We start from the raw sequence: 115,343 nt of genomic DNA on the forward strand, positions 1-115,343 counted from the left end.
CAAGAAGTGTCGTTCGTTTGCTGGAAGGGTTTTTCGTTACGCCGTCGCCACAACCCGCTGCACGGCCGATCCGACAAGTATGCTCAAGGGCGCTCTCGTCACTCCCCGTGCCAAGCACTATGCAGCGATCCTTGAACCCAAGGAGCTGGGTGGCCTGCTCCGAGCGATCGATGACTACACTGGCTACCCGGTCACGAGACTCGCTCTCCAAATCGCGCCACATGTTTTCGTCCGCCCCGGCGAACTGCGTCATGCCGAATGGCGCGAGATCGATCTTGTAGAGGGAATTTGGAAAATCCCGGCAGGCAAGATGAAAGCGCGCAGGGCGCATGCGGTACCGCTATCCAAGCAAGTGATCAGCTTGCTAACCGATCTCGCCGAAATGCTTGATCACAAGGGCTATGTGTTCCCTTCCGCGCGCAGTTTCACAAGGCCGATGAGTGAAAACGCCCTCAATGCGGCTTTCCGCCGAATGGGCTTCTCAAAAGAAGAAGTGACAGCGCACGGGCTGCGCGCAACAGCCTCCACTTTCCTCAATGAATCCGGGCTCTGGAACCCCGATGCGATCGAGCGAGCTCTGGCGCATGGCGACAGCAATGCAGTGCGAGGGGCATACCATCGCGGTAAGCACTGGGAAGAGCGGGTCCGGATGGCGCAATGGTGGAGCGATCACCTCGACCAGCTTCGCTTGGGCGGGAATGTGGTTGATATCCAAAGATCGGTCGCCGCATAGGTTTGATCTCAAATAGCAGTGGTTGTTGAAGGCAATCGCGCGCCACCAGAATAAATGGCGGTCAGAAAGCCCAGTCAGCTTTCCTCAGGGCGGCCATGGCTTCCTCCTTGTTTGCGATCACGATGTGTTGGCTCCTCGGCGGCTTGGTCTCAGGATCGTCCAAAAGGCCGAGGCGTTTTAGGACGTAGAATAACATCGCATAGCGGACGTCGAGACCAGCGATGCCATTTATCATGCCGTAGTCACGCTCGACGATCGATCTCTGGGCAGCACCCAGTAGGGGATGTGGAGAGATCTGCAGCCTGAACCGCTCTTGCCAAAGTTCATCCTGGTCGCCCCATAACCCACCGTCACCAGGGGTCCGCGACCCGAGAATGCGCGGCAGGAGGAAGTCCTTAAACTTATCTGTTTCGTGGCAATAAGCTCGTGTGTGCCACCTGAGCCCGTCAAATCCAAATGCATGGGGGGTTATTCGCCGCCATACCGGTTCTGGCCTTTCACGGCTCATCGACTGATATCGGACCTCAAGGGAGCCGCGCACTCGATTGGCATCAAGAACCGCATGTAGGCAACCCGCGTCCATCTCGCGCGCTGGTGTCAGGACGATGTCCACCTCTGGTGGCGAGCCGATCCAGGAATCTTCAGGTTCGACTAAGCCCTCGGCGAGCGAGCGGAGTCGCAGAAGATAATCCGATGGCCCGCCCTGTAAAAACACCGGTTTGAAATCATGGCTCGCAACGTAGCGCTTTCCGCGCGGGTCGTAGGTAGCATTGTCGGGCGCGCGTCTCTGATATTCAGTCAGGTCGTTCGATGCCTGCGGCTCCGACACCTTGAACACTCTCCGTAAATCGGATCGACGGACACCGCCCTCCCACGCCAGCTGAAATTCGACGAATTCGAGCCGGCGCTCAGCTCCCCACCCCAGTTTTTTGGAAGGTTCGGTCATGGCAGCTCCAATGGGTATGAAAAATAGATGGACATAGAAAGTTAATCCGTATAAATAATATGCCCTATCGCGAATCATGTCAATCGCCAGCCCGAGACGACCGGGTCAACAGGGAGTTTGTCGACATGGCCCTCTATGATGCCGAGTTGCGGCGCTACGATTCCAACGTGCTGCGGCTGCCCGCCGACAAGCGTACTGAATACCACCAGCAGGTCGATCGTCTGATCACGAACCTGTGCGCAAACATCCGGAACAAGACCGACATCAAGATCACCAAGGTCGTGAAAGCGGGGTCGTTCGCCAAGTTCACCATCCTGCGCCGCACGAAGGTGGACCCGGTCGATGTCGACGTTGTCTTTTACATCGAAGGCAAGGACGTCGATGCAGAGACCCTCGAAAGCTTGAGCGAGCAGATCCACGATCTGCTGATCGAGCAGTATCCCAACAAGTCGGTCGAGCATTTCGAGATCCAGCGCAAGGCAGCAACCGTGCGGTTCGTAGGCAGTGGTCTCAGCGTCGACATCGTGCCCGTCGTCGCGAACGAGTCTCGTGAAGGCTACGGTTGGCAATTCGATATCCACGATGGTTCGCGGATGGAAACGTGCGCCCCGTGCCAGATCCAGTTCGTGCGGGATCGCAAGGCCGTTGACAAGGACTACCGGACCCTCGTCCGCCTCGCGAAGAAGTGGCGCAACCACTCGGAACTCAAGCCGCTCAAGTCCTTTGCAATCGAGCTCATCCTTGCCTTCTTACTCGACAAGAACGGTCCCGGCGGGAGCATCGAGCGCAAGTTCTGCGACTTCCTCCTCTACATCGCTCAGAGCGGTCTCAAGGAGAGGATCTCATTCCCCGAGAACAGCGTGTTCTTCTCCAGCTTCGACGATCCCGTCGTCATCATCGACCCGGTCTGCAGCTCGAACAATGTCGCAAGCCGCATCAGCGAGACCGAGCGGCAGCAGATTGTCGCCGCCGCAACCGAAGCCTGGGAAGCCGCTCACTTCGCCTCGGTCGAGAACGAGCCGGAACACTGGAAGGATATCTTCGGTCCCCGCTTCAGCACGGAGGATGTGTGATGAGCACCGCTACCCGGACCGCGACCTACACCGAAGTCGACGTTGCCAACGTCGTGCGCCGGGTCAAAGCCGATCTTTTCATGATCGCTGACAGCACTGGCGCGATCACGCGCGACAAAGGGCTTGCTACAGGCTCATCGGGCTGGCTAGGCATAGGAGCCATCTCGCGCAAGGCATCCGCTTTGGCTCGCCGGATCGCCTCAAGGGTCTCCGACCTTGCACCGATCGCGCTGAGGAATAATTCGAGCGTGTCCGTATCTCGGTACATCTCGCTGGGGCTGACATCCGCAGCGCCTTGGTGCGCCCACTTGTTTCTAACCGACTGGAGCTCCTTCAGCCAGGAACGTGCTTCTCGGGGCAAGGTTAGGCTAGCACTAAGATCGAACCAGTTCTGATCTAAGATCCGCAAGAGAGCTGCAAAATCGAAGTCCGAGATCTGAGTGAAGTTTTTTTCGCGGGCGATCCGCTGTTGCTGGAAGGTCAGCCGATCAAGAACGTGCTTTGACCACCAATCCGGTGAAATTTTGGGCAGGCAATCCCCAAGAAACTTGGCAACATCTGCCGATGCGGCTCGCAAAAGTGAGATCATTCATTGCCCTCCTTGCGTCCGCACCGACGCCCGACGAACCATTGCTATCAGTCGAGCGCAGAATTTCATCATCAAAATCGGATGCTAGCGGCAAGTTCGTCCCGCTAGACCGAGAATTCCGGTTATGCCTTGAATCAATCGTATAAAGTTTGAACGGTAAGTGCGAACCTGGACGGAGGACCACTTGGCGGGCATTCTGATTAAGATGGATAGGCAAGGGGTCGGACTGTGAAGGGTGTCTTCGAGATCAGTGGCGATTCTCGGTACGACGACGAGATCACCGAGCGCTACCATTTTCCGAGCAATTACCTTCCTGTTGCTCGGAATTTGGCCGGCGATTGGATCGTGTACCGTGAAACCCGTATCGCCGGCGGAAGGATGGCGTACATCGCTGCGGCCATGGTGGAGCGGATCGATCCCGATCCCGTTGACCCAAGCCACTACTACGCCAGGGTGCGCGACTATCTCGAATTCGACCAGCCAGTTCCTTACCGCGATTGCGATGGCCGCTTTGCCGAGCGTTTCCTGCGCGAGATGGCGAGACCCGGCGATGCCGGACGCACGATGCGGGGCAAATCGGTTCGCGCGCTCGACAACGCTGACTTCGTCGCGATCGTCAATGCAGGTCTGGCCGAGACCCTCGATCCGGACAACCGGATCAGACTTGAGCTCGATACCTTTCGGATCGACGTGGAGACCAGCCTACTACTGGGTGATCAGTTTGCCCAACGGCGGGTTGAGCAGATGCTGGTCAATCGCAAGATCCGCGATGCCAACTTCCGAAACCACGTCCTCGACGCCTATGAAAACACGTGTGCCGTGACAGGTCTCAGGATCGTCAACGGGGGCGGTAAAGCCGAGGCCCAGGCCGCGCATATCTGGTCGGTTGCGGATGGCGGGCCGGACATTGTCCAGAACGGGGTGGCACTATCGGCGACCGCACACTGGCTGTTCGATCGGCATCTGATCAGCTTTGATGACAATCTTTGCCTGCTTGTCTCACACAACAAAGTGCCGTCGGAATACCTCCAACTGTTCCCCCCGGCCGGGCAGCAGATTCGCCTGCCACGCGATTCAGGTCTTCATCCACGCCCTGATTTTGTCGCACGGCACAGGGAGCGGTTCGCAGGGGCTCTCGCTCACTAAGTCGGTCAGACAGTCCGGCCGAACCAGATTACGCGGCCGACGACATGAACAGTAGCGCGATCGACATCGGTCCAACTCGGGTAAGACGCATTGTCACTCGAAATGGTGATGTGGCGGCCGCCTGGCTGCATGGTCACACGCTTCACGACGAGCGCATCGTCGATCCGCAGGACATAGATGCCATCGCGTAGCCGCGCGCCATGATCAGAGGCATCGACCAAAACCTCGTCGTCGTCCCTGAGCGTCGGTTCCATCGATTCCCCATCAACGTGGATGATCGAGAGGCTTGCGCTCTTGGCCCGCGTCAGTCTGCCAAGCCAGCGTTCGTCGAACCCAAACCTGGTATGTGCTGCCTCGCTTTCAGCAATCGCGCCAAAACCCGCCGAAGCGTCGACATCGAGTACCGGGATCTCGACCAGGCCATCCTTCACCTGGGGCGGCGGGCCGCCGAGCAGTTGCTCGTCCACGCCAAAGAACCGCGCAAGGAGACGACGGTCTTCGTCATCCAGCTTACGCGGAGAGCCGCGCTTGATGAATTGCTGGATATACGCGGGGTTGCGATTGAGCAGCCGCGAAACCGCGGAATACCCAACGTGTCGCTGCCGGATCAGGCGATCCAGCTCTTCTCTGACATTTTCCATCCGTGTCGCCTTTCGAGGGGCGGTCCAGGCAGATTGTAGGATTTCATCCTAGACTCGATGGAGTCTTCCTAATAAGAACATATCAAGAACACAAGCTGATTCTGAGTCGAGGTAGATCATGAAGCTGCTGGATCGCATCGAGTTGCATCTCAGGGAAACGCACATTTCCGCCACCCGCTTTGGCAGGCGTGCGGTGGGAGATCCGCGCTTCGTGCTGGACTTGCGGATGGGGCGGCGGCCACGGCGGCGAACCCTTGAGAGGGTAGAGACTTATTTGAATAGCCACCATCAATCGAATTAGAACGATCCTCACCGGGATGCATCTTCAAATTTAGTTCTCACGGCTATTTGGGGATATTTCGTGGATCGGGGCGAGTTCAATTGGACCACTCAGTTTGGCTCGATGCCTGCCATCACGCCGGTTGCCATTCAAACGTTGTTCGGCGATTGTGCTCGATAAGATGAATACCGAAGCGGATACCTGTCGAAAGTACATTGTTCCCAAGTTGCAATCCGCAGGCTGGGACGAATCGCCGTGCGCGATTCAAGAGCAACGGACCTTTACGGACGGTCGGGTTCTCTTCGTCGGTGGAGTGCCACGACGAGGGACACGCAAGCGTGCGGATTACATCCTGCGCTATCGGCCTGACTACCCGATCGCTGTGATCGAAGCGAAGGCAGGCTATCGCTCAGCTCATGACGGCGTTCAGCAAGCGAAGGAATATGCCGAAGTGCTGGGCGTCAGGTTTGCATATGCAAGCAACGGTCGGGACATAATCGAAATCGACCTGGCTCTCGGGACTGAGGTTCAGCGTACCGACTTCCCGACCCCGGGCGAACTTTGGTCTCGCGTCGAGACCCGCTTGGAAATCTCAGGCGATCGTGCCTCTAAGCTGTTGTCAGCGAGTTTTCCTGATCCCGAACGACCGCTGCGCTACTACCAGGAGATTGCAGTCAATCGTGCGATGGAAGCGATCCTGGGCGGGCAACGCCGTGCTTTGCTCAATCTTTGCACCGGCGCCGGAAAGACCGCGGTTGCATTCCAGCTCTGCTGGCGCCTGTGGTCAGCCGGATGGAACAAGCGCGGCGACCATCGCAAGCCCAAAGTCCTTTTCCTTGCCGACCGGAATATCCTAGTCGACGATCCCAAGGATAAGACTTTCGCTCCGTTTGGCGATGCGCGCTGGAAGCTGGGTGCGAACGCGATCAGCCATGGCCGCGACATCTACTTCTCAACCTATCAGGCCATCGCGCGCGACGAGAACCGTCCCGGCCTCTACAAGGAGTTCGCACCTGACTTCTTCGACCTCATCATAATCGATGAGTGTCATCGGGGAAGTGCGCGTTCGGACAGTTCCTGGCGTGAGATCCTGGAATGGTTCGAGCCAGCCTATCAGCTTGGAATGACGGCCACGCCTCTGCGGGAAGAGAGCCGGGACACCTATGCCTATTTCCAGAAGCCTCTGTACACCTACTCCCTGGCACAAGGGATCGAGGACGGCTTTCTCGCGCCCTACCGGGTTCACCGCATCGTCACCGATCTCGATGCCGTCGGATGGCGTCCATCTGCCGGGGAACTGGATCGTTACGGGCGGGAGATTCCGGACGAGGAATACCAGACAAAGGACTTCGAGCGCCTTATCGCACTGCGGTCCCGGACCGAGGCCATCGCCCGTCACCTGACCGATTTCCTCAAGAACACAGACCGCTTTGCCAAGACCATCGTGTTCTGTGTCGATCAGGATCATGCCAGCGAGATGCGGCAGGCGCTGATCAATCTGAATTCCGACATGGTTGCCAAGTATCCAGATTACGTAACGCGGGTGACGTCCGATGAGGGCGACATTGGCAAGGGCAAGCTTGGCACGTTTCAGGATGTGGAGTCCGAAACGCCGGTCATCCTCACTACATCGCAGTTGCTGACCACGGGGGTCGATGCGCCTACCTGCAAGAATGTGGCCCTGGCGCGCGTCGTCGGCTCGATGGCGGAATTCAAGCAGATCATCGGACGTGGAACTCGGCTTCGCGAGGACTACGGGAAGCTCTGGTTCAACATCCTGGATTACACCGGCACCGCGACCGAAAAGTTTGCGGACCCGGCCTTCGACGGTGATCCTGCAGCCGAAATCACGACTGAAATCGATGCCGATGGCGAAGTCGTGGCTACAGATGAGGAACAGATCGAAACTGCATCGGACGACTTCGAAGCCGATGCGGGTACGACGGTACTGCCGCCGGATGAACCCGACGCCCTGCCGCGAAAGCTCTACGTTGATGGCGGCGAAGTCGAAGTCGTCGCCCATCTGGTCTATGATCTCGATTCCGATGGGAAGCGGCTGACCTGTCGCAAGCTCACCGACTGGACCGGGGAGAAAGTTCGGACGCTGTTTCCCACGCCAGCGGCCTTTCGTGCCGAGTGGGCCATTCAGGACAAGCGCAGCGCGATCATCGATGCCTTGGCCGAACGCGGGATCGATCTAGTCGCGCTTCAGGTTGATGCGGGCAGGCCAGAGGACGATCCGTTCGACCTTCTTTGTCACCTCGCCTGGAATGCACCGCTTACCACGCGGACAGAGCGCGCCCAACGGCTGCGCGCCCGTGATCCGGACCTGTTTCAGCGGTATGGCGATGAAGCGAGGGTTGTGATTGACGCCTTGCTTGAAAAGTATGCCGCCACCGGGCCTGACCAGCTATCCTTGCCTCAGGCGCTCAAGGTTCAGCCCATTTCCGACTTCGGCAATCCCAGCGAGATCGCGCGCCTGTTCGGCGGCCCCCAGGCGATGCGTGAAGCGGTGGCGGAACTGACCGAAGCTCTCTATGCGGCCTGATAATCGATAAGGATGACCATGGCCCGCGCCCCGAAAAATACTGCCCCTCAGACCACGGCCCAGCGCCTCGATTCCATCGTGAAGTCCGCCCGCAAGATCATGCGGAAAGACAAGGGGCTGAATGGCGATCTCGATAGGCTGCCCGTCCTTACCTGGATCATGTTCCTCAAGTTCCTCGATGACCTGGAGCGTATGCATCAGGACGAAGCGGAACTGGCGGGCAGCGCGTTCAGGTCGGCAATCGAACCACCCTATCGGTGGCGGGATTGGGCAGCGGACAAGGACGGCATCACCGGGCCGGACTTGCTGACCTTCATTACCGCCGAAAAGGCCACGTTGCCGGATGGCAGCGAAGGCCCGGGCCTGTTTGCCTACCTGCGAGGGCTGCGCGGCACCAATGGCGGGCGCGACCGCCGCGATGTGATCGCTACCGTGTTTCGCGGCGTCACCAACCGCATGGAGAGCGGCTATCTCCTGCGCGACGTGATCAACTTGATCAATGCCATCCACTTCGACAGCTCTGAGGAAATGCACACCCTCGGGCGGCTGTACGAGACGCTACTGCGGGAAATGCGGGATGCCGCAGGCGACAGCGGCGAGTTCTACACGCCGCGCGCCGTTGTTCGCTTCATGGTCGAAAGGATCAACCCGACCATCGGCGAGACTGTGCTTGATCCGGCCTGTGGCACCGGCGGCTTCCTTACCGAAGCCTTTTCACACATGGCGCTTCAGGCGGACACTGTGGAACGGCGTGAGCAGCTTCAATCGGGTAGCCTCGCGGGCATAGAGGCCAAATCTCTGCCCTTCCTGCTGGCGCAGATGAACTTGCTGCTGCACGGACTGGAGTCACCGGAGATCGATCCTGGCAATGCGCTGCGATTCCGCCTGACCGAAATCGGTGAGCGCGAACGGGTGAACGTGATCCTCACCAATCCGCCATTTGGCGGTGAGGAAGAAGCTGGAATCCTTTCCAACTTCCCCGATGATCGCCGCACGGCGGAAACCACTCAGTTGTTCTTGCAGCTGATCATGCGGCGGTTGAAGCGCAAAGGCCAAGGCCGTGCCGCTGTCGTCGTGCCGCACGGCACGCTGTTCGGCACCGGCGTAGCCGCGCGGATCAAGGCAGACCTGCTGGAAAAGTTCAACCTTCACACTATCGTGCGCCTGCCCGAGGGCGTCTTCGCGCCTTACACCGACATCGCGGCGAACCTCCTGTTCTTCGACACGAGCGGCCCGACCGGGCAGATTGCCTACTGGGAACAGCCCGCGCCGGAAGGACGCCGTAAGTATTCAAAGACCGCGCCCCTGCAGTCCGCCGATCTGGCAGACTTGAGCACTTGGTGGGACACGCGCGGCGACGATCCGCGTGCATGGACAGTCGATGGTCCTGCCCTTATCGAGCGCGATGCCGGCGGGCAGGTCGTAGCGGTAAATCTCGACATCAAGAATCCCAATGCCACGGCAGCCGAGGATCACCGCACTCCATCCGAGATTCTGGCGGCAAGTTTGGACTGTGAGCGCGCCGTAGTCGGCATTCTCGAAGAAATGCAGCAGCTTGTCGTTGAGTGGACCCGCTGATGACCGAAGCTCAGGATACCGCGCTTGGGGAAATTGCCACGCTAACTTGGCGAGGCGAAGTGCCGCAACCAGATCAAACCTATCGGCTGGTCGGCGTCCGTTGGTGGGGTGGCGGCGCTTACGAATACAAGCGCATTCAAGGTGCTGATACTCAAGCTCCACAGCTTTTCCGCGTTGAACCCGGCGACTTGGTGATCAACAAGATTTGGGCACGGCATGGCAGCATCGCCATTGTCGATGAGACGCTTGCCGGTGCCCACGGGTCAGCCGAGTTTCCAACCTTCACGCTTGACACTGATCGCGTCAATCCGCGGTTCGTGCACTGGTTCAGCAAGTCCAAGTTGGCTTGGATGCAATGTGAAGCATTGTCGCAGGGTACGAGTGGAAAGAACCGAGTTAAGCCAGAGCGGTTTTTGACCATCCGCATTCCGCTCCCCTCCTTGGAAGTCCAGCGCAAGCTCACAGCTCGGTTTGATAGCGCCGCGATCGCCGTTTCGGCACGAGGAAGCCAAGCTGCCAAAGTGGCATCGGAAGTTGAGGCAACCTTGCGAGCCGCCTTTGCCCGGATTATCGCTGATGCACCGCGCGTGGCCATGGGTGAAATCGCGCCGCTGGTTCGTCGCCCGGTCGTGATCGATCCGGATGCATCCTATCCAGAACTTGGCGTTCGCTCTTTCGGCAAGGGCCTATTCACCAAGCCTGACCTCGTGGGGGAGGAACTGACCTGGCAATCGCTCTACCGGATCGAAGAAGGTGATCTGGTTTTCAGTAATATCAAGGCATGGGAAGGCGCGTTCGCTGTTGCCGAGCGCGAACACCACGGCAAGCACGGTTCCCATCGGTATTTGACCTGCGTGCCTGATTCTGACCGGGCGACCGCCCACTTCCTTTGGCATTATCTGCAATCCAATGAAGGCATCTATCAGGTCGGGCAAGCATCGGCAGGCAGCGCCGACCGCAACCGAACCTTGGCAACCAAACGGCTGCAAGCCATCAAGGTGCCGGTGCCATCGCTCGATGCCCAACTCTGGTTTGACAGCCTCCAGGCCAAGGCCCGCGCCGCCAAGGCCGCTCAGGCAGAGGCGACGGCGCACCTCGACCAATTGCTACCGGCGATGCTCAACGAGGTGTTCGGCTAGGTCCCTTCCCAAGGATGGGAGCTGAAGCTTGCTAAAGGACAAGCTTCAGTGGCTGAATAAATCAGTATGCTATATTGCGTTTAGTGAGTTCCCTACCCGATGTTCAACCGGTTGCAGGGTTGCACATCCGCATCCGGAGCGGACTCCGTGGCAGCAACCTGTAGGAGTACGTCATTGCAGATCAAAGATAGGGTCCTGCGCTTTAGTGCAACCGACTTGGTCAGCCACCTCAATTGCCGGCATTTGAGCGCTCTCGAACACGCTGTCGCCAAAGGCGACTTGGAAAGGCCCAAGTTCTTTGACCCCTTGCTTGAAGCTTTGTGGGAGCGTGGGGCCAAGCACGAGCAAGGATACGTGGACCACCTGTCATCGCTCGGGCTGAATGTCGTCCAAATCGACGGTGTTGAAGTCACGGACGAAGCCGTCGCTGCGACAGCTGACGCCATGAACGCTGGGGTCGAAGTGATCGTTCAAGGTGCTCTGCGCTCCGGAGTGTGGGTGGGACGAGCCGACATTCTGCGGAAAGTTGATACGCCGAGTGATCTGGGTGCCTGGTCATATGAAGCAGCCGACACCAAGCTTGCCCGGGAGACCAAAGGCGGCACCGTCCTTCAGCTGTGCCTCTATTCCGAGCTGATCGCCAAAATCCAAGGAGTCATGCCTGAGTTCGCGCATGTCGTTCCGCCTTGGACTGAGTTCGTACCCGAGCGTTATCGCATTGCCGACTTTGGCGCCTACTACCGGCAGGTTAAAGCTGGAATGTCGGCTAGTTTCGCTGCTGGCGGCCCCCAGGGCACATACCCGGACCCGGCGGCGCATTGCGATATCTGTGTGTGGAGCGCTCAATGTTCCAAGCAACGACGCGATGATGATCATCTGTGTCTGGTTGCCGGCATTTCGAGCATGCAGATCGCCCAGCTAAAGGACCATGGCGTTACGACTGCTACGACATTGGCGGAGCTGCCTTTACCGCTGCCCTGGAAGCCGGAGCGCGGTTCGAAAGAATCGCTGGCGCGGGTCCGCGAACAGGCTCGAATCCAGATCGAGACCCGCGATGCAGGTGAGCTGCGCTATGAAATGCTGGCTCCGGTGGCGGGTTTCGGCCTCAATTGTCTGCCTGAACCCTCGGAAGGCGACATCTATCTCGATTTCGAAGGCGATTCCTTCGTTGGCGAACACGGCCTCGAATATCTCTTGGGCTTTCACTTCTTCGAGGACGGCGAGATCCGATATCGCGGCCTTTGGGCATTCGATCGTGCGGCCGAGAAGTCTGCGTTCGAGACCTTCATCGATTTCGTCCTCGAACAGCTCGAGGCCCACCCCGGCCTCCATGTCTATCACTACGGCGGTTACGAGACTGGCGCGCTCAAACGCCTGATGGGGCGCTATGGTACGCGCGAAGATGAACTCGATCGGCTGCTGCGGGGTCAGGTCTTTGTCGACCTGCTGAGCGTCGTTCGTCATTCGCTGCGGGCCGGCGTCGAGAGCTACTCCATCAAGAGGCTCGAGCCGCTCTTCGGGTATGTGCGCGATGCAAGCCTGCCCGATGCCAATCTGGCCCTCAATCGTCTGCAAGTGAGCCTTGAACTAAACGATGCCAACGGGATCCTGCCGCAAGACAAGGATACTGTTGAAGCCTATAACCGGGACGATTGTGTCTCGACCCGCGTCTTGCGCGACTGGCTCGAAGGCGAGCGGGCCAAGCTCATCGCACAGGGCACCGAGATCACAAGACCGGAGCCGGCAGATAGCGCACCAAGCGAGAACTTGGCCGAATGGCTCGAAATCATCGGACCGCTTATCGAGCAGTTGGTTGCCGATGTCCCGGTTGATCCTGCTGAAAGAAGCAGCGAACAGCATGCGTGCTGGCTACTCGCCAATCTCCTCGAATGGCACCGCCGCGAAGAAAAGGCGACCTGGTGGGAGCTCTTCCGTCTCCGCGATCTTTCAGCAGACGAGCTGCTCGATGAGCGCGCGGGTCTGGCGGGACTGACTTTTATCGAGACTGTGGGCGGAACAGCGAAATGTCCGATCGATCGATACAGTTTCCCTGCCCAGGAAGCCGATATCCGGCCTGAGAAGAGCGTAAAAGCACCCGGCGGGCAGAGCCTCGGCACTGTCGAGGACATCTCAAGAGAGAACCGGACCATCGACATCAAGAAGACGTCGGCCATGGCGGGCGAGCATCCTGAAGCATTGTTCATCCACGAGTTCGTATCCTCCAAGCCGATGCAGGAGTCGCTCGTTCGCCTCGCGACTTACGTTTGTGAAAACGGCATGACCGGCGGCGACTCCTATGGCGCGGCGCGCGACATGCTGATGCGCGTTGCCCCGCGGGTCGGCGAAGATGCCGCATTGCGCCTGGACGGCGAGAAGCCACTGGACGCTGGTGTTCGGATAGCTCCGCTCATCGCCTCCGGCGTGCTGCCAATTCAGGGGCCTCCTGGCACGGGCAAGACCCACACCGGCGGTCACATGATCTGCGAACTGGTCAAGCAGGGCAAGAAGGTCGGCATAGTCGCCAATGGTCACGAAGTGATCCGCAACCTGCTTAACAAGACCATCGAGGTCGCAGAGGAAACGCACACGCCGCTCGTCTGCATTCAGAAGCCCAAAGGCGGTTCGAAAGAGGATGCGACCGACCGGTTGCGTTTCGCCAAGAAGAACAACGCTGAGGTTTACGCCGCACTGCAGGCGGATTGCAGCGTCGCCGGTGGAACGGCCTGGCTATGGTCGGATGCGGCTGCCTTCGAGTGCCTCGATGTCCTTTTCGTTGACGAAGCGGCTCAGATGTCGCTCGCCAACGTTCTCGCCGTCTCACAAGCAGCCAAGACCGTGATCCTGCTGGGCGATCCCCAGCAACTCGATCAACCGATGCAGGGAAGTCATCCCGATGGCACGGGGTGCTCAGCGCTTGATCACCTGCTTTCCGGCAAGCAGACGATTGGGCCTGACGAAGGCCTGTTCCTCGATGTGACTTGGCGCTTGCACCCGGATATCTGCGCTTTCACATCGGAGCTCTTCTACGAGGGCAAACTGACTTCGAAGGAGGAGACAGCCGGTCAGCTGATCAAGACAAGTGGTATCGCAAATGGGACGGGGCTTCGCTTTGTGCCAGTCGAGCACAAGGGCAATCAGAACTGTTCGCCCGAGGAAGCCGATGTCATCGCGGAGCTGGTCAGTGAAATCCTGGCCCAGGGCGCCACGTGGATCGATCGAAATGGCAACGAAAGACCGATCGAGATTTCAGACATCCTGATCATCGCACCCTACAACGCGCAGGTTTTCGAGATTCAGCGCCGCTTGCCCCAGGCGCGGGTTGGAACGGTCGACAAGTTCCAGGGCCAGGAAGCGCCGATTTCGATCTACTCGCTCGCCAGTTCCTCGCACGCTGATGCGCCAAGGGGCATGGAGTTCCTCTACAGCCTCAACCGGCTCAATGTCGCGACCTCCCGGGCCAAATGCGTCAGTATCCTCGTCGGCTCGCCGCAGGTCTTCGAAGCGGAGTGCCGCACGCCGCGTCAAATGCAACTTGCAAACGCCTTCTGTCGGTATCTCGAGCGAGCCCAGTGAGCTCGCTCGCCGCGGGTGGGTCGCCCCGATCTAACGGCTTTCTAACTGCTGATTGAGCTCGACATAGTGCCGCAGCAGGTTGTCGGTCTCATCTGCCTTGATGCCGAGTGCAGCGTCGAGCTTACCGACGAACTCAAGTTCGGCCTCCGGATCAAGACGAGGCCAAGCCTGTGTTGCTTTCCAGATGGCAATCGCGCCTTTGGTCACGAAGCCGGCAAGCTCGGCTTGTTTGCTGCTCGTCATTGCCATGACTGAGCGCGCAAGCGCCCACCGAGTGAGCGCAACAAGTGCGAAGCAATCGAACGGCATTTCGGTTTGGTGCTGTCCGATCGAAATGCGGGACAGTAGGGACGGTTCGGATTTATTGCCCTGCCAGAGCCGTTGCAGGATGCGTCCAACCCGGACGGCAAAGGCGCGATCGCGGTCGTGTTGCTTGGGCACCAGGTCCAGTGCGAACAGCTCGTCTTTCTTGTCCCCTTCCTTGACCACGAGCGGCCGGCGGCAAGCCTCGACCATCAGCCGCAAAATGAAGCAAACCTCGGCCGTTAGTTTGCGCGGCGGCGGCGTCTCGTCGGCCACTAGTCGGGCAATGTAGGCCTCGAAGCAATCGACAGCTTTCAGGATGTCGAGGCTCTGCCGTTCAGCCTCATCGCGCCGGTATGTGCGAGGTTCGCGGGGCGGTGCGTCCTGGGCACCTCCGTTATCTTGATCGCCGGGCGGGTCCGAATTGGTATTTCCATCGCCCTCATCGTTTCCATCGCCGCCTTCGGGCACCTCGTCGCGATAGAGTGCGTCATCCTCATTGTCCGCCTGGCCGATGCCGCGGAGAATGATTCTCAAAAGATTGACCGCATCGGGGTCGTCGAAATTGAGACGACTGCTATCGCCTTTGGACGGTGCGCTTGCGGACATCGCCTCACGGAAGGCCTCTGGGCTGTCATAGTCGTAGACGACGTGCTCGTCCTCGCCCTCGGTTCCCTTGCCATGGGCCCGGCCAATGGACTTGACCGCTTTTGCCGCCTTGCGGCGACTCTCGGGCGTTTCAGAGAAAATGATCGCGGCAAGGCTGGCGAGTTCGAGAAAGTCACCACCCTCGAGTTCGACTTTCGCGAATGCCGAGCGCAAGCGCTTGTCTCCCAAGCCAGGCGCAGCATGGGTCAAACTCACAGCATCGTTGACGATCACAGCGCTGGTCAGCGCTCCATTGTTCAGCCGGATACGTGCGATCAGTGGAAACCGGGGCTTTACCGGCAGATCGAGGGCATAGTTGCCACTTCGAACGGGTGAGAAAGCAAACTCACCTTCGGGGATCACGAGTGCCGCGCCTTCCGGATCGGTAATTCGCTTCGATGGCACCCAGCGGAGACTGCTGCCCGCCGCTTCGATCGTGCCAAGTGGAAGTGGTGCGCCAGGCTTCGCTTCGAGCAATTCCTTCGTCGGCTCCATCAAGTCGGAACGGTCGATTGTCGAAGATAGATCGAGGCCCAGCAGCTCAAGTCCGGAACCGGCAGGAAGACGGCGATAGACCGAACACTCGGCGTTGCGCGCCGCGAGGTCTGCGAGACCCAGGGCGTCGTCGGAGCAGTTGGCGCTGCCATAGATGACGTGGTCCCATTCCTCCGTCTCAATCACGAAGGCCTTGGCATGGATAAAGCGCGCGCCATCGTTGCCGTCGAAAACTCCGGCGAAGCTGACCTGCGGAATGCGCTGGAGTTGGTCGACCGGGAACTCGGGTTTTTGGGCACTGAGAGCGATGGCTGTCTCATTTGGCTTGAGGGCGTCAATGAGGCCCAACAGGCCTTCGAGCTTCGCATCCCAATAAGGCGAGAGCACAACGAGCCGGGTAACAGATGCGCTGCCGACAAGATCGACAATTCGGCTCAGCATGCCAGGTCCGCCGCTCGCGTCCTCGCATAACAGATCGATCAATGTGCCATCGCTGAGCTCGACCGGTCCTTCGTTCACCTCTGTTTCGAACAACCAAGTGGCATCGCGTTCGATCAGGTCGAGCTTGCGTTTGACCGCTTCGAGGCCCGCATCTCCAAGCCACTTTGAGACGTAATCGAACGCCTTCCGGATCAGCTGGCGGTTGGCGTCCTCGTCCCCATCGCTGCGCTTGCGCCACCACTCGAACCGGCCGACGATCTCGCGATTTCTGCCCCAACCTGCTGCGGTCGCATTGGCGGACCCAACGACTACGCAGCCGGCATCACTGCCAAGGCGGATGCTGATCTTCGGGTGGAACGCGCCAGGCACCGATATCGGCAGCAAGGCATAAGCCGTGCCGGCACGACCAAACGACTCCGGCGTCTCCGTGATCGCGCGCTGGAGCATATTGGCGTCAGCCATCAATATGTTGTTGTCGCTTCCGTAGGCGCGCAGCCGATGATGGAGCGAGCCATCGTAAAATGCCGCATCGACCGAATAGGTTGTGACGATCGACGTATGGAAGCCGGTCCGCGCGAGATCTTTAAAGAGGCTGATGCTGTTCAAGGAATGCCTCCCCGTCGCTGGTCACGCCGTTGCTGTCGAGATAGCCCGCATCCCGCAGGACCCGGGTCAAATTGAACAGCCGAGGGGTTGTGTAGCCGTACTCGCCCAGAAGTCCCTCGCTGAGCAGGCCATCCTCAACCAGAAAGTGATAGGTGAAGGTTCCTGCGGTGGAGAGTTTCCGCCCCGCAATGATTTGATGATCGATGACAACGTGCTTGAGCAGGACCGCGGCCAGGGCGTCGCTTGCAGTCTGGCCCTGGGCCAAGTCGAGTGTCCGCAAGATCCCGTCAAGCGACCGGCCATCAGCGCCAGCTATTCGTGCGATTATCGGCCTAACCGCGCCGTCATTCTTGGACCATCTTATCCAGAGCATTCCGAGAAGTTTCAAGGCGCTCAACATGGTTTCCGCTGGGGGCCGCTCTCCGGTGGCCAGGTTCTCAAGGACCGGCTCAATGAGTGCTGTTTCATCGGCATCGTCCGTGGCGGCCAAAGAAGTCGCCCACTGCGACCAGGTCTGATTTGAAGCCGGAAGAGCCGCGCCGACCACTTGGCGAATTAGCTCCTTGGGCTCTACGCCTGATGGATACTCTTCGCGTTGCAGGCCAATCAGGCCGTTCAAAGCGCAGGCTAGCGCGACCTGTCCATACTCGTTTGCTTGATACGCGCGCCATCGGTCGATCGTCTCTCCCGGCGGCTGGTAGTCGTGACCATTTGGCAACCTGCGTGCGTAAAATGCCTGACGCAGATCGTTGAGATTGCCTGGAGCGACGCCCTTCCGATAGAGGTCGAGGATGAGCCAAATCGTCGATCGGCGCGATTTGGCATCCTTGGACGTATCGCCTGTTCCGATCAGAAAGTCTCGGAGCACCGCTAGTTCAACCGATTGACCAGGGATCTTGGCTGGATGGATGGCTGCGCCGATGTCTTGAAGTTGCTTGCCGGTTGCTTTCCCAGAGAGCAGCACCGCTTCGATCTCATCAACAATTTGTCCGATGGAACCGGCGAATGCCGAAGCAATGGCGCCCCCACGCACGGACGTCACCGGGACGGACGATTCAGTGAGCCATTTCATCTCGGTTAGGGTTGGGGCGTAGGCCACGCCATAGTTGCCGCGCGGTGCTTGCAAGTATGTCTTTCCAGAGGTCCGATCATCCGTGAAGGGTCTGAAATCTATCCCATCTGTCCGAGCGGTTTCCCGATGCTGACTCGCCCAATTTGAACCGCCCAGTCCGTCACTTCCTTCCAGGTCATCGACCAGCGTGGCGAGAGCATAGAGTGCCTCGCCGCGCCGCATGAAGATGGCGAACTTTGCAGGATCGTCTGAGTGATGGAGCTTTTCATAGAGACTGACCAGCCAAGGGAAGTAAGCGTAGTAACGCAACCGGTTCGTAATGTTGGTGATGTTTGGGACCAGCGACTGGTAAATTCGGATGCTTGTCGCCTGAAGACCGAGAGGATCGAGGCCCATCGTCCAGCTACCGGTCTTAGTCCACAGTGGGTCACCGTCCCGAATTGTGCCTTCAAACCCCACTTATGCCCCTCCCGAATTTTCCGTTTCCGGTTTGCCTCAAGATTTCTTGCGGATCGCGCTGACAAGCTTGTCGAGGATCTTTCGTGCCGACTGGATGCGATCGAGCGTCTTTACAATAGGCGCCAGTGCTTCCTCGAAATCGTCTTCAGAGAATGCCTTCGCAAGCTCGCTCCGATCGATTGTTACCAACGCGGCTAGCAGCCCGTCTTTGGGATCGCAGCGGAAACCCATGTCGCGGAGCTGCTCCATTGTCTTGGCTTCGTCCCTGAGCAGCTTTTTCCAAGCACCGCGCCCGAGCGAGTCTGATGTGATCTCCAGCTGAAGCTGCGATCCGGCAAAGCCGCAGAATGTCCCTACCCAAGTGCTAGGGGGCTCGCCATCAAGGCAGAAACTTCGATCCAAGTTCACGAAGAGATCGAAATTATCGTCTTCATCATTTGCGATCCGCCATTCGGGCGGAGCCAGCCAGATCGGGCTATCGAGCTCGGTGCCGATCTTGCCTTCCCATCCAAAGGCACGCCGGCGATCGTCGAGCAGCTCCGCCACAGCGCGGCCTAAATGTGCGTCCATGGCATTCTGAGCGTGGCGGATCGCAGATTCTAGCTCATCGATATGAAGAACGATGACTGATCCGACATCACCTTCTGACATCTCAATGCACTCCTAGAATCTGCTGACGTGGTCGCCGAAGGCGGCAATGAACTGTGCGATGAAAGTCCTGCTATCATCGGCTGACTTACTGGCGACACGGGCGGCAAGGGCGACGTCACTCCACGACGTTGAACTGACTTCGGCAATTGGACTGCGGAATGGTGCGAGCAGCACGACAAAGGCTTTGGCCTTCCGCAGCGTTGCACGTCGATTGATCGAGACGAGATAGCGTTCGAGCTGCTTGCGCCCCATTAAAGCGTCAATCTTGACTTCGATCCCGACCACGTAGCCTTTGGTTTCAACAACCAGATCGACGCGATCAGTCCGGTCACCGATTGGGCATACTTCTGTCGAGATCTGATAGCCGCCGCGAAGCTCGTCGTCCCACGCGATCCCTTCAATCGCGATCTGAAGATACTCGGCCAGGAACCTCCGCGAGGCATCCCCACCGAAGGCTGTTTGCCAAAGACCTGCAAGCGCAGCCGCGTTTCGAACCTCATCGCGTTTAAGACCCGCAATGGCCCAGGGGTTCATCAGTCCCCCTGTGAGTTTGGCGCGTTCGAGAGGCTGCCTCAATTTGACTAGCGCTTCGGCTAGCCTCTCGAGCGAATAAGTCTGTTTTGCTGCTTGAGGAAATGTTCTCGGAAGAACTGGGGCAATCGCAGCAAATGCCATCTCCAGTCGTTCGGCGGAAATGGACTCGATTTTTGTCACCCAGATCCTCGTTAGAACGACCGGAAGCCTTGCGTTACTCGCTTGGCGATATCCGGTGCTAATCCAGCCCGGTCACAAAACTCCGGCCATTTGGATATTGCAATTTCAATCTCTCTTATAATCGCCTTTGTTTCAACGGTTTTCATATCCGCGAACTTCCCGAAGGTGAGGAGGTCATCGAGCTCGATTCCGTCTGTCTTGCCACTGAGCGACATCTGGTGCTGGCTGGTCCAGGCACCATCGGGATTGTAGGCATAGACAACGTCGAATGCTGGCGAGAGGCTCCATCGACCGTCCGGATCCATCAGGAAGGCGATGTTCTTGGTGTGGTCGTCCTGGTTGCGGATGAAGATGTTGAGTAAGGCGCGGCGGACCTGCTGCCTGATCGCATCGCGGCCAAGACCCAGCATCCGGATCGTTTCGACTGCCTGCTCGTAGCTATAGGCCCGGGCTAGGTTGAAGTCGAAATGGCGCATGGCGCATAGCGACTGCATATGCAGCTTCTTGCCGTCTGCCGTCCGGTCGAAGCGCTGGGTCATGAAATGTGCGCGGCCGCCTTCTTCATGCAGCCTTGAGCGCGCCATATCGACGCCAGCCGCCTTCGCCAGCAGATAGCATGCGTATTCCAAGCGACCGAAGCCGAGTGGATCGGCGACCTCCTTGTCGGCGTTACCTGAGACGCCGTCGAACTTCATCAACCAGTAGGTATAGCCGGCGCCTGCATCGAGCTGGCCGGAATGAAACTCGCCCGTTGCCTCGTTCCAAGCGAGCACCGCCTTGGCGCGTGCGCCGCCGGCCGATGTGCCGACGCGCAGGATCTCTTCAAGCGCCATTTGGTCGTCCTGGCCGTCGAGCACGCCGTTCAGCTGTTCACGGGCGGCGATCACACGATTGGCAAGATCGACGAGCGGCGCGATGTCGATCTTGCCCCCCTTGTCCCGGTGCTGTCCTGCCGAAGGCTCGAACTCGAGAGCGCCCATGCCTCGCCTGCCGGTGTAGCAAAGCCGTTCGACCGGATCGAAGCTTTCGGGTGTCCGGCCCTGTTCGGCCAGCCAACTGTTGATCACAGCATTACCGAACCTATCGGGCAGACTGTCGGCCAGCATGCCGGGCAGACCTTTGAACGTCTCGCTGGCGAGACCCGGAAAGTCATAGACACCGCTGCGTAGCGGCATTGTCAGCGGTGCGACCTCATAGTTGCTGGCGATAAATTCAGGGGTGTATTCGAAGACGCCCAGCTGGCGGCTCTCATCCCACAGGACAGCGCCGATCTGGCGGCCCCACAAATTGACGATCGCACGCGTCATGGCGCTTCGTCACCCCAGGTCCATTTGCCGGCCTTGCTGCTTCTGATTGCATGACGCACGCGTTTGCGGGTCTTGCCGGTTTCCGAGCGCGGATCGAGCGGGCTGACTTTGGCATCGGGCACCACTTGGAGCAGTCGCTCGCCAAGACCGAGCGCGCGCATCACCCGCGCGAGACTGTCGATCGTGCCGCCTTTGCCCGCTTCCATGCGCGCCAGCGTCGAACGCCCGACACCCGCCAATTCGGCCAGTTCGGCCTGTTTGAGATTTCGCGAAATGCGGTAAGCTTCGAGCTGCTGACCAAGGTCAGCGAGCAGAGCGATCAGAGGCCGCTCAAAGGAATTTTCATTAGGATCCATTTTCGAAACTTTAATCGCCGAATCACCGTTTGGGTATCGATTTTGAGCCTTTACAAATTTATCTGTTATGTGTCAATATCGATCCATAAAGAGCTAATTGCGCTTTAATGAGTTGATTTCGAGACGCAATGACTTGCTGGATTGAGGTGTGCGATGAACGATTTGCCTGAAGAGGATCGAGGCGGCCACGACTGGAAGGGTCTCAAGGAAGTGGATCGGGCGATCGCAGAGAACCGCCTGACCGCTTACACCTGGAAGAAGACCTGGGCCGACCCTTGGGGGCGTGCAGTCATGATCACGGTCTTCACGTTACTCACGGCATACGTGGTCTTTGTGGTTGTAAACGACCTGATCCTCTGAGGGCTCACCATTCTTTGACCTCGTCTGCCGCCTCCTCGCTGGCACCCTTTGCACCGCGCGTGACGCCTTCTAGGTTCCCACGTGACTGACCGATGCGGGTCCTGCCACCGGCTTGGGCAGCGCGCACCTCGTCGCTGATTGCAGTCGGATCGACCGTGGGCACAACTGCTCCCGAGCCGCCGCCGCGCGGACCGCGCGCGCGAACATCGCCCGGTCCTGAGACAACTGGGTGCGTGACCGGTGCGAACTCGGGAAGACGCAGATCGCCTTCGATCTGGTCATGCAGCCCGTCGGCATAGGTCTCGACGAAGCGGGCCTGAAGCTGTTGTCCCTTTGGGCTCAGCTGGAAGTTGATGTCGTCGAACCGGACCGAGCCATAATAGTCCCGGTTTGCTTCGATCTCGGCCATACCCCATTCGCGATAGGCCTGGCTGAGGTTGAGCGAGCCAGCCGCATTGGAGCCCTCGTACCAGGTAGCCTGATGGTCCAGGCGGCTGGCGAGCTCTTCCGAGCGGCGTGCTTCGACCGTGTAAGACTGCCCTTCGGTCAGCGAACGAGTCAGCCCAGCAGCGCTGGTCGCGACCTGTGAGTTCGAACTCGAGCTGGTCTCACGCAGGAACCCATCGCGCGTGCTTGACCAGTTCCGGGACTCCGAGAGCTGCTGCAGTGTTCCGGTGATGCGGTTGCGATCTTCCGAGGCAATCCCGACGTCGCTGTCGGTCCAGCTCTGATTGCGCCCTCCTCGCGCCTTTGCCCCAAGCTCAACAGGTCCGAGGCTACCGCCGACACCGGCACTGGCTTCGCCATTCAAGAACCAGGACACGGTGATGTCATCTGCAGCCCGGCGCGAGAGGCCGAACTGGCGCTGCAGCGTTGCCGAGGCATTGTCGACCTCGCTGAATGCCTTGCCCACGCTGTCGCTGCTGCCGGTGCCGCTGACAGATTCGAAAGAACGCCCCTGGCTGTAGGTATTGCGGATCTCGTTGAAGCTGGTGACGGCCGAGCTGTTCGATTGCTGAGCAAGGTTCGAGTAGGTCTCGCTCTGGCCGCGGCTCTGGCTCGCCATGGTCGAAAGCCGGCTGGTGAAGTCCTTCCCGAGCGTTGGGGTGAACGGGTACTGCGAGCTCGGCACGGTCGCGAACTCGGCCCCGCTGAAGCTCGTCGTCTGGGTGCCCGTTTCGCTAAACCCGCGCGTCTGCGCAGCGCCATAGGAAATGCTCGGATTGAGTGCGCCTTGCGCGAACTGCCGCGAGAACACCGTCGAATTGTCGAGATTGCTATTGCCGAGCGAGACATTGCCGGTGCTCGCCTCGCGTGCCGCTTCTTCGGCCGCATTTTGAGACGGATTGAGGTAGGAGGTGGCCTGTCCGGAGATCGCCAGAGCGCCCTTGGCAATACCGCCCGCGAGGAACGGCACCGAAGCGACAAGATAGCCGGCGAGGAGCCCGATATCGCGGTTTACGTCGGTCATGCCCGCAAAGCTCGCAAGCGTGAGCCCGGTCCCGCCACCGGCCGCCGCGACATCACCCGCTCCTTTGAACATCAGGATCATGTGCAGGATCACGAACAGCGGACCCCAGGCAGCGAGGTAGAAGAAGCCCGTGACATAGCCCTTGAGCGCCGTCGGCCCGGTCTTCGGCATCAGGAAGAGCGGGAAGATCACCGGGAACATCGCATAGAACACGACCGTCAGCACGACATTGAGGATCGGCACCCATTTCATCGCGTTCTCGGCGATCGAGGCATAGGTCCGCTCGGTCTGGATGTCCGCACGGGTCTGGGCGAAGACATCAATGCCCGAGGTGCCGCTGGCCCCGGCAAAGCCGTGCATCGCCTGGTTCATCGCGTTGATCGTCAGAACCTGGCGGAAGATGTCGCTCGCGCTCTTCGATACCCCTGACAGGTACTGGTAGGCGACCGGCAGGTCGGCGAGCAGCTTGATCTTGGCCAGCGCCGCGGTCTGCCGGGGATAGAGTTGCCGCCCGGAGCTCAGTGCCATGGCGTCGATCAGCCCGGCCCACTGGTTGGACAGAGACGTATAGGCTTCGCGGCAGGTGATGATCGAAGCCGTCACGCTGTCATCGGCCTGGCGGGTCAGGAACTTCTGTGCCCGCGCCGCAGATCCCGGCGAGATCGTCGCCCATATATCGTCGCTCTCGGCGATCTGCTTCATCGAGTAGCGGCCAAGCAGGAGATCGTAGAATACGCATTGCCGGACATGCTCGTCGAGGTTCGCGGCAAATTCGGGATCGGAGATGCGCAAAGACCGCGTCGCTTCGAGCAGCCGCGCGCCGTAGATCATCCCGTTCCGCGAGTAGTTGAGGTCATCGGGCAGACCAAACACGAGCTCAGCGGAGCGGGTCAGGTAGTCGCCGACCTGGCTGGTGAAGCTCGCCATCAGTGCAAGGCCGATCGGCACATTGGCGACATTGGCCGGAGCCAGGCTCGGATTGACGCGGTCGGTCACATGGACATCCATGCGCGGCACCATCAGGCACATGTAGATAAGCGTCGCGCCAAGGAACCAGTTGAGCCAGGCGCGCCAGTCCTGGTTGAACGCGAGCACGATCACGGCCAGCGCCAGACCCATGACCATGGTCACCTGGATCAGGCTCTTATAGCCGCCCGCACCGGTCCAGCTGGCCACCGCGTTGAGCACGTTGACGATGTATTCGCCGCCGCCAACCGTGAAAATCTCGATCATGGCTGTCTTGCCTCAAGGAACGATGGAGCGGGACTGGAGCGCGCGCGACCAGTCGAGCGATGCCGACATCGACGGCGACATCGAAGCCGCCAGCATGTTCTCGATCATCGCCGTCTTTTCGATGATCTGCATGATCCCGAGGACCTTGAGATGCGTGTTCGACTGCCGGTCGGCGAGCGCCTGCCGCACCGTATTGACCTGGCTCTGCCACATCTGGATCTTGGCCTCGTCGGCTCCGATGAAGCTCGACATCGAACGCCCCGCTTCGCTGACGATCCGGTCGAGCACGGCAAACAGCAGGTCGATACTGGCCAATTCGGCGAGCGTCTCGCGGTCGTCAGTGGCCATGCCGCGGCCATAAGCGGCCTGGACGGTCAGTATCTTGTAGAGCGGCACGCTCGAGACCTGGAGCAGCTCCTTTTCAGCCTCGGTGATCGCCGTATCGGTCCGCACTGCCTGGACCATGCTGTTGATCAGGACCGAGACGCGGTGGCGGAGCGACTTCGAGATCGGAAGGTTCAGCGACCTGAACCCCGGGTCGAGGCATTTATCGGGCTCGTCGCAATGGAAGATCAGCACATTGCCATTGGTCGTGCCGTCGAGCAGCGAGGTGACGAGCGTCGAGGAGCTCTCGCCGACGATCGGCACGAACTTGCCCGGTTCGTCGTCCGTGGGCGGCACGTAGATGATCGTGCCGAGCAGCGTCATCGCATATTCGGCGAGTTCCTGGTCGAAGGTACCGTTCGGAGAGAAAAACGCCGACTTTTTGAGGATGGTCCAAGTGTAGTTCCTTGGCACCCCGGGATTGACGTCGTCGTACTTGCCGTTGCCGTTCTGGAGCGTGCTCGAGCGCTGACCGCGCGTGCCGCAGCCGTGCTTGGCGGCGGCATAGTCGGTGAAAATGCCTTCCGAGTTGCCGATCGCTTCGCAGACCGCCTTGTCGGCTAGGTCGCCCTTGGGCCAGATCCCCCCGACCAGCCCCTGCGCCAGTTCGCAGGAGTTGATATTGAGGTTGTTCATGAGCTGCGCCTTCTGCGCAAATTCCTGCATGATCTTCGAGCATTCCGGACAGACCGTGTCGATCGCCAGGCTGAAGGCAAACCCCACCGCATTGTTGGCGACGGCTTTCAGGAGCGCTACGATCTCGCTGGCGTTGATGAAGCTGAAGCTCCCTGCAAAGATGTCGATCCCCCCGCAGCCCGCCCGGGCGCGCGGCAATTGCAGGTTGGCAATATTGGTCGTCTTCTGCGGGAAGCGCGTCCAGACATTGCCGAGGCTGTAGTAACCCGCCGATTGTCCCTGGAAAGCTGTCGGTCCCGTCACGTTCCCGGCCGCGCCCATGTCATCCATGAAGCGGTCCATGCTGTCGCCGACATTGGCCTGAAGCGGAGTGACAACGAGGCTCGTCGCGGCGAGCGTGAGCGCCACTTTGCGCAGCTTAGTAATCATGGCCGGCTTCCTTGGAGGTCAGGAGAAAAATCCGGTCCTGCAGCTCGTCGGCCGACAGGACCCCGTATCCGATCGGGATCGGGCGCTTGCCCACGCTGTCCCACAGCACCAGTGCGGGCGTGATCCGGGGCTCGAGACCCATTTTGGGCCGCTGGCCGTTCTCGACGGTGTAGTTCGGAAAATGGCGAGAAGGTCCGCCATCGGTCGAGATCGCCCGCACCGTCAGGTGCCAGCGGTCGGCCACAGACTTGACGATCGGGCTCATCACCTCGCATGCCCCGCAGGTCTGGGCGAAGAAGTAAAACAGCCCGTAGCGCTCGGAGAGATGCGCCATGACCGTGTCACGCTCTGCGGCGCGCATGTCTTGCCACTGCCGTTTAGCCAATGTGCCGACCGGACGCTCGAGCGTGTAGTCGAGCGCTGGATCCTGCCAAATCGCGCGCTGCCAGACGTCTGAGAACAGCGAGGCCCGGTCGAGCTGCTCGCGCTGGAAGCGAATGTAGGCAGTGACGTTCTCGGGGCTGGGTTCCATGATCGCCCTGGCCTTGAGTTCGCGCAGTGTCGCGGTGACTGCATCGAGCTGGGCCGTAGCCGAGGGCGCTTGCGGCGCCGCCTGGTCTGGTTCTGCCGGCTTTGGCCGCACGCAGTAAAACCAATAGCCGAGGCGTCGCTCTTGGCAGTAGAAGGCGTCGCCGGTCTGCCCTGCGGCCTGTTCCTGGCGCGGCTCGTCGGTCGATGCCTGTATCGAGGTGATCGGGCTTGCCGCGATCAGCGCGGCAGTCATAATGTTGCGAAGCGCGCTCACTGGCTGCTCCTTTCATAGTAGTCGCGGATTTTCTGCTGGATCAGCTCGGAGGTCTGGAGCTCGTCGGGAAGCCACGCGGCGTCGGTGAACTCGGCATAGACTTCGGAGAAATCCATGCGGCTGAGATCGAGCCGGGCGAATTCATCGAGCGTGAAGCCGAGGCACTGCTCGGTCTTGGGTTTGTCCCACGGCTTGGGCAGCTGCGCGCGGCCCTGTTCCTGGAGGATGCGGCTGAGCTTCGACTCAAAGCAGCAATAGACCTTCTTCTTGGTCAGGCAGACCCCGAGGAAAGAGGACGAGCAATAGGTGCCGACGTAGGCGCAGAGCCCCTGGACATCGCGCTCATGGAGCAAGACTTCCTCGCGGTTGCAGCCGAGCATGACGAGGAGCTGGATCCCGGGGATCAGCGGAAATCCCTTACCCTTGCAGCAATTGAGGATCCCGAAGACCTTGGACGAACAGGTCTCACGCTTGCCCTTGAACAGGGTCATGGTCGCAGGATCGAATTCACGGCGCGCCTGGTCCATGGCGCTCAGCGCCACGACCGCATCCTTGAACTCGTCATTGGCCGCGCGTTGGATGGTCTCGCATGAGCCGTCGATGCAGTAGACATCGCCGTCGCAGACATATTGCTGCCCGGTGTTCTGTCCGGCCGGGACCGGGCATTCGTAGACTCGCTCTGCAGTCGAGCACGGCACATCGTCGGTCAGGCAATCCTCGCGCACGAAATGGCAGGCACCATTGGCCTCGAGCGTGCCGCAGTCGTTGCCTGCGGTCTTGATCGTGCAGGTATAACCGCGCTGCCAGGCCCAGCAGGGCTGGGTTACTGCCACACCGTCGACGATCCGGGTGACCGGGTCGCTATCGGTGCATGTCTCGGTCTCGAGTGCGCAATTGATGTCGCTTGCGAGCGGCGAACACTGGCTTTCGTTCTTGGTGGCGGTGACCACCTGGCGAGACGAGGTCCTGACGGGTGTTTGGCCAGCAACAGGTGCCGTGCAGGTGTATTCGTCGACCGGATCACCGGGTTCGAAGCACTTGTAGCCGTAAAGCGTGTCGATACCTTGGAGGCACCTGCCCGGGTGGGAGCCGGTATGCTGGCAGGTCGGCACCTGAAATAGGTCGCATTCGCCGTTGGTATCGGTGCAGTAGTACAGGTAGTCGGTGACAGTATTGACGCTGGCATCGAGTGTGACCTGGCAGGTCGCGGTCTTCTGTTCGGCGGTGTAGCCGGTGTTGCAGGTCGCCATGTAGGTGCCGACCGAGCCCGTGCCGGGCGGCAGGGGGACGCAATTGCCCTTTGATCCCGAGACCGACATGCCGCTGGTGTAGTCGAGCGGGGTCTCGCTGATCGCGCCCGACCGCGCCAGGATGCTTTGGATCTCCTGGGGCGAGAATTTCGCGCGGCTGCGCATGCTGTCCTCGATCGCGCGCACCGCGGTATTGTTCGTCGCCGCGCTTCGCGCAGCCCCCTCGATCCGGTCAGGATTGTTGGCGAGATCTTCGAGGCCCTGGGTCGCGGCGGGATCGAACCCCGGCACACGCGAAGCGTCTGGCGCGGTCGTCGCCGCGTCCTTGGCGCGGCCGATGATCGCTGACCCGAACGCCTTGCCGTCGGACTTGGCGTCCGTGGTGGTCTGCGCTGCCACCGGAGCGGCAATGGCGACGAGCAGCGCAGCCAGAAGTGGTTTAAGATAGCCCTTCATCAGTCCTCTCCCTGCTGGAGCCGGGCGAGATGCAGGCGGGCGAGCGCGGCGCCCGGGCCGCCGCCTTCGCTAAAGGTCTCGAGCACCTGACCCACCGTGACATTGCCGGTGAGCCGGTCATGCGGCGGCGGCGCGTCGCGGCAGTCGAAGCCGTCGCAGGGCGCGAAGTCGCTCGCCGTCATGACAAAGCTCGGCGCCGCATCGATGTGAAAGGCGCGAAACAACCGTGGGTCGATCCCGAGCGCGGCCGGAGCGTCCGCGCCTTGCCAGATCGCCGCCAGGGTCTGCTTGAACCGCGCGGCATCGCCTGCCGGAAACCCGCGCAGCACCGTGACCCCGCCCGCGCGGCCCATGTCACGGACCAGCGCCTTCAAGGCTTCGGGCGGCATCGACAGGCTGGCAAAGGCGATGAAGCGCGGGCCTTGGGAAAGCGGCGCCTTCTCCGCCTCTGCGCGGCTCTTGACCATGGCTTCGAAGTCGAAAGTGTCGCTCGTTTGCGCCAAGGGCGGCAGGCTCTCGGCATAGCGCGCCGCGATCGCTTGTGCTTCGCCCTGGCTTTGCACCGCCTGGTCCTGCACCGCCTCGGCCCGGCGGCGAACCGTGGCGGCGAGCGCCTCGGCATCTTCGGCATGCTGCGCGGCGTTGGCGCGAATTGCCGCAAGATCGATGTCGTCGGGCGCGCTTTGGGCGAGCGCAAGACCGGCGAGCGAGATCCCCGCAGCGAGCGGGATAGACAAGAGTTTCCGGTTCATAGCGCGCAGCAGTTCCGCTTGCGCCAGACGAGGTAGCCCATGTCCTCGCCGATCGCGGGGATGACCTGTCCGGCCGATTGAAAGGTGGTGGCGGCACCGATCGGAGGGCAGGCATAGCGCCCCTTGGTCGCCGGGTTCGGATTGGTGGCCTGGAAGCGGTATTGCTGTTTGCGCATCACCGGCATCAGGTACTTGCCGCAAAGTCCCTTGCCGCCCATCGTGCCCCAGGCGACGAGCTCGCGGTGGAGCTTGTAGGCAAAGCGCGACAGCACGAGCCGCGAGGCCTGGACGTGGCCGATCGAGGCCGAGACGTTGCCGTTCATCGGGTACATCGAGCCCTGGCAACCTGCGCACCAGAACATCTCGTCGATCGGCAGCTTGACCGTCGAGGACACGCAGTCCGCTGCGCAGGCCGCGAGCGCCAGCGGATTGGCGAACAGCACAGCCTCGGGGTTGATGATCGCGGTGAGCTCGCTGTCCTGCCAGAGCGGGTCGATCTCGGAGATGTAGAGAATGTCGATCGAGCCAGATTCAAGGCAGAGGAAGTCGGCGACTATCTCCATCCAGTAGATCAGTGGGTAGGCGTACCAGTGGACGTGCCAGCTCGAATAGTTCTGGCTTGCCCCGCCCACGGCCGAGGGCCCCTTGATCGAGCGGAAGCCGATGTCGAACCCGGGGTCGAGCTTCATGCCGCCAAGATTGACGAAGCACCACGGCTTCATGCTGACATCGGCGAGCCGGACCGGCTCCCAGAACCCCATGGCGATCCCTGGGCGCAGGCCGCACAGGCACAGCGGCAGGTCGGGGTTGTCGGGATCGGGCCGGTTCGAAGGCCAGATCTTGAGCCCGCCGACCGAGATCGGAAACAGGCATGACCAGCAGATGTCCGTGATTGGGTTGACGAAGCTGCCCGTGCAGCGGCCCGGCCCGGCAGCGGCGTTGGCCGGACTGGCCAGCGCCAGACCCAGCGCTCCCAGCGCGGTCGCGGCGATCTTATGAAGCCTCTTCATGGACGGGATCCCTTGGCGTTGGGGAGGACGATCTCGCTCACTTCGAGCAGGCGGCCCTGTTGGCGCACGCGCGCTGGCACGGCACGGATGGCGAAATGAGTGCTGAGCTTGCCGCCCTGGTCAAAGTAGAACCGGCGCTGGCGGGCCTTCATCAGTTCGAGCGGCGCGCCGCGCACGAGAATAAGCTTGGCATTCGGCGACTGGCGGAGCGCCCAGGCGAGCTGATCGGGATCGTCGCCATCGAAGAACAACAGCTCGGAGCGCAGCGGCACGCTGTCGAGCGGGTTTACCCGCGTCCCGCGCGCATGGATGAGCTCGCCCTTGGGCCCTCGAATATCGGTCTCCAGCGTGATCGTCGGATCGAAGGCCCACTTGCGCGCGGCTTCGGCGCGAACCAGCCCGGCGACCGGTTCGGGCCGCTCGACCCGGGCCACTGTCCGCCGCTTCAATTCCTGGTTAAGCCGCGCGGTCTCGCCGGACTTTTCCATGGCGGTGAGCCGTGCGTGGATCTGCTCGAGCAGGTCACGCTCGATTACCGGGAAGACCGTACCCTGTTGGCCATAGTCGCGGGCCTGGGCCGTGCTCGCCAGCATAAGCGCGAGTGGCAGGAGAAGCGCGCGCCTCACAGGATTGCCCTTCCGCTGCCGACAATCTGGCCCCGGCAGGCATAGCCGACCTCGGCGTAGCGGCTGTCGAAGCCGCGGGGATGGTCGCTGCCGACGTAGTAGCAGCCGCGCGGGATCTCGCCTTCGGGTCCTGGGTTGAGCGTTTCGCCGAGCCGCGTGCGCGAAAGCCGCACCGCGACTTTGTGTCCGTTGATCAGGACGTTCGCCCCCTGGTGGCTCACCTGGTCGCCCGGCAGGCCGAGGACGCGCTTGCCAAACATGTGCGGCCCTTTGCCGAAGTGCCGGTCGAGCAGCGGCGAGGCCGGCGGTTCAAAGAAGATCAGGCTGCCGGCCGCGATTGGCGCCGACTTGTCGAGCCAGAAGGCCCAGTTGGGCAGGCTCGGGCTGGTGTTGATCAGGAAAGCATGAGTCTCGCCGAAGGCCGCAAGCGGCGCCCAGGCGAAGGGCAAGGCGACCAGGCCGGTGAGGATTAGCGGGCGCCCCAGTGCCCGGGCAAGAGCGGCAAGTCGCTGGGTCACGGGTGCTTCTCCGGGCTCAGCCGCGCGGCAATCCGCCGCTCGAGCTCGGGGGTTGCGTCCGGCACCTCACCGGCCAGCACTGCCTCGGCGACCAGCACCACCCGGCCGCCCGTGCCCATGTCCTGGACCGCAGCTTCGGCCGCCTTGAGGTAGGCGAGCGTGCGGGCTTGGCCTTCTTGGGGATCCTTCTGCGCGCGTGCCTCGGCATCGACGAAGCGCGCTATGGTTTCCGCGAGGCGCACCGTGACGATTTGTTCGCGCGGACGCGCCAGTTCGCGGCTCACCCATACGCCCCAGAGCAGGAGGCCGACCAGGAGCAGGACCGCGCTGAGACGCAGGACGAGTGGACGATTAAAGGATTGTAATAGGCTTGGCTTAGCCATTGTCGGCCTCCTTGGAATTGGTGGGAGCGAGAGCCAGTTCGAGGCGCTGCAGGAACCGGGGGCCACGCAGCAGCAGCACGCCGAGGGTCAGGATCAGGAACGCGCCCTGCAGATCCTGCGAGAAGCCAAGCCGCCGCAGCGCGTCGGCGTCGCGGTAGTGCTCTGCGAGGTTCTGGAGCTGGGCGAAGAGCAGCGACAGGTCCCAGCCAGCGAGAAGCAGAAAGAGGAACAGCGGCACGCCGAGCACGATCAGCAGGCTCGAGACCGCGAAGCGCGCGGCCTCGATCAGGACAAAGCAGGTCCCCTGGAGGAAGGGCAGCAGCTGGATCGACGGCGACCAGTCGCCGATGTGGTCGAAGGGCGTTTGATGGAAAGGCATCAGCGCGCTCCCTGCGCAAGGCCGGCGACCTTGCGGATCGCATCGGCGAGCGGCATGCCCCGCGCCTCGAGCGCCTGGATCGCGGCATAGGTGTCGGGATCGGAGGAGAAGATCGTTGCCGAGAGCGGATCGAGCACCAGGCGGCCGACTGCCTCGGTCTCGGGACCCTTGATGAAGATCTCCGAGTATTCCGCGCCCGAGCGCTTCAAAGACCGGATCAGGGTCTCGGTTCGGTCGTCCATGTCGAGCCGGGAACTCTGCCGGAAATCGGCAATCGTCTCAGCCTTCTGCTGGAGGATCAGCATCCAGTCGCTGTTCTCGAGCGCGGCGCGCGCGCCATCCGACTTGTAGTAGTCGTTGAGCGACTGGGTCGCGGTCGCGAGCGCACCGCCGTACTTGCGTGCCGTGCGGGCATAGGTCTCGACGAACTCGCCCATCGACCCACCGCGCAGCATCGACCAGGCCTCGTCGATCAGCAGCAGCTTGCGGGTGCTGCGCGATGTCCGCGTCATCGCCTGGCCAGTCATGAACATGATCGCCGAGAGCACGACGCTTCTGAGCTCCTCCCGGCTCGCGAGATCGCTCATCTCGAAGACCGTGAAATCGTCATCGAGCGCGAAGCTGGCCTTGCCGGAGAAGAACCCGCCATATGAGCCGCCGCGGCAATAGGGCGCGATCGCGGTTGCGAGGTTCGTGCCGAGCTCGCCGCCGCCAAGCCCAAGCGCCGCGGCGATGTCGTCGATGCTGCCGCCGCTGCCGAGCGTATTCCAGACGGTGGTGACTGCCCGGTCGATCAGCCCGCGCTCGGTGTCGCTGGGCTTGTCGTCGTGGCGCGCCATCTGGCCGATGATCGCCTTGATCATCGCAAAGCAGTCGAGCTTGTAATCCTCGTCGGCTTCGGCGCGGGCATCGTCGACCATCGAGAAGGGATTGAGCGAGAACCCGGCGGCGAGCGTGAACTCGACAAAGCGCCCGCCCTGGAGCTTGACCGAGTGCTCGAACGAACGGCCATCGTCGATCACCACGACCTTGGCGCCCGCACCGCGCAGCGCGGCGCAGAGTTCCTGGAGCAGAACTGACTTGCCCGACCCCGACTTGCCGCAGATCGCGATGTTGTGGTTGCCCGCGCCGTTCTCGAACGGCGACCACCAGAATGGCTGGCCCCGGCGGCCAACAAGCAGCAGGTGTGGAACCGCGCGGCCGAGGTACTCGCCCTGCATCGGCGCAATGTTCGCCGCCGTGGTCGAGAGCATGGTGCGCAGGCGCTTCAAGCGCTGCATGTCGTCGGCGAGACCATCAGCGAGGCTGAGCGGAAAGGCCGCGACCAGGCCTTGGAGCTGAAGGAACCGCTCGTCGGTGAGATCCCAGCCCGCGGCCTTGAAGATCGCTTTGATCACCCGCTCGTGCGCGTCGCCTTGCCCGAGCGGCGAATAGCTGGTGAGCCCGTAGAACAGCTTGACCAGCTTCTTGCCGGCCTGGAGTTCGTTTTGGACATGGCGCCATTCAGCCGACTGGTCAGCGAGCTTGGGCAGGAAGCGCGCGCTCTTGGTCTGGCTGAGGCTGGTCGTGCGCATGAACTTGTAGCCAGCGCGCGCCGAAGCCGCCTCCTGATCGGGATAGACCAGGCACAGCATGGTCGCGGTCGGGCAAGGAAAGCGCAGCTTGTCGGTGAACATGTCGCCGATCAGCCGCGCGCATTCCCACGGCGCCCAGCGTTCGGGGAACGAACGCACCGCAAAATGCCGGAGGTCGAAGCTGTCGGGGAGGCACTCGCCAACTTGGGGGTGGCCGGCCGCATCACGCCCTAGTTCGCGGAACCGCTCGGTCCTCAAGACCAGGCGGTCGTCTTCGACCTCAAGCTCGATGTCGCCGCGGATTGCCTGGACGTCGAGTCGCTCAAGCGGGTTCCAATGGTTGGGCTCGGGCTCGCGCGCGGTGGTCGGCGAAGTGAGCTCGTCGACCAGGCCGATCAAGGCCGAAGGCCGGAGCGCATGGGCTTCGAGCCCGAGCGAATGGATCAGGCCCAAGAGCCCTTCGCGGCACTCGGCCAGTTCGGCATCGCTGACGCGGCTGCCCTCTGGCACGCCCAGCGAAACGATCAGCCGGGTGCTGCGGACATGGAACGGGGCATGGGCCGAACCGCTTTCCCAGACGAGGTCGTAGAACCGCGCGATCCGCTCGCGGGCGATCGCCTCGTAGATACCGCCCTGCTCGTAGCGCGTGGCGAACCACGGCGAGACGACCTGCCCGATGCGCGGGCTGGCGAAGTTGAGCACCTGAAGACAGGCCCCCTCGGGCAGCCCTTCGGAGAAGAACTGCCCGAGGATCTCGCCGGTGCGCTCGTCGGCGCCGATCAGCGGGGTGACTTCGAGGACGAAGCCCTTCGAACGCGCATTGCGGTAGAGCCCGGCGCTCTCGTCGTAGACCCGGTACGGCAGCCAATCGGAGAGCATGTCGAGCGCGAAGCCCGCGCGCGGCTTCTCGGCCGCGGCCGTGTCTGCAAAGAGCGAGCCCATCAGCGCGTCGCGGGCCTTGGCGAGCGAATAGGTCATGGCTTCGGACTTTCGGTTGCGACTGGCGCTTCGGCCGGATGGTCAAGGTGGGGGACCCGGCTGGGGCTGAGGGAGGGGCCGGGTCCCCCGGCCGGAGCGTGCTGCGAGGGGGCAGTCAGCACGTCCGGCAAGGCGGAGATGGTCGGTTCGGGATCGGGTACTGGCGCCACTGGGTCTTGCGGCTGCCGCGCGGCCGCGACCACGCGGGCGAGCGCATGGGCAACTTCGCGCCGGCTCGCCGGATCCTTGAAGTGCTTGCCGATCGGATCGGGTAGCGGCACTTCGACGATCCGCGCTTCGTGGGTGCGGCCTTGCGCATCGCGGAAGGCGGCGAGCACGACCTTGAGCCGGTCGGCGCCAGGGCCACGGTCGGCCGGGTGCTCGACGCGGTGCTCGGCGAGCGTTGTCACCGTCTCGTTGATGGCGGCGCGGGTCGCGCGTTCGTCGATCACCGAAGTCGGTGCGCAGTCGCCCGCAGGCGCCTTGCAGCTGAAGCTGCCTTTGACGTTGCCGCCGAGCATGGCGCAGCCGGAACTGGCGAGCACGAGAGCGACGAGCGCCAGCGGACGATGGATGGCGATCTTGCCCATCAGCGGCCTCCCTTATTCTGGTCGAGACCGAGGAAGCGGCGGATTTCCGCAGCGGGGCGGTAGCCCTGGAGCACCGCGCCGTCGCTCGGGCGGACCATCACCGGGGTGCCGTTGAACCGATTGGCCTTGGCAAAGGTCTCATTGGCATCAAGTCCCTTGGCCTTGCAGCCCTTGCGCGGGTTCGGGGCCTGGCCCGCATAGGCCTGGTGCAGCGCCTCGGCTGGATCGAGCGCGCAAAGCACTGCCTCGGACAAGGCCCGGCTCTTTGCGCCGAAGATCGAGATCGGGCGCTCTTCGACGTGGACCCCGGCCTTGGTGAGCTCGCCGGTCAAGCGCTGGCAGTAACCACACTGGAAGTCAGAGAAGACCACGACCTTGGGAGCAGCGGGATTGCCCCAATGGATCGCACCGTCGGCCGGGAGCGTGTTTAGATCGACTTGGGTGGGAGCGGCCTGGGGTTGCTCGTCACCGTGATCGTCACCTTGCTTGCCCGCGCGCGCGCCGCCCGCGGCGATGAGATCGGGGTTGAGCTCGAGCAGCCGCGCGGCAGTGACGTCGCTGCGCGTCTCCATGTCATAGAGCCGGCCGACGACGAGGTAGCGCGCGGCCTGATCGACGTAGAACAGGGTCTTGCCTGAAACCACTTCGCACAGTCCGCCGAAACCCTCGCAGGTGAGCGCATCGATCGGCGTCTTGGGGAGGCGCGCAGCGAGCGCAGCGCGCACATTTGCGGTCACTTCGCTCGCGAGCGCAGGCTCGGAGGTCAGCGTCGCGACCCCAAGACTGAGCACGGTCAAGGTCCCCGCAAGGGCAAGTGCGGCGGTAGCCGCCCGGGCCTTCAAATCCGGTTTGGAATTCGTGTAGTTCATTTCGTATTGCTCCTGACGTGAACGCCGTCGAGAAAGACGATCTCGACCTCGATGCCGGTCGGCATCTCGACGACGGGTTGGTATTGTTCGGCGCGTTCGATGAGGTACTTGCTCACCGTATCGGCGGCTTCGCCTGCGCCCTGGCCGAAACCTCCGGAGAGGATGTCGGTCGGCGAGAGCGCCTGGCGCTTGCCGTCCGCGCCGGTGGTCTGGGTGAAGACCGAGTTGGCGTTGGCCGAGAACCCGCGGCCAAACCCGCCGACGATCCCGGCGATCAGCGCCTGGCCGATCAGGCTGCCCTCGCGGCTGACCACCCGGCCGCGCACGCCCGACTTGCCGGCAAAGCTGATGAAGCCCTTGACCTCGCTGACCGCGTAGCGACCGCCCGGCTGCGCGCAGGTCATGCGAGCGAGCTTGACGTAGACCTTCTCGCTCGAGAGATCGCCGCGCGCCGCGCCGTTGACCAGGCAACCGGTAAGGTCGGTGGTCAGCACTCTTCCGCCGCGCATTACCGAGCGCGCGGGACCAGTGATCCTGAGGACGACCGGGAGCGGATCGGTCTGGCTGGCAACACCGGTCGAAGCATCAACGCCGACGATCACCCGTGCGGGAGCATAGGAGTTGGGCGGCAGGTAGTCCGGGCTGTCCTGCAGCAGGAGCTGCGGAGCAGCGCTATCGGCGGTGGGCTTCTTAGGGCCGGCACTGCCGGTCTCGAAGCTCATCAGGCTGACCTTTTGCTCGTCGGGACCCGGCCCGGCATTTGTCGAACGCGCGTTGGCAGCCGAGCCAGCACCGGGCCCATAGGCGGGCGGCGGCGCGACCGGTGTTGCCGGCGCGCGCGCCGCCTGGTCGAGCTGGGTCTTGAGCGCGGTGTTCTCGGCCGAGATGGCATCGATGGCGTGCTGGCCGTCGGTGCGCATCTGCGCGTTCTCGCTCTTGAGCGCGGCAAGTTGCTGCTCGAGCTCCGGCCGTGACACCTGGCCTTCCTTGAGCGTCTTGATCTCGCGGTCCTGCGCATCGGCGCGGTTGCCGTAGGTCGCGACGAATTCGCGCTCGGAGAGGTTGCGATTGACGAGCCCGCCGGTGTCGATCGTGACGGGATCGCCCGCAGCACCGGCATGTTTGGTCTCATCGCCGCTGAACAGGAAGGTCGCGCCGCCGATCAGCGCGATCGCGCCGACCCCGACGAGGAGGAGCTTCTGGCGCTGCGCGATCTGCCGATTGAGACTGCGCCGGCCTTGTTCGCGGCGGCTTTCCGGGGTGGTAACCGCTTCCGCCTGATCGGCGGAGCCTTGGGCCTGGGCGGATTTGGGTTCGTTTTCCATTATTCGAGCCCTCCTTTGCGGAAGACGAGGAAGGCGCTGGTCGCCTCGTTCGGGCCGAGCTTGTCGCGGCCATAAGCAAAGGCGATCGTTCCAGCCGGGCCTTCGCGGTCGGCAGCGAGATCAAGCGGTTCCTTGCCGAGATTGCGCAGCACGAAGCGCTGGCCAGTGAGCTCGGCGCCGACATATTCGGCGACCAGCTGGACCTCGATCCCGCCGGTCTTGCGCGGGAGCCCGAGTTCGGTCCGTGCCGAGAAACCGGGCAGCACCGCATCGCCAGCCATGGCCTCGATCAAACGCAGCGCCGCGTCCTCAGGGCCGCTGGCTTGCTCCCAGTCTCCTGCCTCGTGCGCTTTGAGCGCCGGGTTGGTGACAAAGATCTGGCTCGCTTCCTGGGACGCGGTCTTGCAGGCGAACTTGTAGACGTAGCCCGCCTTGCTGGTCGCAAAGAAGCTCACCCGGTCGGCGGCAAACTGCGGCGGGACCGAGATGTAGATGTCGCCGCGCACCGGCTCATGGGTGACCGTGAAATCGTTGTAGGGGTAAGCGCTGGCGATCTTCGAGACATTGGCAAAGCCGTCGCCGACCAGCGCAATGCGGGTGAGTTCGCCGCGAGAGAGCACGCAGTCGATCCGGGCGTTGTCGGCAACCTCGACGAACTGGTCGGCGAGCGCCGGGCTCGCCGTGAAGGCGAGAACGCTGAGCGCAGCGCCGAGCACTTTGAAACCGGGGTCGATCCGGCGCGCCGCGCCAAGGCCGAAGCAGGCGAGACCGCCGCCGAGCGCGGGCGATAGACAGGGGGTGAGAGAACTCATGGGCGTGGTCAGTCCTTCTGGCTAGGGTCTTGCAGCTGCTCGAAGCCGGTGAGCGCGAGGGCGAGGCCCCGCTTGGTCCAACGGAAGCGGAAGCTGCGATCATTGCTGGCGATCACCTGCGCGCCGACGAAGGTCTTGAGCGTGCCGGTGACAGTCGAGGTCAGGCCCGCAGGATCGACCTCCATCTTGCGAATGACGAAGGCCTGGCTGATGTCCGAGCCGCGCTGCTCGTCGACGATCTTGACGAGCTCGGCCTTGAGCTGACCGTGCGCTGCCGGATCGGCGAGCTTGAGTATCTCGGCCAACCAGTAGTCGAGCCCTTGCGGACTTCGATTGAGCAACATCAGCGCGGTGTCGCGGGTGACGAGCTCGAGGTAGTGCGCGTCGGGTCCGGCGCTCGACAGCGCCAGACGTTCACTGGTGACAGGCACCAGCACCAGCTCGCGGTCCCGGGTGGCGGCAGCCCCCACGCCGAAGAGCGTGGTAACCGCAAGCACTCCGGCGACCAGGGCCAGCTGGTTGCGCTGGCGCAGGTATTTCTGCGCCTCTTCGTAAGCGAATTCTGCGCGCATCGCGTGTCTCCCTCAGCCGGCCAGCAGGCGGCAGTGGGAGGGCGGCGTGGCCTTCAGTCCGAGAAGACCACCCGGCAGATACCAGTAGGCAGCATGCACCAGCGCCGAGCCCGCGTTTCCGGATTTCGCCTTCCGCAAGACGAACCAGGCCGCAAAGGACAGAGCGATCCCGATGAAGATGTGCTGCGCCAGGATCCCCCAGGTGAAGGGGATCAAGAGCCCCGCGAACTCGTCAATGGTCCAGAAGCCGATGAGCTCCGGGTCGTCGAGCCGTTGGGGAACGAGGTACCTGTCGGCCATTGTGCCGCCCTCCTTGTCCGTGACCGGGTCCGCTGTTCAGATGACCGCCGTCACGACCGAGGTGACGATCGGCACACCGGTGCCGACGCCAATGCCGACGCCAACCGGAACGGCGATCTGGCCGAGGGTGAAGCGGCCCGATGCGAGGCCGATGAGGCCGCCCGCAAGGCTCAGCACGGTGATGATCTTGCCGCCCGAGCCTTCCAGGAAATCCGTGAATTTGACGAGCGCGGGGTCGAAGGTGGTATCGGCGCCGGCATAGGCCGCACCGGCACAGGCCAGCGCGGCCAGGGCGGGGACAATGTAGTCCTTGAGCCGGGGACGCCGGGCAAGCTGCAGAGGGGTATTCATGGGCAGGAACTCCGAGGGTTGAAGAAGCAGCAAGCGGCGAGCCGTTCGCTGTCTGTTCTTCGTGGCCTTGGAGAGCCCGTGTAGGAAATGGCGCCGAGCGATTTGGGCCGCCTCGCCAAGCAAAAAGCGACATGGATGAGGGTCGGTGCCTGCTTCTGCGCGGATGCTGCCGCCCCAAGCGCCACGCGGGCCGGATATCGCACCCGGCGTGCTGCGATCCGCGTCCAAGCGGCCGGATTCTGCGCGAATCGTATGGACGCTGTGATTCGCTCTGTCCTATATGTTCCTTTTTTGTTCTTTTCGTTTTCCTACACCCTTCCTCTGGGCTTACCCAGCGAGTCGATCATTCAAGACAAGGAGGAAACCCGATGATCGACATGGCAATGCTCAGCGAGACGCAGACGCGCGGTGATCTCGCTCGCTTACTCCACACCGCAGTGGAGCTAAGCGGCCGCAACCGCTGCGAAATTGCGCGCGATACCCACATCCACAAGGATGCCCTGCGTCGCACCCTGGCCGGAGAACGAAGCCCAAGCGTCGGCGAGGCTCTGCGCATCCTGGCTTCGGCCGGAATGGCGCCGCACGCGCAACTGCTGCTGTTCCTCGGTGCCGGCGGCGACCTCACCACGCGCTGGTTGCAGACCGACATCGCGAACTTCTTCGAGGAGCTCATCGGCGAGCTACCGGGCGCGCTCGAGCGGGTGCTTGGCAACCAGGTCCACGATGTCAAACCCCGCTGGGCCAAGGGCACTGCGCACCGAGTGGCGCGGCTGCTCGCCGATCATATCGACGAGCTGGAACGCAAGGATGCGCAGCTGGGTGATAGCCATGGCATTGGAGTGGGAGGGCGTCATGGCTGATGCGGATCTGGACGTCGCACCCGAGCCGAAGCGCGTGACCCGGCTCATTCGCCTCAAGGAAGTGCAGCACCGCGTCGGTCTCGGCCGCTCGACAATCTACCGCTGGATGGCCGAGGGCAAGTTTCCGAAACCTGTGCAACTGGGCGGGTATGCGGTGGCATGGGCGGAAGACGAGATCCAAGACTGGATCGCATCGCGCCTTGACTGAGTGTCTGCTGCGACCAGTGCCTAACCAGAAGAGGTGTGGTCTATTGTCCCAATCGAGGCAAGTTCGAACGGAAGCTCGAATTCGATCGGGACGCCCTCCGAATAAGACAGGCTCGCCTTGAAAATCTTCGAACCACCGATCAGTCGGCGATCAAGAACCTCGATGGTTGCCTTGTCGAGGGTCAAGCCACATTTCGGCTTCAGAACCTTGCACGACGAGTTCACTTCTTGACCGGAATCGCTGATGGACACGGAGCCATCATAGAAATGAGGAATATCATGATTGAGCGACGCAAGCGGCGAGAGGTTTGGTCCCAACCATGAAGATGTAGTGCCCGGTACTTCTGGCTTCTTCGGTGCTTTGGGCAGATCTCTGCGGGATATCCAATGGGTCCCTTCTGGTGCTCTGATTGTCACCTCAATGTTGTGGGCCGCGACCAGTCCGTCATTCCAGAGGTAAAACTCAACCTCCTCAATTCGGCAAATCCTATCGAGGTAATGCTCCATGTCCGCCAGATATTGCTCGTACGCAGCATAGTACCGAAGTCGAGCTTCGTTCTGACGATCCAGAGACAGGCCCGACAGCCCACTCAGGTTTGCAATGTCAATGCCGCTGGTCAGCTTCGGGAAAGCATTCACGACCTGCGGTTTCGGCGGCGAAGGTTCCTTGAGCGGAAATTTGCGCTTTTCCTGCTCGAGTGTTGGTAACTTCGGAATGATCAGGTCTGGAAATTCCAGCCTGAGCTTCTCGGCTCCGTTAAAGCCCACAACCGGCTTCGGACGAGAGGTCTTGATCTGCTCAAGCTCTTGTTTTGCCTTGCGCAATTCCTGCGTTTCTGGATCTACTTCATCCGCGAGACGCAGCTCGTCCGGCAGCGTCAGAATGTTGACTGGTCGCGACCTCAACTTGAGCTTGAGGCCACCGTCGCCTGAGGCAATGTAGGTCGATGCATTTGTTTCGGCTGCAATCTCCAAGGAACTGGCAATGTAGCGATCGTCATCGACGTCCGGCGACAGGCGATTGGCTGCGAAATCGATCGTCGGCTCATTGTCATGGAAAACTAGCGTGCAACTGGGCCGCAAGGCGATCGGGTCAGTCTCGTCCATCTTTCCGACCAGGAATTCGATGGCCTTACCGGCGCGCTTGCGGATCACTGGCGAACTTGCGGTTGCCTTTTTCCGCTCGAGTTCCGTCATCAAGGCGGGAACGATCACGATGTTGCACGGCGAAAACCTGACAAGACCAGGCCAGTCAATCTCGTCAATTCTCCGATAGTGCAGAACGATGTTTGCATCGACAATGATGTTCACGGTCATGGGGGGTCTTATAACTGGTCCCTCGCCGAAATGCGAAGGCCGAAGCCAAAATCATGGAACACTGAGGTCGAGCAGTCACCCTGAAGTACGGCGGGTATGCAAAAATGCGGAATAAATGCGAGGCCATCTATGTGTGAGTTCGGACACTGCAACCAACACCATTGAACAAATGCCGACAGCTGATTGACATGTGCTGACTTCCCGCGAAGCTCTGGCATGTATGCAGAACGAAACAACGCTTCGCCGACTCCACGTCCCTTTGCTGCGGGCCGAGGACGCAATTGCACATCTTGGCTCGCCTACCCATTGGCAGCCGGGGCGATCCGCTAAATCACTTGCGGATCTGTGGTTCTCCGCAAATTCATTGCCTGAATCGATAAAGGCGGCACTTGAGCCCGATCTGCGATTTCGCGGAGCCGCTCTTCTCGATGCCTTTCTTGAGCGGCCAGTGGACCTTGGAGATGGCCAGCGCCCAAGTCAGACCGATCTAATGGCGATCGTTCGGCTCGATGGCAGGCTCGGAATTCTCGCGATCGAGGCCAAGGTCGACGAGACGTTCGGGCCAACGGTTGATGAATGGCTTTCGGACCCGAAAGGAGACCGGCAAACTCGGCAAACTCGCCTGAAGAGACTTTGTGGTCTACTTGACCTAGATCCCGGTGCAGTTGGGTCGATCCGCTACCAGCTTATTCACCGCACCGCCTCGGCGCTGATCGAGGCGCGGCGCTATTGCGCGCGTGATGCCGTGATGATCGTTCAGAGCTTTTGCCCGAAGCGCTCATGGTTCGATGACTACCGCGCGTTCGTAGAAGCCATGGGCCTGGATCAAGCGACCGATGGCAGAATCACGGCCCCCAAAGAATGCGATGGAATCGACTTGCGCCTCGCATGGGTGGCTGAGGTAATTGAAGGGCCGTTTAAACGGCTGGGCACGGCCCGCACCGTGCCTGCGCTAACTGAGCTCGGCCGGGTGCAGCTGTCGAAGTCGTTCTTCATGCGCGACATGCTCTATTCCGAAGTCGCGATGATCCATGGCCTCAACAATGCGCCCGACGACCCGGAGCTAGCCATCAAGGCTGGCAAACGTCTCTGCGAGGAATTGCTGGAGCCGCTTCAGGACAAGTGGGGGCGGATCGCGATCCGCTCGGCCTACCGCTCGTGCGAGGTCAACGGGTTCTGCAATGAGATGCAGCGCAAGAAGAAGGCCGGCTACACCTGCGCTTCAAACGAGAGCAATTACGCCGCACACATTTGGGATCGGCTCGATGCCAAGGGCCACATGGGGGCAATGGCATGCGTCGTCGTTCCGAGCTTCTGGGAGAAGCACCAGGAGCGCGGCGATTGGCGGATTATGGCGCGCTGGATCCACGAGCACCTGCCCTATTCCTCGCTCTATTTCTTTCCGACCTATTGGGCCTTCAACATCGGCTGGCACGAGCAGCCTGAGCGCTCCATTAAGAGTTATGCCGAGCCTGCAGGGACCTTCACACCCTAGCTTCCCAAGACCACGGACCATAGCCCGATCCAGCTTCGCAAATCCGTCACCTAATACACAGTTGACATATATCTAAGTTGCACATATCATATGTTCATCTCGAATATATGAGTCGTGGGCATGACTGAAGCTGAATTCCTCCAGAGCTACGATCCGAAAGCATTCCCGCATCCATCGATGACGGTGGATCTCGTGCTCATGACGGTTCGCGACGGCAAGTTGGCGGTCCTGCTTCAGCAGCGGGGCGACCATCCGTTCAAGGATCACTGGGCCTCGCCCGGCGGCTTCGTCGGCATTGACGAAGGCCTTGATGAAGCGGCCGAACGAGTGCTGCTGGCCAAAACCGGTCTTCCCGCAGGTGGCTGGCTTGAGCAGCTTTACACTTTCGGCGATCCGGCCCGCGACCCGCGGATGCGGATCATCACCGTCGCCTACTTCGCGCTGCTTCCGCTCGAAGTGCTGTCGCGTGCATTGTTGGCTCGCAGCGATCTTGAGCTAGTCAGGCTTGAGGTCCCTTGGCCTGGTGAGCGCGGCGGCGCCGTTTCAGCGAGCGCTGCCGGTGGGGCAAACCTCGATCTTGCCTTTGATCACGCCGAAGTCCTCGGCACGGCGGTCAAGCGTCTGCGCGGCAAGCTCGACTACTCGACCATCGCGTTTGCCCTGCTGCCAGAGCTCTTCACCTTGCGCGCGCTGCAAGACGTGCACGAAGCCATCCTCGGAGTGTCGCTAAACAAGCCGGCCTTTCGCCGTCGGATGCTCGACAAGGGCTGGATCGAGGGGACCGGCGAGCGCGAACAGGGGACTTCTTACCGTCCCGCCGAACTCTATCGTCTCAAACCCAATCAGGGAGATTGAACATGGCCAATATCACCAACGTTGGATTTCTGGCGCGGCTGCGTAGCGATGCCAGCCATCACGTAATCCGCTACCGCGCCGGGAAAGTCCGCCAGAGCGGTCGCGGACTGGTTTTCTGGTTCCGGCCCGATGTCGCCAGCATTGCCGAGCTGCCGATGGACGACCGTGAGACCACGGTCTTCGTCAAAGGCCGCAGCGCCGACTTCCAGGCAGTCAATGTCCAGGGCGCGATCGGCTGGCGGATCGAGGATCCCGAGCGGATCGCCGAACGGATTGATTTCACCATTTCGCTGCGTGGCGGTCAGCACCAGGGGCAACCGCTCGAGAAGATCGAAGCCCGGATTACCGGTCTCGTCAGCCAGGCTGCGCTCGACTACCTCGCCGGGGCCGACATCAGGGCACTGCTTGATGCCGGGATCGATCCGCTGCGTGCCTTGCTCGAAAAGGCCCTCGTTGCCAGCCCGGACCTGAAGGAATTGGGCATCGCGGTGGTTTCGGTCCGCTTGCAAAACCTCGCCCCGAGCAGCGAGCTCGAACGCGCGCTCCAGACCCCGACTTTCGAGGCGCTCCAGCAAAAGGCCGACCAGGCAACATTCGAGAGGCGGGCGCTCGCAGTCGACAAGGAACGCGCGATTGCCGAGAACGAACTCGCCAACCGGGTGGAGCTTGCCCGGCGCGAGAAAGAACTCATCGCCGAGGAAGCCGACAATGCCCGTGACCGGGCGCAAGGGGTGGCCGATGCCAACAAGGTTGAGGCCGATGCCGAAGCCTTGCGGATTCGCACGGTGGAAGGCGCGCGCGCCGAAACCGAACAGCTGCACATGGCGGTCTATCGCGACTTGCCACCCCAAGTTCTGCTCGGCCTCGCCGCACGGGAGTTTGCCGGCAAGCTCGACACGATCGAGCACCTCAACGTGACCCCGGACTTGATTGCCGGCCTGCTGCGCGAACTCGGGGCGGGCAAACAGACCCTCATCGACGCAGGCTGACCAGATGGCGAGCCTTCCTCCCCGCGTAGTCTTCGCTGTCCGAGAGACGGACTACGAGCTCCTGCTGGCGCGACATGCGACGCGCCAGCAGGCGCGGTTCTTCCTCGAAACCCGCGGCCAAGACCTGGCCGGGCTCGAAGCCCAGCACGAAGCGTTTCAACAGGTGCTGCACAATGCCCGCGCGCAGGTCCCCGATGAATGGCGCCAGGCGCTGGTCCGGCGCGGCGAATTCGACCGCTTCCTGTTCGCGGCAGACGATCTGATTGTCGCAGTCGGCCAGGACGGGCTCGTGGCCAACGTCGCCAAGTATCTCGAGGGGCAGCCCGTCCTCGGCATCAATCCGGCCCCGGACCGCTTCGACGGAGTGCTGCTGCATGGATCGGCCGAACACCTCGGCAAAACCCTGCGCGCGATAGCAGCGCGCGACTGCGGCCTGGAACGGCGCACAATGGCCGAGGCACGGCTCGACACTGGCGAAACCCTGCTCGCACTCAACGAACTGTTCGTTGGGCACCGCAGTCATCAGTCGGCCCGCTACCTGATCGATACAGGCAGCGCGCAAGAGCCGCAAAGTTCGAGCGGACTGATTGTCGCAACCGGGACCGGTGCTACTGGCTGGGCGCGTTCGATCATGGAGGCGACCGCCGCTTCGCTCCAGCTAGGCATTGAAGAAGAAGCCCTGGGCTATTTCGTGCGCGAACCGTTTCCAAGTATCTCTACCGGGACCTCGGTGCGCAGCGGCAAGCTAGTTGTTGGAGCTTTGACCCTGCAGTCACGCATGAACGAGGGCGGCGTGATCTTTGCCGACGGGATCGAGCACGACTTTCTCGCATTTGAGTGGGGTAGACAGCTCAAGGTTGGCGTTTCGAGCCGTAAGCTCTGTTTGGTGCGGCCATGAGTCTTGTTCGCCCCAACGCTTCCGCGATCGAAGGCCGAGCACTTGGTGCTTTATTAGGGCTGGCCGTCGGCGATGCCTTGGGCACGACTCTCGAGTTCACCCAGCGCGACAGCTACACCCACCTGACCGACATGATCGGCGGCGGTCCATTCGAGCTCAAGCCCGGGCAATGGACGGACGACACCGCGATGGCCTTGGCGCTCGCCGAAAGCCTCTGTGCGAAGCCCGCCCTCGACGAGGCCGACCTGATGGGGCGTTTTGCCAATTGGTACGTCCATGGCGTCAACAGTTGCACTGGAACCTGTTTCGACATCGGCAATGCGACCCGGTCAGCGATCGAAGCGTGGCTGCGTTCCGGCAATCCTTTCGCGGGTTCGACCGACCCGAGTACGGCGGGCAACGGCAGCCTCATGCGCCTTGCGCCTGTCGCCGTTCGGCATTGGCAAGACCCGGCAGTGCTTGTCGACGTTGCACGGCGACAGAGCGCCACGACCCATGGCGCCTCGCAGGCTGTGGAGGTCTGCGAACGGTTTGCCCGGGTGCTGGCCGAGGCAATCAGTGGACGTGATTGGCAGGCGGCCCTGGACGGACAAGAGTATAGTCAGGATTTGGCGATTGCGGCGATAATCTCGGGCGATTGGCGTGCCAAGAAACGCTCACAAATCTCGTCTTCCGGGTACGTGATCCATTCGTTCGAAGCGGCCTTCTGGTGCGTTGCGCAGACGGACAGCTTTCGGAGTGCGGTGCTTCTAGCCGCCAATCTTGGCGACGATGCCGACACGACCGCGGCGATTACCGGACAGCTCGCCGGAGCAGTCTATGGCGCGGGCGCAATCCCGCGGCCGTGGCTCGACAAGCTCGCTTGGCGCGAAGACATCGAAGCGCTGGCCCTGCAACTGTTTGAAGCCAGCTTGAGCGATGGGAGCAGTCAGCTTGTCCGCTAAGTGATGCGCTTGCCTGCCCAGACGACTTTGCCGACGATCTGGACCACATTGCGCGCAAGGCCATTCCAAGCCGGATAGGCTGGATTGTCGGTGAGGACGGATATCCGGCCGCGCATCGGTTCCAGCGCAATCCGGCGCACTAGCAGCAGCGTATCGGTTCGAATGACGTAGATCCCATCGCGCGGGTTCTCATTGGCCTGGTAGCGCTGAATGAACACTTCGTCGCCGTCGTACAGCGTTGGCTCCATCGCGTCGCCCTCGACTTTGACGATCGAGACGCCGTTGGGCTTGTGACTGACGTGCCGCAGCCAGGCTTCATCGACCAGTCGCACCCGGGCGAGCTCACTGTCTTCGTCGATTGGTCCGAGCACTGGAATGGCGATGGTCGTGAGGCCGGTCGCAACCGGGACATCCTCACCGCCAAAAACAACGGGCGGCACGCCAAAATGCACCGAGAGCTGGGCGATGTCGTTCTCGTCGAGATGCGCCGGGCTACCGCGCTTGATGAATTGCTGGACGTAGGCCGAATTGCGACTCAGCAGCCGCGAGACTGACGAGTAGGTCTCGCCGCGTTCCTTAATCAGGTCGTCGAGCGCACGGCGCGGATCGAGCGTGGTCATCCTACGGTTTCCTAGAAGATGTTTCGCAAGCCAAAGGAGTGTTCCTATTCGGCGAATCTCGCGCCAATTGCTAGCCTTTGCGCGGCTTGTGGACGTCGGAAGTTTGCAGGGCTCCTGCCGCGAGATTAGGTGACGCCACGCCAAACATGCTGTTTTTCAGGGGGATGGGTTGGCTATTCGGAAATACTGGGTGGGCTTGGACACGGGATTCTCGGCGACAGCCGTCTGCCTGATCGACGAGCACGGCGAAATTCTCTTCGAAGGAATGCGCGACACAAACGCCGGACAGGTAAAGGACATCCTGCGGCGTTTCGGAGTGGAAAGCGTCGAACTCATTACCATCGAGGCCGGCGTCGGCACGCACATGGTCCGCGAATTGCGCGAGTATGGCCTTCCGGTGCAGGTGGTTGAGGTGCGCAAGGCAAGCAAGTTCCTTGCGATCCGCCGCCAGAAGACCGACGCTAACGATGCGCGGGGGCTCGCGGAACTGGGCCGTCTCGGACGCTCACTCGGCGCCGGGGTGTTCGTGAAGACACTCGACTGCCAGAACATCCGCAGCCAGCTCAATGTCCGCAAGAACCTGGTCCAGCAGCGCATCAAGATCGACGCCCTGGTCCAGTCGATTGTTCGGCTGCATGGCGGCACACTCAGCACCCGTGTTGGGATAGGCAAGCTCGCGAGCGGAATCGAGGATCAACTGCCTCGCTTGCAAGGCGACGGGCTCGATGTCGACGCCGAGGTCCGCCCGCTTGTCGAGATCGCGGAATCCCTTCGGTTCCATATCGCCGGGATGGACAAGCGGTTTAAGGAATTGACCAACGACCATCCGGTCTGCTCGGTCCTGATGACCGTGCCGGGAGTCGGCCCGATTACCGCGCTCTCGTTCTTCAGCGCCATCGGCGATCCATTTCGTTTCGATCGGAACCGCGATGTCGGACCCTACCTTGGCTTGACGCCCTCGGTCCATCAATCTGGCGTCTTATCGCGCCCCGGCCGGATCAGCAGGTTTGGTAATAAGCTCACGCGCACGCACCTTGTGTCTGCCGCAACCGTCTTGCTTTGCTCCACGAAACGGGAAAGCGCCTTGCAGATCTGGGGCCTCGAACTGTCACGCAAGGTGGGTTTGTCGAAGGCCAGGGTCGCCGTTGCCCGCAAGATGGCGGTTATCATGCTGGGAATGTGGAAGTCAGGATCGACCTTCGATCCAGGCCATACGTGATGGGAGATCCTCCGTGCCGGAGGAGGCAGGCCTGGACCCCGCTTAGTTTTCTGGGGCTTCGACCTCGGTGTAGGTAATTGGGCCAGGCCTGCCAAACCGGTATGCTCGACCGGCGCGTCTTGTTACAAACAGCTAGCCTTGCGAAGTCACGGCTGTCTCGAGGAACTTTGAAAGCCCATGACTACCGGTAAGAATATCGCCCTGCTCATCGATGCAGATAATGCATCTCCATCAGGCCTTGACCCGACACTTACTGTTCTGGCCGAACTTGGCAGCGTCAACATCAAGCGAGCCTATGGCAATTGGACGAAAGTCGGCCTCAAAGGTTGGGCTGCTTTGACTCAGCGTCACGCCATCGAACCCCAGCAGCAATTCGACATTACAAAAGGCAAGAATGCGACCGACATGAAGATCGCGATCGATGCCATGGATCTCCTTTATACAGGCCAGGTCGACGGTTTCGGGATCATGTCGAGCGACGGTGATTTCATGCCGGTCGCGATGCGGCTGCGGCAGAGCGGACTGCCGGTCTACGGCTTCGGGACCGACCGGGCCCCAGAGGGGTTTCGCGAAGCCTGCACCCGCTTCTTCGATCTTGGCGCGCTCGAACAAGCCCAATCGAATGGTGACAAGCCCGTTGCTGCCGATGTGGACGATGCAGTCGTGACCCTGCTGAGTGAAGCCTGGAAGGCATCAAAGCGCGACGAAAAGGGCTTCGCGAGCCTATCCGAAGTTGGCCAGCGGGCGAGCAGTCGATCATCATTCGATGCCCGCAACTACGGCTTCACTCGGCTCTCCGACTTAGTGGCTTCTTTGCCTCAGTTTACCAGCGAGAGGCGCGAAGGCGGGATGGTCTACGTCAAGCGCGTCCGCTAACTGCTCGCGCAAGCCATGAGCAACTTCATCCGTCCTAGTCTGCCTGACATTCATTCTGTGCTGAGGAAGCACGAGAGTTTGATCGTGCACTTCTCTGGCACACCAAAGGGCGCTGGCTCCAATTTTGACTTCCTCTTTCCCGACGATCTCAGGGAGGTGATAGCCGAACAATCCCAGACAGGGTTATCGTGTTCGGTCGTAAAGCCAAATGACGAATTTGCAGACTTGGCCTGTGCGAACGCCACAGGATGCATTGGCGTTGTCCTGTGTATGAGATCCGAACAATCACTTCTTGACGCCCACCCCGGAGACTGCGGTTCATTCATGGAGAATGGAGTTCGCCAAACCCCCAAGGCTCGAGACATGAGCGCCGCAGATGTCGAACTGACAATCACTGACAGGGCGAATTGCACTTATAACGAATGGGTCGTGGCCGACTATTCTGTGATTGGACTATTTGCGGCCGCACCTTTCCGGATATCGGCCAAAGAACCGATTCAATATCCCGAAGACATGTCATCGTGGCTTCGGTCCGATACCGATGCGCTCGGATTCAAGCATTTGGCGATCCAAGACCTGTTGACCGAGTTTCATCCTTTGCCAATCTATAGCTTTCGCGGCGGAAAGCTGGTGGGGTGGGTAAGTGGCAATTGGTGTCCGATTTTGCACCACCAACTCTACCCTTAGGTATCAAAAGCCACCTGACAGTTGGTGCCACCGGCGATCTCGAACAGGGCTGCGCAGACACAGCTGTCTAGACTTGGAAAGGCTCAGCAAATGGCCGCTCTTGTCAAAAAGCTCCGGGAGCCCTTCGTTCTTACGGCACGAATTGGACCGAACGACATCTCGTACCATCTGGCACAGAACGTTGACCACGGTTTCAGCGAAATCTTGGCATTCGAGATGTCTGCTGCGATCGAGACGATCCATCCCAAGTTCAAGCGTCACCTGGGGAAGGATCTGCTCATTTCCTTCACCGGCAGTGGCCGAGCGTCCCGAGATGACTTTCGGGATGAAGACGAAAATGCGATCTACTTACTCGATTTGCGAGCCGAATCTCGTTACCTCTCAGGCGTGATTCCGTCCGACGCCCTTTGGGCCTTGCCTGGTTTGATTGAGGCCGGCCACATCTCCTACCTCGTTGTTTGCTTCGAACCGCCGCGCCAAGGGAGAGGCATAGTCAGGTCCATTGAATTTGTGTCGGAGGCCAAGCTTGCTGACTATCGCCCCTAGGGCTGAACATCGAGCACTCGCCCACAAGAAGGACTACCAGACAATGCATGAGCGTACTGCGAAGTGCGCTAGTGATCGAGCGCCAAAACTTCTGGTTCGAAGGTGCCTTCTGGGCCGTCATGTCGGGACGAATTGGACATGCCAAACTAGGCGAATCAGAGGCCCGAATTCTGCTTTTGTTCGCAAGGCGAATTTTGCGGAATTCTGGGGTCTTGAAATCGTTCGAGTCCCTAAAAAGGCATCGAACCAATACCTTATAAGACCGTTCGGGCTTTTTTTCGGGCAACGCAAAAAGCCGAACTGTCTAACGCATTGATCCAGATATGAAATTTGGGTCCGATGTGGGTCCTCTTCTGGCACCATTTCTCAATCCCGGTTTGCCGATAGCGTCGCGAAAGAGTGGCAGATGTCTGCCACTCTCGACGTTCAGTCAGCCCGGAAGACCTAATCGAGGCTGGTCTTCGGAAACATCCATTGGACCGCCAGCGAAGGCGCGAACGGGGCCCAGGTGTGTTCAGGCTGTGCGAGGCGATCGGCGATCGCGATCATCACGCTGGGATTGACCCCGAGCCCGCAATGGCTGGCGTGGACTTCGATGTTCTCGCTCGGCGTGCGGGTCGGTTTCTGGACCGAACCGCGCCAGTGCACGATCCCGTCAGTCTTGGTGAGGATCGAGGTGGTCGGCACCGGCGGCGCCTCATCAAGACGGCGAAAGCGCCCACCGCGCATCGGTTCGGGGTCCTTGCCGTTCAAGAGCTCGAACAGGCGCGCTGCGCTGGTGTGGTTGCGGTCATCGGAAATCGGGCTGCCGAGGCTGATCACCAGTCGCACCCGGTCCGGGTGAAGCTTGGCAAGTTCGCGCGCCAGCACCCCGCCAAGGCTCCACCCGACCAGCGAGACCTTGCGCCCGCTCTCGTCATTCAGCCGCTTGAGCTGGTTCTCCAGCCGCGTGATCAGCGCATTGTCGACCCGGACGTTGCGCCCGCTGTCCCAGCCGTGGGCATCATAGCCCAGCCCCTTGAGCAAGCGCCGCATCGGCACGGTCGAGGAATTGGAGGCCATGAAGCCGGGCAGAACCTGCACCGCGTGCCCATCCCCTTTGGGCAGATGCGACAGGAGCGGACGGGCCATGTAGAACGCGCCCAGCTCGAAGACAGCGCGCCCTTCGATGAAGGTCCAAATCCGGCTCGGCGGGCGCGGCGGAGGGGCGAATTGTGCGGCGGCCGATGCTGTTGCGGTCATAGTGTTTTCCTTCGCTGTTCGGCGCTTCCGGCCCATCATGCCGCTTTGACTTTACGCGCGGCGCCCTTGCGCTTGGCGGGTGCTGCCTCCGCTTTCGGAGCGGCTGTGGCTTGCTGTGTAGCAGCCAGCAGCTCGGCAAAACTATCCTCGATGCATTTCACGTAGAAATCGGGATCGGGCAGCAGCTCGCGGTCGGCAGTGAAGGCGATAGTCGCCTCGTCGCAATAGCTTTGCACCACATGGCCGAGGCCGAGGCCGTCGGTGAGGCACAGCAGGCCCATCATGCTCTCCAGCCGCGCGCCGGAGAAATGGATCGGGACGGGCGGGCCGGGGACGTTGGTGACCACCGTGGTGAACGGCGGGGCCACCCCGCGATTGGCAAGGCCCAGCCGGGTGTAAAGCTGCGCCCCAAGCGCCATGAACAGCGCAGGGCTGACCTTGCTCATCTCGGTCATGTTGCGCGCCCCGATCGCGTCGGACATAGCCTTGCTGTTGGCGGTTTGCGAGAAGACGAAGGCGAGCCGCTCGGCAGGGTCGGCTAGATGCGTGCCCAAGGGTGCGATCATCGCGGCGACCTGATTGCCCATATCGCCCTTCTCACCGCCTGCGCGAACCGAGATCGGGGCCATCGCGGTCAGGGTCTTCTTGGGCAGATCGTCCTTGGCCAGCAGATATTGGCGCATCGCCCCGCCGATGATCGCGAGGAACACGTCATTGACCTTCGCGCCTTCGGCCAGCGCGCGGATCGCCTTGATGTCAGCCAGCTTGAAGCTGCGCCCTTCGACCACCCGGTGCGGGGAGATTGCGCGGTTGAAGCGCGATTTGGGCGCGAGCATATCGGCGCTGACGGTGAAGTCCTTGACCACCAGCCCCTTGATCGCCTTGGCTAGGCCGGGTGCGGCCTTGGCGGCAACCTCCAGCTGCTTCAGCGGATTGGTTACCGCGTTGAAGTAGCTTTTGCCGAGCAGTTCGATGGGATTGGGGATGCGCTCAGGCTTCCAATTGTCGGGCTTGTTGGGCGGCGGATCGGTGGGCCGCAGGGTGTGCAGCGCCTCCATCAGGTCGATGCCGCTCATCCCGTCAATCGCCGCATGGTGCACCTTGGTGACCATCGCGAAACTGCCTGGGGCGACGCCGGGGACATTGTCGAGCCCCTCGATCACGGTGAACTCCCACGGCGGGCGATCGAGATCGAGCGGGCGGGCAAAGATGCGGGCCGCCTGAATGCACAATTGCCGCCAGTCACCCGGCTTGGGCAGCGCGACGTGGCGGACATGATATTCGAGATCGAAGTCGGGATCCTCGACCCAATAGGGATAATCCAGATCGAACGGCACCCGTACCAGCCGCTGGCGCATGGTCCGGCTAAGCTGGGCGCGGTCGCCGATGAATTGCAGGATGTCCTTGAAGCGCACGAAGCTGCCGGGCGCGGTCTCCGGGTTGTAGACCAGGATCGAGCCGATATGCATCGGCGAATTGCGCGTTTCCAGCGCGACGAAGGACGCATCCATTCCCTGCAATTGGCGCAAGGTTCTCTCCCCGTTGACACCCCTTTGTGGGGTTTTGTTGCGCGCGAGGCTAACAGACGCTTGGGCGCGGTCAACTTGCCGCCCCCGTCAAGAGCTTCCGCTAGGGGCGCAGCAGCGCGAGAAGCACGAAGCTCGCCAGCCAGTGCTCGCCCATGTAGTCGCCCTCGACATGGGGGAGCGCGGCGGCGAGGTGGTCGCGGGCGAGGCGCTGCAAGGGGTCTTGCGGATCGCTGCGGCCGAGCGCGCGGGCAATCTCGCGCAGGCACCATGCACGGCTGAGGTTGAGCCCGTCGAGATGCGCGATCTTGCCGTCGCTGCGGTCGGAGACGATGACCGGGCGGCATTCGCGTTCCAGCCAGCCGTTGTCGACCACCAGCGACTCGAACCACGGGGCGAAAGCGAGATGGGGGCGGGCCTCGCTTATCAGCAGCGCGGCGGTGAGCACGGGGGAGAGGAATTCGTCGCCCCCCGGCTCCCACCCGGCATAGTCAAGGCGGTGGCCGAAAGCACGCTCCGCCCAGTCGTCGATCAGCATGACGAGTTCGGGATCGCGCCCGGTCGCCCAGCGCCGCGCCAGCACCAGCGCGAAGGCAGTGTTGAAATGGGTGCCGACGGTGATCGGATAGGTGAGGATGCCAAGGTAATCTCGAAACCTTGCCGCAAACGCGCGCGCCAGCGGTTCGAGCAGCGCGGCCCAGTCGCGGTCGCCATGCCGTGCGGCCTCGTGGTGCAGGTACATCAGCCAGCCCCAGCCATAGGGCCGCTCGAACCCGCGCGCGGAGGGGCGGTCGAGATAGGCGAGTTCCGCCGCCAGCTTCTCCTCGGTGAAGGTCTCATCGGCCAGCGCGTCGATTGGCGCAGCTTCGGGCATGGCGGGATAGAGCCGCCTGAGGGTCAGCAACGTCCACCAGCCGTGGACGCAGGAATGCCAGTCGAAGCTGCCGAAGAACACCGGATGGGCCTGTCGCGGCAGGCGCAGGTCCTCGGGGCCGGTGAAGACATGATCGTCCTTGTACGGATACGGCCGCGCCACGTGCCCCAGCGCCACGCGGGCGAAACGGCGGGCGATGTCCTCGGTCAGTTCCACAGCCAGAAGGCCCCCACATAGATGATCACGATATTGCAAACGAGCAGCGGCACCGCCGTTCCCACCTGTTGGCGGATCACCGCGTTCTGGTCCTTCAGCTCCAGCAACGCGGCGGGCACGATGTTAAAATTCGCCGCCATCGGGGTGAGCAGCGTGCCGCAGAACCCGGCCAGCATCCCCACCGCGCCGATCACCGCCGGGTTGCCGCCATATTGCCCGATCAGCAGCGGGATGCCGATGGCGGCGGCCATCACCGGGAAAGCGGCAAAGGCGTTGCCCATGATCATCGTGAAGCCCGCCATGCCAAGCGCAAAGACCACCACGGTCAGGAACACGCTGCCCTCAGGGATGATGCCGCCCGCGATCCCGCCAATGATCTCGCCCACCCCGGCGAGCGCGAACACCGCACCCAGCGCGGCCAGCATCTGCGGCAGGATCGCCGCCCAGCCGATGGAGTCGATCAGCCGGCGGCCTTCCTCAGCCGGGGCCATCAGCGGCGGACGCAACCACACCATCGCCCCTATCAGCGCAGCGATGACCCCGATGCCGAACAGGATCAGCGTCTCGCGCCGCGGCTCGAACAACCCGGTCTCGCCCAGCGGGGTATAATTGTAGAGCAGCGTCCCTGCGACCGCCGTAAGGGGCACGACCAGCGCCGGAAGGAACAGCCGGTTGCCAAGCTGCGCGGCATAGGCCTCGCGTTCTTGCGGCGAGGTGGTCGGCGGATCGCTGCGCTTGAGGCCGCCCAGCCCGGCTATGGCCACCAGCGCCAGCACCAGCACGCCGTTGGCAAGGTCGGAGAGATGGCTGCCGAGAAGGAAACTTGCAGAGAGCAGCGCCCAGAAGGCGGCACTGCCCCAGCGCCGGTCCTTCGCGGACAGCGCCGCCCACACTCCAAAGGCCGCGCCTGCCAGCACATAGAGCCACTCGTAAGTGATCACTCGGGCGCCCTCCCCAATCGCCGGTCAAACGCGAGGATGCGGCCCGCATGGATCACGAATGCGCAGATTGCGGTCGGGATCGCCCAGACCGAGAGTTGCAAGGGCGTCAGCGGATAGCCCGCAGCCTCGAACACGCCCTGGATCAGCAGGATCGAGGCGATCGCGAAGAAGATGTCTTCGCCAAAGAACAGCCCGACATTGTCGGTCGCAGCGGCCATGGCTTTCACCTCGTCGCGGGCCGCATCGGACAGATCACCGTGGGTCTTCAGCGCCGCCGCCTCGGCCATCGGCGCGACCAGTGGGCGGACGGCTTGCGGATGCCCGCCAATGTCCTTCATCCCCAGCGCCGAGGCCAGCTGGCGGAAGGCAAGATAGGCGACAAGCAGCTTGCCCATCGTCGCCCCGCGCATCCCCTCAATCACCGCGCGGGCGCGTTGCTGCAACCCGTAGCGTTCGAGCAACCCGATCACCGGCAGGATGATCCAAGTGACCGAAATATAGCGGTTGTCATTGAACGCCTTGCCCAGCGCCTCGATCACCGCGATTGGATCGAGCCCCGCCAGCACGCCCGTCGCCAGCGCGGCGCTGACCACCACCAGCAGTGGGTTGAAGCGCAGGGCAAAGCCCAGAACGACGATGGCGATACCCGCCAGCGGCCAGTAGTTCATGTGTCTGTCCCCCCGAAGCCGCCGCCCCCGGGCGTCAGGATCACGAATGTATCGCCCGGCTGCATCTGCGCCGAGCCGGTCGCGCCGAGGTCCTCACGGGTGCCATCGGCCCGCTCGACCCAGTTGCGCCCCGGCTTTGCGTCGCCCCCTCCACGCAGCCCGCGCGGCGCGACCTTGCGGCGGTTGGCGAGCATATTGGCGCGCATCGGTTCAAGGAAAGTTACACGCCGCACCACCCCGTCCCCGCCGCGATGCCGCCCCTCGCCCCCCGATCCGCGCCAGATGGCAAACTCCTCCAGCCGCACCGGCAAGCGCGTTTCGAGGATTTCGGGATCCGTCAGGCGCGAATTGGTCATGTGGGTCTGCACCGCGCTGGTGCCATCGTGGTCAGGCCCAGCCCCCGATCCGCCGCAGATTGTCTCGTAATACTGGTGGCTCTCGTTGCCGAAAGTGAAGTTGTTCATCGTGCCCTGCGACGGCGCGAGCCTGCCCGTCGCGGCGAACAGCGCGTCGGTGACGACTTGGCTGGTCTCGACATTGCCGGCCACCACCGCTGCGCCGGGCTTCGGGTTCAACATCAAGCCTTCGGGCACGATTAGCGTCACCGGGCGCAAGCAGCCGTCATTCATCGGGATTGCATCATCGATCAGCGTCCGCAGCACATAGAGCGCGGCGGCGCGGGTGATTGAACGCGGGGCGTTGAAGTTGTCGGAAAGCTGGAGGCTCGTCCCGGTGAAGTCGAACACGGCCGAGCGGGCCGCGCGGTCGATGCGGATCGCGACCTTTACACAAGCGCCGTTATCCATCGGATAGGCGAACGCGCCGTCCTCCAACCCGCCGAGCAAGCGGCGCACGCTTTCCTCGGCATTGGCAAGGACGTGGTTCATATAGGCGGCGAGCACATCGGCACCATGTTCGCGCGCCGCCGCCGCCAGCAATTCCGCCCCGCGCGTGCAAGCGGCAAGCTGTGCGCGCAGGTCGGAGAGGTTGCGGTCGGGATTGCGCGCGGGATACTCCGCTGCGGCGAGAATGCGGCGCAGCCCGGCCTCCTGAAAGCGGCCCTCGTCCACCATCAGCAGATTGTCGATCAGCACGCCCTCTTCGGCGATGGTGCGGCTTTCGGGCGGCATGGAACCGGGAGCGATCCCTCCAATGTCCGCATGGTGCCCGCGTGCAGCGACGAAGGCGTCAGGCTCTCCGCTCGTGGCGTCGTAAAACACCGGCACAATCACCGTGATGTCGGGCAGGTGGGTGCCGCCGCGATAGGGATCGTTGAGGACGTAAGCGTCCCCGCGCCGGAACCCGCGACCATCCCGCCCCGCGCCCCGCGCTTCGATCACCCGCGCAATGGAGTCGCCCATGCTGCCAAGGTGCACCGGGATATGCGGCGCATTGGCGATCAGCGCGCCCGATGCGCCGAACAGCGCGCAGGAGAAATCGAGCCGCTCCTTGATGTTCACCGAGGTCGCAGTGGATTGCAGCACCACGCCCATCTCCTCGGCGATCGCCATGAAGAGGTTGTTGAAGATTTCGAGCCGCACCGGATCGACCGCAGTCCCGGCGGCGCGTTCGCGGGTGAGCGGGACGGTGCGGGTGAGGATCAGGCTGCCTTCGTGGGCGAGCCGAGCCTGCCAGCCTGCCTCCACCACAGTGGTGGAGCCCGGGTCGATGATCAGCAGCGGGCCTTGGGCGACCTCGCCTGCCGCCAATGCGGTGCGGGCCATGACGGGCCAGTCTCCGGGCAGCAGCGCCGCCGTGGCTGTGGTGGTTTCGGGGATGCCGGAGGCGGCGGCCAGCCCGCCTGACACACCCCGCGCCTCGACGCTCAGCGCTTCTACGATGATCGCACCCTCCACGTCGGAATAGCCGAAACGCTGGCGGTGAAGCTGGCGGAACGCGGCGTCCATCTGCGCAGGCGCCTCGCAAGGGATCGCAAGCAGGCTGTCGCTTCCGGCAAAGCGCAGGCGCGCGCGGGGCTCAGTGATAATCGCTTCCTCCGCGATGCCCTGATCCAGCAAAGCTTGCCGCGCCTGCACCTGAAGCGCGGCGAGTTCCTGGGCAAAGCTCTCCCCCAACGGCCGCATCAGGCTGATCTCGCGGATCGTTTTTACCGGGGCAAGGCCGATGCCATAGGCCGACAGCATCCCGGCGAGCGGGTGGACCAGCACCGTCTCCATCCCCAGCGCGTCCGCGACGCGGCAGGCATGCTGGCCGCCCGCCCCGCCGAAGCAGGCGAGCGCATAGGTCGTCACGTCATGCCCGCGCGCGACCGAGATTTTGCGTATCGCGCCTGCCATGTTGTGAACCGCGATGGCGAGGAAACCCTCGGCGATTGCCTCGAGCGAGGTGGGTTCGGGGAGCGCGGCGGCGACCTCCTCCAGCCGTGCGCGGGCGGCCTCGGGGTCAAGCGGCTCATCGCCGCCCGGGCCGAACACTGCCGGGAAGAAGGCCGGGTCGATCCGCCCGAGAAACAGGTTGCAATCGGTCACGGTCAGCGGCCCGCCCTTGCGGTAGCAGGCAGGGCCGGGGTCAGCGCCCGCGCTCTCCGGCCCGACGCGAAAGCGCGCGCCATCGAAGCGGCAGATCGAGCCGCCGCCCGCGGCCACGGTATGGATCTGCATCATCGGTGCAGCCACGCGCACGCCTGCCACCACGCTATCGCCGGTCAGCTCCACCTCGCCCGCGTAGTGCGCAACGTCTGTGCTGGTGCCGCCCATGTCGAACCCGATCAGCCGTGTGTGGCCGAGCGGTTCGCAGGCGGCGACCATCCCGACCACACCGCCCGCCGGACCGGACAGGATCGCATCCTTGCCCCGAAATGCCCCGACTTCGGCCAGCCCGCCGTTCGACTGCATGAACCGGAGCGCCTCGGCCGCAGGCAGGCTCGCCGCCAGTCCATCGGTGTAGCGCCGCAGAACGGGCGAAAGATAGGCGTCGACCACTGTGGTATCGCCGCGAGGGATCAGCCGGATCAGCGGCGCGACCTCGTGACTGACGCTGACCTGCGCAAAGCCGATTGCGCGCGCGAGTGCAGCAAGCCGCTCCTCGTGCTCACGGTGCTGCCAGCCATGCATCAGCACGATGGCGAGCGCATCGAGTCCCTCCGTGCGCAGCTGCTCGAAGGATGCGCGCGCCGCCGCTTCGTCCAGCGGGCGCAGCACCGTGCCATCCACCGCCACGCGCTCGTCGATCTCTACGACCTTCGCGGGCAGCTGTTCGGGCAGCACGATATGGCGCGCGAAGATGTGGGGCCGCGCCTGCGTGCCGATCCGCAAAGCGTCGGCAAAGCCGCGCGTGATCGCCAGCGCCAGCCGCTCGCCCTTCCGCTCCAACAGCGCGTTGGTCGCCACCGTGGTGCCGATGCGGAGCTCGGCGATCGCCGCCTCACCATAACGCGCCATCAGCCGTCGCACCGCCTCGCTCGCAGCGTCGGGATAGTGGCCCGGATTTTCCGACAGCAGCTTCTCGGTCACCTGCCGCCCATCCGGCGTGGTGGCGACGACATCGGTAAAGGTGCCGCCACGATCAACGGCAAAGCGCCATGCTGGGGGTTGTGCCAGATTCATGCTTCGCTGTGTTGTCCAGCGCTCACGACAAAGCAACTGCGGCGAAGGACTGAACGGCCCGGCGTCAGCGCCGCTATGTGACCGATCGGCCCGCAGTCTCCGGCAAGACCAGCCAGATCCACGCCGCAAGCAGGAAGCTGACCGAAGCCAGCGCCATGACCGGGCCAAGCCCGAACGCCTCGGCCAGCGGGGCAGTGATGAGCGGGGCGGTCATGCTGATCACGCGGCCCCAATTGTAGATCGACGCGGCGGTCGAGCGCAGGTGCGGCGGGTAAAGCTCTGACAGCCACGGCCCCCAGATCGCCGAGGCGCTGAGCATCACGCCGTAGCCAAAGCCCAGCGCTTCCAGCAGGCCGAGCGGTAGCGGCACGAACAGATAGACCGGGATGATCGCGGCGGCACTGATGAACCCCGCCGCGCCAACCCGGCGGCCAAGCCGGTCGCTGATCCAGCCCCATATCAGCCCGCCCAGTGCCGCACCGATGAACTGCCAGCCCAATACGTCACCGATCACGGTGTCGGGGATGCCGCGCTCGGTCTTGAGGTAGGTGCTCGCCCAACCGGTGAAGGCTTGATAGGCGAAGAAATTGAGGCCCGACATGGTCGCCAGCAGCAACGTCTGGCGGGCGACGCCGGGGCGGAACAGCTCGGCGATGGGGAGCTTGGAAGCGGCGGTCGTGCTCGCGCCGACGGGTCCGCCGAAGGGGAGCAGCTTGCGGTCGTCCGGCACCACCAGAAACGCGAACAACGCCAAGGCGACCGGCACCGCGCCTGCCCACAGCAGCACTTTCCAGTCGGCTCCGGCCCGGAATGCCGCCGCCGAGAGGAAACCAAGCGCCGAGACTGCGACGTTATAGGTCCCCAGCACAAAGCCAGCGATCAGCCCGCGCATACTCGCCGGAAACAGGCCCGAGTAAATGCCGACCGCAATCGGATACATCGCGCCCATGAAGAAGCCCATCAGCACCCGCTGCCCCACCAGCGTGGCAAAATCGGCCACCACCAGGCCGGACAGCAGCATCCCGCCATAACCGATCATCGCAATCATCAGCGCATTGCGCCGCCCGATGATGTCGGCGACCTGCCCCATGACGACCGCACCGATGATCGCGCCGATGGCTTGGACGGTGTAAAGCGATCCCGATTCCGTAAGGGTGAGGCCCAAATCCTCCTTGATATAGGGTCGCAGAATATCGACTGTGTTCCACGACCAGGCGTAGAAGAAATAGCCGATCAGCAGGAACACCAGCGCGGCGATCCGGCGTGATTGGCTGATATCTTCGGCGCGTTGCTGCACTGTCATTGCGCGAAGCCTGCCGCGCGGGCGAGATTCGCTGCACCCTCGCGCAGGAAGCCGTGATCCGACCCCAGCAGGAACAGGCTTGCGCCTTGGGCCTGCCAGTGCGGGACATCGACGGGCCGGGGCGTGAACATTCCGCAGGCGCGCCCGGCCGTGCGGCAGGCGGCGAGGATGCGCTCCACCGCCGCGATCACCTTGGGATCGTCGGGCGAGGCGCAGCCGAGCGCAATCGTCAGGTCGATCCGCCCGATGAACAGCGCGTCGATGCCGGGGACGGCCGCGATGGCGTCAATTTCGTCCAGCGCTTCGAGATCCTCGATCTGAGCGATCACGACACTGGTCGCTGCGCTAGCGTCCAGGTGGTCGGGGATCGCGCGCGTGCCGTATCCGGCGGCGCGGCTTGATCCGGCATAGCCGCGCCGAGCCGGACCGCCGCCGGGGCCGTAGTGGACGCTGGCCGCCACCGCCTCAGCCTCTGCGGCCGAGCGGACATGCGGCACCAACACGCCGTCTGCGCCGCAATCGAGCGCGTTGAGGATTTCGTGCGCCGCCGACGATGCCGGGCGCACCAGCACCGGCATGCCGCCCGCCCGTGCGGCCATGATGCCCGCGTCAAGATCGCGGCGGTCGAACGGCGCGTGTTCAGCATCAAGGCACAGGCAATCGAGACCCGTCCCCGCCAGCACCTCGACCACATGCGGGTGCGGCGTCTTGACGAAGGTTCCCAGCAGAGGCGCGCCGCTCGCCAGGCGGGTCTTGAAGTCGCTCACGCCGCCACACCGCGCCACAGGCGCTCGCTCGCCAGCGCCGCGCCCTCGGCCAGCGTCTTGAGCTTGGCCCAGACGATGCTGGGATCGACCACGCCGAAGCCCGCGAAGGTCGAAAAGCCACAATCCGTCCCCGCGATCACCCGCTCGCGCCCGATGATGCCGGCATAGCGTTCGATCCGTTCGGCGACGACGCGCGGGTGTTCGATGAAGTTGGTTGTGCTGTCGATCACGCCGGGGATCAGGATCTTGTCCTCGGGGATGAGGTGCGCCATTTCGGCGAAATAGGTCCAGTCGGCCTGATGGCGCGGATTGCTGGTTTCGAACAGTAGACCTGCGGGCTTGGCCGTCATCAGCGTCGGCAGGATCACGCCCATCTCGACGTCACAGCAATGCGGGCCTTCGTAATTGCCCCAGCACACATGCATCCGCACGCGGTCCGCGGGCACATTGCGCAGGGCGTGGTTCAAGGCCTCCACATGCCCGCCGATCAGACGCAGATACTCAGCCTCGCTCCGGTCCTTGTACATCATGTGCCAGCCAAGGCCGAGATCGGGGCTGTCGAGTTGTAGCAACAGGCCCGCCGCGACAATCGCCTCATATTCCGGCCGCATCGCTTCAGCCAAAGCCTCGAGATAGGCGTCCTGCGTGGCATAGTGCTCATTGGGCTGGAACAGCGCAATCACGCCGGGCGAAGCACTGTTCATGAAGCCGCCGCCGGGCTGGTGCTTGACCATCGCGGCGACCATGTGGGCGAGGTCGGCCTCGAGCGGCTCCATGGATTTGACCGCGATTGGCCCCACGCATTTGGGGCGGCGATAGGTGGGCGTGCCGCCGCCCTTGGCCTGCCGTTCAAGGAAGCTCGGGAACATCTCCAAGTCTTTGGGCGGCGTGCGCGGACTGTCGCCATCGAAGCCGGTGATTCGGTCCTTGATATAGGTCGCATAGCTGATCTTCGACATCTCCCCGTCGGAGACGAGGTCGATCCCGGCTTCGACCTGACGCTGCACCGCGTCATCGACCGCCGCACCAATCACTGCGTCGAACTGCGCGGGGTCGACGGCCTCGCCGCGTTCCTGCGCGAAGACGAGGTCGGTGACGTCCTTCGATCGCGGGAGCGAGCCCACGTGCGTGGTCAGGATGCGGTCGGACATGGCGCGGGGCGTTCCTCTGGTTGGGCTGCGGTCAGCGTGGCGAGCCACAGCTTGAGCTTCTGGGCGAGCGCCAAGGGCGCTTCGAGCGGGACCATGTGGCCTGCTGGTTCGATATGCAGTTGGGCATCAGGTATCAGCCCTTGCCAACGGCGATGCCATGCGGGCGGGCATAGCGCGTCTTCGCTCCCACCCATCAGGAAAACCGGGCAGGTGAGCTGGGTCAGCGCTTCGACCCGATCAGCCCGCAGGCGCAGCGCCTCACTTTGGCGGATGAAGGCGTCTGGACCCATCGCCATCCCCATGTCGTGCAGCAGCCGTAGCAGGGTTGTATCCGTACGGTTGGCGGGCGCGAGGTAGTTTGGCTTGAGTTCCTGGGTGAGCACCCGCTCCAGCCCGCCGCCGAGCACTTCTGCCTGCTGGACGGGGCGATGTGCGGCGCGCTCGGGAAGGTCGCCGGTGGCGTTGTAGCCGATCAGCCCAAGGCCCGCGATCCGCTCGGGGGCCTGCACTGCCATCTCGACCGCAACAATCGCGCCCATCGAAAAGCCGATGGGGATGAGCGGGCCGTCTGTCGCAGCCAGCGCGCGGGCGGCCATGGCGGCGATGGTGTCGTCCTGCGTGGTATCGGCATCCGCCGCCGTGCGTCCCGTCGCCGCTGCAAGCGCTGTGCGGATCGCCCCGTCAGCCCCGTCCCACAACCGCGCATCGCACATGTTGCCGGGGATCAGCAGCGGGAGCGGCGCGACTGTCATCCCAACCGCGCCGAGCGGCCGGGGAGCAATTCTCCGCCGAACAGGCGCTGTTCGGGGATCATGCCGGGTTGCTCAATCCGTTCGATCAGCATGTCGACCGCCGCCTGCGCCATGCGCCGCACCGGCTGGCGAATGGTGGTGAGCTGGTATCCGCCCCAGGTCGCCGGCCCGACGCCGTCAAAGCCGACGATCGAGAGCTGTTCGGGGATGGTGAGATCATAGGCCCCACGCGCGCAATCGATCGCGCCCAGTGCCATCGCGTCGTTGGTCGCGATCACCGCATCAAGCGCTCCGCCCGATGCGACCATCAGCACGCGCAGACCTTCGTCGCCCGAATGGTAATCGAACCCGCCGCGATAGATGAAGGGCTCGATCCCCGCAGCTGCCAGATGCCGCCGCGCAGAATCGAGGCGTTCTTCGCCGACATAGCTGTCCTGAGGGCCAGCGATGATGCCGAACCGGCGATGCCCGGCGGCGAGCAGGTGTTTGACCAACTCGCGTTCCCCCGCCGCACTATCGCAAGCGACACTGGCGGCAGGCTCGGCCTCGCCGACGCGGTTGTAGAGGATGATCGGGATGCCGCGATCGTTGAACTGGCGGATTTGATCGTCCTTCAGCCGCGCGGCAATGATCGCGCCGTCGACCCGGTAGGGCCAGATCAGCCCCAGCATCTCGTCAATCTCCGATTCGGACGCGAGGCTGAACAGCAGCACCCGATGGCCGACGGCGGAGAGGCGCTGAGTCAGCTCGGCCAAGACTTCGGGATAATACAGGTTGGTGAGGTTGGAGATCACGACCGCCACCAGATTGGTGCGCCGGGTGATCAGCCCGCGCGCAAAGGCATTGGGCTGATAGCCAAGTTGCTTGGCCGCGCGCATGATCTTCTCGCGGGTCTTGGGCGCGATCGAGGCGCCTTTGCGGAACGCGCGGCTGACCGCCGATTGCGATACTCCGGCCAGCTCGGCGACATCATAGGATGTCGCGCCCGAGCCGCCCGGCATCGCCTCAGACAGCTTCTTCTTTGGCATATCGTCTCACCCGGATGTCGGCCTGTTCCTTGTGCCCGGCAAAGCCTTCGATGGCGCACAGGCGCGAACAATATTCCCCCACCATCGCGCTCGCCGCGTCGGTCAGCACCCGCTGATAGGTACACGTCTTGATGAACTTGCCAACCCACAGGCCCCCGGTGAAACGGGCATTGCCGCGCGTGGGCAGGGTGTGATTGGTGCCGATCACCTTGTCGCCGTAAGACACGTTGGTGCGCTCACCGAGGAACAGCGCGCCATAATTGGTCATGTGTTCGAGGAAGTAATCAGGATCGCGGGTCATCACCTGCACGTGTTCTGACGCGATCTGGTCCGCGATTTCGACCATTTCCTCGTAGCTGTCGGCGACGATCACCTGGCCGTAATCGGCCCAGGCCTTCGCGGCGATGGGCGCGGTGGAAAGGATGGTGAGCTGCCGCTCGATCTCGGCCATGGTTTCGCGTGCGAGGGTTTCCGAATTGGTGAGCAGCACCGCGGGCGAATTGGGCCCGTGTTCGGCTTGGCCGAGGAGGTCGGCGGCGCAAAGCTCCCCGTCCACGGTATCATCGGCGATCACCAGCGTCTCGGTCGGCCCGGCAAGCAGATCGATCCCGATCTTGCCGAACAGCTGACGCTTGGCCTCAGCCACGTAAGCGTTGCCGGGGCCGACGATCATGTCGACGCTGGCGATGGTCTCCGTGCCGAGCGCCATCGCGGCCACCGCCTGCACCCCGCCAACGCAATAGATCTCGTCCGCGCCCGCCATGTGCATCGCCACCACAATCGCGGGGTTGGGCTTGCCCTGATAAGGCGGCGCAACCGAGACGATGCGCTTCACGCCCGCGACCTTGGCGGTGACGACGCTCATATGCGCCGAGGCGACCAGCGGATACTTTCCGCCGGGCACGTAGCAGCCGACCGAATTCACCGGGATGTTGCGATGGCCGAGCACGACGCCGGGCAGGGTTTCAACTTCTACATCCTTCAGGGCATCTCGCTGGATCTGGGCGAAATTGCGCACCTGCGCCTGAGCAAAGCGGATATCCTCGATCACCTGCGGGGCCAGTTCGGCATAGGCGGATTCGATGTCGGCATCAGACAGGCGGAAGTCGGCGGGGTTCCAATTGTCGAACTTGGCCGACCAGTCGCGCATCGCGTCATCGCCCCGCGCCTTGATGTCAGCAATGATCACCTCGACCGTCGCGCGGACCTGCGTATCGGCTTCGGCGGTAGCATCTTCGGTGATGCCGGTCTTGAGGTAACGTGCCACTTCACTGTCTCCCACCCACAGGGCATCGCCCACTGTGATTGAGAGGGATGGTATAAGGATGTGACTTCGGATGCAATAAGCTGACTGCGCAAGAATGTGAGATTTTCGCGAGCAAAAGCACCGTTTGCATGGCATTTCTGCAACAATGGGTAATTGATGTACGTCAACTTCCCCAGCCGAGTACGATTCATGTTGCATCCGAAGTCAAAAATGGCATCTCTGATATCTGCAACGCATTTTCAGGGGGAAAACACATGGTCGGTCAGTTCAAATCCGCCTTCGCCGTCGGCGTCAGCATCATCGCGATGGGGGTCGCGCTGCCGGCTCATGCGCAGGATGGCAGCGCTGACGCGGAGCCTGCTGCCGATACTGGCGGCATCAACGAAATCATCGTCACCTCGCAACGCCGTGAAGAGAACTTGCAGGATGTGCCGATCTCGGTCTCGGCCTTCACTGCGGATCAAGTGCTGGCGCGCGGGATTACCGATGTCGGCCGCCTTGAAGGCATCGTCCCCGGTTTCACCTTCGGTCGTTCGGGCCAGGACGCCCGCCCCTCGATCCGCGGGGTCCGTACTGAAAACGTCGGCGTCAACGGCGACACCACGATCGGCTTCTTCATCGATGGGGTGTACCAGTCACGCGCCACGCAGGCGACCGCCGGCTTTGTCGATGTCGAGCGGGTGGAAGTCCAGCGCGGGCCGCAGGGCACGCTTTACGGGCGCAACACCTTCGGCGGTAACATTGCCATCACCACGGCCCAGCCCGTGCTTGGCGAAATGCTCGGCGGGCTAGATGTAACGGTGGGCGAATATGGCCGCTTCCGCACCGATGCCTTCGTCAACCTGCCGGTTAGCGATACGCTCGCCGTCCGCGTCGCTGGCTCGCTCGAAAAGTCCGACGGGTGGGTGAAGAACGTCAATCCGCTTGGCAACAATCTGTTCGACGATGACAGCAAATATCTGCGCGCCACCGTGCTGTGGGAGCCGAACGACCAGTTCTCCGCCGCGATCAAGTTCGATTACTCGACCCGCGGCGGCGCAGGCGGTTCGGCCTTCGGCTACAAGATCATCGGCAGCTACTTCGATGTCGGTTCGCGCCAGCAGCTGTACAACGGCACACCGGTGCTCAATCTTAACACGCGCGGCGGGAACCGAGACGGGGTGAATGATGCGCTGCCGGGCGGAACTGCGACCAGTGACCTCGGCGTGCCGGTGTTCGCACCGGGTGACGGCTACACGATCGACACGGATCAGAAGACGATCCTCGATCTGGAAAACAAGGCGATCACCGCCAACCTCGCCTATGATTTCGGCGGCATCACGCTGCGGTCGATCACGGGCTACACCGATTTCGGTGCGATCCGGACGCAGGATTCCGACTTCTCCGGCAACCAGATCGCGATCGACTATCAGGACACGCGCGCCGAGACCTTCAGCCAGGAAATCCAGCTGCTTTCGAGCGACACGGCCAGCAGGCTCGATTGGGTGGTGGGCGCGTACTACTTCCATGACGAGTTGACGGGCGTCTTCATCAACCAGCAGCTTCCGCGCATCATCCGCAATGTCACACCCAACCTCACCCTGCCGCAAAACGGCGGCGGCTTCTACGATCAACAACGTGCCACGACGGAAAGCGTCGCCTTCTACGGGCAGGCAACTTACGAGGTGGTCGATAATCTCCGGGTTACGGCCGGCATCCGCTGGACTGAAGACACCAAGGATTTCGCTTTCGCCAATGCCAACGCAGTGCTGCCCACCAGCGGCACCCCGCCGGTGCCGCAGGGGACGGCGATCACGCTCAACACCGGGCCGATCCCCGACAGCGCCTTCGGGGCGCAGGGTGCCGCCACCAATTGCACCTACACCACCTTCCCGCCGCCGCGCCCAGGCTTCCAATGCCTTGCAGCCAACACCGCGGTGCTGACCGGCGCGACCTATGACACAGCCAAGTTCCGCAAGGCGACCTGGCGGCTCGCGGTCGATTACGACGTGACGCCGGACAACCTGCTCTATGCCAGCGTTTCGACCGGCTTCCGGTCGGGAGGGTTCAACTCGGGTCAGGGGCCAGCGGCGTTGCAACCGACGTTTGATCCGGAAGAGGTGACGGCGTACGAAATCGGCTCGAAGAACCGCTTCTTCGACAACACCGTGCAGCTCAACCTCGCCGCCTTCTACAACCGTTACAATGGCTTGCAGGAGCAACGTCAGGTGCCGCAGGGTGGCACCACGCTGTCGATCATCGAAAACAGCGGCCGCGCCCGCGCCTACGGGGGCGAGGCTGAGCTGCTCTGGCGCCCGGTTACGGGGCTCGAGATCGGGGCTAACGTGGCCTACCTCAACGCAAAGTACACCGAGTATGATCAAGTGCCCGCTCCGTTCGGCACCAGCATTCTGGTCACTGATGCGACGCAGACCACGCCGACCATCGTCAATGGCGTGCAGATCGCAGCTGCGGGCCAGCGCCGCGTGTTTGCGCCCGGCTATGACTGCGGACTGATCCCCGGCACCGGCGGCACTGGCCAGCCGGCTGCGGCGTTCGGTTGCGATATCAGCGGAAATTCGATCCCGCACTCGCCGGATTGGACCGGCGCGGTGTTCGCCGGGTACGACATCGACCTCGGCTCGCTCGGCACCCTGACGCCGTTTGCGATCATGACCTTCTCGTCCAGCTTCTTCGGCCAGCCGTTCAACTCGGTGCTCGAACAGCAGCCTTCGTTCCAGAAGGTCGACTTGCGACTGACCTGGGCACCGACCGACTTCATCTCGATTCAGGGCTTCGTGAACAACGTCACCGACGAACGGACCATCAACCGCTTCGTGTGGGGCGGCGGTGGGGCGCTGCAGGCGAGCTTTGCGCCGCCACGCCAGTGGGGCGCGCTGCTCAGTATCCGGTTCTGATCGAAAGCTACCCCTTCAGGGTCGCAAGAGGGGCGGGGTCACTCCCGCCCCTTTTCATTGCCCGGTGACGATCACCCCCGAGCGTGGCCAGCAACCTGCCGCAGCACGGCGATATCGTCCCAGATGGTGACTTCCTCACGGACGCGGTCACCAATCACCCGGAAGTGGCTGACCGCCATGATCAACAGAGGCGCGCCGGTGGGGGTGCCATAGTGGCCCTCGCCCTCGTGCCAGCCCGCCAGCGACCAGCGCACCGCAACATCGCGCGCCTCGCCCAGATAGGGTACTTCGGCGATATGCTCGATCCTGAGCCGCGCGCGTCGGCCAAAGGCGGCGCGGAGCGGGGCGGCGAATTCAGCGATCTGATCGGGGCCGTAGAGGAACCGCCCGCCCGGTACCCAGGCGCCCAAGCGGAAGTCGGACAGCGAGCGCGCCTTTGCATTATCCCCCTCCTGCCAGACAGCGCGCAGCAGCCCGACCGCGACCTGCGCCGCCTCGGACTGCGGCGCGGCATCGGGCGCGGCGAGCGCCTCGGCATGATAGGGAGCCAGCACTTCGATAAGCGAGCGCCCTCGCGCTGCATCCGCCGCCGCCTGTCGTTCCGCCACGGCCTGCGGATCAAAGCCGAGCTGCTCCACCAGCGCCAGATTGTCGCGCACCAGCCATTCCTCGACGATGCGGTTTTCCCGGCACAGGCAATCGGCGATGGTGCGCACCAGCACGCGCTTTCCAGTGGCGGGGCCGAAATCGCTGTCCCCGAGATTGGTCATCTTGGACGTGATGAGGTGCGAGGAGAGAAAGCTGCCGTCGCCCTCGTCGGACCAGATCACATTGTCGCCATCCAGCCGCCGGTCAGGGAAGGCGGCGAGCGTGGCCCAGGTGTTGTCGACCACGGTCTGCGCGCCGGTGATCGGCCCGGCCAGCGTGTGGATCGCGCAGTCTTCCGAATACCAGTCGAGGCACAGTTCAACTTTGCGGTCGTGCCAGATGCGTTCGGTGATGCGGATGATGTAGTGCGGGAAATCGACGAATTCGTCGGCGAAGCCCGGCAGCGCCATGCGCCGTTCCGGGCCGGGCGCCATCATCGCGTCAATGTCAGTTATGGCCACACGCATGACGGGTTCGGGCATTGTCGGGCTCCTGCGGGATCGGATCTATTGCGCGGTCCAGCCGCCATCGATCAACAGGCTATGCCCGGTGATCATCGCCGCCGCTGGCGACGCGAGATAGACGACGGCGGCCGCGATGTGATCAGGCGTGGCAAGTTCGCCCATCGGGATCATCCGGTCAACGAAGGCAGCAAAGGCCGGGTCGGCGAAAAAGCTCTCCGTCAACGGCGTCTTCACGAAGGTCGGCGCGATGCAATTGACGCGGATGCCGGCGGGCGCGAGTTCCACGGCCATCGCCTTGGACAGCCCTTCGAGCGCGTGCTTGGTCATGCAATAGACCGTCCGGCCCGGCGATCCGACATGGCCCATCTGGCTGGTCATGTGAATGATGCTCGCCCCGCGCTCCATCTTTCGCGCCGCTGCGCGGGCGATGCGGAAAGCGCTGCGGACATTGAGGTCGAGCATCAGGTCGAGCGCCTCGTCCGTGACCTCGGCAAAGGGCTGCGGGCGATTGGTGCCCGCATTGTTGACGAGGAGATCGAATGCCGGCGCTGCGGCAATGCGGGCGAGCACTTCCTCGCCGGTGACGTCATAGGGCCAGGGATCGAACGCCGCGCCGAGCTCTGCGCTGAGGCTGCCGAGTTCGGTCGAGGGACGGGCGATCCCGGTCACATGGGCACCGGCTGCCACCAGCGCATGACAGATCGCGCGGCCAAGACCCTTGCTCGCCCCGGTCACCAGCGCGTGTTTTCCTGCGAGCACTCCGGTCATGGCTTAGACCGGTTCAGGCACGGGGAGCGTATCGCCGCCGCGCACCTGCACCACGCGCGCCCCTGCCGCGCCGCGATTGCTGATGGCCCGCGCCGCGCCTTGCGGGACGGTGATGGTATCGCCCGGGCCGCAGGTGGTCGTCTCGTCGTCGATGGTGACGGCGACATTGCCATCTTGCACGAACCACACATCGGCTACCGACAGCCGGTGCGGGGCAATCGCGGAATGCGGGGCGATTGCGATTTCTGCGACGGTGAAGCCATGCGGCCAAGCAATCGGCGCAGCGCCGATCAGCAGGCGCTCGGCAATGCCCGGCGTGTCAGCGTGCAGCGCTGCCGGGCGAGGCATGGCGGCGGGAATGACGCATTGGGCGAGCGCGGCGGAATCCACCTGCGCGAGCGCAGCGATTTGCTGCGCCGTGGTCTCGGGCATTGGCCGCGCATCCGGCGGCACGCTTTCACCCTTGGCAGTATCGACTAGCGTGCCGTCTTCCAGCAGCACCAGCCCGTAATCGCGCGCCATGTCGAACACATAGGGCGCCCACATCACGTGCCCGGCATCATCGCCGCCCAGCACGGCCCACAGGAAGCCAGTATCCTCGCCGACATTCTCGAACCCACGGAACAGGCGCGTGGGGATCGAGATCAGATCGCCCGGCCCCATGAACACCTCGCCATCCGTTCCTCGCTCCCCGGTCATGAAGCGCCAGCGGCCGGAGTGGACGTAGAACACCTCCACCGTCTCGTGGCTGTGCTGCGAATTGAGGCAACGCGGCGGCTGACGCGCGCCGCCAATGTTGAAGCCGTGTGGTTCGGAAATATGGACGTGCTGGTTCGGATTTTCCGCCACGCCAGGGCCGATGATGGTGAAGTTTTCCTTCTGGTCTGACCCGGGCGAGCGCGTGTCGATGAAGGCATCACGGCACGGCACCAGATCGCCGTAGCGCACGATCCTGCGTTCGATGGAGGCGAGGCCGGTCACAGCGAAGTCCGCGGATCGCCGCACAAGTGGGCGATGCGCCCGAAGACATCGTAGCCCATCTGAAGCAGCAGGTGAGTGATATCGAGCGGCACCCAATTTTCGGCGATGAGGCCGTTTTCGCAGCGATAGAAGTCCATTACTCGCATCCCCACGCGGCGGCCCGTGGCGGGCATCCCGAGGAACCCGTCACCGGTGTGAGTGGCGGTCACGCTCGGCCAGCCGCCGGTGACGACAAACTCCCCATCGCCGATCCGCCCGACATGCTGCCCGCCGCGCCGGTCGGGGAAGGCGGTGAGGAACGGGATCTGGTGGACGGTGCGAAACCCGTCGAGACCGAGACTGGTGCCGATCCCGGCCGACCCATACCACGCGAAATCGGGCGTCCAGTAGGGGGCAAGATCCATCGAATCCAGCGTGTGTCCGTCAAAAGTGCCAAGCGCTGCGTGCATTGCGAGAACAAGGTCGAAGCTGGTACGCCCCGCCTCGGCATCGACGGGGCTCAATGCGCGGGCATTGCCACCCGGTGCGGGCCACATGCCTTCCGCGCCAAGGCTGGGCGCCAGCGGCCAGAGGCCTGCCTGCCGGACAAGATCGAGCATATCGGGCAGCATCCAGCTTTCGGCAATCCGCCCGCTCTCGATGCGGTGAATCTCGCCAAAGCGCAGCCACACTGGCTTGTGGTTCGCCGGAATGCCCGCAAGGTCATGGGTGAAGGTGCCGCGGTAATGCCCCATCACCGCCACCATCACCGCGCCTGCGAACTCGCCCGCAGCGACGATGGCATGGGTGCGGCTGCAATGATGGAACGCGTGCTTCACCGGGGCGAAGAAGCTGGCGATCCCGGCGTCGAGCCCATCGAGCTCATTGAACGGATGGGCGATGTGGAAGCGACAGTCTGGCGCGAAAATCTCGGCCGCCGCGGCAGCGAGATCAGCCGCGCCGCACGCCGCCAGCCGGGCGAGTCCGGCATCGACCTTGCGCTTTGCCGCGTCGCAATCCACCCTCTGAAATGCCACGGAACTCTCTCCTCCAGTCGCCACGATAAAGGGGTATTTTGCATTCGCAGTCAATCAAAAAACCGGCCACTTGGCGATTTTGGGGGTCATTCGGCACGGGTAATACAAGCCCTGCAATTGTGAGGGTAAGCTGATGACTTGAGGCTTGCAGCCTAAGCGCCTATCGTCCGTCAGTATCGCCGATTTTCCGGCCCTCTCTTGCATTCGCATTCAAGACCGGACCTGCGCCATGCTTTCGATCCTCAACCTGTTCCGTATCGGTATTGGTCCATCAAGCTCGCACACCGTGGGGCCGATGCGGATCGCCCGGCGCTTTGTCGTCGGTTTGGCTGAAGCGCGCAAGCTTGACGAGGTGCGCCGCATTGCCATTGAGTTGCAAGGCTCGCTCGCGCTGACCGGCGTCGGGCATGGCTCGGTCGATGCCTGCGTGCTGGGGCTGATGGGGTGGCAGCCGGAGGCGGTCGACCCTGATGCGGTGGCAGCGCTGCTTGCATCTGCAGGCTCAGGACATATCCGCCTGTTGAGGCGGCACCCGATCGCCTTTGCACGCGCGCGTGACATCACGCTCGCTTGCGACATCGTCCCCGAACTCCACCCCAACGGGATGCGTCTGCGCGCCTACGGGGAAGGCGACAAGGAAATCGCTGACGAGACCTGGTACTCCACCGGCGGCGGCTTCATAGCGTCGGCCCGCCAATTGTCCGCCCCCAGCGCCGACGATCTCGTCACCAGCCCGGTGCGCACCGCCCACCCCTATTCCTCGGGTGCGGAACTGCTGGCGCTGTGCGAGAGCCACGGCCTCGACATCGCCGCTCTGGTGCTTGCCAATGAAAGTGCGTGGCAGGCCGAGGCCGAGACCCTCGCCGGGATCGACCGGTTGGTGGACGCGATGCTCGCCTGTATCGAACGCGGCCTTGCCCACGACGGCATTCTCCCCGGCGGCCTTCAGGTGCGCCGCCGTGCACCGGAACTGTGGCGCAAGCTTATCGCCAGCCCCACCAACGAGACCGAGGTGCTGCTCGACCGGCTCAACCTCTTCGCGATGGCAGTAAACGAGGAGAACGCTGCCGGGGGCCGGGTCGTTACTGCCCCCACCAATGGCGCGGCGGGGATCATCCCGGCCGTGCTGCGGCAATATTGCCACGAGGGGCCGCAAGCACGCGAACAGGCACGGCGGTTCCTGCTCACGGCGGGCGGCATCGGCCTGCTCTACAAGCAGCGCGCTTCGATCTCGGGGGCGGAGATGGGCTGTCAGGGCGAGGTCGGGGTGGCCTGTTCGATGGCAGCGGCGGGACTGGCCGCGGTGTGGGGCGGCACCCCGCAACAGGTCGCCGCCGCGGCGGAGATCGGAATGGAGCATAATCTCGGCCTCACCTGCGATCCGGTTGGCGGACTGGTGCAAATCCCCTGCATCGAGCGCAATGCGATTGGCGCAGTGAAAGCGGTCAACGCCGCGCGCCTGGCGCTGCACAGCCACGAAGTGCCCAAGGTTTCGCTCGATCAGGTGATCGAGACGATGCGCCAGACCGGGATCGATATGTCGTCCAAGTACAAGGAGACCAGCCTCGGCGGGCTGGCCGTAAATGTGGCGGCCTGCTGACCTGCCCTTCCCGATCAGCCGCGCCGATTGCGTAAGCGTCGGCAGTTGCAAGTGCTGAGGCCGCTGGAGTAGGCTAGACCCTAATGACGCGCTCCGCCCTTCTCGCCTTTGCTGCTCTGACGCTGGCCCTGCCGGTCCGCGCCGAAGCGCCGGCGGCGCGTCCGGTGTTAGTCGGCGGGTATAGCGAGCTCGACGCCTGCCCAAGCATGGGCGCGATCATCCCTTTGCGCAAAGGCGGTGACGGCTATGTCGCCGTGCGCGCCGCGCCGAACCGCAAGGCGCGCGAGCTTGACCGGCTGACATCGGGCCGCGAACTGCTGCTGTGCCAAGAGAGTGAGGACGGCGCATGGGTGGGCGTGATCTACCCCGAACCGTTCGGCGGGGTAGGCCCCGGCGACTGCGGGGTTTCGCAAAGCAGCAATGGTCCGCCCCGGCCTTATGACGGGGTGTGCCTGTCCGGCTGGGTCGCGCGCCGTTACGTGGTGGTCACGGCGGGTTAGGCCGCTGCTTGACCCAACCTGGCCCGCGCTTCTTCCTCGCCGATCAGCGGTAGGAGCTCGCCCATATCGGGGCCATGATCCATACCGGTGAGCGCCTGTCGCAGCGGCAGGAACAATCCTTTACCCTTGCGTCCGGTGGCCTCCTTGAGCACCGTGGTGAGCGCGCCCCACGGGCTATCGCCCCACACCAGCAGCCGTCCGGCCTCGGTGAGGAATGCCTTGTCCTCGGCGCTGAAATCGGGCTGCACAATCGGCCCGGTGACCAGCTGCCACCAGTCCGCCGCCTCACCGATATGGGCAAGGTTCGGGCGGATCGCGTGCCACCCGGCCTCGTCCATCCCGTCCGGCAGGCGAGCGGCGACCGCATCAAACGGAAGCTGGTGGACGATCCCGGCGTTGAGCCGCTCAAGGTCCTCCTCATCAAACTTCGCCGGGGCGCGGCCAAAGGTGGCGAGATCAAAACTTGCGACCAGTGCGGCGCGGTCAGCAATCGGCTCGACGGGCAGCGACGTGCCCAGCCGCGCGAGCAGCGCAATGATCGCCTCAGGCTCGATTCCACGTTCCCGGAAGGCATCGCAGCCGAGCGATCCGAGGCGCTTCGAAAGCTTGCCCTCACGCCCGACCAGCAGCGCTTCATGCGCGAAGGCGGGGAGCGTTTTTGCTGCACTTTCTCCCGCAGCAAAGCCTGCAGCATAAAGTGCGGTAAAGATCTGAATTTGAACGGCCGTATTGGAAACATGGTCCTCACCACGCAGCACTTGCGTGACGCCCATGTCGATATCGTCCACCGCGCTCGGCATCATGTAGAGCCACGAACCATCGGCGCGGCGGATCACCGGATCGGAGAGCTGCGCCGCATCGAATTTCTGCGGGCCGCGGATGCCGTCATCCCATTGGATCGGCTCGGCGTGATCGAGCAGAAAACGCCAGTGAGAGGGCGTGCCTTCGGCTTCCTTGGCGGCGCGCTCGGCGTCGGTCAGCTTGAGCGCAGCGCGGTCGTAGATCGGCGGGAGCCCGCGGCCCAAGGCGATCTTGCGCTTCACCTCCAACTCCTGCGCGCTTTCGTAGCAGGGGTAAATCCGCCCCGCCGCTTTCAGCGCCGCAAAGGCCGCTTCGTAGCGGTCGAGCCGCGCGGACTGACGCTCCTCAGCGTCCCAGCTGAGGCCCAACCAGGTCAGATCGGCGCGGATTGCATCGACATAATCTTCGCGGCTGCGTTCGGCATCAGTGTCGTCGATCCGCAGGATGAAGCGCCCGCCGCCTTGCCGCGCCAGCATCCAGTTATGCAGCGCGGTGCGGATGTTGCCGACATGGAGGCGGCCGGTGGGCGAAGGGGCGAAGCGGGTGGTGATCATGCGGCGTGCGGTAGAACGCGAGAGCCCCGCCCGCAAGCGCTCACACCGCGCGCAGTTCCGCTGCCGCAAGCGCCAGTGCGCCTTCCCACAGGCGGTGCGTGCGGTCGGTGCGGATCAGCCCGGTGAGCGCCGCTTCGAACCCCGCCCTCTCGCCATGTGCGGCCGCATCGACAAAGGCGCCGATGGTCGCCTCGTCATGGCTGAGCAGTCCGCAGCAGAAGCGCGAGACGTGGATGTTTTCAGGCCAGCTGGCCGAGACGGTCTGGGCGAGGATCAGTGCCCGTGCCGCCACCTCGACACTGCCCAGCCGCACTGCAAGTTCGGGCACCGGATCACGGCCGAGCCGCTCATGAAGCGCGATCAGGCGCAAAGCATGGATGAAGCGCCCGGCAATCGGCCCCAGTGCTTCGAGGCGCGGCGGGGCGGCGAGGGACGCGATGATATTCTGGATCGTGGCGGAGGGGGTGTGGTGCCGGGACATGAAACCTCGCGTGTGCGTGTCGTGGGGACAGACTCACGCCTAGACGAATTGCGAGTGATTTGCAATAGCGGCCTAGACCGATCATGCCGACGCAGTGCCAAAGAAAAGCCCCGCCAGAGCCGAAGCTCGGGCGGGGCGATTTTCTACCGCGAGGGCGGGAGAGGATTACTCCTCGCCAGCGTCATCCGCGTCAGGGGCGGAAGCCGCCGCAGCAGCCATAGCTGCCATGGCCGCCTTCATCTTCTCTTCCGAGCCGACTGCGTCGGGAGCCGGTTCAGCTTCGCGCTGACCAGACGCCGCGAGCGTTTCCTGCTGCTTCTTCCACGCCGCCTTCAGGGCCGCATCGCGGCTGTTGGCGGTGACGCGCAGACGGTTCATGCCCGCACCGGTACCGGCGGGGATGAGACGGCCAACGATCACGTTTTCCTTCAGACCGATCAGGGTGTCCTTCTTCCCTTCAACCGCCGCCTGCGTCAGCACGCGAGTGGTTTCCTGGAACGAAGCCGCCGAGATGAAGCTGCGGGTTTGCAGCGACGCCTTGGTGATGCCGAGCAGCACCGGATTACCCGCTGCGCCCTGCTTGCCCTTGGCCAGCTTGCCGTTGATTTCCAGCATTTCCGCCAGATCGACCTGCTCACCCGGCAGCAGGGTGGTGTCCCCGCCATCGGTGATTTCAACCTTCTGCAGCATCTGGCGAACGATCACCTCGATGTGCTTGTCGTTGATCTTCACGCCCTGCAAACGGTAGACTTCCTGAATCTCGTCAACGAGATACTCAGCCAGCGCTTCGACGCCCATGACTTCGAGGATGTCGTGCGGGTTGGGCGAGCCGGAAACAAGGGTATCACCCTTCTTCACGAAATCGCCTTCCTGCACGTCGATCACCTTGGTCTTGGCGATCAGGTATTCCACCGGATCCCCTTCCTCGGGAATGATCGCGATCTTGCGCTTCGCCTTGTATTCGCGGACGAATTCGATCCGGCCGGAGATCTTGGCGATGACCGAGACGTCCTTGGGCATACGCGCCTCGAACAGTTCGGCCACGCGCGGCAGACCGCCGGTGATGTCGCGGGTCTTGGCGGCTTCGCGGCTGGCACGGGCGAGAATGTCGCCCGCCTGCACCGTGTCACCATCGGTCACCGACAAGGTCGTGCCCGGAGCGAGCATGTAACGCGCCGCTTCGATTTCACCGCTGCCTTCGGCCAGAAGGGTCATGCGCGGACGCAGGTCTTCCTTCTTCTTGCGGCCGGTCGCACGGTTTTCCGTGACGACGCGCTGGGCAATGCCGGTCGCATCATCGACCTGCTCTTCGAGCGTGATGCCCTCGATCAGGTCCTGATACTTCACCACACCCGATTGCTCGGTGATGATCGGCAGCGTGAACGGATCCCACTCGGCGATACGATCACCGATCTTGACGTGATCGCCATCCTTGAACTTGATGACGGTCCCGTAAGGCACCTTGTGCATTTCACGCTCGCGCCCTTCGGCGTCGATCACCGCAATTTCGCCGTTGCGTGCAAGGCTCAGGATGCGGCCCTGCTTGTCCGAGATGGTCGGCATGTCGCGAAGCTCGATGCGGCCTTCCGAAATCGCCTCGAGGTGCGAGGTTTCGTTGAGCTGCGCCGCGCCGCCGATGTGGAAGGTCCGCATCGTCAGCTGGGTGCCGGGCTCACCGATCGACTGCGCGGCGATAACGCCGACAGCTTCACCGATGTTCACCGGCGTCCCGCGGGCCAGATCGCGGCCGTAGCAGGTGCCGCAGACGCCCATCTCGGCTTCGCAAACCAGCGGGCTGCGGATCTTCGCCGACTGCACTTCGGCTGCTTCGATGGCCTTGACCATCGCTTCGTCAAGCAGAGTCAGCTTGGGAACGATGACCTCACCGGTCGTGGCGTTGACGATATCCTCCATGGTCGTGCGACCAAGGATACGCTCACCGAGCGACGCAATGACGCTACCGCCCTGAACAATCGCGCGCATTTCGAGGTAGTTCTCGGTGCCGCAATCTTCTTCGACGATGACGCAATCCTGCGACACGTCGACCAGACGGCGGGTGAGGTAACCCGAGTTGGCGGTCTTCAGCGCGGTATCCGCGAGGCCCTTACGGGCACCGTGGGTCGAGTTGAAGTATTCAAGAACGGTAAGGCCTTCCTTGAAGTTCGAGATGATCGGCGTCTCGATGATTTCGCCCGAAGGCTTGGCCATCAGACCGCGCATCCCGCCGAGCTGCTTCATCTGCGCCGGGCTACCACGGGCACCCGAGTGGCTCATCATGTAGATCGAGTTGATCTGGGCTTCCTTGCCCGTCTCGGGATCGATCGGAGTCGCCTTGATGCGCTCCATCATGGCGTCAGCCACAAGGTCACCGCACTTCGACCAGGCATCGACCACGCGGTTGTACTTTTCCTGCTGCGTGATGAGACCGTCCTGATACTGCTGCTCGTACTCGGCCACCAGTGACTTGGTGCTTTCGACCAGTTCGATCTTGGCATCGGGGATGATCATGTCATCCTTGCCGAAGCTGATCCCCGCCTTGAACGCGTGACGGAAGCCGAGGCTCATGATCGCGTCGGCGAACAGCACCGTGTCCTTCTGGCCGGTGTGACGATAGACCTGATCGATCACGTCGCCGATTTCACGCTTGGTGAGCAGGCGGTTCACGATGTCGAACGGCACCTTGTAGTTCTTGGGCAGGCATTCGCCGATCAGCATCCGGCCCGGGGTCGTCACGAACCGGGTCATCGCCACATTGCCAGCCTCATCGGCCTGCGGAACGCGGGCGATGATCTTGGTGTGGAGCGTGACAGCCTTGGCTTCCAGCGCCTGATGCACTTCGGCCATGTCGGAGAAGCGCGCGAGGCGCTCAACCTTGGTGCCATCGGCGTTGTCGAGGTATTCCGGGAACTTCTCCTGCCGCTCCATCGAGAGGTAGTAGATCCCCAGAACCATGTCCTGCGAAGGCACGATGATCGGCTTGCCGTTGGCGGGCGAGAGGATGTTGTTGGTCGACATCATCAGCACGCGCGCTTCGAGCTGGGCTTCCAGCGAAAGCGGCACGTGGACCGCCATTTGGTCACCATCGAAGTCGGCGTTGAAGGCCGAGCAGACCAGCGGGTGAAGCTGAATCGCCTTGCCTTCGATCAGCACGGGCTCGAACGCCTGGATGCCCAAGCGGTGAAGCGTCGGCGCGCGGTTCAGCAGCACCGGGTGTTCGCGGATCACCTCGTCAAGGATGTCCCAGACTTCCTTGCGCTCCTTCTCGACCCACTTCTTGGCCTGCTTCAGGGTCATCGAGAGACCCTTGGCATCCAGACGGGCGTAGATGAACGGCTTGAACAGTTCGAGCGCCATCTTCTTGGGCAGGCCGCACTGGTGCAGCTTCAATTCCGGACCCGTAACGATCACCGAACGGCCCGAATAGTCGACGCGCTTGCCGAGCAGGTTCTGACGGAAGCGGCCCTGCTTGCCCTTGAGCATGTCGGACAGCGACTTCAGCGGACGCTTGTTGGCGCCGGTGATGACGCGGCCACGTCGGCCGTTGTCGAACAGCGCGTCAACGGCTTCCTGCAACATGCGCTTTTCGTTGCGGACGATGATGTCCGGCGCGCGCAGTTCGATCAGGCGCTTCAGGCGGTTGTTGCGGTTGATCACGCGGCGGTAGAGATCGTTAAGATCCGACGTCGCGAAACGGCCGCCGTCCAGCGGCACCAGCGGACGCAGTTCGGGCGGGATCACGGGGATCACTTCGAGGATCATCCATTCCGGGCGGTTGCCCGAATCGATGAAGCTTTCGACGACCTTCAGACGCTTGATGATCTTCTTGGGCTTGAGCGCCGACTTGGTGGTCGCCAGCTCTTCCATCAGCACGTCACGCTCGTTCTCAAGGTCGAGCTGCATCAGCATGGTGCGCACGGCTTCCGCGCCGATATCGGCGGTGAAGGCGTCCTCGCCATATTCGTCCTGCGCTTCGAGCAGTTCGTCTTCGGTCATCAGCTGGAACTTCTCCAGCGGGGTCAGACCGGGTTCGGTGACGATGTAGCTTTCGAAGTAGAGCACGCGCTCAAGCTGCTTCAGCTGCATGTCGAGCAGCAGGCCGATGCGGCTCGGCAGCGACTTCAGGAACCAGATGTGCGCAACCGGCGCAGCCAGTTCGATGTGGCCCATGCGCTCACGGCGCACCTTGGTCACGGTCACTTCAACGCCGCACTTTTCGCAGACGACGCCCTTGTACTTCATGCGCTTGTACTTGCCGCACAGGCACTCGTAATCCTTCACGGGGCCGAAGATGCGCGCGCAGAACAAGCCGTCACGCTCAGGCTTGAACGTGCGGTAGTTGATGGTTTCCGGCTTCTTGATCTCGCCATACGACCACGAGCGGATACGCTCCGGCGACGCGATGCCGATCTGGATCTGGTCGAAGGTTTCGGGCTTCGCCAGCTGGTTGCTGAATTTGCTCAGTTCATTCATGACTGTGTTCCCTTAGGGGGGATGAAACTCTCAGGCTGAGGGGGCGGGGCCGAGGTGTTACCCCCGGCCCTGCGCCTTATTCCGCTGCAATCGCGCTGTAGTCGGTCTGGTCGGCGTCCTCGTCATCGAGGATCGACTTCAGTTCGACGTTCAGACCCAGCGAGCGCATTTCCTTGACGAGCACGTTGAAGCTCTCCGGAATGCCGGCCTCGAAGGTGTCGTCACCCTTGACGATCGCTTCGTAGACCTTGGTGCGGCCGACCACGTCATCGGACTTCACCGTCAGCATTTCCTGCAAGGTGTAGGCGGCGCCGTAAGCCTGGAGCGCCCAGACCTCCATTTCGCCGAAGCGCTGGCCGCCGAACTGCGCCTTACCGCCCAGCGGCTGCTGGGTGACGAGGCTGTACGGCCCGATCGAACGCGCGTGGATCTTGTCGTCGACCAAGTGGTGCAGCTTGAGCATGTAGATGATGCCCACGGTGACCTTGCGGTCGAACGCCTCGCCGGTGCGGCCGTCATAGAGCGTGGACTGACCCGAAGAGTCGATCCCGGCCTTGATCAGCATTTCCGACACGTCCGGTTCGCGTGCACCATCGAACACCGGGGTCCCCATCGGCACGCCAGCCGCAAGGTTGCCCGCCAGTTCGACGATATCGGCCGTAGTGCGGCTGTCGAGATCCTCGAAATACTGGTCGCCGTAGATGTCCTTCAGACGATCGACCACCGCTTCGGGGGGCTTCACGCCGGCGTAATCTTCGGCAGCATTCGGGTTTGCAGCGCGCCAGGCGTCGAGCATGTCCTTGATCTCGTGACCGAGGGCACGTGCGGCAAAGCCGAGGTGCGTCTCGAAGATCTGACCGACGTTCATACGCGAAGGCACGCCCAGCGGGTTGAGCACGAGATCGACCGGGGTCCCGTCTTCGAGGAACGGCATGTCCTCGATCGGCAGGATGCGGCTGATCACGCCCTTGTTCCCGTGGCGACCGGCCATCTTGTCGCCCGGTTGCAGCTTGCGCTTCACCGCGACGAACACCTTGACCATCTTGAGCACACCGGGAGCGAGTTCATCGCCGCGTTCCAGCTTTTCCTTGCGGTCATGGAACTTGGCATCGATCACCGCGACGGCTTCGTCGTACTGGGTCTTCACCGCTTCGATCTGCGCCTGACGGCCATCATCCGCGACTGCGAACTTGAACCATTCGAAGCGCTCGAGCTCGTCGAGCATCTCCGCGGTGATCTCCACGCCCTTCTTCGCACCCTTGGGGGCAGCCGATGCGGTCTGGCCGATCAGCATGTCACGAAGGCGGTTGTAGGTCGCACGGTTGAGGATGTTGCGTTCGTCAGCCGCGTCCTTGCGGAGACGTTCGATTTCCTCGTTCTGGATCGCACGGGTACGGTCGTCGATCTCGATCCCGTGGCGGTTGAACACCCGGACTTCGACGATGGTGCCCGCAACGCCCGGCGGCAGACGCAGCGAGGTGTCACGCACATCGCTCGCCTTTTCACCGAAGATCGCGCGCAGCAGCTTTTCTTCCGGGGTCATCGGCGATTCACCCTTGGGCGTGATCTTGCCGACCAGAATGTCACCGGGGTGCACTTCGGCGCCGATATAGACGATGCCCGCTTCGTCGAGGTTGCGCAGGGCTTCCTCGCCGACATTGGGGATGTCGCGGGTGATGTCCTCCGGCCCGAGCTTGGTGTCACGCGCCATGACTTCGAACTCCTCGATGTGGATCGAGGTGAAGACGTCGTCCTTCACGATGCGTTCGCTGATCAGGATCGAGTCTTCGTAGTTGTAGCCATTCCACGGCATGAACGCGACGAGGCTGTTCTTGCCGAGCGCCAATTCGCCCAGGTCGGTCGAGGGGCCGTCAGCGATGATATCGCCCTGTTCGATCGTGTCGCCCACCTTCACCAGCGGACGCTGGTTGATGCAGGTGTTCTGGTTCGAACGCTGGAACTTCTGGAGCGTGTAGATGTCCACGCCCGACTGGCCGGGTTCGACATCGCCGATGGCGCGGATCACGATACGGGTCGCGTCGACCTGGTCGACGATCCCGCCACGCTTGGCCGCAATCGCAGCGCCCGAATCGCGCGCCACGGTTTCTTCCATGCCGGTGCCAACCCACGGGGCTTCAGCCTTCACAAGCGGCACCGCCTGGCGCTGCATGTTCGAGCCCATCAGCGCGCGGTTGGCGTCATCGTTTTCCAGGAACGGAATGAGCGATGCTGCGACCGAAACCAGCTGCTTGGGGCTGACGTCCATCAGCGTGACGTGCTCGCGCAGCGCCATCAGGTTGTCGCCATTGTGACGTGCCGAGACCAGCTCTTCGACAAACGAGCCGTCTTCGTTGAGCTCAGCCGAAGCCTGCGCCACCGTGTGCTTCTGCTCTTCCATCGCGGAAAGATAGATCACGTCGGCGGTCACCTTGCCGTCGATGACCTTGCGGTACGGGGTTTCGATGAAGCCGTACTTGTTGACGCGGCTGAACGACGCGAGGCTGTTGATCAGACCGATGTTCGGGCCTTCCGGCGTTTCAATCGGGCAGATGCGGCCATAGTGCGTCGGGTGAACGTCGCGGACTTCGAAGCCCGCGCGCTCACGGGTGAGACCACCCGGGCCCAAGGCCGAAACGCGGCGCTTGTGGGTGACTTCCGACAGCGGATTGGTCTGGTCCATGAACTGCGAGAGCTGCGAGGAGCCGAAGAATTCCCGCACCGCGGCCACGGCGGGCTTGGCGTTGATGAGGTCGTTCGGCATCACGGTGCTGACGTCGACCGAGCTCATGCGCTCCTTCACGGCGCGCTCCATGCGCAGCAGGCCGACGCGGTACTGGTTTTCCAGCAGCTCGCCCACCGAACGCACACGGCGGTTGCCGAGGTTGTCGATGTCATCAACTTCGCCCTTGCCGTCCTTCAGGCCGACAAGCTCCTTCACCACTGCGAGGATATCTTCCTTGCGCAGCGTGGTGACGGTGTCTTCGCACTCAAGACTGAGACGCATGTTGAGCTTCACGCGGCCCACGGCCGAGAGGTCGTAACGCTCGGCGTCGAAGAACAGGCCTTCGAACAGCGCTTCGGCGGTTTCCTTCGTCGGCGGTTCGCCCGGACGCATGACCTTGTAGATCGCTTCCAGACCTTCGTCACGGTTCTCGGCCTTGTCGGCCTTCAGCGTGTTGCGGATCCACGGACCGGTGTTGATTTCGTCGATGTCGAGCAGCGGCAGGGTATCGATCCCGGCCTTATCGAGCGTCTCGATGTGTTCGAGCGTCACTTCGTCGCCAGCTTCGATGTAAATGCGGCCCGTTGCTTCGTCGATCATGTCGCCCGCGGCATAGCGGCTCACGACTTCCTCGGTCGGGAGCAGCAGTTCCTTCAGGCCATCCTTGGCGGCCTTGTTGGCAGCGCGCGGCGAGATCTTGAGGCCGGCGGGGAACACTTCCTCACCAGTGGCAGCATCGACCAGCGCGAAAGTCGGCTTGGCATTGCGCCAAGTTTCGGCCTGGAACGGAATCTTCCAGCCATCCTTGGCGCGTTCCCACACCACGGTGTTGTAGAAGTGATGCAGGATATCCTCGGCATCAAGGCCGAGCGAATACAGCAGCGCCGTGACCGGCAGCTTGCGCTTGCGGTCGATACGGACGTTGACGATGTCCTTGGCGTCGAATTCGAAATCGAGCCACGAACCGCGATAGGGGATCACGCGGGCAGCAAACAGCAGCTTGCCCGACGAGTGGGTCTTGCCGCGATCGTGATCGAACAGCACGCCCGGCGAACGGTGCATCTGCGACACGATCACACGCTCGGTGCCGTTGATGATGAAGGTGCCGTTGTCCGTCATCAGGGGCATGTCGCCCATGTAGACGTCCTGCTCCTTGATATCGAGGACCGAGCGGGTTTCGGTTTCGCTATCCACCTCGAACACAATGAGGCGCAGCGTGACCTTCATCGGGGCGGCGTAGGTGATGCCGCGCTGACGGCACTCGGTGGTGTCGTACTTGGGCTCTTCGAGTTCGTAATGCACGAAATCAAGCTCGGCGGTGCCGGCGAAATCGCGGATCGGGAACACCGAACGCAGGGTCTTTTCGAGGCCCGAGACGTAACCCGTCGCCTTGTCCGACCGCAGGAACTGCTCGTAGCTTTCGCGCTGAACCTCGATCAGGTTCGGCATCTGCACCACTTCGTGGATGTCACCGAAGATCTTGCGGATGCGCTTCTTAGCGGTGCCCTGCGCCTTGCGGCTGCGAGTGACGGGCGGCTTCGCCTTGGTTGCCATGGAGGAGTAGGCCTCTTTGGTTGGGCCACGCGAGAGAGGCTCGCGCGGACGGGGAATATCGCTATCGTTCCACGCGAAAACCTGCCGTTCTCCAACGCACAAACGCTGCTTGCCCAGCCCCGCCCATCTGGTCGGTGCTGGCAGCAGCATCTCATTGCGTCGCGAAACTGGCTGTCGCTGCTTCCATTCCTAGACCGGTTCCCGCGCATGAATCGGTCTTGCTCGAAGCTAGCGCGAGGAGGCGATGTAGGATTGCCCCTGCGCGATGTCAATGCAGGCGCGGTGGACTGCAGGTCTCTTCATCTGGGCTTACTGCAAAACGACACGCTCTATATCGTTTTTCAATATTATTGATTGACGATATGCCGCGAATCGGATTAGAGAGGCTTTATCGAATCACGATGTGCCCAACCAAGGAAATCGATATGAACCGCATTGCCAACACCGCGCTTGCCGCCTGCGCTGCCCTCGTCCTTTCGCTCGCGTCGATCGGCGCGATCGTCACCGTGCCCCCGGCAGAGGCCGCTGCGCCCGCCGCGCTCAGCCTGCTCGACCTGGCCTGACGCCCACTTACAGGAGCTGTCCCATGACCAAGCCCGATAGAACCTCCGACCTCCTGCTGCTCGCTGGCAAGGTCGTTACCGTTATGATGCAGGGCGCGATGTTGATCGGCGCCGCCGCGCTGGTCATCGCCCTCGGCGCCATCGCCTTCTTCAATGACACCATCCAGGCCGAGATGCTGGCCGACCCGGACTTTCGCGGTGTGGTCTTCCCGACATTCACCTTGTTCGGCATCATGCTGATCGGGCTCGCGATCGTCGCCACGCTGTTCGTCTTCTTCGGCAGGCTGCGCGCGATCATCAACACCGTGGGCGAAGGCGATCCCTTCGTGCCGGTCAACGCTGAAAGGCTGAGCCTGATGGCATGGCTGATGCTGGGCGTGCAGCTGCTGGTGCTGGCCGCGATCCCACTGGCGCTCGATCTGGTCGAGCTCGCGGATGATCTGGGCGAAAGCTCTCATATCGAAGTCAGCAGCGGCATCGACCTTAGCGGGATCCTCCTCGTCATCATCCTGTTCATCCTCGCCCGCGTGTTCCGCCACGGCGCAGCGATGCGCGAAGACCTCGAAGGGACCGTGTGATGCCCCCCATCAACGATGATCTCGAAGGAACCCGCATCATGGTGAAGCTCGACGACTTGCTCTATGCCCGCCGCATGACGCTGACCGAACTGGCCGAGCGGGTCGATCTGACGCTGGCCAACCTGTCGATCCTCAAGACCGGCAAGGCCAAGGCAATCCGCTTCTCCACCCTCGCCGCGATCTGCCGCGAGCTGGAGTGCCAGCCGGGCGATCTGCTCGCCTACGAAGCAGAATGACACGCGTGGCGGGCCGGGGATCACCCTCGGCCCGCTGGCGCATCGTCAATCGGAACGGACCCGGCCCATCACCAGCGCCGCCACCGCCAGCAGCAGGATCGCGCTCGCCTCGTACACGACATTTTCCGCATCCATGTCCTTGCCTTGCAGCACGATCAGCCGCGCGATGGCCGTGATGGCGATGAAGATCGGGAAGACGAAGGACGATCCCTTGCCGGTATAAAACACCGCAATCATCGCGATCACTTCGGTATAGAGGAACATCAGCAGGATATCTGCCAGCACGATCGAGCCGCGCTGATAGACCGACCAGACCTCGGTCCCGGCCGCCACCAGCGTCATGATCGCCGCCAGCATCAGCAGGCCTTGCTCGATCCATTTGAACAGCCTGCCCGCCGGGCTGTGCTGCAAATCCGGTTCGGGCTGAGGTGCGGTGGGTTCGGGCGTGTTCATGGCCTGCCACTATACGGCAAAGCTGCATGCTTTACCAAAGGTTTGCCTCGACCTTGGATGGATTGGACTACCCGCACTCCGGGACAAATGGCTTGACTCGGCACCCGGCATGGCTAAGGGGCCTGCCCGACCGGCCAAGCCTTTGGCTGATCCGGTCATCCGTCCGAGACCGTTGGTGAAGGCAATTGGGCCTTCTTAATTTCCAGCCTAGACGGGGAAACGAGATTTCGCAGGCAGCCTTATGCTGTTTGCTCGCGTGCCTGCCATGATGCCGGCGCACACCCTCCTTCCCTTTCGACGGACTCGCCCGTGTTCGGAGCTTCGGTTCCGTGCGCGGACAAACGTAGCCGATCGTGCGGGAGCCATCCTGCCCGATCATTTGTGAAGGAGTATGGCATGGATCGTTCGCAGAAAGCCGACGCGGTTGCCCAGCTCAATGCGGTCTTCAACGAGGTCAGTGTGGTGGTCGTCACCCGCAACCTCGGCATGACGGTGGCTCAGTCCACTGCCCTGCGTCTGAAGATGCGCGATGCTGGCGCTACCTACAAGGTTGCGAAGAACCGTCTCGCCAATCTCGCTCTTGAAAACACCGACTATGTCGGGATCAGTGACATGCTCACTGGCCCGGTCGGGCTGGCCTGGTCGACTGACCCGGTCGCGGCTGCCAAGGCCGCTGTCGAATTCGCCAAGACGAATGACAAGCTCGAAATCGTCGGCGGTTCGATGGGTTCGGTCGTTCTCGACGAAGCCGGGATCCGGGCACTTGCCTCGATGCCCAGCCTCGACGAACTGCGCGCCAAGCTCATCGGTCTGGTCAACGCACCTGCGACGAAGATCGCCCAGGTCGTTACCGCACCCGCCGCCAAGGTCGCTCGTGTGTTTGCCGCTTACGCGGACAAGGCAGCCTAAGAGACGTTTTTCGTTTTACGAAACAATCTATTGGGGCGCATTTGCCCCGCCACAATTTGGAGTGAACCATCATGGCCGATATCGCCAAGCTTGTTGAAGAACTTTCGAAGCTGACCGTCCTCGAGGCGGCTGACCTTGCCAAGGCCCTCGAAGAAGCATGGGGCGTGAGCGCCGCTGCTGCTGTCGCGGTTGCCGCTGGCCCCGCCGCTGCTGCCGAAGCTGTCGAAGAGCAGACCGAATTTGACGTCATCCTGACCGGCGACGGCGGGAAGAAGATCCAGGTCATCAAGGAAGTCCGCGCCATCACCGGCCTCGGCCTGACCGAAGCCAAGACCCTTGTGGAATCGGCTCCGAAGGCCATCAAGGAAGCCGTCAACAAGGCGGAAGCCGAAGACATCAAGAAGAAGATCGAAGAAGCCGGCGGCACCGTCGAACTCAAGTAATCTTCATCGCAAGTTTTGCGGGCGTCTTGAAGCGTCCGCAGATAGGAGGGCGGCGCCAGCGATGGTGTCGCCCTTTTTGCGGCCCTCTGTCCGCGCCGCAGCAGCCCAGTCGCGCTGACCCCAATTATCAGGCGGCGGTATTTGCACTTCCCCCGAATCGCCGCCGCGCCTATCCGGGCCGGCTCGCCAGCCGGCGGGTGCCGAACCGATCATGCAACAGACACACACCCTTCAAACGCCCAGCTGGGGGCAGGAACTGCGCGCGACGCTCGGACTAGCCGTGCCGCTCGCCGCCACGAACCTGTTGCAGATGCTGATCCACGCGGTCGATGTGGTGTTCATCGCCCGGCTCGGCGATCAGCCGCTCGCCGCCTCCAGCCTCGCCATCGCCATCTTCGGCCTGACGGTCTGGGCCATGACTGGGCTGATCGGCGCCTGCGCGCCGCTGATCGCGGCCGAGCGCGGGCGCAAGCTGCATTCGGTGCGCGAAGTGCGCCGCACGGTCCGTATGGGAATGTGGGCCGCGCTCGGCTTCGGGCTGGTCGGCATGGCCGTCTGCTTCGGCGGCGAGGCACTGTTGCTGGCGAGCGGGCAGGACCCGAAGATCGCGGCAATGGCGGGCGATTTCCTCGCGATCCTGTCATGGGCGATGATCCCGATGGTGCTGGCGGGCGTGTTCCGCATCTTTGTCGCCGCGCTGGGCAAGCCCGGCTATGCGACCGCGATCACGCTGCTGGCGCTGGGGACGAATGTGCTGGGCAACTGGGCGCTGGTGTTCGGCAATCTCGGCCTGCCCGCGCTCGGCCTGATGGGCTCCGCTCTGTCGAGCGTGATCACCGCGCTTGCCATGCTGATCGCCTATGTTTTCGTGATCCGGCGCGACCGGAGCTTGCGGCGCTATCGCATTTTCGGGCGCTGGTGGCGGCCCGAATGGACGCGGCTCAAGCAAATCATGGTGATCGGCACTCCGATTGCATTGACCGTGATGGCCGAGGCGGGGCTGTTCAGCGGGGCAGCGCTCTTGATGGGCCGGATCGGCGAAACCGAACTCGCGGCGCACACGCTGGCGCTCAATCTCGCGGCGCTGGCGTTCCAGATCCCGTTCGGCACCGCCCAGGCGGCGACCATCCGGGTCGGCTACCATCACGGCGCGGGCGACCGCATCGCCGCCGGGCGTGCGGGCTGGGTCGCGATTGGGATCGGCACGGGCTTCATGACCACCACGGCGTTGGCGATGCTGCTGATGCCGACCATGCTGCTGTGGGTCTATATCGATCCCGCCGCTCCCGCGAACGCAGCGCTGGTCGCCTTTGCGCTGCAATATCTGACGCTCGCCGCAATCTTCCAGCTCGCGGACGGGGTGCAGGCGGTGGCGGCGGGCGCCCTGCGCGGCCTGCAGGACACCCGCGTGCCGATGTGGATCGCGATCTTCAGCTATTGGGTACCCGGGTTCGGCTGCGCGATCGGGCTGGGGTTCTACACCGCGCTCGAAGGGACCGGCGTATGGATCGGGTTGGCGACCGGGCTGTTCTTCGCTGCGGCAGGCCTGCTGTGGCGCTGGTCGCAGCGCGATGCCCTGGGGCTGACGCGCTACGAGACGGCAGCCTAACGCGCCGGAGTGGCCGCCGCCGGGGCAACGCCGGTCGGGATTGTCAGGCCAAGCTCGTCGAATTTCAGCTTCACGCCTTCGTTCAAGGCCCATGACAGGGCGAGATAATCGCCGGAATTGCACCATACCCTAAGGCCAACGCGCACCGAGTTATCGGCAAGCGCCCCGACAAAGGCGACCGGCGCAGGCTCGGCCAGCACTCGCGGATCGGCAGTTGCCAGCTCCAGCATCGCCGCGCGCGCGGCGCGCAGATCGTCCTCGTAATTGATCGGCACCACAAGCTCGAATCGCCGCGTCGGCAAGCGCGAATAATTGACCACCGCCTTGTTCCACAGCTCGTTATTGGGGACCATGACATAGAGGCCATCGAGCTGGAGCATCTCGGTGGTGAACAGGCCGATCGCTTGCACCGTACCCGCCACGGGGCCGGCGGTGATATACTCGCCCACCCGGAACGGCCGCTGGATCAGGATCATGACGCCGGCCGCGACATTGCTGAGCGTCCCTTGCAGCGCGAGGCCCACCGCCAGCGCCAGACCGCCCAATGCGGCGATAATGCTGGTCGTCTGCACCCCGAACTGGGTGAGCACGGTGATCGCGACGATCACCCACAGCGCATACTTGATGATGTTGCTGAGGAACTTCGCGACCGTCGGCTCGATCCGGCTGTTGCCGGTCAGCGCCCGGTCGGCCCAGCGTGACAGCAGCCGGGCGAGAATCACTCCGATGATCAACACCGACATCGCGCCGGTCAGATAGGCGAGGTTGGTCTTCAGCCACAGCCACGCCTCAGTAGCGAAGTTGATCTCGTCGTTAAGGCCGTTGCCGAGCCGGGGCGGAAGCTTGGGGGCAGTCATTGTGCGAAAGGCTCCTGAGGGCTGGCTGGCTCGATAACCGAGCGCGCCGATGCTGGCCACCCCAGCCGGAAAATGACAGGGAGCGCGAAATTTTTTGCGGGCCGGGGGGTTGATTCATTCGCCCCCCACGACCAAATGCCTCCCCGTTGGCACTCTCAGAGGGAGAGTGCCAAGCAACCTCACCCATTTAAGGAAAGGTCATAACCATGGCATTTCGTCCGCTGCACGACCGCGTTGTGGTCCGTCGCATCGAAGCCGACCAGAAGACCGCTGGCGGCATCATTATCCCCGATAGCGCTCAGGAAAAGCCGAGCGAAGGTGAAGTCATCGCCGTTGGCGAAGGCAACCGTGACGACGACGGCGACCGTATCCCGCTCGACGTCAAGGTCGGCGACCGCGTGTTGTTCGGCAAATGGTCGGGCACCGAAGTCAAGATCGACGGTGAAGACCTGCTGATCATGAAGGAAAGCGACATCATGGGAGTGGTTGGCTGATCGCCTGACCCTCTTCGCTTCTTTCGACTCATAACCTCATCTCAGGAGAAACAATCATGGCAGCCAAGGACGTAAAGTTCGGCCGCGAAGCCCGCGAAGGCATTCTTCGCGGCGTCGACATCCTCGCCAACGCCGTCAAGGTGACCTTGGGCCCCAAGGGCCGCAATGTCGTCATCGACAAGAGCTTCGGCGCACCCCGCATCACCAAGGACGGCGTTACTGTCGCCAAGGAAATCGAACTCAAGGACAAGTTCGAAAACATGGGCGCCCAGATGCTGCGCGAAGTCGCCAGCAAGGCGAACGACAGCGCCGGTGACGGCACCACCACCGCCACCGTGCTGGCTCAGGCCATCGTCACCGAAGGCATGAAGTCGGTTGCCGCCGGCATGAACCCGATGGATCTCAAGCGCGGGATCGATCAGGCCGTGATCGCGGTTGTCGAGAACCTCAAGAGCCGTTCGAAGGACGTCTCGGACAGCTCGGAAATCGCGCAGGTCGGCATCATTTCGGCCAATGGCGACCGTGAAGTCGGCGAGAAGATCGCCGAAGCCATGGAAAAGGTCGGCAAGGAAGGCGTGATCACCGTCGAGGAAGCCAAGGGCCTCGAGTTCGAGCTCGATGTCGTCGAAGGCATGCAGTTCGACCGCGGTTACCTGTCGCCCTATTTCATCACCAACCCCGACAAGATGACCGTGGAACTGGATAACCCCTATATCCTGATCCACGAGAAGAAGCTGTCGAACCTGCAGGCGATGCTGCCGATCCTCGAAGCCGTGGTGCAGTCGGGCCGTCCGCTGCTGATCATCGCTGAAGACATCGAAGGCGAAGCGCTCGCGACCCTCGTGGTCAACAAGCTGCGCGGCGGCCTCAAGGTTGCGGCCGTGAAGGCTCCGGGCTTCGGCGATCGTCGCAAGGCGATGCTGCAGGACATCGCGATCCTGACCAAGGGCGAGATGATCAGCGAAGACCTCGGCATCAAGCTTGAGAACGTCACCGTGGGTATGCTCGGTCAGGCCAAGAAGGTCTCGATCGACAAGGACAACACCACCATCGTCGATGGCGCCGGCGCTGCCGATGACATCAAGGCGCGTGTGGCTGAAATCCGCACCCAGATCGACAACACCTCGAGCGATTACGACCGTGAGAAGCTGCAAGAGCGTCTCGCCAAGCTTGCTGGCGGCGTGGCTGTCATCAAGGTCGGCGGCGCGACCGAAGTCGAAGTGAAGGAGCGCAAGGACCGCGTCGATGACGCCCTCCATGCAACCCGCGCTGCGGTGGAAGAAGGCATCGTCCCCGGCGGCGGTACGGCTCTGCTTTACGCCACCAAGGCTCTTGAAGGCCTGAAGGGCGCGAACGAAGACCAGACCCGCGGCATCGACATCATCCGCAAGGCGATCACCGCCCCGATCAAGCAGATCGCCCAGAACGCCGGCCATGATGGCGCGGTCGTTGCAGGCAACCTGCTGCGCGAAGATGACGAAACGCAGGGCTTCAACGCGGCGACCGACGTGTACGAAAACCTGGTGAAGGCCGGCGTGATCGACCCGACCAAGGTTGTCCGCACCGCGTTGCAGGACGCAGCTTCGGTTGCCGGCCTGCTGATCACCACCGAAGCGGCGATCGTCGAGCGTCCGGAAGACAAGCCGGCTTCGCCCCCGATGCCCGACATGGGCGGCATGGGGTTCTGACCTAAGGCGGGCGGGCCAGCGAAAGCTGACCCGTCCACGCCGCAAGCCGGCCAGCGGGGCGCAGCTCCGTCTGACGACTCGGGCTTCGCCCGAGTCGTCCCAGCCAGGACCACAACAGAAAACCCCGGCGGAGCCATCCGCCGGGGTTTTTCTATGCCGGGCGCGTGTGACCGGAAGTGGGTGGGAACCTGCCATCTATGTCATCCCAGCGAAAGCTGGGACCTAGGGCCTCTTGGTGCAGTGCTTGACGCCCTAGGCCCCAGCTTTCGCTGGGGTGACGGGGATGGCTACGACGAGGCCATAACCGAACTGCTGGCTTTTGCTTACAGGCCTGAAAAGCAGCCATTGCCCCCCGTTTACCCGATGGTGAACTTCCCCTGCCATAGCAGCGACATGGACGGCCTGCGCATCTCCAACGACACCTCTGCTTACGAAGTCCCCGCTGCGCTCGACGCTGAGGGGCGGATGACGGCGGCTTGCATCGCGCAGGCGCTCACCATGATGGACACGCATGGTCTCGTGGTCATCACCGGGTTGCTGTCCAACAGCGAGGCCGAGGCGGGGCTCAAACTCGTGCGCCAGACCATCGCCGATCCTGATCGCGCCCGCAGCGCCTTCGCCAGCGAGACCGACAATCTTTATGTCCGGCGCGACTTCTGCTCGCTGCCGTCAAACCCCGGGGTCACGCGCTTTGCCGCCACGCTGGCGCAGCGGCTGGAGGGCGTGCTGACGGAGTATTGTGGCCGGACGCGCGCCGTGCTCGAGATTGCGACCTTCACCAGCTATCTCGGTTCCTCGCACCAGTATATCCACCGCGATCCGGCGGGCGTGATCAGCATGTTTGCGGCGCTCGAGGATGTGTCACCCGAGCAGGGGGGCACGGTGTTCGTGCCGGGGACGCACCAGTATGGTGGGGCCGATTACCAGCATGGCGGGGGGGCCTATCAACTCATGGAGCTGTTCCGCACGCGCTGCAACGCGGGCATTTTCCGGCACAATCTTGCCAAGCTGTGGCGGATGCGCGGATCGTCCGATGCGCCGCTGGCTCCGGGAGAATTCCGCGACCGGGTGTTTTCGCGCCTGTGGGATCAGCACCAGCCCAACATCCTGCGCTTCCTGCTGGGCAAGAATTCGCAGTTCAGCCTGCGCCATTGCAGCCCTGCCACCCTGTGGCGGCTACGGCGCGAGCGCGCAGTGCTCGACGAGCGCTTCCGGCTGGTGCAAGTCGCGCCGCGCAAGGGGACGGTGATCCTCTATCGCAGTGACCTGCTGCATGCAGGGCCGGACAACCGCTCCGCCCGGCCGCGGCAGTTCTTCGGGATGAGTATCGCGCGCGACATCATCGACTCCAAATACTGGCACGACGGCTATTCCCCGCACCCGAGCCTGATCGCCGAGCCGCTGACCCTTGGCGACCTGCTCGCCGCGCCCGCAGCAGCAGCCAGCTTGCCGGAGCCCCGCCAACGCGCGCTGGTAGAATAGGCGTGCTTAACCGATCCGGTGCTCGCCCTTGATCCACCTGACGGTGCCAGAACTCGCGCGCATCACGACGCTTTCAGTCGTAAGGATCATCTCGCCGGTGTGCTTGCGGCGGCGCTTTACCCCGCTCAGCAGCGAACCATCGGTCACGCCCGTCGCGGCGAAGATGCAGTCGCCCTTGGCGAGGTCTTCGAGCTTGTAGATCCGGTTCAGATCCTCGATCCCCCACTTGCGGGCGCGGGCCTTTTCGTCGTCGTTGCGGAACACCAGCCGGCCGTTGAACTGCCCGCCGACGCAGCGCAGCGCCGCGGCTGCCAGCACGCCTTCAGGCGCGCCGCCTTGGCCCATATACATGTCGATCGTGGTTTCCTCGTCCGTCACCGCGATCACACCGGCGACGTCGCCGTCACCGATCAGCACCACGCCGCAGCCGATGCTGCGCAGTTCGGCGATCAGTTCCGCATGGCGCGGACGGTCGAGCACGCAGACATTGATCTCGCTGGGCTTCACGCCTTTGGCCGAAGCCACCGCCATGACATTTTCGGTCGGCGATTTGGCAAGGTCGATGATGCCTTCGGGATAGCCGGGGCCGACCGCGAGCTTGTCCATGTAAACATCGGGCGCGTTGAGCAGACAGCCTTCTTCGGCCGCTGCCAGCACCGCGAGCGCGTTGGGGCCGGCCTTCGCTGTGATAGTGGTGCCTTCGAGCGGGTCGAGTGCGATGTCGATCTTGGGGCCTTTGCCCATGCCGACCTTTTCGCCGATGAACAGCATCGGGGCCTCGTCACGCTCCCCCTCACCGATCACCACGGTGCCGTCCATGTAGAGGTTGTCGAACGCGCGGCGCATGGCTTCCACGGCTGCGGCATCGGCCGCCTTTTCATCACCGCGTCCGATCAATTGCGCCGCCGCGATGGCGGCCGCTTCGGTGACGCGCACCATTTCCAGCACCAGCACGCGCTGGATCGCATTATCGGCTGCGGCTTGCTCGGCGATGGTGAGGTCGGTATCGGTGGCGGAGTTCATGCGCAATTCAGCCCTTTATTGCTTTTGTTGCAGCTACCTTTGGAATGCCTTGGCGCTTAAGCGGATGGAGACGGGTTTGTCGAGCAATGCAACACCTGTCGGTCCCCGTTTTCGCCTCGGCCTGACGGCTTTCGCGGTAATCTTCGCCGCGCCTTTGGCCGCGCAGGATGACACGGCGGCGACAAATGCACCTGCTGCCGAGCCGACTCCGGCCCCCACGCCACAAGGCCCACCAGCACCCCCACGCGTCAATCTGATGGTCACGGTCCCGCGCGGTGAGGTCAATCAGGCACAGCTTCAGGAATGCCGCGATGATGCCGATGCGGGCACGATCAGCGGCGAGATCGTGGTGTGCCGCGAAACCGGCAATAATGGCGAAAGCCCGCTGACTGGGGACCGCTCCGCGACGCAGAAACGCTACGCACAGGAAACCATGCTGAAGGGCGCGCCGCGTGCGCCCGAGGCTTTCGGGATTCCCGACAACGGCAAGGGCATCGGGTTCGGCAAGCCGCCGCCGGTGGCGATCACCGTCGATTTTGACGCTCTGCCCACCGCCCCCGCCGGATCGGACGCGGATCGCATGGCGCGCGGCCTCCCGGCGCTGGGCGAAGACCGCGAACTGACCGAGGAAGAAGAACGGGCCCGGCGGGAAGCTGCGGGGATCAAGACCAGCGCACCCCCGCGTCCGAAGAAGAAGGGCGGTTAGGGCGCAGCGCGGTGGTGTGGCTGAGCCTTGTAGCGGCGGTGCTGATGGCTGCCAGCGCGCAACCCCAGAGCCAGGGGCAAGCCTCCCGCCTGCCACCCCGCCCTCCGCCGCCAACCACGGCCGAATCGCCGCCCGACCGCATCCCGATTGATCTCGGTGAGGATGAGTGGGCGAGCGATCCGCCGCAGACCATCGACATCCTCGTCCCGCCCACCCAATCCGAAGCAGCCAATGCCGCCGAACTGAAGGACTGCGAGAACCAGCGCGAGGCCGGGGTGGTTGCGGGCGAAATCGTGGTGTGCCGCGAGCTGCCCGCCGACACCAGCCAGCTATATAGCGGGAGCCGTGAGGCCTGGCTGAAAGACTATGCAGAGCGCACGCAGAACGCCGGGACCCTGCCCCCGCCCGATGTCGCCGGGCCGGGCATCTTCCGCGGGCCTGCGACCGTCAGCGGGCTATGCTTCATCCCCCCCTGCCCCAAAGACCCGGCCCTAATCATCGACGTCGAAGCGATCCCGCCCCCGCCCGAAGGATCGGACGCGGAGCGCGTGGCGCAAGGGTTGAAGCCGGTCGAGGGGGACAATGCGCCTCTCACCGCCGAGGAGCGCCGTCGCAAGGAGGCGGCGTTGGGGTTGCCGGAGGCGGCAGGGCTGAAGCAATAGTCGTGAGTCCCCGCGCAGGCGGGGACCTCGGGCCCGGAAGCGCCAACCACAAAGAGGTCCCCGCCTGCGCGGGGACTCACCGTGGGTTACAAAGGCAGGATCGGCAGCACCAGCGGCTCGCCCGTCAGGCTGTCCGAGCCTTCGAGCAGCGCCAGCGCCTTTGTCACGCAGCGCTCCGGCCCTTCGTGCGTCACCATCGCCACCATCACCTCGCCCCCGCTCTGCGAGCGGCCCTGTTGGATCAGGCTCTCGATTGAGACGTCCCCGTCACGCAGCGCGGCCGTGAGTTCGGCGAGCACGCCGGGGCGGTCCTTGACCATGAAGCGGATATAGGTGCGCTCGGTCCGGTGGCCCGGCTCGGCAGGCGGCATCGCGGCCAGCTGTGCGCTGGGGATCGAGAACGGCGCGCCCACTTCGTCGCGGGCAATGTCGATGAGGTCAGCGGCCACCGCGCTCGCGGTCGGCCCATCGCCTGCACCGGGACCCTGAAACAGCAGGCGGCCCGAGAAATTGCCCTCCGCCACGACCGCGTTGGTCGGCCCGTCGACGGCGCTGAGGGGGTGGCCTCGCGCGACAAGACAAGGGCGCACGCGCTGGAGCAGACGGGGGCCGTCAGGCGTCTCCTCCACGTCCGCCTCACCGATAAGGCGGATCACAAAACCCAAGGCCGCAGCCTGCGCAATGTCGGCGGCGCGCACCTGCGTGATGCCATTGACCCGCACGCCTGCGAAATCGACCCGCGTGCCGAACCCAATCGCGGCAAGGATCGCCAGCTTGTGTGCCGCGTCCACGCCTTCGATATCGAACGCCGGATCAGCCTCGGCAAAGCCCAGCCGCTGCGCATCGGCGAGCACGTTGGCAAAGTCCGCGCCGGTCGCTTCCATCTCGGACAGGATGTAATTGCAGGTGCCGTTGAGGATGCCGTAAACCTTGGTGAGCGCGTTGGCCGAGGTGCCTTCGCGCAGGCCCTTGATCACAGGGATGCCGCCGCCGACCGCAGCTTCGAACTTCAGCGCGGCGTTGTTCGCCTCGGCAAGTTCGGCCAGTTCCAGCCCGTGATGCGCGATCATCGCCTTGTTGGCGGTGACGAGACCCTTGCCCGCCCCCAATGCCGCGCGCGACAGCGCCAGCGCCGGGCCATCCGACCCGCCGACCAGTTCAACCACCACGTCCACATCATCGCGCCGGGCGAGCGCGGTCATGTCGTCTTCCCACGCGAAGCGGGCAATATCGACGCCGCGATCCTTGCCGCGATCCCGCGCGCTGACCGCCACGACCTCGATCCCGCGGCCCGCGCGCGCGGCAATCAGGGCGCGGTTGGTGTCGAGCAACCGGATGACGCCCGCGCCGACCGTGCCGAGCCCGGCGATAGCAATACGCAGCGGATTCGGGGGCGGATTCGGGCGGGGCGGTTGAGGGGCGGTATCGGCCAAGCGGTCCTCCATCAGTGACTGAGGGCGGCGCTTAACCGTGCAATTCCGGCGGTCAAGCGCGGATGCTTGCCATCAGCCTTTGGTGATCCGCCGAACACAAGGCCCCAACGCCTCTCGGACGAAGGCATAATCCGCTGTTGCAAGCCGCCGCTCCTCTGGCTCGCGGGCGAGGTTGGCGTTGCTCGGCAGCTGCGCAGGCAGCGCGCAGGCGAGGCGATACCAGCGCAGCGTCTCAGGCGCAGGCGGACGCGCCGCCGAATCGATGATCTCGCCCCACGACACACCCCATTGCGGGCGTTGGCCGGGACGGCGCAGCACGGTGATCGACACGGGGGAGCGGTTTTCGGTTGCCAGAAAGATCTGTGTCTCCGATTCGCCGGTCAAGGTGCCCTGCACCGCCAAGGCATCGCTGATCCCGGTGATGCGGGGGGGCGTGCTGGCCCCGGCGTAAAGCTCGGTCAGGATCGGACGCAGGCGGGCTTCCAGTTCCGGCGTATAGGCCAGCTGCGCGCCGGGAGAGACCAGCTGCACCTCACCCGTGCGGCCCGGAACGCTGCGCGCGAACAGCAGGAATTCGCGCTTTTTCAACTTGGGAACCTTGCCCTTGGCGTCCAGCGGAACGTCAACCAGATAAGCCAGCGTGCCGCCCACCGTGCTGCGCCCGGCGATCAACGCAAGCGTGTTGGCTTCAATATATAGCCGTGCGAATCCCGGTGCGAGACCGGGTGCACGATCGGGCTTGAGCGTCGTCTGGCGGCGAATCTGAGCCCGAATGACCAGTTCCGCAGCGTCAGAAAAGGTGGCCAGATCGGCATATGTCGGCCCATCCGGGGCTGCCGCAGCAATCGGTGCAGGCGCCTGAGCGTGGCTAGCAACCGGCACCAGCGCAAGCCCTGCGGTGGCCATGATCGATAACTTCAGAGTGTTGAAAATCGGCATTAATTCACCCTTAACTTATGGCCCTGTGACAGCCTCCGACGAACGACCGCTTGACCGCCGTTTAGCAGTGCTTCTTGCACATGGCTCGCAGTGAATTGTCTATGAACCGCAAAAGGGTTTGATCGGCTAGGGGATGCCAGTTAAAGCCCGAGTGACTGATTGCGCGGGACTGGGGACATTGCCGCGGGAACAGTTCAGGTTGCAGACTGGGTTGTTTTGCTCAGAATGTACCAGCCGGGGAAGGTTTCGGGCCATGCGTATTGCGCTGGCCCGTATTTCTTGTCCCGGCGTGGGAGGACCGAAATGACCGGGATCCGCCAACCTGCTGTTATGGCCGGGGGGTGGGGAGTTTGCCGATCCTCGAGATCGGCTAGTATTTGGAGAGAAAGCGCTGGATGTCCTACGCTAGCCAACAACAAGGGTTGACCGGCCCCAAGCTTGTCGCACTGATTATCGCACTCGCGATTGTCGGTAGTGTCGGTCTGGGCATGGTCGTCTTTCTTGCCGTCGACGCCGTCAAGGAGGCGATCGAACGTGTGACCACTGTGGAAGTCAAGGAAGAGGAGCCGCCGCCGCCGGATGAGCCGCCGCCGCCAGAGCCTGATACCCCCGACCCGGTCTCGCCTCCGCCGCCCAACGCGCCGGAATCGCTGATCGAAATGCCGCGGGAATCACCGATCCAGACCACGCAGCGCGAAACGCCTCAAGAGGTATTCCGCAGGCCTGATGTGACGCCGGAGCCGGTGCGACCTGCTGAGCCGGTTGCCAAGCCGCCGTCCAAGGCGCGCGGCGTTCAGCCGAAGGGTCAGCGCAGCTGGGCCGCCCGCATTCAGGATAACTACCCGCGCCGTGCTGCGCAGGAAGAAATCGAAGGCACCGTGGGCGTGCGTGTCACCGTGACTCCTGACGGCAAGGCCACTGGCTGTTCGGTGACCTCGTCGAGCGGATCGGACATCCTTGATACTGCGGCCTGCAAGGACCTCGAACGTTACGGACGGTTTGACCCGGCCCTGAACGACGCCGGTGACCCGATCAGCGCCAGCTGGTCCACGCGCATTACCTACAAGCTGAACTGACGGATCAATCCGGCAGGCGGCGCCGCGCCGCCCGCCACGAGACAATTTTTCAAAAGGACTTTCGCAATGAACCTCTATCTTCTCGCCGCCGCCGCTGATGCAGCGCCCGAAAGCAAGTTTGGCTTCGTCGAAGCCATGCGTGAGGGCGGCCCGGTTGCCTGGTCGATCCTCACCATCATGGTGATCATGTCGGTCGGCTCGTTCTACATCATGTTCACCAAGCTGTTCGAACAGAACAAGGTGATGAAGCAGTACAACGCCGTGCAGACCCAGTTCTGGCGCGCAAGCAGCCTCAAGGAAGGCGCGACCAAGCTGGACAAGGACGGCCCGTGGCGCCAGCTCGCAGACGATGCGGTGAAGGCTCAGGACGAGCACGGCAAGATGACCGACGCTCTGGAATCGCATGACTACATGCACGGTTCGCTCCAGCGTTCGGAAGATTCGATCAACGCGGTGCTCGCGGGCGGCCTGCCGTTCCTCGCCACCGTGGGTGCGACTGCACCGTTCGTTGGTCTGCTCGGCACCGTGATCGGGATTTACCGCGCGCTGATCAACATCGGCATCGCCGGTAACGCCTCGATCGACAAGGTCGCCGGCCCCGTCGGTGAAGCGCTGATCATGACCGCCATCGGTCTTCTGGTCGCCGTGCCTGCGGTGTTCGCGTTCAACTGGCTGCAGTCGCGCAACCGCAAGATCGCGGCCATGCTCAGCACCTTCTCGACCGATCTGCTGGCCTATATGAACTCGAACGGCGCCGTGAAGCCGGCGGTGACGGCGGCTGCTCCGGCTGCCAAGCCCGCTGCCAAGCCGGCCGCCAACCCGACGCTCAACAAGTCCTGATCGTCATGGCCGACAGTCGGTGGGAGCGTCCCTCGTGGCCGCTCCCACCACTGCCCGGCTCACGGCCTGCCACGGCCGCGGAACCGGGTAGGCGTTTCAAGTCAATGTTTTGACAGGCTAGGAATTCACAATGGCGATTTCTACGGGAGGCGGGGTCGATACCCCCATGTCCGACATCAACACCACGCCGCTGGTGGACGTGATGCTGGTGCTCCTGATCATCTTCCTCATCGCGGTTCCGGTCGCGATCCAGACTATCGAAAAGCTGGAAATTCCAGTCTTCGAATCGCTGGAATCGAAGGACAAGGTCGAAAACCTGCTCGTCACCGTCAGCGCGACTGACGATGCCGGTGTCAGCGCCGGGCAACCGGGCTTTGCCGGCGCCTCGCGCAATGGCCAATGCCGGGTCTACATCAACAACATCACTCCGGTGACGTCCGATGAACTGCAGGAACAGGCGTTCAAGAAGCTTGACGCCATCGTCAAGCGGGCCGGCGGTGCGGAAGCGCTGATGGCCAATCCTGAGGATATCCCGCAGGTTCACATCCGCGGCGACGTCAACGCCCCGTGGCAGTGCGTTGCAGGCACGATCTACAACATCCAGCGCGCCGGCTATCCGGTCGTCGGGTTCATTTCGAACCCCGTCGATCCGAACGGCTGACCTGCCAGAGCGAACTTAAGGAGTAACTGACATGGGAATGTCTGGAGGCAAGCTTGACGGCGAGCCGATGATGGAAATGAACATGACGCCGCTGATCGACGTTCTGCTCGTTCTGCTGATCATGTTCATCATCACCATCCCGGTGGCGACCCACTCGGTCGACATCGATTTGCCGACGCCGCAACCGCCGACCAATCCGCCGCCGATTGATCCGATCAAGAACAAGGTGGTGCTGACGGCGGGCGACCAGATCCTGTGGAACGGCACCCCGCTGACCGAAGGCGAACTGGTCGCGACGCTGCAACAGAGCCTGACCCTCTCGGTCGAGCCCGAATTGCAGTTCGAGCCTGAGCCGCTGGCCAGCTATGCGCTGTCGGCCCGGGTGCTGAACGACATCAAGGGATCGGGCGTGACCAAGTTCGGCTTCGTCGGCAACGACAAGTATCGCAACTTCGGCAAGTAAGGTCTTTGGGCCGGTGGTTGACCGGTCTTAGACCGGTTATCGCCCGCTTATGCAGCGGTTATACGATCATCAAAGGGGGCGCTGCGGCAGGTTCGCGGCGCCCTTTTTGCTTTGGGGGCATCTATGTCCGGCCCAATGTTTCACGTGAAACATTTCGGGAACATCGCGACCGTAGAGATGACGGGTTGCTGACCCCGTACCGGTACGCGTTAGGCAACCTGTTCTTTTTGCGATATTCTCTGTGCAGTCAGAGCGGGTGCCATCCCGCAGGCCCGCTCTGCATCAGGAGAGCGAACATGCCACACATCGTGACCCGCCCCAACCTCTACGCCCCCCGCCCCCGCCCGATCAGCGAGATGAACGTTACCCCCTTCATCGACGTGTTGCTGGTGCTGCTGATCGTGATGATCCTCGCCATGCCGGTAAAGGTGAACGTCACCCCGGTCGATCTGCCGGGTGAGCGCCGAGAACCGAGCCTGCCAGTGCTGGATCAGAACACCATCACCATTGATGCGGCGGATCGCCTTGCATGGAACGGCACAACCGTCTCGGCAGACGCCCTGCGCGCGCAAGTGGCCGCCGCAGCTGAGCTGACAACGCCAGCAATACTGCGCTTCGCTCCGGACAAACACGCCAGCTACGATACCGCCGCCCGCACCATCGCCCTGATCCGCGAGGAAGGTGCCAAGGGTTTCACCTTCGTGGGCAATGAACGGTATCGGGACTTCTGAGCCACTTGCGCCGTTGGAGGGGTCAATCCCCCTCCAGCGGCAGGTCCGGCCGCATCGCCGCCGCAATCAGGCCCTCGGCTTCGAGCAGCAACTCATCATCCACCGCACCCTGCGGCACCGCCTCGCGCCCGATCATCGTCATCACTGGCACCGCCAGTGGTGAGACGCGGTCGAGGGTGACGTGGACCAGCTCACGCTCTGACCGCTCCAGCAGCGCCGCCAGCCGGCCAACGTCGGTCATCCGCGCCCGCGCATCGGCCCAGGCGGCTTCGATCAGCACGTGATCGGGCTCGTATTTCTTGAGCACATCGTAGATCAGATCAGTCGAGAAGGTGACCTGCTTGCCAGTCTTGCGCGTGCCTGGTTGCTGGCGTTCCACCAACCCGCTGATCACCGCGACCTCGCGAAACGCGCGTCGCAGCAGGTGGCTTTCGGTGACCCATTCGACAAATTCGTCGGTCAGAATATCGGGCGACAGCAATGGCACCGGATCGGTCACCGCGCGCAATCCCCACACGGCAAGGCAATAGTCATTCGCCACGAACCCGCCCGGCAGCAGCCCGCGATCCTCCATCCGCCGGGTGATCAGCATCCCGAGGCTCTGGTTCGCGTTCCAACCCTCGAAGGTGTAATAGGCGGTGTAATGCTTGCCTCCGTGCGGGAAGCTTTCGACCAGCAACTCCCCCGGCGCGGGCAGGCGGCTGCGGTAGTCCTGCATCTCCAGCCATTCGCGCACATCATCGGGGAATAGCCCCCAGCCGGCGCGGTCAGCCAGCAGCCCCTGAACCCGCGTCGCCAGATGGGTGGTGAGCGGCAGGCGCAACCCGCCATAGCTCGGGATGGTGGCGGACTTCTTGGCGGCGCGGACCACCACGTCCATGTCCTTCACGCCCTCGACCTCAAGGCTCATGCCTGCAAAGAAGAAGGTGTCGCCGGGGGATAGCTGCGCGGCGAACCGCTCCTCGACCTTGCCAAGGCTGCGGCCATTCTTGAAGCGGACATTCAGCATCTCGGAATCAACGATGATCCCGGCGTTCATCCGATGGCGCTGCGCCTGATTGGGATGGGCGAGCCGCCAGGTGCCGTCTTTCGCACGCACGATCCGCTGGAACCGGTCATAGGCTTTGAGCGCATAGCCCCCGTTCGACACGAAGCTCAGTACGCGGGCAAAGGTCGCTTGGTCGACCCAGCTATAGGCCAACGCGCTCCTGACCTCGGCCAATAGCGCGTCTTCGTGGAACGGCGCAGCGCAGGCGCAGGCCATCACGTGCTGGGCGAGCACATCCAAGCTACCGGGCCGGAACGCCTCGCCATCGCGCTGGCCTTCATCGACCGCCTGCTTGGCCGCGATGGCTTCGAGGAACTCGAAGCGGTTGCCGGGCACCAGCACCGCGCGGCTCGGCGTGTCGAGCCGGTGGCCCGCCCGCCCGATCCGTTGCAGCAGGCGCGACGCCCCCTTCGGCGCGCCCATCTGGACGACCAGATCAATGTCCCCCCAGTCGATCCCGAGATCCAAGCTGGCGGTGCACACCAGCGCGCGCAATTCCCCGCGCGACATCGCCTCTTCCACCTTACGCCGCGCCTCGGTGGAGAGGCTGCCGTGGTGGATGCCGATGGGGAGGTGATCCTCGTTTGCCTCCCACAGGCATTGGAAGATGAACTCGGCCAGAAAGCGCGTGTTGGTGAAGAGCAGCGTGGTGCGATTGGCCTTGATCGCCTCGTAAAGCTGCGGGACGGCCCAGCGCCCGGCGTGCCCGCCCCAAGGGACGCGCTCTTCGATGGGGAGCAGGATTTCAACCTCGGGATCGGCCCCCACCTCGCCCAGCACCAGGTCGGCCGCGGCGATTTCACCATCCTCGCCCGATTGCGGGGCGAGCCATTCCTGAAAGTCGCGCGGATTGGCGAGCGTGGCCGACAGCGCGACCCGCTGCGCTTGCGGCGCCAGCGCGTGCAGCCGCGCGAGGCTCAGCGCCAGCAGATCGCCGCGCTTGTCGGTGGCGAAGGCGTGAACCTCGTCGATCACGATCCGCTTCAGCCCTGCAAACAGTTCGGCGCTTTCGGGATAGGACAGCAGCAGCGAGAGGCTTTCCGGCGTGGTCAGCAGGATGTGCGGCGGACGTTCCCGCTGGCGTTTCTTGCGATCGGAGGGGGTGTCGCCGCTGCGGGTCTCGACCCGGATGGGAAGACCGATGTCCTCGATCGGGGTGAGCAGGTTGCGCTTCACATCCTGCGCCAGCGCCTTCAGCGGCGAGACGTAGAGCGTGTGCAAACCGTCCCCTGGCCCCGGCCCGGAAGAAGGGGCAAAGTCGCACAACGTCGGCAGGAACCCCGCCAGCGTCTTGCCCGCCCCGGTATCGGCGACGAGCAGGGCATGGCGGCCCTCCCGCGCCTTGGCCAGCATCTCCCACTGATGCCGCCGCACCCGCCAACCCCGCGCAGCAAACCACCCCGCGATCTCAGGCGGCAGCGGCGGGACGGCGGGGTCTGGCCCAGGTTCGGGCGGGATCACGTCACTCGTCGGGCTGCTCGGCAGCCGTTGCCATGGCATCGAGCGCGGCGTCATCGCTCTGCCTCATCGCGATGCTCTGCCTGATTTCGTCGATGCTGTAGCCGGTCAGCTCGGCGACCTTTGCCTGCTCTGCCGCAGACAGCGCATCGAAGCTGCGCGCCGCGGGCAAATCGGCGGTGCGTTCGGTCATGCGCTGCTCCATGTCGCCGATCATGCCCATCATGGCCGGCATCGCCTCCATCGAAGCTGACGCGACCCGCGGATCGCTCGCCATCAGGAAGGATTCGCGGGCGTATTTGGTCCCCGTCGTGGTGGCGAAGAAGCCGTCGATCTCGGCCAGCTCGCTGTCCGTAAAGCGGATCGCGTAAAGCTCGGACATCGCCTTGCGCATGGTCGGCTCCATCGTCGCCATCATGTCGCGCATCATTTCGGGGAACAGGGCCGCCTCGCGCTTCTGACGCTCCTGCCACGCGGGATCGAACAGGCTGGCAAGCTCGCCCGCCTTCGCCTCGTCGAGATCCAGCGCATAGCTCTCCACGCCGATCTGCCGGGCGATGGTGGTTGCCGCCCCGTCAGGGCCCAGCTCCATGATCGGGCCGAGGAGCCCGCCCATCATCTTGTCGATCATCTCGGCCATTGTGCCTTCGGGAATGATCCGCGCGATGAGACGCTCGGCGGCGGGGAGGCGGGCCTGCTGCTCGGCGGTAAGGGGCTCTGCGGGGAACATGCCGCGCAGCTTCGCCATCGCTTCGCCCATGCCGTCGCTGTCCGCGGCGGTTGCGGCAGCTGCCTCAGGCGGCGTGTCCTGCGCGGCAACAGCGCCCGGCAAGGCAATCAGAGCAGCGGCGGCCAGCATCAGGTGCTTCATCGAATCTCTCCCGTTTCTCAACACATCACTGCCGCACCAGCGCGGCGCGCGCCAGTCCGGCGTCTCATACACCCTTGAGAACATCCTCCGGCACCGGCTGCGATGAAGCGCGGATCGCCTCGATCAGCGCGCCTTCGGCCTTGCAGCGGTCCGGGTGCTCGGGATCGGTCAGCGCCGCGGTCAGCGTGTCATCCGACAGCCCGCTGCGCTTGATCGTATCGCCCACCAGCCAGCCGGGAATGGCATAGCGGTATTCGCCGCCCTTGGCTTCCTGCCCCAGCAGCTTGGCATCCAGCAATTGCCTGAGCAGCGCCCGTTCCCGGTCGCGCTCCTTGTCGGTCAACGCGAGATCGAGGCCGACGAAATTGCCGGTCATGACCTTGCGGCACACCGCATCCAATTGCCGCTGCGCCGCTTGCATCCACAGGCTCTTGAGATCGAGGCGCACTGCCAGATTGCCCGCGTCCGCAGCACTGGCCGAGGCGAGCGCCTTCAGCCGGATAAAGGATGTCATCGCCGGGCCGGCATTGCCCCCGCTCAGACCCGCAAGCGGGGCGAGTTCGTCGGCCAGCGCCGGGTCGGCTGCCCGCACAGCGGCCATATCGGTTCCCGCCCCAAAAATGTCGGCCATCGCCATGTCGCCCTGCGCGACACGCAGCGCTTCGGCGGCAGCATCGGCTGCAGGCGTGTCCTGGTCATCATTCGCACCGGAAAGGCTAGCACCCAGCCGCGCCAGCGCAGCCCCGACCAGCACCGCAATCAGCACCCAGCGCACCACCGCCGGGCCGAACCCGCCCGGATTGCCCTCCAGCACGGCGCCTTTGTCCCACGATGCGACCCGTTCGGCATCAAGGTAGGTTTCGAGTTCAGGATAGCGTGTGCGGACGCCTTCGAGCAGCTTGTGAACCTCCAGCCGCTTGACCCTGAGCCGGTCGAACACCCCGGCCCGGCCGGGGCGGACAAGCTCGGCCCAGGCCTTGTGCAGCGGGTGATCGGGCTGCTGCACCTTCTCGTGAAAGCGCATCCCCTTCAGCCGCTGGTTGAGGAACATCAGCGCCGGTCGTTCCTCCAAAGCGCCCGCCTCCTCCAGCCAGCGGAACGCCGCATTGGCCTGTTCGACAAACGGGGCCGAGCGCGGCCAGGTGCGGGCGAACAGCTCGGCCAGCGCATCGTCGAGGGCGTCGTGTTCGGCCAGATCAGCCTCGTCCGCCCGCGCAATCAGCACGTCGAGCGCGGTGCGGCCTGCGTCAAGCTCGGCGAAAGTCACCGCATCATCGCTTTGCGCACCATCTGGGTAGAGCACGCCCAGCAGCGTCTGCCACGCGGTCTGAGCGCGCAGCTGGCTTTGGGTCAGTTCAGGCGCCGGGCGGCTTTCCAGCGGGTCGGGGTGATAGGTAGCGGGGCTATCGTCGGACCACGCATCCTCGTCATAGTCCCCGTCATCGTCCCAATCATCATCAAGATCGCCAAGACCGAAATTGTCGCCCTCATCCTCGCCCTGCTGGCTGCGCGCGGCAAGCCACAGCGCCTCATCGCGGGCGCGGCGCAGTTCGGCAAAACCGGCGATATCCTCGTCGACATTGATTGCGCGCAGGGCGTCGGCATAGGCTTTGCGGATCGCCGCAGTGTCGCTGGTCGCGTCGATCCCGAGCCGGTTCCACGGAAAGGCACGGCTCATATCGGCGGATTGGCCTCGATCTGGTCGAGCAGCCGGCACAGCCCTTCACGCGCGTCAGCGATTAGGCGCGGGTCTTGCTTATCGAGCGCGCCCTGAAACTCGGTCAGCCCCTGCCCGATCACGTCGCGCACATGGCCGGTGAAGCCTTCGTAAGCCCGCTCGGCCCGCGCCAGCAGGGCGACATTCTCCGCCTCATCGCGGGGGTGGACCTTCAGCTTCTCGATCCGATTGCGGCTGGCCGCGATATCGCCTGCTGCGCGCCGATCATCCTCGTCGACGATCACCAGATTGCGCGTCATGCCGGTGGCCGGCACCGCAACATCAACCTCCAGCAGCCCGCTGGTGTCATAGGTGAAGCGCACATCGACCGCGACCTCACCCGCCGGGCGCGCGGGCACCGGCACTTCGAGCTCACCAAGCTTGACGTTCTTCTTCACGTCGCGCGCTTCGCCCTGATAGATCGCGAACACCACCGTGCGCTGATTGTCGCCGAGGGTGAAGAACCGCTCCATCCGGCTGACAGGAACGGGCGTGTTGCGCTCGATGATCGGCGCGAAGATATCGTCGTGAAAGCGGCCATGCGCGTCGCGGGTGGCGGTGTTGACGCCCAGCGTGAAGGGCGCAACGTCAGTGATGCGGATTTCCTCCAGCCCGTCCCCGCCCGACAACAGCCCGGCCTGAATCGCCGCACCCAGCGCGACGGCATGATCGGGGTGGACCGTCGCATTGGGGAAGCGCCCGAACATCCGGGTGAGCGCCTTCCTCACCACCGGCATCCGCGTCGCCCCGCCAACCAGCACGATGTCCGAGAGGGTGCGCACGTCGATATGGCAGTCGCGCAGCGCGCGGATCACCGGATCACGCAATCGCTTGACCAGCGGTGCAGCGGCTTCCTCGAAAGCTTCGGTGGTGACACGTGCGGTGAGCGGGGTGCCGTCCGCCACTAGCGTAAAGTCAGCCGCCTCGGCGCTGCTGAGCGCCCGGCGGGTGCGTTCAGCCGCAAGGGTGAGCAGCGCCCGGCGGCGGTCGGCTGGCAGTGTGTCCAGCGCCGCGCGATTTTCGAGCATCGGCTCGACCAGCTTGACCAGCGCCTCGTCGAAATCGTCGCCGCCGAGCCGGTTGTCGCCGGCCGACGCGCGCACTTCGACGATCCCTTCGAACATCTCGACGATCGAGACGTCGAAGGTGCCACCGCCCAGATCGAACACCAGAAACGGCTCACGATCCCCGCGATCCGTAAGGCCAAAGGCGAGCGCTGCGGCGGTGGGTTCGTTGATAAGGCGCTTGACCTCAAGCCCGGCGATCTCGCCTGCCCGGCGGGTGGCGCGGCGCTGGCGTTCGTTGAAATAGGCGGGGACAGTGATGACGGCGCCGGTGGGACGCTCACCCGTCGCCGCTTCGACATCATCGGCAAGGCTGCGCAGCACCATCGCCGAGAGGTCTTCGGGCGTCAGGTTCGTGCCAGCGAGTGTGACCGTGCTCGCCGTGCCCATCATCCGCTTGAAGCTGGTGACGGTGTCCGCCGGATGGGTCGCCATCCGATCGAGCGCGGCCTCACCAACCCAGCTTTGCCCGCCCTTTGCAAGGCTGACCGCGGACGGCGTAAGTTCCTTGCCGAGTGCATTGGGCACCAGCTGCGGCGCACCATCCTGCCACAGCGCAACCGCGCTGTTGGTGGTGCCAAGATCGATCCCGACGAGCATGCCCCGTCATAGCGCGGCGGGGTTCTCAGGCAATTGGAATTGCGGAGGGATTGGGGGTCAGTGCCCTACCGATTCCCCGCGCTCCAGCCCCGATGCCGCCAGCTGCGCATCGATCTGCGCGAGCAGACGTTCGAGGCCCTCGGGCGTCTCGCTTTCCGCGCGGGCGACCAGCACGTCCTGCGTGTTCGATGCGCGCAGCAGCCACCAGCCGTCAGCGGTGTTCACCCGCACGCCGTCGGTGGCGTTCACGCTTTCGACCTCCGGGCCGGGGTTGGTGATGAGCCGTCCCGCAATCTCGGCCATGGCGGCAAACTTGCGGACTTCATCGACCTGAAAGCGCAGTTCCGGGGTGTTGAGCATCGGCGGGATCGCGCCGCGCAGTTCGGTCACCGATTTGCCGAGCCGGGCCGAAGCCGCCAGCAACCGTATTCCTGCGTAGAGCGCGTCATCAAAGCCGTAATACTGGTCAGCGAAAAATACGTGGCCGCTCATCTCCCCCGCGAGCGGAGCGCCCGTTTCCTTCATTTTGGACTTTATGAGCGAATGGCCGGTCTTCCACATCAACGGTGTGCCACCCAGTTCCGTGACCCTGTCAAACAGGGCGCGACTGGCTTTCACATCGGCAATAATCGTGGCGTTCGGGGAGGTTTTCAGCAGATCCTCGGCGTAGATCATCAAGAGCTGATCGCCCCAGATCACGCGGCCCGTCCCGTCGATCGCACCGATCCGGTCGCCATCGCCGTCAAATGCCACTCCGAAATCGAGATTCTTGTCTGCGACGAGTGCGCGCAGATCAGCCAGGTTGGCTTCGACAGTCGGATCAGGATGGTGGTTGGGGAAATGTCCGTCAACTTCGGTAAAGAGCAGATGATGTTCCCCCGGCAGCCGGGCCGCCAGCGCTTCGAGCGCGGGGCCCGCCGCGCCATTCCCGGCATCCCAGCCGACGCGCAGCCCTTCGAGCTTGGCGGGATCGATCCCGGCGAGGCCTTCGAGCAGGCGCTCGACATACGCACCAAGGATGTCGCGCGTGGTGACGTTGCCCGTGCCACTGGCAAACGCCCCGTCTGCTGCCAGTTCCCCGAGCTTCTGGATATCAGCGCCGAAGAACGGGCGCCCCTGAAACACCATCTTGAAGCCATTGTAATTGGGGGGATTGTGGCTGCCAGTTATCTCAATGCCGCCATCCACCTCTTCATCTGAGGCTTCGGCGTAATAGAGCATCGGGGTCGCGCCCATGCCGATCCGCACCACATCGCAGCCACTTGCGGTCAGGCCTTCAACCAGCGCGTGTTCGAGCATCGGTGAGCTGACCCGCCCGTCATAGCCCACCGCCACGGTGGTGCCGCCCGCGTCACGCAGCAAGGTGCCGAACGCCCGGCCAATCGCGCGCGCGTCATCCGCGCCCAGCGTCTCGCCGATGATCCCGCGAATGTCGTATTCTCGCAGCACGGTCTGGTGAAATTGGTGTTTCATGGCGAGAGGTACTCCATTGCCGCTATGTCAGGGCCACATAGAATGGCAGCTGCTCAAATGGGAAGCCGTCGTCTTGCAGGATAGCGTAGATTCCTGTCCGATCAACGGATTAGCCAGCACGAACATTGCGGCCAGGCCCGTTCGGTGGCGCCGCCGATTACCGGGGCAGGTCATCGTCCGACGAAATCACCGGCGGGTTCGGCAATTCAGCCAGCAGCAGATCGCGCGCGGCATTGGCTTCCTGCATCGCGGCTGTGGTGCCGCCCTTGTCAGGGTGCACCAGCGTGGTCAGGCGGCGGTGGGCGAGAATGATCTCGTCACGATCCGCCCCCGCTTCGACCCCGAGCAGCTTCCGCGCCCGGAAGGTGGCCTGACTGCGGGTGGAGGGCGAGCGCAGGAACTCCCACGGCCACTTGCCCAAAGCCCAGCGGCAGAACACGCAAGCGACAACAATCAGCAGAACGTACTTCATGCCATCTCCAGCTCACCCTGCTCACGATCAAAAGCAGGCAGGCTTAGCGCCTTGACCAGCGCGCGCAGTTCCTGCCGCGCGACGAGGTGGCTGGTGCCGAGCTCACCCAGATGCCCCTTGTCGAGCAGTGTCAGCCCGGACGGGAACAGCTCGCGATAGATCACGCGCTCCGAAAGGCCTTGGGTCACCCGGAAGCCAACCCGCTTGGCCATCTCGCTCAGCGCTTTGTGCAGACGCGCCTGATTGCGCGCTTCGACGTGGCCGGTGCGGTTCCTGACCACAATCCAGTCCATCTCCGGCCGCTGCTGTTCGATCGTCATGCGGCTGCGCTGCATCCGCGCCTCCCAGATAAGCTCGGCAAAGAAGGACAGCTTCTTGACCTTGAAGGTCTCCGCATCGACCTGCCCGATCAGGTCAAAATCGACGAAACTGTCGTTCATCGGCGTGACCAGAGTATCGGCCTGCTCGACTGCAATCCGCGCATAAGGATCATCGCGCCCCGGATTGTCGATGATCAGGAAATCGCAACTCGCTTCCAACCGCCGGATCATGCCGAGCAGGTCCGCAGTGCTATTGCCGCGAAACACCTCGCAATCCGGGGTCGGCAGCGTGAGCCCGCGCCGTTCCAGCGTGGTCAGCCGGTTCTCGATATAGCGGTGCATGGTGCGTTGGCGCGGATCGAGATCGATCGAAGCCACTCGCGCGCCGAGATAGGACAGCGCCACCGCAACATGGACCGCCGTGGTCGACTTGCCAGTGCCGCCTTTTTCGTTGGCGAACACGATCCGGTGAGCCTGCCCCTTGCGCAGACGGCGACCCGCGAGCACGGGTTCGGAAGGTTGAGCACGCGAGGCGGGCGGCATGGTCGGTCTCTTCGCGGGGCCCGAGGGCGGATCGGCTTGAAATGGGACAGCTTGCGCCGCTAGGGCACGAGTGTTGTTGTAGTCTTGGAGGCGCACAGGTGCAAACGGTCACGTCGCTGCAAATGTTGAGAACCGCTTTGGCACAGTTGCGGGCGTCCGAAGGGCACGGCGGCGCGACGGTTGCGCTGGTGCCGACCATGGGCGCGCTGCACGACGGGCACCTCACGCTGGTTCGCCGCGCGCGGGCCGAGGCCGATCATGTCGTCGCATCGATCTTCGTCAATCCCAAGCAGTTCGGCGTAAACGAGGATCTGGATGCCTATCCCCGCCAACTTGCGGAAGACGCCGCTATGCTGGAGGCAGAAGGCGTCGCCCTGCTGTGGGCCCCGGATGTGGAGGCGATGTATCCATCCGGCTTCGCCACCAATATTGGCGTCGCAGGCGTAAGCGACGGGCTTTGCGGCGCGGCGCGACCGGGGCATTTCGACGGCGTGGCGACGGTGGCGTGCAAGCTGTTCAATCAGGTGCAGCCCGACATGGCGTTCTTCGGTGAGAAGGATTTCCAGCAGCTCGCCGTGATCCGCACCATGGCACGTGACCTCGACCTCACCCGCCCGCATGTGGACGCCATCATCGGCGTGCCGACCGTGCGCGAGGCGGACGGCTTGGCGATGAGCAGCCGCAACCGCTATCTTACGCCCGATGATCGCCGCGCGGCGGCAGCCCTGCCCCACGCGATGCGGACCGCCATCGCCGCAATCGAGGGCGGCGACGATGTGGCAACCGCTTTGGCAGGATTGCAGGCCGACATCCTCGCGGCAGGCTTTGCCAGCGTCGACTATGCCGAGTTGGCTGACAGCCGCTCGTTGGCCCCGCTCGGCACCTTGGGCAAAACCCCCGCTCGCCTGCTGGTCGCCGCCCGGATCGGCAACACCCGCCTCATCGACAATATGGCGGTGAACGCGCCTGCGTGACGCTGCGCGATATTGACGCACCGCGCGATTCAATGGCATGGGCACCGGCGAAACCCGAGCGGGTATAGCTTAGTGGTAAAGCTCCAGCCTTCCAAGCTGGCTATGCGGGTTCGATTCCCGCTACCCGCTCCACTTCCTCACAAATAGGAGTACATTCTCAGGAAAATGATCCTGAGAAGGCTGAGCCGCGCGTTAGGGTCACAGAGGTGGGCCGCAATTTGCGCCTATTCCTGCGGGATAGGCGGGGTCTTCCAGAACAGCTCGACCTCGTCATCCAGCCCCGTCATTTCGTAGCGGATGAGGGCGATCGGCAGTCGGCCGGCGGCGAGGAAGGTGTCGTGGAACTCCCTCAGCGAGAACCGCTCTCCCAGCTGCTGCGAGCGGTCGGCCAGCAGCGCATCCATCTGTAGCTTGCCGATCGTATAGGCAATCCCGTAGCCTGGCGGGCGGCGCAGGTAGATTTCCGCGTCGACGCGCGCCACGTCCTCGTCGAGCCAGGGCGTCTTTGCGCGCATATAGTCCACGGCCTCACGAACGTTCCAGCGATTGTGCTGCATGGCGATGTCGGCAGGAACGCGTGCCGCGCGGAAGATGCCGAACAGCTCCATGAACTCGTCGGCGCGCGGCGTGTGCTGCGTGGCCCCTGCCAGCATCAGCGCCTCCTCAAGATAGGTCGCCCAGCCCTCGGCGCGCGCGCCGTCGCTATAGCGGCCCCTGATCGGGCGCTTATCGCGTTCGCCAAGGACAGCATCGAAGCGGTGGCCGGGGATGACCGCGTGCAAGTGATCAGGGATCGGATCGCGAAACTGGATCTGCTCCCAGAAATTAGGACCGGTTGGCCGCTCGATCCAGGGCGTATTGCTGCCCAGCTCGCCCACGAATTCAGGGATCGTAATGATGTCCTCGCGAACGAGGAATTCGCGCACCCGCTGGTCGGTTCGGCGAACCTTCTCCTGCTGCTCTTGCGCGCTCGTGGACAGTTCAAGTTGCGGCAGGTCGCGATTGCGGTGGCGCAGGATCGCGAGCGCGGCGGTCATGCGCTCGTGCTCACGTTCGGCAAGCGTCAGCATTTCCGCTGAGGAGAGGGGTATCATCCGCACATGCCGGATATACCAGTCATAACGCTCAGGACCGACGCCCGCGGGCGCAGTCATGCTTTCACGCTCTGCCTGTAGCCAGTCACGGAACTCTATGATCGCGGCCCGCGCCGCCATGACCTGCGGCTCAAGCTCTGGGGCATCGGCCCGGCTGCGCGCCAAGAGGTCATCGTACCAGCCAATGATACCGGGCGGCGGAACGGCGCGGTAGGGGTGGTAGTGATTGACC

The 115,343-nt window shown here is 63.2% G+C and carries 101 protein-coding genes and 1 tRNA gene (2 of these 102 only partly in view); 40 read left to right on the forward strand and 62 right to left on the reverse strand.

Annotated features, from left to right (window positions below; translation table 11 throughout):
* On the forward strand, positions 1-733 hold the 3' portion of the coding sequence (locus GRI59_RS01665; RefSeq protein ID WP_160759462.1) for a tyrosine-type recombinase/integrase. Its footprint begins 494 nt before the window's first position; 733 of the gene's 1,227 nt are visible here — the last part of the coding sequence; the start codon falls outside the window, past its left edge; its stop codon occupies positions 731-733.
* Between the two features lie 61 nt (positions 734-794).
* Here the strand turns inward: GRI59_RS01665 and GRI59_RS01670 are convergent, their stop codons facing one another.
* Positions 795-1,679, reverse strand: coding sequence for a BrxR family helix-turn-helix transcriptional regulator (locus tag GRI59_RS01670; RefSeq protein WP_160759463.1), 885 nt, complete (start codon positions 1,677-1,679; stop codon positions 795-797).
* A gap of 125 nt (positions 1,680-1,804) precedes the next feature.
* Here GRI59_RS01670 and GRI59_RS01675 point away from each other — a divergent pair, with 125 nt between their 5' ends.
* On the forward strand, positions 1,805-2,752 hold the full coding sequence (locus GRI59_RS01675) for a CBASS oligonucleotide cyclase (protein ID WP_160759464.1): 948 nt from the start codon (positions 1,805-1,807) through the stop codon (positions 2,750-2,752).
* Positions 2,753-2,777: 25 nt separating this feature from the next.
* On the opposite strand, the gene GRI59_RS01680 is transcribed toward GRI59_RS01675, so the two are convergent.
* Positions 2,778-3,341 carry a Swt1 family HEPN domain-containing protein gene (locus GRI59_RS01680; protein WP_160759465.1) on the reverse strand — a complete coding sequence of 188 codons (564 nt, stop codon included), beginning with the start codon at positions 3,339-3,341 and terminating at the stop codon, positions 2,778-2,780.
* Between the two features lie 228 nt (positions 3,342-3,569).
* Here GRI59_RS01680 and GRI59_RS15980 point away from each other — a divergent pair, with 228 nt between their 5' ends.
* Complete coding sequence (locus GRI59_RS15980) at positions 3,570-4,487, forward strand: HNH endonuclease (protein WP_160759466.1); 918 nt, start codon at positions 3,570-3,572, stop codon at positions 4,485-4,487.
* Between the two features lie 5 nt (positions 4,488-4,492).
* Here the strand turns inward: GRI59_RS15980 and GRI59_RS01690 are convergent, their stop codons facing one another.
* Positions 4,493-5,128 (reverse strand): S24 family peptidase, encoded by a 636-nt coding sequence (locus tag GRI59_RS01690; protein ID WP_160759467.1) that lies wholly within the window; start codon positions 5,126-5,128, stop codon positions 4,493-4,495.
* A 461-nt stretch (positions 5,129-5,589) separates the two neighbouring features.
* On the opposite strand from GRI59_RS01690, the gene hsdR reads away from it, so the two are divergent.
* From hsdR to GRI59_RS01710, 4 genes are all read left to right on the forward strand, one after another.
* Positions 5,590-7,956 (forward strand): EcoAI/FtnUII family type I restriction enzme subunit R, encoded by a 2,367-nt coding sequence (hsdR, locus tag GRI59_RS01695; protein ID WP_160759468.1) that lies wholly within the window; start codon positions 5,590-5,592, stop codon positions 7,954-7,956.
* 18 nt (positions 7,957-7,974) lie between these two features.
* Entirely contained in the window at positions 7,975-9,534 is a 1,560-nt protein-coding gene (locus GRI59_RS01700) for a class I SAM-dependent DNA methyltransferase (protein ID WP_160759469.1), read from the forward strand.
* Positions 9,534-10,673 (forward strand): restriction endonuclease subunit S domain-containing protein, encoded by a 1,140-nt coding sequence (locus tag GRI59_RS01705; protein WP_160759470.1) that lies wholly within the window; start codon positions 9,534-9,536, stop codon positions 10,671-10,673. The genes GRI59_RS01700 and GRI59_RS01705 overlap by 1 nt, the downstream gene beginning before the upstream one ends.
* Positions 10,674-10,847: 174 nt before the next feature.
* Positions 10,848-14,246, forward strand: coding sequence for a TM0106 family RecB-like putative nuclease (locus tag GRI59_RS01710; RefSeq protein ID WP_202390845.1), 3,399 nt, complete (start codon positions 10,848-10,850; stop codon positions 14,244-14,246).
* A 30-nt stretch (positions 14,247-14,276) separates the two neighbouring features.
* Here the strand turns inward: GRI59_RS01710 and GRI59_RS01715 are convergent, their stop codons facing one another.
* The 6 genes from GRI59_RS01715 to GRI59_RS01740 form a co-directional block, all read right to left on the reverse strand.
* A complete protein-coding gene (locus GRI59_RS01715; protein ID WP_160759472.1) occupies positions 14,277-16,739 on the reverse strand; it encodes a phospholipase D-like domain-containing protein in 2,463 nt (820 codons plus the stop codon).
* Entirely contained in the window at positions 16,717-18,207 is a 1,491-nt protein-coding gene (locus tag GRI59_RS01720; RefSeq protein ID WP_237440637.1) for a hypothetical protein, read from the reverse strand. The genes GRI59_RS01715 and GRI59_RS01720 overlap by 23 nt, the downstream gene beginning before the upstream one ends.
* Positions 18,208-18,306: 99 nt before the next feature.
* Entirely contained in the window at positions 18,307-18,921 is a 615-nt protein-coding gene (locus GRI59_RS01725; RefSeq protein ID WP_160759474.1) for a hypothetical protein, read from the reverse strand.
* A gap of 12 nt (positions 18,922-18,933) precedes the next feature.
* Positions 18,934-19,635 (reverse strand): PD-(D/E)XK nuclease family protein, encoded by a 702-nt coding sequence (locus GRI59_RS01730; protein ID WP_160759475.1) that lies wholly within the window; start codon positions 19,633-19,635, stop codon positions 18,934-18,936.
* Positions 19,636-19,646: 11 nt separating this feature from the next.
* The gene (locus tag GRI59_RS01735) at positions 19,647-20,942 is read right to left on the reverse strand and encodes a type II toxin-antitoxin system HipA family toxin (RefSeq protein ID WP_160759476.1); all 1,296 of its coding nucleotides are present in this window, start codon (positions 20,940-20,942) and stop codon (positions 19,647-19,649) included.
* Positions 20,939-21,298, reverse strand: a complete 360-nt coding sequence (locus tag GRI59_RS01740) for a helix-turn-helix domain-containing protein (RefSeq protein WP_160759477.1) — start codon at positions 21,296-21,298, stop codon at positions 20,939-20,941. The genes GRI59_RS01735 and GRI59_RS01740 overlap by 4 nt, the downstream gene beginning before the upstream one ends.
* Before the next feature lie 153 nt (positions 21,299-21,451).
* Here GRI59_RS01740 and GRI59_RS01745 point away from each other — a divergent pair, with 153 nt between their 5' ends.
* Complete coding sequence (locus GRI59_RS01745; RefSeq protein ID WP_160759478.1) at positions 21,452-21,658, forward strand: hypothetical protein; 207 nt, start codon at positions 21,452-21,454, stop codon at positions 21,656-21,658.
* Between the two features lie 4 nt (positions 21,659-21,662).
* Here GRI59_RS01745 and GRI59_RS01750 read toward each other — a convergent pair whose 3' ends face one another.
* From GRI59_RS01750 to GRI59_RS01835, 18 genes are all read right to left on the reverse strand, one after another.
* Positions 21,663-24,362 carry a conjugal transfer protein TraG N-terminal domain-containing protein gene (locus GRI59_RS01750; protein ID WP_160759479.1) on the reverse strand — a complete coding sequence of 900 codons (2,700 nt, stop codon included), beginning with the start codon at positions 24,360-24,362 and terminating at the stop codon, positions 21,663-21,665.
* A gap of 12 nt (positions 24,363-24,374) precedes the next feature.
* On the reverse strand, positions 24,375-25,811 hold the full coding sequence (locus GRI59_RS01755) for a conjugal transfer protein TraH (protein WP_160759480.1): 1,437 nt from the start codon (positions 25,809-25,811) through the stop codon (positions 24,375-24,377).
* Complete coding sequence (locus tag GRI59_RS01760; RefSeq protein ID WP_160760376.1) at positions 25,801-26,595, reverse strand: conjugal transfer protein TraF; 795 nt, start codon at positions 26,593-26,595, stop codon at positions 25,801-25,803. Before GRI59_RS01760 ends, GRI59_RS01755 begins: the two co-directional genes overlap by 11 nt.
* 17 nt (positions 26,596-26,612) lie before the next feature.
* On the reverse strand, positions 26,613-28,322 hold the full coding sequence (locus tag GRI59_RS01765; RefSeq protein WP_160759481.1) for a conjugal transfer protein TraN: 1,710 nt from the start codon (positions 28,320-28,322) through the stop codon (positions 26,613-26,615).
* Positions 28,322-29,074, reverse strand: a complete 753-nt coding sequence (locus tag GRI59_RS01770; RefSeq protein ID WP_160759482.1) for a type-F conjugative transfer system pilin assembly protein TrbC — start codon at positions 29,072-29,074, stop codon at positions 28,322-28,324. The genes GRI59_RS01765 and GRI59_RS01770 overlap by 1 nt, the downstream gene beginning before the upstream one ends.
* Positions 29,071-30,084: a conjugal transfer pilus assembly protein TraU gene (gene traU, locus GRI59_RS01775; RefSeq protein WP_160759483.1), complete on the reverse strand. Its 1,014-nt coding sequence runs from the start codon at positions 30,082-30,084 to the stop codon at positions 29,071-29,073. Before traU ends, GRI59_RS01770 begins: the two co-directional genes overlap by 4 nt.
* Entirely contained in the window at positions 30,081-30,710 is a 630-nt protein-coding gene (gene traW, locus GRI59_RS01780) for a type-F conjugative transfer system protein TraW (RefSeq protein WP_337190217.1), read from the reverse strand. The genes traU and traW overlap by 4 nt, the downstream gene beginning before the upstream one ends.
* Complete coding sequence (locus GRI59_RS01785) at positions 30,707-31,228, reverse strand: S26 family signal peptidase (protein WP_160759485.1); 522 nt, start codon at positions 31,226-31,228, stop codon at positions 30,707-30,709. The genes traW and GRI59_RS01785 overlap by 4 nt, the downstream gene beginning before the upstream one ends.
* Entirely contained in the window at positions 31,225-31,512 is a 288-nt protein-coding gene (locus tag GRI59_RS01790) for a TrbI F-type domain-containing protein (protein WP_419866782.1), read from the reverse strand. Before GRI59_RS01790 ends, GRI59_RS01785 begins: the two co-directional genes overlap by 4 nt.
* A 91-nt stretch (positions 31,513-31,603) precedes the next feature.
* Positions 31,604-31,990, reverse strand: a complete 387-nt coding sequence (locus GRI59_RS01795) for a hypothetical protein (RefSeq protein WP_160759487.1) — start codon at positions 31,988-31,990, stop codon at positions 31,604-31,606.
* A complete protein-coding gene (gene traC / locus GRI59_RS01800; protein ID WP_160759488.1) occupies positions 31,990-34,542 on the reverse strand; it encodes a type IV secretion system protein TraC in 2,553 nt (850 codons plus the stop codon). Before traC ends, GRI59_RS01795 begins: the two co-directional genes overlap by 1 nt.
* Positions 34,539-35,132 carry a hypothetical protein gene (locus tag GRI59_RS01805; RefSeq protein WP_202390846.1) on the reverse strand — a complete coding sequence of 198 codons (594 nt, stop codon included), beginning with the start codon at positions 35,130-35,132 and terminating at the stop codon, positions 34,539-34,541. The genes traC and GRI59_RS01805 overlap by 4 nt, the downstream gene beginning before the upstream one ends.
* Positions 35,132-36,001, reverse strand: coding sequence for a DsbC family protein (locus GRI59_RS01810; RefSeq protein WP_160759489.1), 870 nt, complete (start codon positions 35,999-36,001; stop codon positions 35,132-35,134). The genes GRI59_RS01805 and GRI59_RS01810 overlap by 1 nt, the downstream gene beginning before the upstream one ends.
* Positions 35,998-37,326, reverse strand: a complete 1,329-nt coding sequence (locus GRI59_RS01815; protein WP_160759490.1) for a TraB/VirB10 family protein — start codon at positions 37,324-37,326, stop codon at positions 35,998-36,000. The genes GRI59_RS01810 and GRI59_RS01815 overlap by 4 nt, the downstream gene beginning before the upstream one ends.
* Positions 37,326-38,138 carry a type-F conjugative transfer system secretin TraK gene (locus GRI59_RS01820; RefSeq protein ID WP_160759491.1) on the reverse strand — a complete coding sequence of 271 codons (813 nt, stop codon included), beginning with the start codon at positions 38,136-38,138 and terminating at the stop codon, positions 37,326-37,328. The genes GRI59_RS01815 and GRI59_RS01820 overlap by 1 nt, the downstream gene beginning before the upstream one ends.
* An 8-nt stretch (positions 38,139-38,146) precedes the next feature.
* A complete protein-coding gene (locus GRI59_RS01825; protein ID WP_160759492.1) occupies positions 38,147-38,710 on the reverse strand; it encodes a type IV conjugative transfer system protein TraE in 564 nt (187 codons plus the stop codon).
* A gap of 12 nt (positions 38,711-38,722) precedes the next feature.
* Entirely contained in the window at positions 38,723-39,010 is a 288-nt protein-coding gene (gene traL, locus GRI59_RS01830) for a type IV conjugative transfer system protein TraL (RefSeq protein WP_160759493.1), read from the reverse strand.
* Positions 39,011-39,046: 36 nt separating this feature from the next.
* Positions 39,047-39,361: a hypothetical protein gene (locus tag GRI59_RS01835; RefSeq protein ID WP_160759494.1), complete on the reverse strand. Its 315-nt coding sequence runs from the start codon at positions 39,359-39,361 to the stop codon at positions 39,047-39,049.
* A gap of 368 nt (positions 39,362-39,729) precedes the next feature.
* Here GRI59_RS01835 and GRI59_RS01840 point away from each other — a divergent pair, with 368 nt between their 5' ends.
* Together GRI59_RS01840 and GRI59_RS01845 are read left to right on the forward strand one after the other, a co-directional pair.
* Entirely contained in the window at positions 39,730-40,221 is a 492-nt protein-coding gene (locus GRI59_RS01840) for a hypothetical protein (RefSeq protein ID WP_160759495.1), read from the forward strand.
* Positions 40,214-40,429, forward strand: coding sequence for a helix-turn-helix transcriptional regulator (locus GRI59_RS01845; protein WP_160759496.1), 216 nt, complete (start codon positions 40,214-40,216; stop codon positions 40,427-40,429). The genes GRI59_RS01840 and GRI59_RS01845 overlap by 8 nt, the downstream gene beginning before the upstream one ends.
* 20 nt (positions 40,430-40,449) lie before the next feature.
* On the opposite strand, the gene GRI59_RS01850 is transcribed toward GRI59_RS01845, so the two are convergent.
* Positions 40,450-41,745 carry a hypothetical protein gene (locus tag GRI59_RS01850; RefSeq protein WP_160759497.1) on the reverse strand — a complete coding sequence of 432 codons (1,296 nt, stop codon included), beginning with the start codon at positions 41,743-41,745 and terminating at the stop codon, positions 40,450-40,452.
* Between the two features lie 220 nt (positions 41,746-41,965).
* Here GRI59_RS01850 and GRI59_RS15750 point away from each other — a divergent pair, with 220 nt between their 5' ends.
* The 5 genes from GRI59_RS15750 to GRI59_RS01875 all read left to right on the forward strand — a co-directional run bounded on the left by GRI59_RS15750 (position 41,966) and on the right by GRI59_RS01875 (position 46,926).
* Positions 41,966-43,240, forward strand: coding sequence for a DUF6946 family protein (locus GRI59_RS15750; RefSeq protein ID WP_237440638.1), 1,275 nt, complete (start codon positions 41,966-41,968; stop codon positions 43,238-43,240).
* A 120-nt stretch (positions 43,241-43,360) separates the two neighbouring features.
* Entirely contained in the window at positions 43,361-44,095 is a 735-nt protein-coding gene (locus GRI59_RS01860; protein WP_160759498.1) for an NUDIX hydrolase, read from the forward strand.
* 2 nt (positions 44,096-44,097) lie between these two features.
* A complete protein-coding gene (locus GRI59_RS01865) occupies positions 44,098-45,084 on the forward strand; it encodes an SPFH domain-containing protein (protein ID WP_160759499.1) in 987 nt (328 codons plus the stop codon).
* Positions 45,085-45,088: 4 nt separating this feature from the next.
* Positions 45,089-45,982 carry a diacylglycerol kinase catalytic domain-containing protein gene (locus tag GRI59_RS01870; RefSeq protein ID WP_160759500.1) on the forward strand — a complete coding sequence of 298 codons (894 nt, stop codon included), beginning with the start codon at positions 45,089-45,091 and terminating at the stop codon, positions 45,980-45,982.
* Positions 45,979-46,926, forward strand: coding sequence for an ADP-ribosylglycohydrolase family protein (locus GRI59_RS01875; protein ID WP_160759501.1), 948 nt, complete (start codon positions 45,979-45,981; stop codon positions 46,924-46,926). The genes GRI59_RS01870 and GRI59_RS01875 overlap by 4 nt, the downstream gene beginning before the upstream one ends.
* Here the strand turns inward: GRI59_RS01875 and GRI59_RS01880 are convergent.
* A complete protein-coding gene (locus tag GRI59_RS01880) occupies positions 46,923-47,546 on the reverse strand; it encodes a S24 family peptidase (RefSeq protein ID WP_160759502.1) in 624 nt (207 codons plus the stop codon). The genes GRI59_RS01875 and GRI59_RS01880 overlap by 4 nt on opposite strands.
* A gap of 196 nt (positions 47,547-47,742) precedes the next feature.
* Here GRI59_RS01880 and GRI59_RS01885 point away from each other — a divergent pair, with 196 nt between their 5' ends.
* The 4 genes from GRI59_RS01885 (at position 47,743) to GRI59_RS01900 (ending at position 50,874) form a co-directional block, all read left to right on the forward strand.
* Positions 47,743-48,765 (forward strand): IS110 family RNA-guided transposase, encoded by a 1,023-nt coding sequence (locus tag GRI59_RS01885; RefSeq protein WP_160759503.1) that lies wholly within the window; start codon positions 47,743-47,745, stop codon positions 48,763-48,765.
* 177 nt (positions 48,766-48,942) lie between these two features.
* Positions 48,943-49,641, forward strand: coding sequence for an NYN domain-containing protein (locus GRI59_RS01890; RefSeq protein WP_160759504.1), 699 nt, complete (start codon positions 48,943-48,945; stop codon positions 49,639-49,641).
* Between the two features lie 363 nt (positions 49,642-50,004).
* Complete coding sequence (locus GRI59_RS15755) at positions 50,005-50,328, forward strand: hypothetical protein (protein WP_183363552.1); 324 nt, start codon at positions 50,005-50,007, stop codon at positions 50,326-50,328.
* A 90-nt stretch (positions 50,329-50,418) separates the two neighbouring features.
* Positions 50,419-50,874, forward strand: coding sequence for a hypothetical protein (locus tag GRI59_RS01900; RefSeq protein WP_160759506.1), 456 nt, complete (start codon positions 50,419-50,421; stop codon positions 50,872-50,874).
* Positions 50,875-51,318: 444 nt separating this feature from the next.
* Here the strand turns inward: GRI59_RS01900 and GRI59_RS01905 are convergent, their stop codons facing one another.
* From GRI59_RS01905 to hisD, 12 genes are all read right to left on the reverse strand, one after another.
* On the reverse strand, positions 51,319-52,116 hold the full coding sequence (locus GRI59_RS01905) for an alpha/beta fold hydrolase (protein ID WP_160759507.1): 798 nt from the start codon (positions 52,114-52,116) through the stop codon (positions 51,319-51,321).
* A gap of 35 nt (positions 52,117-52,151) precedes the next feature.
* Positions 52,152-53,627 (reverse strand): WS/DGAT/MGAT family O-acyltransferase, encoded by a 1,476-nt coding sequence (locus GRI59_RS01910; RefSeq protein WP_160759508.1) that lies wholly within the window; start codon positions 53,625-53,627, stop codon positions 52,152-52,154.
* Positions 53,628-53,745: 118 nt separating this feature from the next.
* Entirely contained in the window at positions 53,746-54,732 is a 987-nt protein-coding gene (locus GRI59_RS01915) for a DUF2891 family protein (protein WP_160759509.1), read from the reverse strand.
* Positions 54,723-55,673: a 5-oxoproline transporter, DUF979 family subunit gene (locus GRI59_RS01920; protein ID WP_160759510.1), complete on the reverse strand. Its 951-nt coding sequence runs from the start codon at positions 55,671-55,673 to the stop codon at positions 54,723-54,725. The genes GRI59_RS01915 and GRI59_RS01920 overlap by 10 nt, the downstream gene beginning before the upstream one ends.
* Positions 55,670-56,341: a DUF969 domain-containing protein gene (locus GRI59_RS01925; RefSeq protein ID WP_160759511.1), complete on the reverse strand. Its 672-nt coding sequence runs from the start codon at positions 56,339-56,341 to the stop codon at positions 55,670-55,672. Before GRI59_RS01925 ends, GRI59_RS01920 begins: the two co-directional genes overlap by 4 nt.
* Positions 56,338-59,907: a hydantoinase B/oxoprolinase family protein gene (locus GRI59_RS01930; protein WP_160759512.1), complete on the reverse strand. Its 3,570-nt coding sequence runs from the start codon at positions 59,905-59,907 to the stop codon at positions 56,338-56,340. The genes GRI59_RS01925 and GRI59_RS01930 overlap by 4 nt, the downstream gene beginning before the upstream one ends.
* Before the next feature lie 73 nt (positions 59,908-59,980).
* Positions 59,981-61,210 carry an MFS transporter gene (locus GRI59_RS01935; protein WP_160759513.1) on the reverse strand — a complete coding sequence of 410 codons (1,230 nt, stop codon included), beginning with the start codon at positions 61,208-61,210 and terminating at the stop codon, positions 59,981-59,983.
* Entirely contained in the window at positions 61,207-61,977 is a 771-nt protein-coding gene (locus tag GRI59_RS01940) for an aldolase/citrate lyase family protein (protein WP_160759514.1), read from the reverse strand. The genes GRI59_RS01935 and GRI59_RS01940 overlap by 4 nt, the downstream gene beginning before the upstream one ends.
* On the reverse strand, positions 61,974-63,128 hold the full coding sequence (locus GRI59_RS01945; protein WP_160759515.1) for a cobalamin-independent methionine synthase II family protein: 1,155 nt from the start codon (positions 63,126-63,128) through the stop codon (positions 61,974-61,976). The genes GRI59_RS01940 and GRI59_RS01945 overlap by 4 nt, the downstream gene beginning before the upstream one ends.
* Complete coding sequence (locus tag GRI59_RS01950; protein ID WP_160759516.1) at positions 63,110-63,880, reverse strand: alpha/beta fold hydrolase; 771 nt, start codon at positions 63,878-63,880, stop codon at positions 63,110-63,112. Before GRI59_RS01950 ends, GRI59_RS01945 begins: the two co-directional genes overlap by 19 nt.
* On the reverse strand, positions 63,877-64,908 hold the full coding sequence (locus GRI59_RS01955) for a LacI family DNA-binding transcriptional regulator (RefSeq protein WP_160759517.1): 1,032 nt from the start codon (positions 64,906-64,908) through the stop codon (positions 63,877-63,879). Before GRI59_RS01955 ends, GRI59_RS01950 begins: the two co-directional genes overlap by 4 nt.
* The gene (gene hisD, locus GRI59_RS01960; protein WP_183363540.1) at positions 64,886-66,175 is read right to left on the reverse strand and encodes a histidinol dehydrogenase; all 1,290 of its coding nucleotides are present in this window, start codon (positions 66,173-66,175) and stop codon (positions 64,886-64,888) included. Before hisD ends, GRI59_RS01955 begins: the two co-directional genes overlap by 23 nt.
* A gap of 254 nt (positions 66,176-66,429) precedes the next feature.
* Between hisD and GRI59_RS01965 the strand changes: the two genes are divergently transcribed.
* On the forward strand, positions 66,430-69,072 hold the full coding sequence (locus tag GRI59_RS01965) for a TonB-dependent receptor (RefSeq protein ID WP_160759519.1): 2,643 nt from the start codon (positions 66,430-66,432) through the stop codon (positions 69,070-69,072).
* 71 nt (positions 69,073-69,143) lie between these two features.
* Here GRI59_RS01965 and GRI59_RS01970 read toward each other — a convergent pair whose 3' ends face one another.
* The 4 genes from GRI59_RS01970 to GRI59_RS01985 are packed head-to-tail and all read right to left on the reverse strand — an operon-like array spanning position 69,144 to position 72,949.
* A complete protein-coding gene (locus tag GRI59_RS01970) occupies positions 69,144-70,202 on the reverse strand; it encodes a nuclear transport factor 2 family protein (RefSeq protein WP_160759520.1) in 1,059 nt (352 codons plus the stop codon).
* A gap of 24 nt (positions 70,203-70,226) precedes the next feature.
* Positions 70,227-70,952: an SDR family NAD(P)-dependent oxidoreductase gene (locus GRI59_RS01975; protein ID WP_160759521.1), complete on the reverse strand. Its 726-nt coding sequence runs from the start codon at positions 70,950-70,952 to the stop codon at positions 70,227-70,229.
* A 3-nt stretch (positions 70,953-70,955) separates the two neighbouring features.
* Complete coding sequence (locus GRI59_RS01980; RefSeq protein ID WP_337190218.1) at positions 70,956-71,933, reverse strand: cupin domain-containing protein; 978 nt, start codon at positions 71,931-71,933, stop codon at positions 70,956-70,958.
* A complete protein-coding gene (locus GRI59_RS01985; protein ID WP_160759523.1) occupies positions 71,930-72,949 on the reverse strand; it encodes an ester cyclase in 1,020 nt (339 codons plus the stop codon). The genes GRI59_RS01980 and GRI59_RS01985 overlap by 4 nt, the downstream gene beginning before the upstream one ends.
* A 229-nt stretch (positions 72,950-73,178) precedes the next feature.
* On the opposite strand from GRI59_RS01985, the gene GRI59_RS01990 reads away from it, so the two are divergent.
* Both GRI59_RS01990 and GRI59_RS01995 read left to right on the forward strand, forming a co-directional pair.
* Positions 73,179-74,549 (forward strand): L-serine ammonia-lyase, encoded by a 1,371-nt coding sequence (locus GRI59_RS01990; RefSeq protein ID WP_160759524.1) that lies wholly within the window; start codon positions 73,179-73,181, stop codon positions 74,547-74,549.
* Positions 74,550-74,632: 83 nt separating this feature from the next.
* Positions 74,633-75,049, forward strand: coding sequence for an integron (locus tag GRI59_RS01995; RefSeq protein ID WP_160759525.1), 417 nt, complete (start codon positions 74,633-74,635; stop codon positions 75,047-75,049).
* Here the strand turns inward: GRI59_RS01995 and gltX are convergent.
* The 4 genes from gltX to rpoB all read right to left on the reverse strand — a co-directional run bounded on the left by gltX (position 75,046) and on the right by rpoB (position 85,631).
* Positions 75,046-76,404, reverse strand: a complete 1,359-nt coding sequence (gltX, locus tag GRI59_RS02000) for a glutamate--tRNA ligase (protein ID WP_160759526.1) — start codon at positions 76,402-76,404, stop codon at positions 75,046-75,048. The genes GRI59_RS01995 and gltX overlap by 4 nt on opposite strands.
* A 40-nt stretch (positions 76,405-76,444) precedes the next feature.
* A complete protein-coding gene (locus tag GRI59_RS02005) occupies positions 76,445-76,885 on the reverse strand; it encodes a DNA-directed RNA polymerase subunit beta' (protein ID WP_160759527.1) in 441 nt (146 codons plus the stop codon).
* Between the two features lie 165 nt (positions 76,886-77,050).
* Entirely contained in the window at positions 77,051-81,355 is a 4,305-nt protein-coding gene (gene rpoC / locus GRI59_RS02010) for a DNA-directed RNA polymerase subunit beta' (protein WP_160759528.1), read from the reverse strand.
* A gap of 76 nt (positions 81,356-81,431) precedes the next feature.
* On the reverse strand, positions 81,432-85,631 hold the full coding sequence (rpoB, locus tag GRI59_RS02015; protein WP_160759529.1) for a DNA-directed RNA polymerase subunit beta: 4,200 nt from the start codon (positions 85,629-85,631) through the stop codon (positions 81,432-81,434).
* 425 nt (positions 85,632-86,056) lie between these two features.
* Between rpoB and GRI59_RS15590 the strand changes: the two genes are divergently transcribed.
* The 3 genes from GRI59_RS15590 to GRI59_RS02025 are packed head-to-tail and all read left to right on the forward strand — an operon-like array spanning position 86,057 to position 87,008.
* Positions 86,057-86,194 carry a hypothetical protein gene (locus tag GRI59_RS15590; protein ID WP_183363538.1) on the forward strand — a complete coding sequence of 46 codons (138 nt, stop codon included), beginning with the start codon at positions 86,057-86,059 and terminating at the stop codon, positions 86,192-86,194.
* A gap of 23 nt (positions 86,195-86,217) precedes the next feature.
* Positions 86,218-86,772 (forward strand): DUF2975 domain-containing protein, encoded by a 555-nt coding sequence (locus GRI59_RS02020; protein WP_160759530.1) that lies wholly within the window; start codon positions 86,218-86,220, stop codon positions 86,770-86,772.
* A complete protein-coding gene (locus GRI59_RS02025) occupies positions 86,772-87,008 on the forward strand; it encodes a helix-turn-helix domain-containing protein (RefSeq protein ID WP_160759531.1) in 237 nt (78 codons plus the stop codon). The genes GRI59_RS02020 and GRI59_RS02025 overlap by 1 nt, the downstream gene beginning before the upstream one ends.
* 45 nt (positions 87,009-87,053) lie before the next feature.
* Here GRI59_RS02025 and GRI59_RS02030 read toward each other — a convergent pair whose 3' ends face one another.
* Complete coding sequence (locus GRI59_RS02030; RefSeq protein WP_160759532.1) at positions 87,054-87,461, reverse strand: phosphate-starvation-inducible protein PsiE; 408 nt, start codon at positions 87,459-87,461, stop codon at positions 87,054-87,056.
* 396 nt (positions 87,462-87,857) lie between these two features.
* On the opposite strand from GRI59_RS02030, the gene rplJ reads away from it, so the two are divergent.
* The 3 genes from rplJ to GRI59_RS02045 all read left to right on the forward strand — a co-directional run bounded on the left by rplJ (position 87,858) and on the right by GRI59_RS02045 (position 90,422).
* Entirely contained in the window at positions 87,858-88,370 is a 513-nt protein-coding gene (rplJ, locus tag GRI59_RS02035) for a 50S ribosomal protein L10 (protein WP_160759533.1), read from the forward strand.
* A 71-nt stretch (positions 88,371-88,441) separates the two neighbouring features.
* Positions 88,442-88,813: a 50S ribosomal protein L7/L12 gene (gene rplL, locus GRI59_RS02040; RefSeq protein WP_160759534.1), complete on the forward strand. Its 372-nt coding sequence runs from the start codon at positions 88,442-88,444 to the stop codon at positions 88,811-88,813.
* A 211-nt stretch (positions 88,814-89,024) separates the two neighbouring features.
* Entirely contained in the window at positions 89,025-90,422 is a 1,398-nt protein-coding gene (locus GRI59_RS02045) for an MATE family efflux transporter (RefSeq protein WP_160759535.1), read from the forward strand.
* On the opposite strand, the gene GRI59_RS02050 is transcribed toward GRI59_RS02045, so the two are convergent.
* Positions 90,419-91,279, reverse strand: coding sequence for a mechanosensitive ion channel family protein (locus GRI59_RS02050; RefSeq protein WP_160759536.1), 861 nt, complete (start codon positions 91,277-91,279; stop codon positions 90,419-90,421). The two genes, GRI59_RS02045 and GRI59_RS02050, sit on opposite strands and share 4 nt — an antisense overlap.
* 206 nt (positions 91,280-91,485) lie before the next feature.
* Here GRI59_RS02050 and groES point away from each other — a divergent pair, with 206 nt between their 5' ends.
* From groES to GRI59_RS15760, 3 genes are all read left to right on the forward strand, one after another.
* Positions 91,486-91,773 carry a co-chaperone GroES gene (groES, locus tag GRI59_RS02055; protein WP_160759537.1) on the forward strand — a complete coding sequence of 96 codons (288 nt, stop codon included), beginning with the start codon at positions 91,486-91,488 and terminating at the stop codon, positions 91,771-91,773.
* 56 nt (positions 91,774-91,829) lie between these two features.
* Positions 91,830-93,461 carry a chaperonin GroEL gene (gene groL / locus GRI59_RS02060; protein ID WP_160759538.1) on the forward strand — a complete coding sequence of 544 codons (1,632 nt, stop codon included), beginning with the start codon at positions 91,830-91,832 and terminating at the stop codon, positions 93,459-93,461.
* Positions 93,462-93,701: 240 nt separating this feature from the next.
* Positions 93,702-94,943 (forward strand): phytanoyl-CoA dioxygenase family protein, encoded by a 1,242-nt coding sequence (locus tag GRI59_RS15760; protein ID WP_160759539.1) that lies wholly within the window; start codon positions 93,702-93,704, stop codon positions 94,941-94,943.
* Positions 94,944-94,949: 6 nt separating this feature from the next.
* Here the strand turns inward: GRI59_RS15760 and glpX are convergent, their stop codons facing one another.
* Positions 94,950-95,966, reverse strand: coding sequence for a class II fructose-bisphosphatase (glpX, locus tag GRI59_RS02070; protein ID WP_160759540.1), 1,017 nt, complete (start codon positions 95,964-95,966; stop codon positions 94,950-94,952).
* A 76-nt stretch (positions 95,967-96,042) separates the two neighbouring features.
* Here glpX and GRI59_RS02075 point away from each other — a divergent pair, with 76 nt between their 5' ends.
* Positions 96,043-96,672 carry a hypothetical protein gene (locus GRI59_RS02075; protein WP_237440640.1) on the forward strand — a complete coding sequence of 210 codons (630 nt, stop codon included), beginning with the start codon at positions 96,043-96,045 and terminating at the stop codon, positions 96,670-96,672.
* Positions 96,673-96,683: 11 nt separating this feature from the next.
* The gene (locus tag GRI59_RS02080; protein ID WP_160759542.1) at positions 96,684-97,334 is read left to right on the forward strand and encodes a hypothetical protein; all 651 of its coding nucleotides are present in this window, start codon (positions 96,684-96,686) and stop codon (positions 97,332-97,334) included.
* Between the two features lie 86 nt (positions 97,335-97,420).
* Here GRI59_RS02080 and GRI59_RS02085 read toward each other — a convergent pair whose 3' ends face one another.
* Positions 97,421-98,767, reverse strand: coding sequence for a homoserine dehydrogenase (locus tag GRI59_RS02085; protein WP_237440641.1), 1,347 nt, complete (start codon positions 98,765-98,767; stop codon positions 97,421-97,423).
* Positions 98,768-98,839: 72 nt separating this feature from the next.
* The gene (locus GRI59_RS02090) at positions 98,840-99,706 is read right to left on the reverse strand and encodes a hypothetical protein (RefSeq protein ID WP_237440642.1); all 867 of its coding nucleotides are present in this window, start codon (positions 99,704-99,706) and stop codon (positions 98,840-98,842) included.
* A 395-nt stretch (positions 99,707-100,101) separates the two neighbouring features.
* On the opposite strand from GRI59_RS02090, the gene GRI59_RS02095 reads away from it, so the two are divergent.
* From GRI59_RS02095 to GRI59_RS02115, 5 genes are all read left to right on the forward strand, one after another.
* Positions 100,102-100,782 (forward strand): energy transducer TonB, encoded by a 681-nt coding sequence (locus GRI59_RS02095; RefSeq protein ID WP_160759544.1) that lies wholly within the window; start codon positions 100,102-100,104, stop codon positions 100,780-100,782.
* A 66-nt stretch (positions 100,783-100,848) separates the two neighbouring features.
* Positions 100,849-101,622 (forward strand): MotA/TolQ/ExbB proton channel family protein, encoded by a 774-nt coding sequence (locus tag GRI59_RS02100; RefSeq protein ID WP_160759545.1) that lies wholly within the window; start codon positions 100,849-100,851, stop codon positions 101,620-101,622.
* A gap of 130 nt (positions 101,623-101,752) precedes the next feature.
* The gene (locus GRI59_RS02105) at positions 101,753-102,283 is read left to right on the forward strand and encodes an ExbD/TolR family protein (protein ID WP_183363536.1); all 531 of its coding nucleotides are present in this window, start codon (positions 101,753-101,755) and stop codon (positions 102,281-102,283) included.
* Between the two features lie 31 nt (positions 102,284-102,314).
* Positions 102,315-102,746: an ExbD/TolR family protein gene (locus tag GRI59_RS02110; protein ID WP_160759546.1), complete on the forward strand. Its 432-nt coding sequence runs from the start codon at positions 102,315-102,317 to the stop codon at positions 102,744-102,746.
* Between the two features lie 296 nt (positions 102,747-103,042).
* On the forward strand, positions 103,043-103,477 hold the full coding sequence (locus GRI59_RS02115) for an ExbD/TolR family protein (RefSeq protein ID WP_237440643.1): 435 nt from the start codon (positions 103,043-103,045) through the stop codon (positions 103,475-103,477).
* A gap of 22 nt (positions 103,478-103,499) precedes the next feature.
* On the opposite strand, the gene GRI59_RS02120 is transcribed toward GRI59_RS02115, so the two are convergent.
* The 7 genes from GRI59_RS02120 to GRI59_RS02150 all read right to left on the reverse strand — a co-directional run bounded on the left by GRI59_RS02120 (position 103,500) and on the right by GRI59_RS02150 (position 113,043).
* Positions 103,500-106,040: a ligase-associated DNA damage response DEXH box helicase gene (locus GRI59_RS02120; protein WP_237440644.1), complete on the reverse strand. Its 2,541-nt coding sequence runs from the start codon at positions 106,038-106,040 to the stop codon at positions 103,500-103,502.
* Complete coding sequence (locus GRI59_RS02125) at positions 105,988-106,854, reverse strand: DUF2059 domain-containing protein (protein WP_160759547.1); 867 nt, start codon at positions 106,852-106,854, stop codon at positions 105,988-105,990. The genes GRI59_RS02120 and GRI59_RS02125 overlap by 53 nt, the downstream gene beginning before the upstream one ends.
* A gap of 64 nt (positions 106,855-106,918) precedes the next feature.
* Positions 106,919-108,532, reverse strand: a complete 1,614-nt coding sequence (locus GRI59_RS02130; protein WP_160759548.1) for a hypothetical protein — start codon at positions 108,530-108,532, stop codon at positions 106,919-106,921.
* A complete protein-coding gene (locus tag GRI59_RS02135) occupies positions 108,529-110,235 on the reverse strand; it encodes an Hsp70 family protein (protein WP_160759549.1) in 1,707 nt (568 codons plus the stop codon). The genes GRI59_RS02130 and GRI59_RS02135 overlap by 4 nt, the downstream gene beginning before the upstream one ends.
* Before the next feature lie 57 nt (positions 110,236-110,292).
* On the reverse strand, positions 110,293-111,708 hold the full coding sequence (pgmG, locus tag GRI59_RS02140) for a phosphoglucomutase/phosphomannomutase PgmG (RefSeq protein WP_160759550.1): 1,416 nt from the start codon (positions 111,706-111,708) through the stop codon (positions 110,293-110,295).
* A 157-nt stretch (positions 111,709-111,865) separates the two neighbouring features.
* Positions 111,866-112,180, reverse strand: a complete 315-nt coding sequence (locus tag GRI59_RS02145; protein ID WP_160759551.1) for a J domain-containing protein — start codon at positions 112,178-112,180, stop codon at positions 111,866-111,868.
* Complete coding sequence (locus GRI59_RS02150; RefSeq protein WP_160759552.1) at positions 112,177-113,043, reverse strand: division plane positioning ATPase MipZ; 867 nt, start codon at positions 113,041-113,043, stop codon at positions 112,177-112,179. The genes GRI59_RS02145 and GRI59_RS02150 overlap by 4 nt, the downstream gene beginning before the upstream one ends.
* Before the next feature lie 98 nt (positions 113,044-113,141).
* Between GRI59_RS02150 and panC the strand changes: the two genes are divergently transcribed.
* Both panC and GRI59_RS02160 read left to right on the forward strand, forming a co-directional pair.
* Entirely contained in the window at positions 113,142-114,017 is an 876-nt protein-coding gene (gene panC / locus GRI59_RS02155) for a pantoate--beta-alanine ligase (protein WP_160759553.1), read from the forward strand.
* A 58-nt stretch (positions 114,018-114,075) separates the two neighbouring features.
* Positions 114,076-114,149 (forward strand) — tRNA-Gly (locus GRI59_RS02160).
* 92 nt (positions 114,150-114,241) lie between these two features.
* On the opposite strand, the gene GRI59_RS02165 is transcribed toward GRI59_RS02160, so the two are convergent.
* On the reverse strand, positions 114,242-115,343 hold the 3' portion of the coding sequence (locus GRI59_RS02165) for a DUF885 family protein (RefSeq protein ID WP_221190895.1). The gene runs 548 nt beyond the window's last position; 1,102 of the gene's 1,650 nt are visible here — the last part of the coding sequence; its start codon lies beyond the right edge, outside the window — the gene reads right to left on this strand; it ends in the stop codon at positions 114,242-114,244.

Source organism: Erythrobacter ramosus (genome assembly GCF_009828055.1).
Lineage (GTDB): Bacteria > Pseudomonadota > Alphaproteobacteria > Sphingomonadales > Sphingomonadaceae > Erythrobacter > Erythrobacter ramosus.

Bases quoted from the DNA above. Each gene is read 5' to 3' on its own strand.
- GRI59_RS02115 (WP_237440643.1), top strand. From the start codon at position 103,043: ATGCCACACATCGTGACCCGCCCCAACCTCTACGCCCCCCGCCCCCGC.
- GRI59_RS01700 (WP_160759469.1), top strand. From the start codon at position 7,975: ATGGCCCGCGCCCCGAAAAATACTGCCCCTCAGACCACGGCCCAGCGC.
- GRI59_RS02090 (WP_237440642.1), bottom strand. From the start codon at position 99,706: ATGCCGATTTTCAACACTCTGAAGTTATCGATCATGGCCACCGCAGGG.
- GRI59_RS01865 (WP_160759499.1), top strand. From the start codon at position 44,098: ATGGCCAATATCACCAACGTTGGATTTCTGGCGCGGCTGCGTAGCGAT.
- GRI59_RS01860 (WP_160759498.1), top strand. From the start codon at position 43,361: ATGACTGAAGCTGAATTCCTCCAGAGCTACGATCCGAAAGCATTCCCG.
- pgmG (WP_160759550.1), bottom strand. From the start codon at position 111,708: ATGAAACACCAATTTCACCAGACCGTGCTGCGAGAATACGACATTCGC.
- GRI59_RS01760 (WP_160760376.1), bottom strand. From the start codon at position 26,595: ATGACTGCCGCGCTGATCGCGGCAAGCCCGATCACCTCGATACAGGCA.
- GRI59_RS02145 (WP_160759551.1), bottom strand. From the start codon at position 112,180: ATGAAGTACGTTCTGCTGATTGTTGTCGCTTGCGTGTTCTGCCGCTGG.
- traL (WP_160759493.1), bottom strand. From the start codon at position 39,010: ATGGCCGACAGGTACCTCGTTCCCCAACGGCTCGACGACCCGGAGCTC.
- hsdR (WP_160759468.1), top strand. From the start codon at position 5,590: ATGAATACCGAAGCGGATACCTGTCGAAAGTACATTGTTCCCAAGTTG.
- GRI59_RS02150 (WP_160759552.1), bottom strand. From the start codon at position 113,043: ATGCCGCCCGCCTCGCGTGCTCAACCTTCCGAACCCGTGCTCGCGGGT.
- rpoC (WP_160759528.1), bottom strand. From the start codon at position 81,355: ATGAATGAACTGAGCAAATTCAGCAACCAGCTGGCGAAGCCCGAAACC.
- GRI59_RS02025 (WP_160759531.1), top strand. From the start codon at position 86,772: ATGCCCCCCATCAACGATGATCTCGAAGGAACCCGCATCATGGTGAAG.
- GRI59_RS01995 (WP_160759525.1), top strand. From the start codon at position 74,633: ATGACGCGCTCCGCCCTTCTCGCCTTTGCTGCTCTGACGCTGGCCCTG.
- GRI59_RS01975 (WP_160759521.1), bottom strand. From the start codon at position 70,952: ATGACCGGAGTGCTCGCAGGAAAACACGCGCTGGTGACCGGGGCGAGC.
- GRI59_RS02050 (WP_160759536.1), bottom strand. From the start codon at position 91,279: ATGACTGCCCCCAAGCTTCCGCCCCGGCTCGGCAACGGCCTTAACGAC.
- GRI59_RS01815 (WP_160759490.1), bottom strand. From the start codon at position 37,326: ATGGAAAACGAACCCAAATCCGCCCAGGCCCAAGGCTCCGCCGATCAG.
- GRI59_RS01870 (WP_160759500.1), top strand. From the start codon at position 45,089: ATGGCGAGCCTTCCTCCCCGCGTAGTCTTCGCTGTCCGAGAGACGGAC.
- GRI59_RS01905 (WP_160759507.1), bottom strand. From the start codon at position 52,116: ATGACCGCAACAGCATCGGCCGCCGCACAATTCGCCCCTCCGCCGCGC.
- GRI59_RS02030 (WP_160759532.1), bottom strand. From the start codon at position 87,461: ATGAACACGCCCGAACCCACCGCACCTCAGCCCGAACCGGATTTGCAG.
- GRI59_RS02135 (WP_160759549.1), bottom strand. From the start codon at position 110,235: ATGCTCGTCGGGATCGATCTTGGCACCACCAACAGCGCGGTTGCGCTG.
- glpX (WP_160759540.1), bottom strand. From the start codon at position 95,966: ATGAACTCCGCCACCGATACCGACCTCACCATCGCCGAGCAAGCCGCA.
- GRI59_RS15755 (WP_183363552.1), top strand. From the start codon at position 50,005: ATGAGCGCCGCAGATGTCGAACTGACAATCACTGACAGGGCGAATTGC.
- GRI59_RS01675 (WP_160759464.1), top strand. From the start codon at position 1,805: ATGGCCCTCTATGATGCCGAGTTGCGGCGCTACGATTCCAACGTGCTG.
- GRI59_RS01750 (WP_160759479.1), bottom strand. From the start codon at position 24,362: ATGATCGAGATTTTCACGGTTGGCGGCGGCGAATACATCGTCAACGTG.
- GRI59_RS01845 (WP_160759496.1), top strand. From the start codon at position 40,214: ATGGCTGATGCGGATCTGGACGTCGCACCCGAGCCGAAGCGCGTGACC.
- rplL (WP_160759534.1), top strand. From the start codon at position 88,442: ATGGCCGATATCGCCAAGCTTGTTGAAGAACTTTCGAAGCTGACCGTC.
- GRI59_RS01840 (WP_160759495.1), top strand. From the start codon at position 39,730: ATGATCGACATGGCAATGCTCAGCGAGACGCAGACGCGCGGTGATCTC.
- GRI59_RS01725 (WP_160759474.1), bottom strand. From the start codon at position 18,921: ATGTCAGAAGGTGATGTCGGATCAGTCATCGTTCTTCATATCGATGAG.
- GRI59_RS01740 (WP_160759477.1), bottom strand. From the start codon at position 21,298: ATGGATCCTAATGAAAATTCCTTTGAGCGGCCTCTGATCGCTCTGCTC.
- GRI59_RS01810 (WP_160759489.1), bottom strand. From the start codon at position 36,001: ATGAACTACACGAATTCCAAACCGGATTTGAAGGCCCGGGCGGCTACC.
- GRI59_RS15590 (WP_183363538.1), top strand. From the start codon at position 86,057: ATGAACCGCATTGCCAACACCGCGCTTGCCGCCTGCGCTGCCCTCGTC.
- GRI59_RS01925 (WP_160759511.1), bottom strand. From the start codon at position 56,341: ATGAACTACTGGCCGCTGGCGGGTATCGCCATCGTCGTTCTGGGCTTT.
- GRI59_RS01720 (WP_237440637.1), bottom strand. From the start codon at position 18,207: ATGGGCCTCGATCCTCTCGGTCTTCAGGCGACAAGCATCCGAATTTAC.
- GRI59_RS01690 (WP_160759467.1), bottom strand. From the start codon at position 5,128: ATGGAAAATGTCAGAGAAGAGCTGGATCGCCTGATCCGGCAGCGACAC.
- GRI59_RS01890 (WP_160759504.1), top strand. From the start codon at position 48,943: ATGACTACCGGTAAGAATATCGCCCTGCTCATCGATGCAGATAATGCA.
- GRI59_RS01705 (WP_160759470.1), top strand. From the start codon at position 9,534: ATGACCGAAGCTCAGGATACCGCGCTTGGGGAAATTGCCACGCTAACT.
- traC (WP_160759488.1), bottom strand. From the start codon at position 34,542: ATGACCTATTCGCTCGCCAAGGCCCGCGACGCGCTGATGGGCTCGCTC.
- GRI59_RS02020 (WP_160759530.1), top strand. From the start codon at position 86,218: ATGACCAAGCCCGATAGAACCTCCGACCTCCTGCTGCTCGCTGGCAAG.
- GRI59_RS01735 (WP_160759476.1), bottom strand. From the start codon at position 20,942: ATGACGCGTGCGATCGTCAATTTGTGGGGCCGCCAGATCGGCGCTGTC.
- traU (WP_160759483.1), bottom strand. From the start codon at position 30,084: ATGAAGAGGCTTCATAAGATCGCCGCGACCGCGCTGGGAGCGCTGGGT.
- GRI59_RS01990 (WP_160759524.1), top strand. From the start codon at position 73,179: ATGCTTTCGATCCTCAACCTGTTCCGTATCGGTATTGGTCCATCAAGC.
- GRI59_RS01765 (WP_160759481.1), bottom strand. From the start codon at position 28,322: ATGAAGGGCTATCTTAAACCACTTCTGGCTGCGCTGCTCGTCGCCATT.
- GRI59_RS01680 (WP_160759465.1), bottom strand. From the start codon at position 3,341: ATGATCTCACTTTTGCGAGCCGCATCGGCAGATGTTGCCAAGTTTCTT.
- GRI59_RS01970 (WP_160759520.1), bottom strand. From the start codon at position 70,202: ATGCCCGAACCCGTCATGCGTGTGGCCATAACTGACATTGACGCGATG.
- groES (WP_160759537.1), top strand. From the start codon at position 91,486: ATGGCATTTCGTCCGCTGCACGACCGCGTTGTGGTCCGTCGCATCGAA.
- GRI59_RS02120 (WP_237440644.1), bottom strand. From the start codon at position 106,040: ATGACGCCGCGCTCGATGCCATGGCAACGGCTGCCGAGCAGCCCGACG.
- GRI59_RS15750 (WP_237440638.1), top strand. From the start codon at position 41,966: ATGCAGAACGAAACAACGCTTCGCCGACTCCACGTCCCTTTGCTGCGG.
- GRI59_RS01965 (WP_160759519.1), top strand. From the start codon at position 66,430: ATGGTCGGTCAGTTCAAATCCGCCTTCGCCGTCGGCGTCAGCATCATC.
- GRI59_RS01825 (WP_160759492.1), bottom strand. From the start codon at position 38,710: ATGCGCGCAGAATTCGCTTACGAAGAGGCGCAGAAATACCTGCGCCAG.
- GRI59_RS01745 (WP_160759478.1), top strand. From the start codon at position 21,452: ATGAACGATTTGCCTGAAGAGGATCGAGGCGGCCACGACTGGAAGGGT.
- GRI59_RS01945 (WP_160759515.1), bottom strand. From the start codon at position 63,128: ATGTCCGACCGCATCCTGACCACGCACGTGGGCTCGCTCCCGCGATCG.
- GRI59_RS01835 (WP_160759494.1), bottom strand. From the start codon at position 39,361: ATGAATACCCCTCTGCAGCTTGCCCGGCGTCCCCGGCTCAAGGACTAC.
- GRI59_RS01805 (WP_202390846.1), bottom strand. From the start codon at position 35,132: ATGGGCAAGATCGCCATCCATCGTCCGCTGGCGCTCGTCGCTCTCGTG.
- rpoB (WP_160759529.1), bottom strand. From the start codon at position 85,631: ATGGCAACCAAGGCGAAGCCGCCCGTCACTCGCAGCCGCAAGGCGCAG.
- GRI59_RS01880 (WP_160759502.1), bottom strand. From the start codon at position 47,546: ATGACCACGCTCGATCCGCGCCGTGCGCTCGACGACCTGATTAAGGAA.
- GRI59_RS01900 (WP_160759506.1), top strand. From the start codon at position 50,419: ATGGCCGCTCTTGTCAAAAAGCTCCGGGAGCCCTTCGTTCTTACGGCA.
- GRI59_RS02005 (WP_160759527.1), bottom strand. From the start codon at position 76,885: ATGTCCCGGCACCACACCCCCTCCGCCACGATCCAGAATATCATCGCG.
- GRI59_RS01875 (WP_160759501.1), top strand. From the start codon at position 45,979: ATGAGTCTTGTTCGCCCCAACGCTTCCGCGATCGAAGGCCGAGCACTT.
- GRI59_RS02130 (WP_160759548.1), bottom strand. From the start codon at position 108,532: ATGAGCCGTGCCTTTCCGTGGAACCGGCTCGGGATCGACGCGACCAGC.
- GRI59_RS01935 (WP_160759513.1), bottom strand. From the start codon at position 61,210: ATGACAGTGCAGCAACGCGCCGAAGATATCAGCCAATCACGCCGGATC.
- GRI59_RS02125 (WP_160759547.1), bottom strand. From the start codon at position 106,854: ATGAAGCACCTGATGCTGGCCGCCGCTGCTCTGATTGCCTTGCCGGGC.
- GRI59_RS01850 (WP_160759497.1), bottom strand. From the start codon at position 41,745: ATGACCGTGAACATCATTGTCGATGCAAACATCGTTCTGCACTATCGG.
- GRI59_RS01910 (WP_160759508.1), bottom strand. From the start codon at position 53,627: ATGGATGCGTCCTTCGTCGCGCTGGAAACGCGCAATTCGCCGATGCAT.
- GRI59_RS01670 (WP_160759463.1), bottom strand. From the start codon at position 1,679: ATGACCGAACCTTCCAAAAAACTGGGGTGGGGAGCTGAGCGCCGGCTC.
- GRI59_RS02105 (WP_183363536.1), top strand. From the start codon at position 101,753: ATGGCGATTTCTACGGGAGGCGGGGTCGATACCCCCATGTCCGACATC.
- GRI59_RS01955 (WP_160759517.1), bottom strand. From the start codon at position 64,908: ATGCCAAAGAAGAAGCTGTCTGAGGCGATGCCGGGCGGCTCGGGCGCG.
- GRI59_RS01795 (WP_160759487.1), bottom strand. From the start codon at position 31,990: ATGCCTTTCCATCAAACGCCCTTCGACCACATCGGCGACTGGTCGCCG.
- GRI59_RS02110 (WP_160759546.1), top strand. From the start codon at position 102,315: ATGGGAATGTCTGGAGGCAAGCTTGACGGCGAGCCGATGATGGAAATG.
- GRI59_RS02100 (WP_160759545.1), top strand. From the start codon at position 100,849: ATGAACCTCTATCTTCTCGCCGCCGCCGCTGATGCAGCGCCCGAAAGC.
- gltX (WP_160759526.1), bottom strand. From the start codon at position 76,404: ATGATCACCACCCGCTTCGCCCCTTCGCCCACCGGCCGCCTCCATGTC.
- GRI59_RS01930 (WP_160759512.1), bottom strand. From the start codon at position 59,907: ATGAATCTGGCACAACCCCCAGCATGGCGCTTTGCCGTTGATCGTGGC.
- GRI59_RS01770 (WP_160759482.1), bottom strand. From the start codon at position 29,074: ATGAACCGGAAACTCTTGTCTATCCCGCTCGCTGCGGGGATCTCGCTC.
- GRI59_RS02045 (WP_160759535.1), top strand. From the start codon at position 89,025: ATGCAACAGACACACACCCTTCAAACGCCCAGCTGGGGGCAGGAACTG.
- GRI59_RS01755 (WP_160759480.1), bottom strand. From the start codon at position 25,811: ATGATTACTAAGCTGCGCAAAGTGGCGCTCACGCTCGCCGCGACGAGC.
- groL (WP_160759538.1), top strand. From the start codon at position 91,830: ATGGCAGCCAAGGACGTAAAGTTCGGCCGCGAAGCCCGCGAAGGCATT.
- rplJ (WP_160759533.1), top strand. From the start codon at position 87,858: ATGGATCGTTCGCAGAAAGCCGACGCGGTTGCCCAGCTCAATGCGGTC.
- GRI59_RS01950 (WP_160759516.1), bottom strand. From the start codon at position 63,880: ATGACAGTCGCGCCGCTCCCGCTGCTGATCCCCGGCAACATGTGCGAT.
- GRI59_RS01820 (WP_160759491.1), bottom strand. From the start codon at position 38,138: ATGAGTTCTCTCACCCCCTGTCTATCGCCCGCGCTCGGCGGCGGTCTC.
- GRI59_RS02095 (WP_160759544.1), top strand. From the start codon at position 100,102: ATGTCCTACGCTAGCCAACAACAAGGGTTGACCGGCCCCAAGCTTGTC.